At 59.1% G+C, this 115,343-nt stretch carries 102 protein-coding genes, 1 other RNA gene, 1 pseudogene and 1 riboswitch (1 of these 105 only partly in view); of the genes and pseudogenes, 60 read left to right on the top strand and 44 right to left on the bottom strand.

Features of this window, described 5'->3' with window-relative positions:
- The first annotated feature begins 1,060 nt into the window (after positions 1-1,060).
- Positions 1,061-1,879 (top strand): M48 family metallopeptidase, encoded by an 819-nt coding sequence (locus tag ACYZT7_RS27045; RefSeq protein ID WP_462038905.1) that lies wholly within the window; start codon positions 1,061-1,063, stop codon positions 1,877-1,879.
- 122 nt (positions 1,880-2,001) lie between these two features.
- Here the strand turns inward: ACYZT7_RS27045 and ACYZT7_RS27040 are convergent, their stop codons facing one another.
- From ACYZT7_RS27040 to ACYZT7_RS27030, 3 genes are all read right to left on the bottom strand, one after another.
- A complete protein-coding gene (locus ACYZT7_RS27040; RefSeq protein ID WP_449643064.1) occupies positions 2,002-2,586 on the bottom strand; it encodes a TMEM165/GDT1 family protein in 585 nt (194 codons plus the stop codon).
- Positions 2,587-2,674: 88 nt separating this feature from the next.
- Positions 2,675-2,799, bottom strand: a riboswitch (yybP-ykoY riboswitch).
- A 51-nt stretch (positions 2,800-2,850) separates the two neighbouring features.
- Positions 2,851-3,849, bottom strand: coding sequence for a methyltransferase (locus ACYZT7_RS27035; RefSeq protein ID WP_462038904.1), 999 nt, complete (start codon positions 3,847-3,849; stop codon positions 2,851-2,853).
- Positions 3,850-3,882: 33 nt separating this feature from the next.
- Positions 3,883-4,848 carry a 2-hydroxyacid dehydrogenase gene (locus ACYZT7_RS27030; RefSeq protein WP_462038903.1) on the bottom strand — a complete coding sequence of 322 codons (966 nt, stop codon included), beginning with the start codon at positions 4,846-4,848 and terminating at the stop codon, positions 3,883-3,885.
- Positions 4,849-4,940: 92 nt separating this feature from the next.
- On the opposite strand from ACYZT7_RS27030, the gene ACYZT7_RS27025 reads away from it, so the two are divergent.
- Positions 4,941-5,570, top strand: coding sequence for a LysE family translocator (locus ACYZT7_RS27025; RefSeq protein WP_449643061.1), 630 nt, complete (start codon positions 4,941-4,943; stop codon positions 5,568-5,570).
- 15 nt (positions 5,571-5,585) lie between these two features.
- Here ACYZT7_RS27025 and ACYZT7_RS27020 read toward each other — a convergent pair whose 3' ends face one another.
- The gene (locus ACYZT7_RS27020; RefSeq protein WP_462038902.1) at positions 5,586-6,479 is read right to left on the bottom strand and encodes a glycosyltransferase family 2 protein; all 894 of its coding nucleotides are present in this window, start codon (positions 6,477-6,479) and stop codon (positions 5,586-5,588) included.
- Between the two features lie 343 nt (positions 6,480-6,822).
- Here ACYZT7_RS27020 and ACYZT7_RS27015 point away from each other — a divergent pair, with 343 nt between their 5' ends.
- The 6 genes from ACYZT7_RS27015 to ACYZT7_RS26990 all read left to right on the top strand — a co-directional run bounded on the left by ACYZT7_RS27015 (position 6,823) and on the right by ACYZT7_RS26990 (position 16,716).
- On the top strand, positions 6,823-8,505 hold the full coding sequence (locus tag ACYZT7_RS27015; protein WP_449643059.1) for a fatty acid--CoA ligase: 1,683 nt from the start codon (positions 6,823-6,825) through the stop codon (positions 8,503-8,505).
- A gap of 335 nt (positions 8,506-8,840) precedes the next feature.
- On the top strand, positions 8,841-10,778 hold the full coding sequence (locus tag ACYZT7_RS27010) for a DUF1302 domain-containing protein (RefSeq protein ID WP_462038901.1): 1,938 nt from the start codon (positions 8,841-8,843) through the stop codon (positions 10,776-10,778).
- Positions 10,779-10,805: 27 nt separating this feature from the next.
- Positions 10,806-12,170, top strand: coding sequence for a DUF1329 domain-containing protein (locus tag ACYZT7_RS27005; RefSeq protein ID WP_462038900.1), 1,365 nt, complete (start codon positions 10,806-10,808; stop codon positions 12,168-12,170).
- Between the two features lie 246 nt (positions 12,171-12,416).
- Positions 12,417-15,155, top strand: coding sequence for a LuxR C-terminal-related transcriptional regulator (locus tag ACYZT7_RS27000; protein ID WP_462038899.1), 2,739 nt, complete (start codon positions 12,417-12,419; stop codon positions 15,153-15,155).
- Between the two features lie 86 nt (positions 15,156-15,241).
- Positions 15,242-15,883 (top strand): MBL fold metallo-hydrolase, encoded by a 642-nt coding sequence (locus tag ACYZT7_RS26995; RefSeq protein WP_282378946.1) that lies wholly within the window; start codon positions 15,242-15,244, stop codon positions 15,881-15,883.
- 116 nt (positions 15,884-15,999) lie between these two features.
- On the top strand, positions 16,000-16,716 hold the full coding sequence (locus tag ACYZT7_RS26990) for an OmpA family protein (RefSeq protein WP_282378948.1): 717 nt from the start codon (positions 16,000-16,002) through the stop codon (positions 16,714-16,716).
- Between the two features lie 247 nt (positions 16,717-16,963).
- Here the strand turns inward: ACYZT7_RS26990 and ACYZT7_RS26985 are convergent, their stop codons facing one another.
- Positions 16,964-17,398, bottom strand: a complete 435-nt coding sequence (locus ACYZT7_RS26985; protein WP_282378951.1) for a Z-ring associated ZapG family protein — start codon at positions 17,396-17,398, stop codon at positions 16,964-16,966.
- A gap of 144 nt (positions 17,399-17,542) precedes the next feature.
- On the opposite strand from ACYZT7_RS26985, the gene ACYZT7_RS26980 reads away from it, so the two are divergent.
- From ACYZT7_RS26980 to zapE, 3 genes are all read left to right on the top strand, one after another.
- Entirely contained in the window at positions 17,543-18,172 is a 630-nt protein-coding gene (locus tag ACYZT7_RS26980) for an alpha/beta hydrolase (RefSeq protein ID WP_462038898.1), read from the top strand.
- Between the two features lie 24 nt (positions 18,173-18,196).
- Complete coding sequence (locus tag ACYZT7_RS26975) at positions 18,197-19,552, top strand: tryptophan--tRNA ligase (RefSeq protein WP_462038897.1); 1,356 nt, start codon at positions 18,197-18,199, stop codon at positions 19,550-19,552.
- A gap of 91 nt (positions 19,553-19,643) precedes the next feature.
- Positions 19,644-20,738: a cell division protein ZapE gene (zapE, locus tag ACYZT7_RS26970; RefSeq protein ID WP_449643050.1), complete on the top strand. Its 1,095-nt coding sequence runs from the start codon at positions 19,644-19,646 to the stop codon at positions 20,736-20,738.
- Between the two features lie 58 nt (positions 20,739-20,796).
- Here the strand turns inward: zapE and ACYZT7_RS26965 are convergent, their stop codons facing one another.
- The 5 genes from ACYZT7_RS26965 to ACYZT7_RS26945 all read right to left on the bottom strand — a co-directional run bounded on the left by ACYZT7_RS26965 (position 20,797) and on the right by ACYZT7_RS26945 (position 27,169).
- Complete coding sequence (locus ACYZT7_RS26965; RefSeq protein WP_462038896.1) at positions 20,797-21,777, bottom strand: asparaginase; 981 nt, start codon at positions 21,775-21,777, stop codon at positions 20,797-20,799.
- Between the two features lie 78 nt (positions 21,778-21,855).
- Positions 21,856-23,064 (bottom strand): hypothetical protein, encoded by a 1,209-nt coding sequence (locus ACYZT7_RS26960; protein ID WP_462038895.1) that lies wholly within the window; start codon positions 23,062-23,064, stop codon positions 21,856-21,858.
- Positions 23,065-23,081: 17 nt separating this feature from the next.
- Complete coding sequence (locus ACYZT7_RS26955; protein ID WP_462038894.1) at positions 23,082-23,969, bottom strand: nitrilase family protein; 888 nt, start codon at positions 23,967-23,969, stop codon at positions 23,082-23,084.
- 200 nt (positions 23,970-24,169) lie between these two features.
- Positions 24,170-26,116 (bottom strand): flavin monoamine oxidase family protein, encoded by a 1,947-nt coding sequence (locus ACYZT7_RS26950; RefSeq protein ID WP_462038893.1) that lies wholly within the window; start codon positions 26,114-26,116, stop codon positions 24,170-24,172.
- Positions 26,117-26,272: 156 nt separating this feature from the next.
- The gene (locus tag ACYZT7_RS26945; protein ID WP_462041869.1) at positions 26,273-27,169 is read right to left on the bottom strand and encodes a GlxA family transcriptional regulator; all 897 of its coding nucleotides are present in this window, start codon (positions 27,167-27,169) and stop codon (positions 26,273-26,275) included.
- A gap of 244 nt (positions 27,170-27,413) precedes the next feature.
- On the opposite strand from ACYZT7_RS26945, the gene ACYZT7_RS26940 reads away from it, so the two are divergent.
- Positions 27,414-28,550, top strand: coding sequence for an acyl-CoA dehydrogenase family protein (locus ACYZT7_RS26940; RefSeq protein ID WP_462038892.1), 1,137 nt, complete (start codon positions 27,414-27,416; stop codon positions 28,548-28,550).
- Positions 28,551-28,654: 104 nt separating this feature from the next.
- Here the strand turns inward: ACYZT7_RS26940 and ACYZT7_RS26935 are convergent, their stop codons facing one another.
- Positions 28,655-29,695: an NADP(H)-dependent aldo-keto reductase gene (locus tag ACYZT7_RS26935; protein ID WP_462038891.1), complete on the bottom strand. Its 1,041-nt coding sequence runs from the start codon at positions 29,693-29,695 to the stop codon at positions 28,655-28,657.
- Positions 29,696-29,940: 245 nt separating this feature from the next.
- Between ACYZT7_RS26935 and rplM the strand changes: the two genes are divergently transcribed.
- The 7 genes from rplM (at position 29,941) to ACYZT7_RS26900 (ending at position 34,828) form a co-directional block, all read left to right on the top strand.
- Positions 29,941-30,369 (top strand): 50S ribosomal protein L13, encoded by a 429-nt coding sequence (gene rplM / locus ACYZT7_RS26930; RefSeq protein WP_007905295.1) that lies wholly within the window; start codon positions 29,941-29,943, stop codon positions 30,367-30,369.
- A gap of 14 nt (positions 30,370-30,383) precedes the next feature.
- On the top strand, positions 30,384-30,776 hold the full coding sequence (gene rpsI / locus ACYZT7_RS26925; protein ID WP_003216038.1) for a 30S ribosomal protein S9: 393 nt from the start codon (positions 30,384-30,386) through the stop codon (positions 30,774-30,776).
- Between the two features lie 267 nt (positions 30,777-31,043).
- A complete protein-coding gene (gene petA, locus ACYZT7_RS26920) occupies positions 31,044-31,637 on the top strand; it encodes a ubiquinol-cytochrome c reductase iron-sulfur subunit (RefSeq protein ID WP_007905300.1) in 594 nt (197 codons plus the stop codon).
- Positions 31,637-32,848 (top strand): cytochrome b, encoded by a 1,212-nt coding sequence (locus ACYZT7_RS26915; RefSeq protein ID WP_064675962.1) that lies wholly within the window; start codon positions 31,637-31,639, stop codon positions 32,846-32,848. The genes petA and ACYZT7_RS26915 overlap by 1 nt, the downstream gene beginning before the upstream one ends.
- Positions 32,848-33,630, top strand: coding sequence for a cytochrome c1 (locus ACYZT7_RS26910; RefSeq protein ID WP_462033478.1), 783 nt, complete (start codon positions 32,848-32,850; stop codon positions 33,628-33,630). Before ACYZT7_RS26915 ends, ACYZT7_RS26910 begins: the two co-directional genes overlap by 1 nt.
- 150 nt (positions 33,631-33,780) lie before the next feature.
- Positions 33,781-34,398: a glutathione S-transferase N-terminal domain-containing protein gene (locus ACYZT7_RS26905; RefSeq protein WP_462038890.1), complete on the top strand. Its 618-nt coding sequence runs from the start codon at positions 33,781-33,783 to the stop codon at positions 34,396-34,398.
- Between the two features lie 16 nt (positions 34,399-34,414).
- A complete protein-coding gene (locus ACYZT7_RS26900; RefSeq protein ID WP_462038889.1) occupies positions 34,415-34,828 on the top strand; it encodes a ClpXP protease specificity-enhancing factor in 414 nt (137 codons plus the stop codon).
- A gap of 93 nt (positions 34,829-34,921) precedes the next feature.
- Here the strand turns inward: ACYZT7_RS26900 and ACYZT7_RS26895 are convergent, their stop codons facing one another.
- The 4 genes from ACYZT7_RS26895 to ACYZT7_RS26880 all read right to left on the bottom strand — a co-directional run bounded on the left by ACYZT7_RS26895 (position 34,922) and on the right by ACYZT7_RS26880 (position 38,368).
- Complete coding sequence (locus tag ACYZT7_RS26895; protein ID WP_008147477.1) at positions 34,922-35,500, bottom strand: BON domain-containing protein; 579 nt, start codon at positions 35,498-35,500, stop codon at positions 34,922-34,924.
- Entirely contained in the window at positions 35,497-36,090 is a 594-nt protein-coding gene (locus ACYZT7_RS26890) for a phosphoheptose isomerase (RefSeq protein WP_008025961.1), read from the bottom strand. Before ACYZT7_RS26890 ends, ACYZT7_RS26895 begins: the two co-directional genes overlap by 4 nt.
- A gap of 104 nt (positions 36,091-36,194) precedes the next feature.
- Positions 36,195-36,557, bottom strand: a complete 363-nt coding sequence (locus ACYZT7_RS26885; RefSeq protein ID WP_462038888.1) for a YraN family protein — start codon at positions 36,555-36,557, stop codon at positions 36,195-36,197.
- Positions 36,557-38,368 carry a penicillin-binding protein activator gene (locus ACYZT7_RS26880; RefSeq protein ID WP_462038887.1) on the bottom strand — a complete coding sequence of 604 codons (1,812 nt, stop codon included), beginning with the start codon at positions 38,366-38,368 and terminating at the stop codon, positions 36,557-36,559. The genes ACYZT7_RS26885 and ACYZT7_RS26880 overlap by 1 nt, the downstream gene beginning before the upstream one ends.
- Before the next feature lie 176 nt (positions 38,369-38,544).
- Here ACYZT7_RS26880 and rsmI point away from each other — a divergent pair, with 176 nt between their 5' ends.
- The 18 genes from rsmI to lpxC all read left to right on the top strand — a co-directional run bounded on the left by rsmI (position 38,545) and on the right by lpxC (position 58,051).
- Entirely contained in the window at positions 38,545-39,450 is a 906-nt protein-coding gene (gene rsmI / locus ACYZT7_RS26875; RefSeq protein ID WP_462038886.1) for a 16S rRNA (cytidine(1402)-2'-O)-methyltransferase, read from the top strand.
- Between the two features lie 75 nt (positions 39,451-39,525).
- Positions 39,526-39,879: RNase P RNA component class A (rnpB, locus tag ACYZT7_RS26870), an RNA gene on the top strand.
- A gap of 356 nt (positions 39,880-40,235) precedes the next feature.
- Complete coding sequence (gene mraZ, locus ACYZT7_RS26865; protein WP_095130472.1) at positions 40,236-40,691, top strand: division/cell wall cluster transcriptional repressor MraZ; 456 nt, start codon at positions 40,236-40,238, stop codon at positions 40,689-40,691.
- Positions 40,688-41,635: a 16S rRNA (cytosine(1402)-N(4))-methyltransferase RsmH gene (gene rsmH, locus ACYZT7_RS26860; protein WP_462038885.1), complete on the top strand. Its 948-nt coding sequence runs from the start codon at positions 40,688-40,690 to the stop codon at positions 41,633-41,635. The genes mraZ and rsmH overlap by 4 nt, the downstream gene beginning before the upstream one ends.
- Positions 41,632-41,925 (top strand): cell division protein FtsL, encoded by a 294-nt coding sequence (gene ftsL, locus ACYZT7_RS26855; protein ID WP_003205353.1) that lies wholly within the window; start codon positions 41,632-41,634, stop codon positions 41,923-41,925. The genes rsmH and ftsL overlap by 4 nt, the downstream gene beginning before the upstream one ends.
- Positions 41,925-43,664, top strand: a complete 1,740-nt coding sequence (locus ACYZT7_RS26850) for a peptidoglycan D,D-transpeptidase FtsI family protein (RefSeq protein ID WP_462041868.1) — start codon at positions 41,925-41,927, stop codon at positions 43,662-43,664. The genes ftsL and ACYZT7_RS26850 overlap by 1 nt, the downstream gene beginning before the upstream one ends.
- Positions 43,664-45,127, top strand: coding sequence for a UDP-N-acetylmuramoyl-L-alanyl-D-glutamate--2,6-diaminopimelate ligase (locus ACYZT7_RS26845; protein ID WP_462038884.1), 1,464 nt, complete (start codon positions 43,664-43,666; stop codon positions 45,125-45,127). The genes ACYZT7_RS26850 and ACYZT7_RS26845 overlap by 1 nt, the downstream gene beginning before the upstream one ends.
- Positions 45,120-46,487 carry a UDP-N-acetylmuramoyl-tripeptide--D-alanyl-D-alanine ligase gene (locus ACYZT7_RS26840; RefSeq protein WP_462038883.1) on the top strand — a complete coding sequence of 456 codons (1,368 nt, stop codon included), beginning with the start codon at positions 45,120-45,122 and terminating at the stop codon, positions 46,485-46,487. The genes ACYZT7_RS26845 and ACYZT7_RS26840 overlap by 8 nt, the downstream gene beginning before the upstream one ends.
- Positions 46,487-47,569: a phospho-N-acetylmuramoyl-pentapeptide-transferase gene (mraY, locus tag ACYZT7_RS26835; protein WP_282379005.1), complete on the top strand. Its 1,083-nt coding sequence runs from the start codon at positions 46,487-46,489 to the stop codon at positions 47,567-47,569. The genes ACYZT7_RS26840 and mraY overlap by 1 nt, the downstream gene beginning before the upstream one ends.
- 5 nt (positions 47,570-47,574) lie before the next feature.
- Positions 47,575-48,921 carry a UDP-N-acetylmuramoyl-L-alanine--D-glutamate ligase gene (murD, locus tag ACYZT7_RS26830; protein ID WP_462038882.1) on the top strand — a complete coding sequence of 449 codons (1,347 nt, stop codon included), beginning with the start codon at positions 47,575-47,577 and terminating at the stop codon, positions 48,919-48,921.
- Positions 48,918-50,135 carry a putative lipid II flippase FtsW gene (gene ftsW / locus ACYZT7_RS26825; RefSeq protein WP_462038881.1) on the top strand — a complete coding sequence of 406 codons (1,218 nt, stop codon included), beginning with the start codon at positions 48,918-48,920 and terminating at the stop codon, positions 50,133-50,135. Before murD ends, ftsW begins: the two co-directional genes overlap by 4 nt.
- Positions 50,125-51,195 carry an undecaprenyldiphospho-muramoylpentapeptide beta-N-acetylglucosaminyltransferase gene (murG, locus tag ACYZT7_RS26820; RefSeq protein WP_462038880.1) on the top strand — a complete coding sequence of 357 codons (1,071 nt, stop codon included), beginning with the start codon at positions 50,125-50,127 and terminating at the stop codon, positions 51,193-51,195. The genes ftsW and murG overlap by 11 nt, the downstream gene beginning before the upstream one ends.
- Positions 51,188-52,648, top strand: a complete 1,461-nt coding sequence (murC, locus tag ACYZT7_RS26815; RefSeq protein ID WP_462038879.1) for a UDP-N-acetylmuramate--L-alanine ligase — start codon at positions 51,188-51,190, stop codon at positions 52,646-52,648. Before murG ends, murC begins: the two co-directional genes overlap by 8 nt.
- The gene (locus ACYZT7_RS26810) at positions 52,645-53,613 is read left to right on the top strand and encodes a D-alanine--D-alanine ligase (protein WP_462038878.1); all 969 of its coding nucleotides are present in this window, start codon (positions 52,645-52,647) and stop codon (positions 53,611-53,613) included. Before murC ends, ACYZT7_RS26810 begins: the two co-directional genes overlap by 4 nt.
- A gap of 4 nt (positions 53,614-53,617) precedes the next feature.
- Entirely contained in the window at positions 53,618-54,487 is an 870-nt protein-coding gene (locus tag ACYZT7_RS26805) for a cell division protein FtsQ/DivIB (RefSeq protein WP_462038877.1), read from the top strand.
- A gap of 15 nt (positions 54,488-54,502) precedes the next feature.
- Positions 54,503-55,762 carry a cell division protein FtsA gene (ftsA, locus tag ACYZT7_RS26800; RefSeq protein WP_033061341.1) on the top strand — a complete coding sequence of 420 codons (1,260 nt, stop codon included), beginning with the start codon at positions 54,503-54,505 and terminating at the stop codon, positions 55,760-55,762.
- A gap of 71 nt (positions 55,763-55,833) precedes the next feature.
- A complete protein-coding gene (ftsZ, locus tag ACYZT7_RS26795; RefSeq protein ID WP_449643031.1) occupies positions 55,834-57,027 on the top strand; it encodes a cell division protein FtsZ in 1,194 nt (397 codons plus the stop codon).
- A 112-nt stretch (positions 57,028-57,139) separates the two neighbouring features.
- Entirely contained in the window at positions 57,140-58,051 is a 912-nt protein-coding gene (gene lpxC, locus ACYZT7_RS26790; RefSeq protein ID WP_462038876.1) for a UDP-3-O-acyl-N-acetylglucosamine deacetylase, read from the top strand.
- Positions 58,052-58,145: 94 nt separating this feature from the next.
- Here the strand turns inward: lpxC and ACYZT7_RS26785 are convergent, their stop codons facing one another.
- The 7 genes from ACYZT7_RS26785 to ACYZT7_RS26755 all read right to left on the bottom strand — a co-directional run bounded on the left by ACYZT7_RS26785 (position 58,146) and on the right by ACYZT7_RS26755 (position 68,147).
- Complete coding sequence (locus tag ACYZT7_RS26785; protein WP_462038875.1) at positions 58,146-59,642, bottom strand: GGDEF domain-containing protein; 1,497 nt, start codon at positions 59,640-59,642, stop codon at positions 58,146-58,148.
- Positions 59,643-59,789: 147 nt separating this feature from the next.
- Positions 59,790-61,109: an OprD family porin gene (locus ACYZT7_RS26780; RefSeq protein ID WP_462038874.1), complete on the bottom strand. Its 1,320-nt coding sequence runs from the start codon at positions 61,107-61,109 to the stop codon at positions 59,790-59,792.
- A 193-nt stretch (positions 61,110-61,302) separates the two neighbouring features.
- On the bottom strand, positions 61,303-61,527 hold the full coding sequence (locus tag ACYZT7_RS26775) for a hypothetical protein (RefSeq protein ID WP_462038873.1): 225 nt from the start codon (positions 61,525-61,527) through the stop codon (positions 61,303-61,305).
- Between the two features lie 317 nt (positions 61,528-61,844).
- Positions 61,845-63,209 (bottom strand): heavy metal sensor histidine kinase, encoded by a 1,365-nt coding sequence (locus ACYZT7_RS26770; RefSeq protein WP_462038872.1) that lies wholly within the window; start codon positions 63,207-63,209, stop codon positions 61,845-61,847.
- Complete coding sequence (locus ACYZT7_RS26765) at positions 63,199-63,876, bottom strand: heavy metal response regulator transcription factor (RefSeq protein WP_007916978.1); 678 nt, start codon at positions 63,874-63,876, stop codon at positions 63,199-63,201. Before ACYZT7_RS26765 ends, ACYZT7_RS26770 begins: the two co-directional genes overlap by 11 nt.
- A gap of 9 nt (positions 63,877-63,885) precedes the next feature.
- Entirely contained in the window at positions 63,886-66,990 is a 3,105-nt protein-coding gene (locus ACYZT7_RS26760) for a multidrug efflux RND transporter permease subunit (RefSeq protein WP_462038871.1), read from the bottom strand.
- Positions 66,987-68,147 (bottom strand): efflux RND transporter periplasmic adaptor subunit, encoded by a 1,161-nt coding sequence (locus tag ACYZT7_RS26755; protein ID WP_462038870.1) that lies wholly within the window; start codon positions 68,145-68,147, stop codon positions 66,987-66,989. The genes ACYZT7_RS26760 and ACYZT7_RS26755 overlap by 4 nt, the downstream gene beginning before the upstream one ends.
- Before the next feature lie 287 nt (positions 68,148-68,434).
- Between ACYZT7_RS26755 and ACYZT7_RS26750 the strand changes: the two genes are divergently transcribed.
- Positions 68,435-68,692: a hypothetical protein gene (locus tag ACYZT7_RS26750; protein ID WP_282481397.1), complete on the top strand. Its 258-nt coding sequence runs from the start codon at positions 68,435-68,437 to the stop codon at positions 68,690-68,692.
- Positions 68,693-68,763: 71 nt separating this feature from the next.
- On the opposite strand, the gene ACYZT7_RS26745 is transcribed toward ACYZT7_RS26750, so the two are convergent.
- The 5 genes from ACYZT7_RS26745 to norR all read right to left on the bottom strand — a co-directional run bounded on the left by ACYZT7_RS26745 (position 68,764) and on the right by norR (position 73,096).
- Complete coding sequence (locus ACYZT7_RS26745) at positions 68,764-69,513, bottom strand: YkgJ family cysteine cluster protein (RefSeq protein WP_462038869.1); 750 nt, start codon at positions 69,511-69,513, stop codon at positions 68,764-68,766.
- An 83-nt stretch (positions 69,514-69,596) separates the two neighbouring features.
- A complete protein-coding gene (locus ACYZT7_RS26740) occupies positions 69,597-69,923 on the bottom strand; it encodes a hypothetical protein (RefSeq protein WP_462038868.1) in 327 nt (108 codons plus the stop codon).
- 28 nt (positions 69,924-69,951) lie between these two features.
- Positions 69,952-70,425, bottom strand: a complete 474-nt coding sequence (locus ACYZT7_RS26735) for a GNAT family N-acetyltransferase (protein ID WP_462038867.1) — start codon at positions 70,423-70,425, stop codon at positions 69,952-69,954.
- A gap of 27 nt (positions 70,426-70,452) precedes the next feature.
- Entirely contained in the window at positions 70,453-71,355 is a 903-nt protein-coding gene (locus ACYZT7_RS26730; protein ID WP_462038866.1) for a chemotaxis protein CheW, read from the bottom strand.
- A 190-nt stretch (positions 71,356-71,545) separates the two neighbouring features.
- On the bottom strand, positions 71,546-73,096 hold the full coding sequence (gene norR, locus ACYZT7_RS26725; RefSeq protein WP_462038865.1) for a nitric oxide reductase transcriptional regulator NorR: 1,551 nt from the start codon (positions 73,094-73,096) through the stop codon (positions 71,546-71,548).
- 156 nt (positions 73,097-73,252) lie between these two features.
- On the opposite strand from norR, the gene hmpA reads away from it, so the two are divergent.
- Complete coding sequence (gene hmpA / locus ACYZT7_RS26720; protein WP_462038864.1) at positions 73,253-74,434, top strand: NO-inducible flavohemoprotein; 1,182 nt, start codon at positions 73,253-73,255, stop codon at positions 74,432-74,434.
- Positions 74,435-74,466: 32 nt separating this feature from the next.
- Here hmpA and ACYZT7_RS26715 read toward each other — a convergent pair whose 3' ends face one another.
- The 5 genes from ACYZT7_RS26715 to ACYZT7_RS26695 form a co-directional block, all read right to left on the bottom strand.
- Positions 74,467-75,123, bottom strand: a complete 657-nt coding sequence (locus tag ACYZT7_RS26715) for a helix-turn-helix transcriptional regulator (protein ID WP_462038863.1) — start codon at positions 75,121-75,123, stop codon at positions 74,467-74,469.
- Between the two features lie 92 nt (positions 75,124-75,215).
- Positions 75,216-76,343, bottom strand: a complete 1,128-nt coding sequence (locus tag ACYZT7_RS26710) for an NAD(P)/FAD-dependent oxidoreductase (RefSeq protein ID WP_462038862.1) — start codon at positions 76,341-76,343, stop codon at positions 75,216-75,218.
- 150 nt (positions 76,344-76,493) lie between these two features.
- Positions 76,494-77,441 carry an ornithine cyclodeaminase family protein gene (locus tag ACYZT7_RS26705; protein ID WP_462038861.1) on the bottom strand — a complete coding sequence of 316 codons (948 nt, stop codon included), beginning with the start codon at positions 77,439-77,441 and terminating at the stop codon, positions 76,494-76,496.
- A gap of 142 nt (positions 77,442-77,583) precedes the next feature.
- Positions 77,584-79,071 (bottom strand): ATP-dependent RNA helicase RhlB, encoded by a 1,488-nt coding sequence (gene rhlB, locus ACYZT7_RS26700; RefSeq protein WP_462038860.1) that lies wholly within the window; start codon positions 79,069-79,071, stop codon positions 77,584-77,586.
- A 90-nt stretch (positions 79,072-79,161) separates the two neighbouring features.
- Positions 79,162-79,818: an alpha/beta hydrolase gene (locus tag ACYZT7_RS26695; RefSeq protein ID WP_462038859.1), complete on the bottom strand. Its 657-nt coding sequence runs from the start codon at positions 79,816-79,818 to the stop codon at positions 79,162-79,164.
- A gap of 468 nt (positions 79,819-80,286) precedes the next feature.
- Here ACYZT7_RS26695 and ACYZT7_RS26690 point away from each other — a divergent pair, with 468 nt between their 5' ends.
- From ACYZT7_RS26690 to ACYZT7_RS26675, 4 genes are all read left to right on the top strand, one after another.
- Positions 80,287-81,315: an amino acid ABC transporter substrate-binding protein gene (locus tag ACYZT7_RS26690; protein ID WP_461957330.1), complete on the top strand. Its 1,029-nt coding sequence runs from the start codon at positions 80,287-80,289 to the stop codon at positions 81,313-81,315.
- A 65-nt stretch (positions 81,316-81,380) separates the two neighbouring features.
- Positions 81,381-82,562, top strand: coding sequence for an amino acid ABC transporter permease (locus ACYZT7_RS26685; RefSeq protein ID WP_462038858.1), 1,182 nt, complete (start codon positions 81,381-81,383; stop codon positions 82,560-82,562).
- Positions 82,563-82,572: 10 nt separating this feature from the next.
- Positions 82,573-83,670, top strand: a complete 1,098-nt coding sequence (locus ACYZT7_RS26680; protein WP_283181585.1) for an amino acid ABC transporter permease — start codon at positions 82,573-82,575, stop codon at positions 83,668-83,670.
- A gap of 11 nt (positions 83,671-83,681) precedes the next feature.
- Positions 83,682-84,446: an amino acid ABC transporter ATP-binding protein gene (locus ACYZT7_RS26675; protein ID WP_045062117.1), complete on the top strand. Its 765-nt coding sequence runs from the start codon at positions 83,682-83,684 to the stop codon at positions 84,444-84,446.
- 59 nt (positions 84,447-84,505) lie between these two features.
- On the opposite strand, the gene ACYZT7_RS26670 is transcribed toward ACYZT7_RS26675, so the two are convergent.
- Complete coding sequence (locus ACYZT7_RS26670; RefSeq protein WP_462038857.1) at positions 84,506-84,994, bottom strand: type II toxin-antitoxin system MqsA family antitoxin; 489 nt, start codon at positions 84,992-84,994, stop codon at positions 84,506-84,508.
- Positions 84,991-85,302, bottom strand: a pseudogene (locus ACYZT7_RS26665) (type II toxin-antitoxin system MqsR family toxin). Before ACYZT7_RS26665 ends, ACYZT7_RS26670 begins: the two are co-directional and overlap by 4 nt.
- Before the next feature lie 165 nt (positions 85,303-85,467).
- Here ACYZT7_RS26665 and ACYZT7_RS26660 point away from each other — a divergent pair.
- The 4 genes from ACYZT7_RS26660 to ACYZT7_RS26645 all read left to right on the top strand — a co-directional run bounded on the left by ACYZT7_RS26660 (position 85,468) and on the right by ACYZT7_RS26645 (position 88,370).
- The gene (locus ACYZT7_RS26660) at positions 85,468-86,127 is read left to right on the top strand and encodes a FadR/GntR family transcriptional regulator (RefSeq protein WP_462038856.1); all 660 of its coding nucleotides are present in this window, start codon (positions 85,468-85,470) and stop codon (positions 86,125-86,127) included.
- Complete coding sequence (locus ACYZT7_RS26655; protein WP_462038855.1) at positions 86,117-87,424, top strand: CynX/NimT family MFS transporter; 1,308 nt, start codon at positions 86,117-86,119, stop codon at positions 87,422-87,424. The genes ACYZT7_RS26660 and ACYZT7_RS26655 overlap by 11 nt, the downstream gene beginning before the upstream one ends.
- A gap of 124 nt (positions 87,425-87,548) precedes the next feature.
- Complete coding sequence (locus ACYZT7_RS26650) at positions 87,549-88,019, top strand: nuclear transport factor 2 family protein (protein WP_462038854.1); 471 nt, start codon at positions 87,549-87,551, stop codon at positions 88,017-88,019.
- 39 nt (positions 88,020-88,058) lie between these two features.
- Complete coding sequence (locus ACYZT7_RS26645) at positions 88,059-88,370, top strand: GIY-YIG nuclease family protein (RefSeq protein ID WP_462038853.1); 312 nt, start codon at positions 88,059-88,061, stop codon at positions 88,368-88,370.
- 516 nt (positions 88,371-88,886) lie between these two features.
- Here ACYZT7_RS26645 and ACYZT7_RS26640 read toward each other — a convergent pair.
- A complete protein-coding gene (locus ACYZT7_RS26640) occupies positions 88,887-89,342 on the bottom strand; it encodes a Panacea domain-containing protein (RefSeq protein WP_462038852.1) in 456 nt (151 codons plus the stop codon).
- Positions 89,343-89,661: 319 nt separating this feature from the next.
- On the opposite strand from ACYZT7_RS26640, the gene ACYZT7_RS26635 reads away from it, so the two are divergent.
- Positions 89,662-90,597, top strand: coding sequence for a glutathione S-transferase family protein (locus ACYZT7_RS26635; RefSeq protein ID WP_462038851.1), 936 nt, complete (start codon positions 89,662-89,664; stop codon positions 90,595-90,597).
- A 63-nt stretch (positions 90,598-90,660) separates the two neighbouring features.
- On the opposite strand, the gene ACYZT7_RS26630 is transcribed toward ACYZT7_RS26635, so the two are convergent.
- Positions 90,661-91,011, bottom strand: a complete 351-nt coding sequence (locus ACYZT7_RS26630) for a glutaredoxin family protein (RefSeq protein ID WP_462038850.1) — start codon at positions 91,009-91,011, stop codon at positions 90,661-90,663.
- The gene (gene yejK / locus ACYZT7_RS26625) at positions 91,011-92,015 is read right to left on the bottom strand and encodes a nucleoid-associated protein YejK (RefSeq protein ID WP_461974111.1); all 1,005 of its coding nucleotides are present in this window, start codon (positions 92,013-92,015) and stop codon (positions 91,011-91,013) included. The genes ACYZT7_RS26630 and yejK overlap by 1 nt, the downstream gene beginning before the upstream one ends.
- 394 nt (positions 92,016-92,409) lie before the next feature.
- Here yejK and ACYZT7_RS26620 point away from each other — a divergent pair, with 394 nt between their 5' ends.
- On the top strand, positions 92,410-92,691 hold the full coding sequence (locus ACYZT7_RS26620) for an HU family DNA-binding protein (protein WP_007905514.1): 282 nt from the start codon (positions 92,410-92,412) through the stop codon (positions 92,689-92,691).
- Positions 92,692-92,793: 102 nt separating this feature from the next.
- On the opposite strand, the gene rlmF is transcribed toward ACYZT7_RS26620, so the two are convergent.
- From rlmF to ACYZT7_RS26595, 5 genes are all read right to left on the bottom strand, one after another.
- A complete protein-coding gene (rlmF, locus tag ACYZT7_RS26615; protein WP_149419039.1) occupies positions 92,794-93,816 on the bottom strand; it encodes a 23S rRNA (adenine(1618)-N(6))-methyltransferase RlmF in 1,023 nt (340 codons plus the stop codon).
- A gap of 230 nt (positions 93,817-94,046) precedes the next feature.
- Positions 94,047-96,893, bottom strand: coding sequence for a valine--tRNA ligase (locus ACYZT7_RS26610; protein ID WP_462038849.1), 2,847 nt, complete (start codon positions 96,891-96,893; stop codon positions 94,047-94,049).
- Positions 96,894-97,108: 215 nt separating this feature from the next.
- A complete protein-coding gene (locus ACYZT7_RS26605; protein ID WP_462038848.1) occupies positions 97,109-97,495 on the bottom strand; it encodes a DNA polymerase III subunit chi in 387 nt (128 codons plus the stop codon).
- Between the two features lie 8 nt (positions 97,496-97,503).
- Entirely contained in the window at positions 97,504-97,932 is a 429-nt protein-coding gene (locus tag ACYZT7_RS26600) for a DNA polymerase III subunit chi (protein WP_462038847.1), read from the bottom strand.
- Positions 97,933-97,992: 60 nt separating this feature from the next.
- Complete coding sequence (locus tag ACYZT7_RS26595) at positions 97,993-99,483, bottom strand: leucyl aminopeptidase (RefSeq protein WP_462038846.1); 1,491 nt, start codon at positions 99,481-99,483, stop codon at positions 97,993-97,995.
- 305 nt (positions 99,484-99,788) lie between these two features.
- Here ACYZT7_RS26595 and lptF point away from each other — a divergent pair, with 305 nt between their 5' ends.
- From lptF to pdxJ, 8 genes are all read left to right on the top strand, one after another.
- A complete protein-coding gene (gene lptF, locus ACYZT7_RS26590) occupies positions 99,789-100,907 on the top strand; it encodes an LPS export ABC transporter permease LptF (protein WP_282382568.1) in 1,119 nt (372 codons plus the stop codon).
- Complete coding sequence (gene lptG / locus ACYZT7_RS26585; RefSeq protein WP_282382565.1) at positions 100,900-101,961, top strand: LPS export ABC transporter permease LptG; 1,062 nt, start codon at positions 100,900-100,902, stop codon at positions 101,959-101,961. Before lptF ends, lptG begins: the two co-directional genes overlap by 8 nt.
- A 171-nt stretch (positions 101,962-102,132) precedes the next feature.
- Positions 102,133-103,932: a translation elongation factor 4 gene (gene lepA / locus ACYZT7_RS26580; protein WP_461965945.1), complete on the top strand. Its 1,800-nt coding sequence runs from the start codon at positions 102,133-102,135 to the stop codon at positions 103,930-103,932.
- Between the two features lie 5 nt (positions 103,933-103,937).
- Positions 103,938-104,792 (top strand): signal peptidase I, encoded by an 855-nt coding sequence (gene lepB, locus ACYZT7_RS26575; RefSeq protein ID WP_462038845.1) that lies wholly within the window; start codon positions 103,938-103,940, stop codon positions 104,790-104,792.
- A gap of 184 nt (positions 104,793-104,976) precedes the next feature.
- Positions 104,977-105,666, top strand: coding sequence for a ribonuclease III (gene rnc / locus ACYZT7_RS26570; RefSeq protein WP_033053426.1), 690 nt, complete (start codon positions 104,977-104,979; stop codon positions 105,664-105,666).
- Complete coding sequence (era, locus tag ACYZT7_RS26565) at positions 105,659-106,561, top strand: GTPase Era (protein WP_282382557.1); 903 nt, start codon at positions 105,659-105,661, stop codon at positions 106,559-106,561. Before rnc ends, era begins: the two co-directional genes overlap by 8 nt.
- A 173-nt stretch (positions 106,562-106,734) precedes the next feature.
- Positions 106,735-107,424, top strand: a complete 690-nt coding sequence (gene recO / locus ACYZT7_RS26560; protein ID WP_462038844.1) for a DNA repair protein RecO — start codon at positions 106,735-106,737, stop codon at positions 107,422-107,424.
- A 49-nt stretch (positions 107,425-107,473) separates the two neighbouring features.
- A complete protein-coding gene (gene pdxJ, locus ACYZT7_RS26555; protein WP_282382553.1) occupies positions 107,474-108,220 on the top strand; it encodes a pyridoxine 5'-phosphate synthase in 747 nt (248 codons plus the stop codon).
- A gap of 30 nt (positions 108,221-108,250) precedes the next feature.
- Here pdxJ and mltF read toward each other — a convergent pair whose 3' ends face one another.
- Positions 108,251-109,711 carry a membrane-bound lytic murein transglycosylase MltF gene (gene mltF, locus ACYZT7_RS26550; protein WP_462038843.1) on the bottom strand — a complete coding sequence of 487 codons (1,461 nt, stop codon included), beginning with the start codon at positions 109,709-109,711 and terminating at the stop codon, positions 108,251-108,253.
- 274 nt (positions 109,712-109,985) lie between these two features.
- Between mltF and purL the strand changes: the two genes are divergently transcribed.
- The 3 genes from purL to ACYZT7_RS26535 all read left to right on the top strand — a co-directional run bounded on the left by purL (position 109,986) and on the right by ACYZT7_RS26535 (position 114,901).
- Complete coding sequence (gene purL, locus ACYZT7_RS26545; RefSeq protein ID WP_462038842.1) at positions 109,986-113,882, top strand: phosphoribosylformylglycinamidine synthase; 3,897 nt, start codon at positions 109,986-109,988, stop codon at positions 113,880-113,882.
- A 20-nt stretch (positions 113,883-113,902) separates the two neighbouring features.
- The gene (locus ACYZT7_RS26540; protein WP_462038841.1) at positions 113,903-114,214 is read left to right on the top strand and encodes an NGG1p interacting factor NIF3; all 312 of its coding nucleotides are present in this window, start codon (positions 113,903-113,905) and stop codon (positions 114,212-114,214) included.
- 384 nt (positions 114,215-114,598) lie between these two features.
- Positions 114,599-114,901 carry a hypothetical protein gene (locus tag ACYZT7_RS26535; protein WP_462038840.1) on the top strand — a complete coding sequence of 101 codons (303 nt, stop codon included), beginning with the start codon at positions 114,599-114,601 and terminating at the stop codon, positions 114,899-114,901.
- A gap of 226 nt (positions 114,902-115,127) precedes the next feature.
- Here the strand turns inward: ACYZT7_RS26535 and nagE are convergent, their stop codons facing one another.
- Positions 115,128-115,343 carry the end of an N-acetylglucosamine-specific PTS transporter subunit IIBC gene (gene nagE, locus ACYZT7_RS26530; RefSeq protein WP_462038839.1) on the bottom strand. The gene runs 1,500 nt beyond the window's last position, so 216 of the gene's 1,716 nt are visible here — the last part of the coding sequence; its start codon lies beyond the right edge, outside the window — the gene reads right to left on this strand; its stop codon occupies positions 115,128-115,130.

Here is a 115,343-nt window from a genome sequence, read left to right as displayed (position 1 = left end):
CAAGGCCATAACACCTGAGCCGCTGTACAACTTCTGATTCGCGCCGAGGAGCATTTCCTGAATGAAGTTCACCGACAAGTCGGCACCGACGATGCCTTGAAAGGCCCCGTTGAGCATGATCGGTTCAATAAAGGAGGCGAGCATGACGATCTTGTCGCCGACCTTGTAGGGCGCCGGATCGATCACGCAGGATTTTTTGGTTTCTTTCGAGCACAGGTAGTACTCGCTGGCGCGCACGCCGGTGGACAGGGTTTTCTGGTCGTCGACGTCTACCAGTTTATCCAGTCCCAGGCTGCCGTCTTCGTTGCGGAACCACCACGGCAGGAAGCGGCCGTTGCTGGCGTCGATGCCGACCACCTTGGTGTCGACGTAGGCCGCATCGTTGTGATCGAGGGCGTTTTTTTCCCAACCGATGTAGGTGCCGAGAATTTTCGGGTTCTTGGTGACGTTTTCCTTGACCAGGCTGATCAACTGCTCACGGCTCAGGCTCAACTGTGGCTGACCATCGGCGCCCGGTGTGCCGATCAATGCGTTGACTCGCACCAGTCCGCCGGCAATCAGCAGTGGCGCTTCGAGCTCGCGCTGGATCTGGCTGACCTGGGTTTGCGCCAGTGACGTCAGGCGCTGTTCGATGACTTGTTCGAATTGTGCCTGGGTTCGTTCCTGGACCATGTCTTGTGTCCGTGCGCCGGAAAACAGCGCGTACAGCACCAAGGCTGCTACGACACTAAGAACGATGGCGCCGGCGAGGGCTGCCACGGAAAACTGGATCGACTTGAATTTCATGGGTGCTCCGCACGCAAGAGGACGTCTGCGGTGCTGTATCGGCAGGGGTGTCGATGGCCATGAGCGGGGTTTGGCGAATTGGCTGTTTTGTAGGCGTTGATGTCGCAAATGAATCATTGGGGGCCGTTATCGACCGCGGTGGGCGCTGATTAGGTGAGTTTTTTCCTACGGTCATGAGAGCTTTGTCTGAAATGTGCGTCTACACCTCTGTTGTATCTGGCGCCGATACAATTCACCGCCTAGGATACCCGGCATGTTTTCAGGGAAATTTTTGATGAATAAGACATTGGTTTTGTGTGCGCTGAGCGCAGGTCTGCTGCTCGCCGGTTGTCAGTCGGTCAACACCACCAGCGGTGGCGCGGTGGGCGTTGAGCGCAAACAGTACATGTTCAGCATGCTGTCGACCGATCAGGTCAATCAGATGTACGCCCAGTCTTATCAAAAGACCGTCGGCGAGGCGAGCAGTAAAGGCGTGCTGGACAAGACCAGTAGCGAGGCCAAACGTGTCCAGGCCATTGCCGACCGGCTGATTGCCCAGGCGCCGATTTTCCGACCGGATTCGGCCCAGTGGAAGTGGGAGGTCAACCTGATCAAGAGCGACGAGCTCAACGCCAACTGCGGGCCTGGCGGCAAGATCATTTTCTACACCGGTCTGATCGACAGCCTGCAACTGACCGACGATGAAATCGCCGCGATCATGGGCCACGAAATCGCCCACGCCCTGCGCGAGCACGGTCGTGAAGCGATGTCCAAAGCTTACGGCATCGAAATGGCCAAGCAGGGCGCCGGTGCCTTGTTCGGCCTGGGTCAGGACAGCCTGGCGCTGGCGGACACCGTGGCCAACTACGGCATGACCTTGCCCAACAGTCGCTCCAATGAAAACGAGGCGGACCTCATCGGTCTGGAACTGGCCGCTCGCGCCGGTTACAACCCGAACGCGGCGATCACCTTGTGGAACAAGATGAGCAAGGCTTCGGAAGGTTCGCCGCCGGAGTTCATGAGTACTCACCCGGCGTCGTCGAGTCGTATTGCTTCGTTGCAGGCGGCGATCCCGAAAGTCATGCCGCTGTACGAGAAAGCCAAAAAGTCCTGATGTTCATGCAGCGCGGCTGCTGACGCCTTCGCGGGCAAGCCTCGCTCCTACAGGATTACGCTGATCTGTAGGAGCGAGGCTTGCCCGCGAAGAACGATAACGCGGTCTACCGACCTACCGCGTCAAATCCACCCGCTGCTCTGCATCGCCTTGTACACCGCGACAATGGCGAGGATGAAGAACGCCGACGCCGCCAGGCGACGGATCAGGGTGAGCGGCAATTTATCCGCGGCAAAGTTACCCGCCAAAACCACCGGTACGTTGGCAATCAACATCCCGACGGTGGTGCCGATAATCACCAGCCACAGTTCCGGGTATTGCGCAGCGAGCATCACGGTGGCGACCTGCGTCTTGTCGCCCATCTCCGCAAGGAAAAACGCGATCAACGTGGTCAGGAACGGTCCGAACTTGCGGGCGGTGCTGGCTTCGTCGTCGTCCATCTTGTCCGGCACCAGGGTCCACAACGCCGTCGCGGTGAAACTCGCGGCGAGGATCCAGTGCAGCATCGCATTCGAGAAGAAGCCACCGACCCAGGCGCCTACCGCACCGGCTGCCGCATGGTTGGCCAGGGTCGCAGCGACGATACCGGCGATGATCGGCCAAGGTTTGCGAAAGCGAGCGGCGAGAATGAGCGCGAGCAGTTGCGTCTTGTCGCCGATTTCGGCCAAGGCAACGATTGCGGTGGGAACGAGAAGTGAATCCAGCATCAGGGTTTTCCTAAGGGGCGGGTCGACACGGCTATGACACGTACAGCCTTCCCGCCCCGGGTAAGGTGTTCGTGTCATAGGTCTTGTCAAACCCTGCGATCCGTCTGATGCGGACGCTTGGGTCGCATACGCCATGGTCTGTTGACCAAGTATGTTGACGTATGCCGGACGAGCATGGCGCTCGTGGGAGACTACTCCCCTAGGACGGAGCGGATTCTGCCTAGACAAATCCGATTGGGCAAGCCTCTTTTCTAAAAAGAAGGCCTAGCCGCGTTTGGCCCGATAGATTCTGAAACCCTGTCCTTCAGCCTTGATTGCGCACACCCCGAGGTGCTCTTCGATCAGCGGCTGGTACTTCAGGAAGCTGTTCGCCACTAAGCGCAGTTCGCCACCGTTTTTCAGATGTTTGGCTGCTTTTCGCAGCAAGTTCTCGGTAGCGAAGTAGTCGGTGTGAACGCCGACATGGAACGGTGGATTGCTCAGAATTGCACTCAAGCCCATCGGTGCAGCGTCGATGCCATCACCGGTAATAACGTCAGCTTCGAGGCCGTTAGCCGCCAGGGTCAGACGACTGCTGGCAGCGGCAAATGCATCCACATCAAGCAAGGTGACCTGGTTGTGTGGATAACGTCGCTTGACCGCCGCACCCAAAACGCCCGCGCCGCAACCGAAGTCGAGCAAATGGCCACTCGGCAACTTATCGAGATGTTCCAGCAGCAACGCGCTGCCGCGATCCAGCCGCCCGTGGCTGAACACGCCCGGCAGGCTGATGACTTTCAGCGGACCTTCGGCCAGCAGCAACTCATACGTCTCGGCCAGGCTTTCCAGCGATTTGGCTTCTGGCGCGGTGGCCACGGTGACCAGCCAGAGCTGGCAATGCCGCGCGCTGTCGAGCTTGCGCGGTTTGCCGAAGGGGTTCAGTTGCTTGGCCGCGCCTTCGATGCCGCTGCGTTTTTCACCCACCAGATACAGTTCACGACCGGCCAGTTTTGAGGCGAGGGCATTGAGGATGTAGTCGGTCAGGTCCTTGGACTTGGGCAGAAATACCACGGCGGTGTCGAACGCGCGCTCAGGTACAGTCACACCGAAATGGCTGCGCTCGGGGAAGCGGGCGTCCAGCGCTGCTTGATCGCCGGCATGCCAGCACCAACCATGAGCGTCGGGCAGACGGCCCAGCAGGTCATCGGCGGGCAAACCGGCCAGCAGCACCGAACCCTGAAATAACTCGGCCTGACGAAGCAGTACTTCACTGCGCGGATCCATAATCTGCTCCTGTGAAAAAAGTGCCGCAGTTTATCAACTGACGACCCGCAGCGCTTTACCGCTGAAGTATCCCTGAGCGTTTTCGGTCAACTGGCCCACGATTCGCTGCCGAGCCTCGCGGCTGCCCCAGGCGTTGTGCGGGGTGACAATCAGCCGTGGAATGTCAGGGGCCAGCAGCGGATTGCCGGCGGTCGGCGGCTCGACACTCAACACATCGGTGGCCGCACCTCCCAGGTGGCCGTTGCGCAAGGCATCCGCCAGTGCCTGTTCGTCGATCAAACCACCGCGCGCGGTGTTGACCACGAACGCACCGGGTTTCATCGAAGCCAGCTCACGGGCTCCGATGAAGTGGCGGGTGTGTTCGTTGAGCGGACAGTGCAGGGTCAGCGCGTCGATCTGCGGCAACAGCTCATTCAGTGGCAAGCGATCCGGCCGGGCAGGGCGCCCGGGAATCTGTCCGAGCAGTACGCGCATACCAAAGGCTTCGGCCAGTCGTGCGACCGCGCCGCCCAGTTCGCCATGACCGAGCAGACCGAGGGTTTTGCCTTCCAGTTCGACAATCGGGTAATCCAGCAGGCAGAACTGTTTCGCCTGCTGCCAGCGACCTTCGCCGACAGCCTTTTGATAATCGGCCAGGCGCGTTGCCAGATTGAGCAGCAACATGATCGTGTGCTGCGCCACCGACGGCGTGCCGTAACCCTGGCAGTTGCAGACGGTAATCCCGTGGGCGCGGGCAGCCGCGAGGTCAACGTTGTTGGTGCCGGTGGCGGCGATCAGGATCAGCTTCAGCTCGGGGCTGGCAGCGATGGCGGCGGCGTCGATCAGAATCTTGTTGCTGATGGCGACGGTGGCGCCCTTGAGGCGTTCGATCACCTGGTCCGGCGTGGTCTGGGCGAAAAGCTGTAAGTCGCTGAAACACTCTTGCAGCGGGCTGAGGTCGAGGTCGCCCAGGTCCAGGGACGGGTGGTCGAGGAAAACGGCGCGGTGAGTGTTCGTCATCAACTGTACCTTTTGTGCAGTGAACTGAAGGCGTAATCTGCCGAGCCTACCAGATGAAACAAACTGTTACGCTTGGCCAAAAGGATCCCCCCATGTACTGGACAGAGTTTTTGACCGTTGCCCTGATTCACTTGCTGGCCGTGGCCAGCCCCGGCCCGGATTTTGCGGTGGTGGTGCGTGAAAGCGTGACCCATGGTCGTCAAGCGGGTACCTGGACGGCGCTGGGTGTCGGCACGGCGATTTTCCTGCACGTTGGCTATTCGCTGCTCGGCATCGGCCTGATCGTGTCCCAGTCGATCGTGCTGTTCAACGCCTTGAAATGGGCGGCTGCCGCTTATCTGCTGTACATCGGCTTCAAGGCCCTGCGCGCGCAACCGGCCAAACCGGTGGCTGACGATCTGCATAAAGAAGCGGGCGAGCGCACGGCTCGCGGCGCCTTCACGTCGGGTTTCGTGACCAACGGTCTGAACCCGAAAGCCACGCTGTTCTTCCTGTCGTTGTTCACCGTGGTGATCAATCCGCATACGCCGTTGGCGGTGCAGGCGGGTTACGGGGTTTACCTCGCGGCGGCCACGGCTTTCTGGTTCTGCCTGGTGGCGATGCTGTTCAGCCAGCAACGCGTACGCGCCGGTTTCGCCCGGATGGGCCACTGGTTCGACCGGACCATGGGCGCGGTACTGATCGCCATCGGTGTGAAACTCGCGTTTACCGAGATGCACTGAGGCCCTGTGATGCGGCTAGCGATGTAATACCAGCCGCTTGAAGCGTTTGAAGCTGGTTCTGTTGAGGTGTCGCCAGGGAATCGAGCGCAACAGCTGCCAGGCTTCTTTCTTGTCTTCGACGACGGCGTATTTGAGGGCCTTGTTCACCAGTTTGGTGCGGGCGCTCTGGTAGCCGGGATGGTTCACGTACGGTTCGATGGCCTCAAGGTCCGCCTGGAGCAATATCCGGTATTTTCTCGACAGGTTGTTGGCATGGCGGCGATAGCGGGTCATGCAGATCGGGAGTTCATGGATCTCATAGCCCAGCCGGGCAATCCGCAACGTCATCTGGAAGTCCTGAACCCGCAGCTTCGGCGAGTAGAAATCGGCACTTCGCATTGCTTTCATGCGATAGAGCGCAACAGGGGCGCCGATCACGACGGCACCTCTGAGGACCTGATCGAAGTTGTAGGTGTGGATCTGGTCGCGTTGCTGCTGCTTGGTGGTGTTGCCATCGCTGTCCATGTAGCTGATCAGCGCACCCACGCAGCCGACATTCGGGTGCTGGTCCAGATATTCGGCGCGAATGCGCACCGACTCTGGCAGCATGATGTCATCCAGGTCAGGTGTCGACACATAGACACCTTTGGCGTATCGCAAGCCGTGGTTGAGCGCCGCGCTCACACCCTGGTTCGGTTGCGAGTACAGCTGGAAGTCATAGGTTTGTTGTAATCGCTTGAGTAGTGCGAGGCTGTCGTCGCTGGACCCATCGTCCACGATGATGACTTCGAAGTTCGGATAGTCTTGGGCGAAGATGCTCTTGATGGCGTCTTCCAGGTACTTTCGCGCGTTAAAACAGGGCGCCACGATGGACACCAGAGGCGCTTGTGTGGAGGGGCCGTTCTCGGGGGTGGTCAGTTCAATACTCATTGTTGTAGGCAATACCGATGGCGTGTGACCAGACAGGTCTAGTGAACAAGATCCTTCTCTTGAAGATGAGGTGGAGGTCAGGCGACTTGGGGCAACTGGTCGGCTGTCAACCCATCGGCTCATCGTGTCCGTATGGTAAGGCTCACAGACAAGTGTTACGTGCATGCGTTGCAACGTTTTACAGCGCAGATTCCGAATTCCCGACGAAACACGCCAAGTAGTGGCGCAAAGCTAGCATTTTACCCGGATCTGCAAATCATTCCTTTGGCTGATTTGGCGGGCGTCCAAGGGCACTAGAGTGCTTACTTTCAGCCACGACCGTGCAGTCAGAAAAGGGACACTTATGTTGCAGACTCGCGTTATCCCCCCAGCCGAAGGCGCTTACCAGTATCCGCTGCTGATTAAACGGCTGCTGATGTCCGGCGCTCGCTATGAGAAAACCCGCGAGATCATTTACCGCGACCAGTTGCGCTACAGCTATCCGACCCTGATTGAACGGGTTGCAAGGCTGGCCAACGTGCTGACGGCCGCCGGCGTCAAGGCTGGCGATACCGTGGCGGTGATGGACTGGGACAGCCATCGTTATCTGGAATGCATGTTCGCCATCCCGATGATCGGCGCGGTGATCCACACCATCAACGTGCGTCTGTCGCCGGAACAGATCCTCTACACCATGAACCACGCCGAGGACCGCTTTGTGCTGGTCAACAGCGAGTTCGTCGGGTTGTACCAGGCCATTGCCGGGCACCTGACCACGGTGGAAAAAACCCTGCTACTGACTGACCTGCCGGAAAAAACTGCCGACTTGCCGAACCTGATCGGCGAGTACGAACAGTTGCTGGCGGCTGCCAGCACTCAGTATGACTTCCAGGACTTCGACGAAAACTCGGTCGCGACCACGTTCTACACCACCGGCACCACCGGTAATCCCAAAGGCGTGTACTTCACCCATCGGCAACTGGTGCTGCACACCATGGGCGTGTCGACCATCATGGGTGCCATCGACAGCGTGCGTTTGCTGGGCACCAACGACGTCTACATGCCGATCACCCCGATGTTCCACGTGCACGCCTGGGGCCTGCCGTATGTGGCGACCATGCTCGGGCTCAAGCAGGTCTATCCCGGCCGTTACGACCCGGAATATCTGGTGGAGCTGTGGCGCAAGGAGAAGGTCACTTTTTCCCATTGCGTGCCAACCATTCTGCAAATGCTCCTTAATTCCAAGGCCGCGCAAGGTACCGACTTTGGTGGCTGGAAAATTGTGATCGGCGGCAGTGCGTTGAACCGCACGTTGTACGAAGCCGCCAAGGCCAATGGTATTCAGCTGACCGCCGCTTACGGCATGTCGGAAACCGGACCGCTGATCTCGTGCGCGCACCTCAACGACGAGCTGATGGCCGGCACCGAAGACGAACGCACCACGTACCGGATCAAGGCCGGTGTGCCGGGGCCATTGGTGGAAGCGGCGATTGTCGACACCGACGGCAACTTCCTGCCCGCCGATGGCGAGACCCAAGGCGAACTGGTGCTGCGTGCGCCGTGGCTCACCGAGGGTTATTTCAACGAACCGCAAAAGGGCGCCGAGCTCTGGGCCGGGGGCTGGCTGCACACCGGTGACGTAGCGACCCTGGACAGTATGGGAGTGATCGATATTCGCGACCGGATCAAAGACGTGATCAAGACCGGCGGCGAGTGGATCTCCTCACTGGACCTGGAAGACCTGATCAGTCGCCACCCTGCGGTACGCGAAGTAGCAGTGGTGGGGATTGCCGATCCGCAGTGGGGCGAGCGTCCGTTTGCACTGCTGGTGGTCCGCGAAGGCCATGTGATCGGGGCGAAGGAGCTGAAGGAGCACCTCAAGCCATTCGTGGAATTGGGGCACCTGAGCAAGTGGGCCATCCCGAGCCAGATCGCTCTTGTTACTGAAATTCCCAAGACCAGTGTCGGCAAGCTCGACAAGAAGCGTATTCGCGTCGACATCACCGAATGGCAAGCCAACAACAGCACGTTCCTCTCGACGCTTTAAGTGTCATTTGGCGTGCCCGAAAGGCACGCCAGCCCCACCAAGCAAGCGCTTGGCTTGTTAAATCTGAATTTTCAGCCATCCTTGCCGGGCCGACGGGCGTCGGCTTGGCAAAGGACTGTTCCAGAGTGGCTGGCAGCTGCAAATCACACTTTAGAGGGATCAAGCAGTACTACCTGCTGGCTATAGTCCGCTCAAGGATTTTTAAGAACGGAGCAAACGCACAAAACGGGGCGATGCATCTTTGGAATGACTTAGGGACCCTTTGGCTTCCAGTCATCCACAGCGTTTTTAGAAGTACTCACTGCCATAACAATAATGCACATGGAGTAGCGTCGATGACATCAGTAAACCAGTTCTGGCGCCGGGCGAAACTGCCCCTGGCGGTCAGTCTTGCCTCTACGCTCGCCGGGCCAGCATTCGGCGTCAGTTTCAACGTTGGTGAAATCGAAGGTCAGTTCGATTCATCCCTGTCGATCGGTGCCAGTTGGTCTACCGAGAGTGCCAACAAGAACCTCATCGGCGTCAACAACGGTGGTCGCGGCCTCTCCCAGACTTCCGATGACGGTCACTTGAACTTCGAGAGCGGGAAAACCTTCTCGAAGATCTTCAAGGGCATCCATGACCTTGAATTGAAATACGGCGACACTGGCGTTTTCGTCCGTGGCAAATACTGGTACGACTTCGAACTCAAGGACGAAAGCCGTCCTTTCAAGGACATCAGCGACAGCAACCGCAAGGAAGGCGCCAAGTCCTCCGGCGGCCAGATTCTCGACGCTTTCGTCTACCACAACTACTCCGTTGCCGATCAGCCGGGCTCCGTGCGTCTGGGCAAGCAAGTAGTGAGTTGGGGTGAAAGTACCTTCATCGGCGGCGGTATCAACTCGATCAACCCGATCGACGTGTCCGCGTTCCGTCGTCCAGGTGCCGAGATCAAGGAAGGTCTGATCCCGGTCAACATGTTCTATGTGTCCCAGAGCCTCACCGAGAACCTCTCGACCGAAGCCTTCTACCAGCTTGAATGGGACCAGACCGTTACCGACAACTGCGGTACCTTCTTCTCGCAACCGGACGTGATTTCGGATGGTTGCGACCAAAACCTCGCCGTGCTGCGCACTCGTAACGGACTCAACAGCGCACTGACGACGGCGGGGCTGCCGGCTTCGTTGCGTAACGCCAGCATCAACACCCTGGCTGCCAGGGGCGTGAACTGGGGTGATCCGGATGAAGGCGTAATCGTTCGTCGCGGCCCGGATCGCGATGCCCGTGACAGCGGTCAATTCGGCGTCTCCTTCAAATACATGTTCGATCCGCTGGACACCGAGTTCGGCGCTTACTTCATGAACTACCACAGCCGTGCGCCGATTTTCAGCGGCCAAGGTGCTCCGGCGAGCGCTTATAGCGCGGCGGGCCTGGTGGGCTCGCTGGTGGGCAGAGGTGTTCCTCTTGCTGTCGCGCGTAACCTGGCACCGACTTTGTTGCCATTGGCAGTGGCCGGTAACTCCAGCTACTACGTCGAGTACCCTGAAGATATTCGCCTGTATGGCTTGAGCTTCTCCACCACGTTACCGACAGGTACGGCGTGGAGTGGTGAGGTCAGCTATCGGCCGAACGCGCCGGTTCAGCTCAACACCACCGACATTCTCTTTTCCGGCCTGACGCCTCTGAACCCTAACGTTTCCGTGCTCCAGGGTACGCCAGGGCAGGATCAACAGGGCTATCGCCGCAAGGAAGTGACCCAGCTCCAGACGACCCTTACTCACTTCTTCGACCAGGTGATGGGCGCCGAGCGACTGACCCTGGTTGGCGAGGTCGGCTTTACTCACGTTGGCGGTCTGGAAAGCACTTCCAAAGCGCGTTACGGTCGTGACCCGAGCTACGGCCCGGGCCCGTTGCCAGGTGGTCAGTGCCAGACATTGAACAGCGGCACCCTGGCCGGTGGACCACAAAACAACGTGAGCCGCTATTGTGAAAACGACGGATTCACCACCGCAAACTCCTGGGGTTACCGCGGTCGTGCCATCTGGGAATACAACAGCGTATTCGCCGGCGTGAACCTCAAGCCGAACGTGGCCTGGTCCCATGACGTGAGCGGTTACTCGCCTGGCCCTGGCGGCAACTTCGAGGAAGGTCGCAAAGCAGTGAGCCTGGGTGTCGATGCCGAGTATCAGAACACCTACACCGCGAGCCTGGCGTACACCAACTTCTTCGACGGCAAGTACACCACCGTGGATGACCGCGACTTCGTTGCGCTCAGCTTCGGCGTGAACTTCTAAGCACTGATTATCAGGACGAACACACCTATGAAAATAACCAAGAGTCTGTTCCAAGTCGGTGTTCTGGGGCTTTCGCTGCTGGCGACCGGTGTCATGGCGGCGGTCCCGGCGGCCGAAGCGGACAAACTGGGCAAGAGCCTGACCCCGATGGGCGCCGAGATGGCGGGCAACGCTGACGGGTCTATTCCGGCCTGGAAACCGATGGCGAAAAACGCTGGCAACGTCGACGGCAAAGGCTTCCTGTCCGACCCGTTCGCCAGTGAAAAGCCGCTGTTCACCATCACTGCGCAGAACGTCGACCAGTACAAGGACAAGCTCGCACCGGGCCAGTACGCGATGTTCAAGCGCTACCCGGAAACCTTCAAGATCCCGGTCTACCCGTCCCATCGCGGCGCCACCGTGCCGGATGCCGTGTTTGCCTCCATCAAGAAAAACGCCACCAGCACCAACCTGGTGTCTGGCGGCAACGGCCTGGAAAACTTCGAAACCGCAGTTCCGTTCCCGATCCCGAAGACCGGCGTTGAAGTCATCTGGAACCACATCACCCGCTATCGCGGTGGCAGCGTGACCCGCCTGGTAACCCAGGCCACGCCACAACCGAATGGCTCGTACAGCCTGGTGTACTTCCAGGACCAGTTCGTGTTCCGCGACAAGATGAAGGATTACGATCCGGCGAACCCGGGCAACATCCTGTTCTACTTCAAGCAGAAAGTGACCGCGCCGGCACGTCTGGCCGGTGGTGTGCTGCTGGTACACGAAACCCTCGACCAGGTGAAGGAGCCGCGTTCGGCATGGGTCTACAACGCCGGTCAACGTCGCGTACGCCGCGCACCGCAAGTGTCCTATGACGGGCCGGGTACTGCGGCGGATGGCCTGCGTACCTCCGACAACCTGGACATGTACAACGGCGCGCCGGATCGTTACGACTGGAAGCTCGAAGGCAAGAAAGAGATGTACATCGCCTCCGACAGCTACAAGCTCGACTCACCTCAACTCAAGTACGACGAAATCATCAAGGCCGGTCACATCAACCAGGACCTGGCTCGTTACGAGCTGCGCCGGGTCTGGCATGTGGTGGCGACCCTGAAGGAAGGTCAGCGTCACATCTACGCCAAGCGTGACTTCTACATCGACGAAGACACCTGGCAAGCGGCCGTGATCGACCACTACGACGGTCGTAATCAACTGTGGCGTGTGGCGGAAGCTCACTCCCAGAACTACTACAACGTTCAGGTGCCGTGGTACACCCTGGAAACTTTGTACGACCTGCAATCGGGCCGCTACCTGGCACTGGGCATGAAGAACGAAGAGAAATCAGCGTATGACTTCGGCTTCACCGCCACCACCAGCGACTTCACTCCGGCTGCGCTGCGCCAAGAGGGTGTTCGCTAAGCGGTACTGAACAGAGGCCGCATCCTCTAAAAACGCCCCGACTGGTTCGGGGCGTTTTTTTTGAATTTCATAACGATCGTTGTAGCGGTCGCATTCAGGCCTGGCGTGGCTGTCGGGTTTTACCGATACCTTTGCTTGTATTCTTTTTGTAGCCATTTGTAGCAATAACCTTCATTCCCTCTTCGTTTACCGCTAGTCTGCGGACATCTGCAACGCCGCCAACCGCCATTCAAACAAGAGCCGGCCATGACTGATCTGTCCCCATACCCGGGCCCTGCAAGCGTTGCCGTCGCGGCACTGGATGGGCGCTTTTTTCGGCCTCCGTTGCCCGACGGCCATGTGCTGCGGCCTCGTCTGTGCGAGCGCCTGAGTGCGGGGCTTGGTGGCAGGCTGTTGCTGGTCAGCGCACCGGCGGGGTTTGGCAAAAGTTCGTTGGCCGTGGAGTTCTGTCAGGGCTTGCCGGCTCACTGGCAAAGTCTGTGGCTGGGGTTGAGTCCGCGAGACAGCGATCCAGGGCGTTTTCTTGAGCGGTTGCTCGAAGGCCTCCAGGACTATTATCCGCAACTCGGCAGCCAGTCCCTGGGCCTGCTGAAAATGCGGCAGCGGCATCAGCCGTTTGCCTTTGAAGAATGGCTGGACGGTTTGCTCGATGAGTTGGCTGTGCACCTGGCATCGAGTACGCCTTTGCTGTTGGTGCTTGATGACTACCATCTGGCGCAGGGCCCGGTGCTCGATCGCTGCCTGCAATTTTTCCTCAATCACCTGCCTGACGGCTTGCTGGTCATGGTCACCAGTCGGCAGCGGCCGGACTGGCATCTGGCACGCCTGCGGCTGTCACGGCAACTGCTCGAGTTGAATGAACAGGACTTGCGCCTGACTCACGAGGAAGCCTTGACCCTGCTTGATCGTCATAGCAGTTCCTTGCGCGGCGAAGCGCTGGAGAGCCTCATCCAGCGCAGCGAAGGTTGGGTTGCCGGACTGCGTTTCTGGCTACTGGCGGCGTCCGAAGCGGGCACCCAGGGTGCTTTGCCGCAGACGCTGCATGGCGGGGAAGGGCTGATCCGCGATTACCTGCTCGAAGAAGTCATCGATTGTCTGCCCGCCGAAGTGCAGTCATTCCTTTACGACACCGCACCCCAGGAACGCTTTTGCAGCGAACTGTGCGACGCCGTTCGCGAAGCCCATGACAGTGCCGAGATCCTGCGTTTTCTGCTGGCCCATCAGGTGTTCCTGGTGCCCCTGGACGAACAGGGTCACTGGTATCGCTACCACCATTTGTTTTCCGACCTGCTGCGCACCCGGCCTACCGCGCAGGCGATCGTGCCGGCGGCCACCCTGCACCTGCGCGCCTGTCGATGGTTCAATGCCCAGGGGCTGCTCGATGAGGCGGTCGAGCAGGCGTTGCGTGCCGGGCACCTGGATGTCGCGGCGAACCTGGTCCAGAACCTCTCCGAAGAACAACTGCTGGCCGAACAGAACGTTGGCATGTTGCTGCGCTGGAAAATGGACTTGCCCGACAGCCTGCTGATCAGCACGCCACGGCTGATCGTGCTGTACAGCTGGGCATTGGGGCTGGCTTGTCAGCTGGACGCCGCCGAGGAACTGGCCAGTCATTTGAGCCGCTTCCTGCCGGCCCCGTCAGCCACTGCGCAGAAATCAATGCTGGCGCAATGGCTGGCCCTGAGCGGAATCATCGCTCGCGGGCGCGGCAATCGCGAACTGACGTTGCTCTATTGCACCGAAGCGCAGGAGAGCCTGCCGGCCAAACGCTACGGGCAACGCCTGATGTGTCTCTCGACCCTGTCCAACCTGGCCATTGCCGACGGCGACTTGTGGCGCGCACGCGGGTTGAACCGTGAGTCTCTGGAGTTGGCGCAACGGGTTGGCAACCCGCTGTTCGAAGCACTGGCCCATTACGACCGCGCTCGCGTGCTGCAAGCGCGAGGGGAAATCCTTCGTTCGCTGGATGAAGTGCGTCAGGGCCTGCAACGCCTGCAACAGCTATCCCCGCAACGGCTCTATGCGGTCCGCGCCCGACTGACCTTGTACGAGGGCTTTTTACTGGCCCTGCGCTTGCAACCGCAAGCCGCACGGGCACGTTTGCAAGCCGGTTTGAGTGAAGCACGAGCCTGTCGCGACATCAGCGTATTGATCGGTCACTGCGTGATCGCCAGGCTTGAGGGCAGCAGTGGCGAATTCGCCAAAGCCTTTGCCGAACTCGCCGAAGCCGAGCGCTTGATGCACATCTGGGACGTACCGCCGATTTACTACCTGGCGATGATTACGCTGGTCAAATGCGAGCTCTGGCTAGCCCAGGGTCGCACCGATCTGGCCGAAGCCTGGCTCGCTCGCTTGGGCCAGACCTATAACGGCGAGCACGCTGCAGCGCCTCCGGAGTTCCATCCGCAACTGCCGCTGCATATCGAGTTGCAGCAGGCCTTGCTGGAGGTCATTCAAGGGCAGCCGATGCTGGCCGAAGGGCGATTGAATGCGTTGCTTGAGCATGGGCAGCAAACCGGCAGGCAGATGCTCTGCGTGATGGCGTTGACTCAGAAAGTGACGTTGTTGCTGGGGGGCGGGCGCGAACCCGAGGCCCGCAAAGCGCTGGCTCAAGCCCTGGATGCGGCGGCCGGTGGGGTGCTGCAACCGTTTGACGGGTTGTTGGCTGAACATCCGGACTGGCTGCGTAACCAACTTCAACTCGGTGTGCCGACTCCCGTTTCATTGAGCCTTTCAGAAAAACTTCCGGCAGTGACAGCCCGTCCCGCAGCGGAGTCATCCGCCGCGGCGGAACAACTCAGTGCGCGGGAAATGGCCGTCCTGCGACTGATCGCCCAAGGCTGTTCGAATCAGGAAATCAGCGATCAACTGTTTATTTCGCTGCACACGGTGAAAACCCATGCCAGCCATATCAACAGCAAGCTTGGAGTGGAGCGGCGTACGCAGGCGGTGGCGCGGGCGAAGGAGCTGGGGGTGTTGGGGTAGCGCATTTTTTTGAAGTGCATGACCGCAAATGACTCGATGCAAATGTGTGCGAAAATTGCCCATCCCCGTTTATCGAGCATGCCCCGATGTCCCTGCAGCCCACTCTCATCCGCGAAACCTTCCCCGTCGGCCCTCTCCAGTGCAACTGCACGATCATCGGCGATCCGATCACCAAAAAGGCGATCGTGGTCGATCCTGGTGGCAATCACGAACTGATCCTCGCGCGGCTTGACGCTCTGGGTCTGAAGGTGGTCAGCATCATTCACACCCACGCGCACCTCGATCACTTCCTGGCTTCCGGTCAGTTGAAGGAGAAAACCGGCGCAACCCTGCATTTGCATAAAGAAGATCAATTTCTCTGGGACAACCTGGAGATGCAGTGCCAGATGTTCGGTGTGCCTTACACGCCGGTGCCGTCGCCGGATCGCTGGTTGGCCGATGATGAAGAACTGGCGTGCGGTTGCGGCGTGGCGTTGCACACGCCGGGTCATACGCCGGGCTCCATGAGCTTTTGGTTTTCAGAGGCTAAGCTGCTGATTGCCGGTGACACGTTGTTTCGTCGCGGGGTAGGGCGCACGGATTTGTGGGGTGGCGATCAGGCGACCATCGTGCGGTCGATCAAGCAGCGGCTGTACACCCTCGATGAAGAGGCGACGGTAGTGACCGGGCATGGTCCGGACACGCGTCTGGGCGACGAAATGCGCGAGAACCCTTTTGTGCGGGCCTGATTTCTGCAGTTGTAAGGGGCGCCGCGGAATTTTTTTCATCCGCAATGATCCAACGCCCGCAAAGGTTTAATGCCTTGGTCCGTTGCACCACAGAATGCAAAAATCAGGAGCTCTTCATGTTCACCAAGCGTCGTTTGATTATTGTCGCTACTGCCGTGGCCTTGTTGTCTGGCTGCGCCTCGCCTAACCCTTACGACAATCAGGGTCAGGCCGACGGTGGCTCCACGGGCATGAGTAAAACCGCCAAGTACGGGGGCCTCGGCGCTCTGGCCGGTGCGTTGGCCGGTGCCGCCATCGGTCACGACAACCGTGGCAAGGGCGCGCTGATTGGCGCTGCCGTGGTCGGCGCTTCTGCGGCCGGTTACGGTTATTACGCCGACCAGCAAGAAAAGAAATTGCGCGCCAGCATGGCCAACACCGGGGTAGAGGTGCAGCGCCAGGGCGATCAGATCAAACTGATCATGCCGGGCAACATCACCTTCGCTACCGATTCGGCGAACATCGCGTCGAGTTTCTACCAGCCGCTGAACAATCTGGCAGGCTCGCTCAAGGAGTTCAGCCAGAACCAGATCGAGATCGTCGGTTTCACCGACAGCACCGGCAGCCGCCAGCACAACATGGACCTGTCCCAGCGTCGTGCCCAGAGCGTGGCGACCTACCTGACGTCGCAAGGCGTGAGCGGTGCCAACCTGTCGGCTCGCGGTGCCGGGCCGGATAACCCGATTGCCAGCAACGGCGACGTCAATGGCCGGGCGCAGAACCGTCGGGTCGAGGTCAACCTGAAGGCGATTCCGGGCCAGCAATATCAGCAACCGACTCAGCAGTACCAGTAACAGCCTGACTGAACCCCAGGCGTAAAAAAGCCCGCCCGATCCTCAACAGATCGGGCGGGCTTTTAGTATCGACAGCTCAGGCCCCAACGCGAGCAAGCTCGCTCCCACATTTGGAATGCGTTCCCCTGTGGGAGCGAGCTTGCTCGCGATGGGGCCCGAATGGGCGCTAGAGATATTGGATCAGCAACAAAAAAGCCCCCGGACAAATCACTCATCCGGGGGCTTTTTCATGTCGCGCGAAACCTGATTACTTCTTCAGGCCGTAATGCTCATCGAGCATGCCCGGCGCATTCGGAGCTTTGGGGGCGTAATCGCGAGGCGGTTCCTGATTGCGCGGTGGCGTCAGGCGTTCCCGTGGGGCCACTGACGCATCGGCGTGCAGGGAGGCCAGCAAGCGTTGACGGGTCTGCTCGTCCAGGGCCAGGCGGTTGGCACCCTCGGCGAGATGATCCTGCACTTCCTGATAGCTCTGAGTCAGTTTCTTGACCAGGGTTGCAGTGCTGTTGAAGTGGGTGACCACCTCGTTCTGATAACTGTCGAAACGTTCCTGAACGTCATCCAGCTGACGTTGTGTGCTGCTAGGAGCGGCATTCGGCACCAGGCGAGCGATCAGGAATCCAATGGCGACACCCACAACCAGGGCAAGAGTCGGCAACAACCAAACTAAGAGCGAGTGTTCCACGAGTCCTTCCTCTATAAACGGCTTTGCTTTACGTTAACGGCTCGAACCTGCGCTGTATACCGCGATTCACTCGCAATAGATTGGCACAGACAATTTGCTAGACGAGTCGACCCGATTCGAGGTCACGGAGTTCCTTCCTTGCTTATGCGCGAAACCCCTGTAGTGATTGATGGCCCGGTCGGCCAACTGGAAGCTCTTTATCTTGATAACGAGCAGCCCCGCGGCCTGGCGCTGATCTGCCATCCTAACCCGGTGCAGGGCGGCACCATGCTCAACAAAGTCGTCTCGACCTTGCAGCGCACCGCGCGCGATGCCGGTTTGATTACTGTGCGCTTCAACTACCGTGGCGTTGGTGCCAGTGAAGGCACCCACGATATGGGCACCGGCGAAGTCGACGACGCCCAAGCCGTTGCCGAATGGCTTCGAGCCAAACACCCCGAGTTGCCGCTGACGCTGTTCGGATTCTCCTTCGGCGGTTTTGTTGCAGCAAGTCTCGGCGGACGCCTGGAAGCGAAGGGCGAACAGCTGAAACATTTGTTCATGGTCGCGGCTGCTGTCACTCGTCTCAACGGTTATGACCTGTTGCCGGTCAACTGCCCGTTGACCTTGATCCAGCCGGAAACCGACGAAGTCATCGATCCGCAAGCCGTCTACGACTGGTCCTCGAAACTCGAGCGCCCCCATGAGCTGCTGAAAGTGGCAGAATGCGGACACTTTTTTCATGGCAAGCTGACCGATCTCAAGGATCTGATCCTGCCGCGTCTTTCGAATTGATTGCAGTCTGACAAGCGATTACCCATGACGACTCGTACACGCATCCTCACCGGCATCACCACCACCGGCACGCCGCACCTGGGCAACTACGCCGGCGCCATCCGCCCGGCGATCATCGCCAGCCGTGACAGCAATGCCGATTCGTTCTACTTCCTGGCCGACTACCACGCCCTGATCAAATGCGATGACCCGCTGCGCATCCAGCGCTCGCGTCTGGAAATCGCCGCGACCTGGTTGGCCGGTGGCCTGGACGTGGACCGCGTAACCTTCTATCGCCAGTCCGACATCCCGGAAATTCCCGAGCTGACCTGGTTGCTGACCTGCGTCGCCGCCAAGGGCCTGCTCAACCGTGCCCACGCCTACAAGGCGTCGGTGGACAAGAACGTTGAAACCGGCGAAGACCCGGACGCCGGCATCACCATGGGCTTGTACAGCTACCCGGTGCTGATGGCGGCGGACATTCTGATGTTCAACGCTCATAAGGTGCCGGTCGGTCGTGACCAGATCCAGCACGTGGAAATGGCCCGTGACATCGGCCAGCGCTTCAACCACCTGTTCGGTCAGGGCAAAGAATTCTTCACCATGCCCGAGGCGCTGATCGAAGAAAGCGTCGCCACGCTGCCAGGCCTCGACGGTCGCAAAATGTCGAAGAGCTACGACAACACCATTCCGTTGTTCAGCAGCGCCAAGGAAATGAAGGACGCGATTTCGCGGATCGTTACCGACTCCCGTGCGCCGGGCGAGGCGAAAGATCCAGACAATTCGCACCTGTTCACCTTGTTTCAGGCCTTCGCCACCCCGGCGCAGTCCGACGAATTCCGCAGCGAATTGTTGCAGGGCCTGGGTTGGGGCGAGGCGAAGAATCGTCTGTTCCAGCTGCTCGACAGCGAGCTGGGCGAGTCCCGCGAGCGTTATCACCAGCTGATCGAACGTCCGGCAGACCTGGAAGACATGCTGCAGATCGGCGCCAAAAAGGCTCGTTCGGTGGCGACACCGTTCCTCCACGAACTGCGTGAAGCGGTGGGCCTGCGCTCTTTTGTCGCTCAGACTCAAGTCGCTGCCACCACCAAGAAAAAAGCCGCGAAAGCCGCGCGTTTCGTCAGCTTCCGTGAAGACGACGGCAGTTTCCGCTTCCGTCTGCTGGCGGCCGATGGCGAACAACTGCTGTTGTCGCGCAACTTCGCCGACGGTAAAACCGCAGGCCAGGTGACCAAGCAACTGCAATCGGGTCAGCCATTGGACGTGCGCAACGAAGACCTGAGCTTCAGCGTCTGGCTGGAAGGCGAGTGCGTTGCCGACAGCCCGGCCTTTGCAGACATCGCCGGTTGCGATGCTGCCATCGAGACGCTGCGGGTTGCTCTGACGCCGGTTCAGGAATAAATCAACGGCTCGGCCCGACCAAGGGCCGATTGCCATTCCCACGGGCCGTCGCTACAGTGACGGCCCGTTTTTGTTGCCTTGCTAACGAATTATGACGCCCCTAGAACGATATCAAGCTGATCTGAAACGCCCGGAATTCTTCCATGACGCTTCGCAGGAAACTGCGGTGCGCCATTTGCAGCGCCTGTACGACGATCTGGTCGCGGCCTCGCACAGCAAACCGGGTCTGTTCGGCAAACTGTTTGGCAAGAAAGACGCGGCGCCGGTCAAGGGTCTGTACTTCTGGGGTGGCGTCGGTCGCGGCAAGACCTATTTGGTCGACACCTTCTTCGAAGCGCTGCCGTTCAAGGAAAAGGTCCGCACTCACTTCCACCGCTTCATGAAGCGCGTGCACGAAGAGATGAAGACCCTCGGCGGTGAGAAGAACCCGCTGACCATCATCGCCAAGCGCTTCTCCGACGAAGCCCGGGTGATTTGTTTCGATGAGTTCTTCGTGTCCGACATCACCGACGCGATGATCCTCGGCACGTTGATGGAAGAGCTGTTCAAGAACGGCGTGACCCTGGTCGCGACCTCGAACATCGTGCCGGACGGTCTGTACAAGGACGGCCTGCAACGTGCGCGCTTCCTGCCGGCCATTGCGCTGATCAAGCAGAACACCGACATCGTCAATGTCGACAGCGGCGTCGATTATCGTCTGCGCCACCTTGAACAAGCGGAGCTGTTTCACTTTCCGCTCGACGATGAATCCCACGAAAGCTTGCGCAAGAGCTTCCGCGCCCTGACGCCGGAATGCACGGCAGCCATCGAAAACGACGTGCTGATGATCGAAAACCGCGAAATCCGTGCGTTGCGCACCTGCGATGATGTGGCCTGGTTCGACTTCCGCGAACTCTGCGACGGCCCGCGCAGCCAGAACGATTACATCGAGCTGGGCAAGATCTTCCACGCCGTGTTGCTCAGCGGTGTCGAGCAGATGAGCGTCACCACCGACGACATCGCCCGGCGCTTTATCAACATGGTCGACGAGTTCTACGACCGCAACGTGAAGCTGATCATTTCCGCTGAAGTCGAGCTCAAAGACCTCTACACCGGCGGGCGCCTGAACTTCGAGTTCCAGCGCACCCTCAGCCGTTTGTTGGAAATGCAGTCCCACGAGTTCCTGTCCCGGGCGCATAAGCCGTAGGACATTTTGAAAAATGAAAAAGGGCCTGCATTGCAGGCCCTTTTTTGTGCGCTGTGTTTCAGTTTTGAACGAGAAAGCGTGCCAGTTCATCTTGTCGCTGGCAGCCGACGAGCAGCCACAGCAGGATTCGGGCTTTGCGTGGACAGAGAAATCCAGCCATCAATGCACCTTTACTGATCAGGTCCATCTCGCTGCCAATAAATCCGTAGGTCGATACAGCCGTGGAGCCGGAACCTGTCCGGGTGGCAACGATGACAGGGATTTTTCTGGCGATGGTTTCAATGACATCCATCCAGCTCGCGCCAACGTGTCCTGCACCGAAACCCGCAATCACCAACCCGTCGTAACCCAGTTCGAGGATGTTCTCGATTAACAGGGTATCGGCGCAAAGCGGCGCTTCCAGCAGAGCAATCTTCTGTGTGGTCAGCTGTGGCAACGGCAGGATCCTGCGCCGGCCTGGCAGGCGCAGATAGTTGACGGTGTTTTCCATCAGCATGCCGGCAGGACCAACGATAGGGGAGGAAAACGCCTGCAATGCCAATGAATCGGTTTTGCGGACGGCGTTCGCTGAATGAATCTGTCCGTTCATCACCACGTGAACGCCTCGTCGACGGCTGCTTTCAGCCAGTGCAACCCGGCAAGCATCCAGCAGATTCGCCGGACCATCGGCCCCTGCCTGGGCTGCCGAACGCATGGCGCCGGTCAGGACCAACGGCTCGTCGTGGTCCCACAAATAGTCAAAAAATGTGGCGGTTTCCTCTAGGGTGTCCGTGCCTTGAGTGATGACAACACCCACCGCACCTTGGCCGATTTGAACATTCGCCCATGAAAGGACGCTTAGCAAAAAGTCGAAATCCAGTGAGGCACTCGGCAACAGTCCGAGCGTTTCTACGGTGACCCGTGCCAAGGTCGCCAACTCTGGCACCGAGGCCAGCAGGGTTTCGCCGCTGACGGTCGGGATCACCCCTTCACCAGCGTTGCTGGCTTGCATGCTCACGGTGCCGCCGAGCGCCGCAATGGCCAGTTTGGGCAGATCCATGTGATACCTCATTTGCTTGTGATGAGAAGTGGCTGTATCCGGATTTGAGTCCGAGATACAGCCCAATCGCGACGTTCGTCAGCTGGCTACCAGCAGTCCGACAAACGGAATGATCAGCAACGTACTGATGGCCATGGCCAGTACATTGCCGATGAAACCGTGCATGTCGGCCGGCAAACGCTTGGCAATCGCGCACGCCAGCGGTGGCGCAATCAGTGTCCCCAGCAGTGCGCTTGAGGCGATGACCTGCCAGCTGCCACCGTACGTCAGAACGGCCGCCGGCACGACTGACACCAATGGAACATAGGTGGGATACCAGCCGCGCAGTATCCATTGCCGACGCCAGATCACTACTCCTAATGCCGAGGTCAACGCTTGCGCGGCGATTAGTTGGGGCAGCAAGCCCGTGCCATACACCGGGCTCGTCGGGTTCAAGGTGTAAGCCAGCAGGGCGCCCGCGATCAAGCCGAGACTGGCCCATTCATTGCCGAAGAACGGCGCTTCCGAAAAGTCGGCCAACACCCGGCGTAGACTCCATACGACGCCATAGTCCGGCGTTTTGGTGATGACGGGTGCGGGCACAGGGGGGCACGGCTTCTTGAGTGGGTCGGGCTTCACCAGGCTCGGCAGGTAACGGCAGAGCAGAAAAGCGCCGACGCTGGCGACCGCCATGCCCGTGACGTTGCCGATCACAGCTGGCAATCCGAGGGGATTGCAGACGTAATTGACGATCAACAAGCACATCGGAGTGACGAACACGGCGCCCATGATTGCGCCATTGATCGTGACCTTCCAGCCGCCGCCAAACATCAGCACCATCGCCGCCGGCAATGAAACAAAGGCGGCAAACGTGGGTTGCCAACGGGTGGCCGTCACCGTCCAGCCCCACAGAAGGTTGCTCAGCAACAGGCCAAGCAACGAGCTGGTGACGAGCCACGGCCATAATCCGCTGCCGTAGCAAATGGTAAAACCTTGCCAGGCTTTTCCCGTTCGATTCGCCCAGTAGGCCAGATAGGCGCCTGCAAGCAGTCCGATCGAAGCGAACTCGTGTTTGTAGAACGCAACCTCGCTGATGTCTCCCAGGACCCAGCGCAACCAGGCACTCGGCTCCGGGAGGCTAGATACCATGTGACTGTAGTCTGGCCAATGGGCTGACCAGGATGTCCGGTAGGTGAATGAAAGCCAGATGATCAACAGTGCCGTGCCGAGCATCAGCCAGATGATCGCCGTATCCAGCGGCGACCTGGCGGCAAGCCGGTTTTGCGGTTTTTCGTTTGCAGTTTCCATCACTCATCCTCCCTTAATCAGCGCGGCAGACAAGGGTGCTGGGTGTAACCGAGCATTTGATCGTAGAGATCGGCTCGACGATCGCGATGCAAATCGTTCAAGTTGTTCCAGATCGGCGCGCTGCGCGAGCTGGTCAGGTCGATGTCGGCAAACAGGATCTCCTGCTTGTCCGCTGAAGCCACCTGGCCAATCGGCCAGCCGTTGGTGCCCGCGATCAGCGAACAACCCAGGTAACGTGCACCTCGCTCTTCGCCGATCCGGCTCGCCGCCGCAATAAACACATTGTTGACGTGAGCCGCCGTCATCGTCAGGTACGACGCCATGCACTTGCCGGCGTCATCGAACAGGGGCGGCGGGGTCCAGACCCAGTTGTTCAGGCTGCAAATAATGTCGGCGCCTTGCTGGCTCAAAATGCGCGGGACTTCCGGGAACCAGATATCCCAGCAGATCAACAACCCGATGCGACCGATGGGGGTGTCGAAAACCGGGAAGCCCAGATCGCCCGGCGTGAACCACAATTTTTCCAGATTCCATAAATGTGCCTTTCGGTACTTGCCGATGAAGCCGTCAGGCCCGACAAGAACGCCGGTGTTGAACAGCTGCATGCCGTCGCGCTCCGTCAAACCGGCGACCAGATAAACCTTGTGTTGGCGGGCAAAGTCCATCCAGCTCTGCACGCTCGGCCCGCTGGGAACGGCCTCCGAATGCTCGAACGCATCCTGCCGGGTTTCGAAGAAGTAACCTGTACTTGAAAGCTCGGGCAGGACGATGAGATTCGCACCGTCATTTGCCGCTTCCAACGCTAATTTCAGGCTGTTACGCAGATTTGCTTCGCGATTTTGCATGCCGACTTGTGGATCGAATTGCACGACTGCTACACGAACAGGGCTTGTTGGCTCGCTCATTCCCGATGACCTCTTTTTATTGTTATTCACGCTGTTTAATTGCGTGCTTATGAGAGTCGAATCGGCGAGAGCGTGTAAGTCAGCTATTTCCGTTTAGGGTGTAGTCCGTATCCCAAGATGACTGCGCGAGGCGCTTGACAGGAGGGTCGCCAAAGTAGAGCCAATGCACATCGTGCATGGCTCCAGGGCAAGGAAGTTGATCAGGTTCTGACGTTATAGTGCGGATAGTCGCTCATGGAAAAACCGCCATGGAAGGCCGCGCCGGTTTTGTTGCAGATATGAATGACCGCATCGACGGCGCCCCGAAAGCACGGCTCGGTCCAGCCAGCATCGACTGAAAACGACTCCCCGGAAAAATGCAGACCTGAAACATGCGCGAAGTCCCGGTTGTACTTCATCAGGCTGACGGCGTCGTAGTAGGTGCCGGGTCGGTATAACTTCGCACAACCCAGCGCATTTTTATCGGTGATCCAACGTTGGACCACGGCTTGATCCAAGCCAATGTAGGGAGTGATTTTCTCCTGGATATTGGCGGAATGCATAAGGATCCGGTCCAGCTCTTTGGCACATTTGTTCACCAGTTCCTTGTCGGTGAATGAGGCCAGTTTGGTGGCGTCATCCTCCCATGTGTAACTTAAAAGGATGCGGTCATAACTGTAGTTATCGTTGTAGCGGTAGGTGTAGATGTCGTGGATGAAGCTGTCAGTGACGATGGCTTGCGGGATTTTGCTGTTTTTCGAAAGGAAGGATTTTTTTAACGGTGCGAAGACTTTGCAACTGGTTTCCCAGTGCGCGGTTTTGTAGGCATTGATTGTCTCGAACGGCAGCATCTGTGGCGTGAAGTTTTCAAGCGTGATGCGAGTTTCGATCAGCCACGAGGGAAGGGTCATGATGACCGAATCAAAGTCATCGAAGTGTTCCTGGATTTGCTCGGGTTGGCCGTGTTTCGAGTTGTAGTAGACGCGTGTTTTCTGGTTCGTCAGTTTTTTAAGTTTTGTAACGGATGAGTCCATGAGCAAACCGTTGTTTCTTTCCCGGCAGTGTTCGTAGAAGGACCTTCCGGTTTCGTCGGTTTTCATGAACAGCAGGCATTCGTCCAGCGCTGCGAGTCCGATGTAGCGTGGCCTGTCGAAACTCAGCCCCCTTGAGTCTAAAACGGCTTCGTTCTGCAGGCAGGGTGAATCCAGCGGATCGCCAGTTGAGTCGACCCGACCATGGATCAATTGCAGCTGGCTGCTGAATCCAAAAATGGCAGTGCGCAGGGGATAAAGGGAGCAGACATCGTAAAAGGCACCCCAGCTACCGTCGCCGATGCCAATGGCATAGAAGATCGCGGACTCCTGCGCGGACATTCCCATTCCGCCAAAGTCCCCCGGTGAGCGTTCATCCCAAGCTTGCAGGGCGGGCATGCTGACCAGGTCGCGAAACGAAACGCTCTCGTATTTTTCGACGATAGCGGCCCACATGGCTTCCCATTCCTGACTGGTGTAAACCTCTGCGACGTGCCGGGTCATGCGATCGGCAAAGGCCTTCCACTTTGCATAAATCTTTTGCAATTCTTCACCGGGAGGTGGTGTCTGGCCATCTTCATTTTTCCAGATCAACATCTGCGGAGTCGGTCCGCCGCCCATGCTGCCCTCTCGCAGATAGATCCCGGTCGAAGTGACCCATTGGCTTCCGGGATTGGCAAAATCTGAAAACACCAGGTCGAACGCCTTGGCGTAGTAAGCCATCAGCGACTGGCCCTCTGTCGGTGACTCGTCCGCCCGGTTGAAGAAGGGCATGCGCATGGCCCCCATTTCAAACGGTGTATGACTCATCGCCGAGTTCGGGCTTCCAGAAACGGTCAGGTGTCTGCCGCCTATGCGTCTGGATTGTTCTATGAGGGTGATATGGGTGAACCCGCAACGATAAAGTTCTCTGGCGGCAGTCAGTCCGGTGACGCCGGCGCCAATAATGCAAATTTTATGTTGTGGGTCAGTTGCCTTGGCGATGCCGTTGTCCAGTTCAACCAATGCTCGATAGTCGAAGCACAAGTCGGGCGGGTTGGGGAAACGGGCCTTCCACTTGTTTTCCGCCGAGCGTTTTGGGCGAGCGGCATCCTTCGCGGCATAGGAGGGGTAGTTGTAGCTTGATCCGATAGTCACTGTTGATCTTCCCTGATGGTGTTTTCAGGGACGATGTTGAGGTTCTGAACGCGCAGCGTATAGGCGACAAGTAAGGCTCTCAGATACTCTTTATTCGTTTTTTATCGTGGGAAAAGACCTGCAGGGCTCCGGCTAAGGATCCCTGCGGTATTGGGTCTACGCCGCTTGCTGAAACTGCTGCCGATACTGGTTCGGCGACAATTCCGTGTGCTGGCGAAACAACCGCGCGAAGAAGCTCGCATCGTCGTAACCGACTTCATAGCTGATGGTCTTGATGCTCTTGCGGCTGGCGGACAGCAAGCCTTTGGCGGTTTCGATGCGCAGTCGTTGCAGGTAATGCAGCGGCTTGTCGCCGGTGGCGGTCTGGAAGCGCCGCATGAAATTGCGGATGCTCATGCCGTGTTCGCGAGCCACGTCTTCGAAGCGGAATTTGTCGGCGAAGTGTTCTTCGAGCCAGTGCTGGATCTGCAGGATGATCACGTCCTGGTGCAGCTTCTGACCGCCGAAACCGATACGTCCCGGCGAGTAGTTGCGCTGCACTTCATAGAGAATGTCCCGCGCCACGGCCTGGGACACGTTGGCGCCGCAAAAGCGCTCGATCAGGTAGATGTAAAGGTCGCAGGCCGAGGTGGTGCCGCCAGCGCAATACAGATTGTCGGCGTCGGTCAGGTGCTTGTCCTGATTGAGCTGAACCCGTGGGAAGCGTTCGGCAAACGCATTGAAGAAGCGCCAGTAAGTGGTCGCTTCCTTGCCGTCGAGCAGCCCGGCCTCGGCCAGCCAGAACACCCCGGTGGCTTCGCCGCAGAGCACGGCGCCGCGAGCATGTTGCTGGCGCAACCAAGGCAGGACCTGTGGATAACGTTGGCAAAGGGTGTCGAAATCGTCCCAGAAGGCAGGAAGGACAATGATGTCGGCGTTTTCCAGGCCGCCGTCCACCGGCATGATCACGTCACTGAAGCTGTTCACCGGTTTGCCGTCGGGGCTGACCAGGCGGGTTTCGAACGCCGGAGTCAGGCCGTGGCCCAGTTGTTTGCCGTAACGCAGGCTGGCCAGGTGGAAGAAGTCCTTGGCTTGCATGAGGGTGGAGGCGAAAACCCGGTCGATAGCCAGGATGCTGACGCGCCGCAAAGGCGTGGAGACTTGGTTAGACATAATTCAACTTTATTCTTATAGGGGAAAGTGGTCACCAGACGGCTGGATCGTCTTATTTTTTGTCGGATGTGTCCAGTGTCCTGTATCGGATACGAGGCTTAGTCTCTGAGGGTCAATTCCGGCTAACAACAACGACAGGTGTCGCATGATCCCCAGAACATTGTTCAGTTCCGAGCACGAACTTTTTCGCGACAGCGTGCGAACGTTCCTCGAAAAAGAGGCCGTGCCGTTCCATGGGCAATGGGAAAAACAAGGCTATATCGACCGCAAACTCTGGAACAAGGCAGGGGAGGCGGGAATGTTGTGCTCGCATCTGCCGGAAGAATACGGTGGGCTGGGTGCTGACTTTCTCTACAGCGCGGTGGTCATCGAAGAGGTCGGTCGTCTCGGTCTGACCGGTATCGGTTTTTCCCTGCATTCGGACATCGTCGCGCCTTACATCCTGCATTACGGCAGTGAAGCGCTGAAACACAAATACCTGCCGAAGCTGGTGTCCGGAGAGATGGTCACCGCCATTGCCATGACCGAACCCGGTGCCGGTTCCGACCTGCAAGGAGTGAAAACTACCGCCGTGCTCGATGGCGATGAGTACGTGATCAATGGTTCTAAGACCTTTATAACCAACGGCTTTCTGGCTGACCTGGTGATTGTCGTGGCCAAGACCGATCCCAAGGCCGGCGCGAAAGGTACCAGCCTGTTTCTGGTGGAGGCCAACACACCAGGCTTCGCCAAGGGCAAGCGCCTGGAAAAAGTCGGCATGAAGGCTCAGGACACCTCGGAACTGTTTTTCCAGGACGTTCGGGTGCCGAAGGAAAACCTGTTGGGGCAGGCCGGGATGGGTTTTGCCTACCTGATGCAGGAGTTGCCGCAGGAGCGTCTCACCGTTGCCATTGGCGGGCTTGCTTCGGCTGAAGCTGCGCTGCAATGGACGCTTGACTACACCCGTGAACGCAAGGCATTCGGCAAGGCGATCGCTGACTTCCAGAACACCCGCTTCAAACTGGCCGAGATGGCGACCGAGATTCAGATCGGTCGGGTCTTTGTCGATCGTTGTCTGGAACTGCACCTGCAAGGCAAGCTCGACGTGCCGACAGCGGCGATGGCCAAGTATTGGGGCACGGACTTGCAATGCAAGGTGCTCGACGAGTGCGTGCAGTTGCATGGCGGTTACGGGTTCATGTGGGAGTACCCGATCGCGCGAGCGTGGGCGGATGCGCGGGTGCAGCGGATCTATGCCGGCACCAACGAAATCATGAAGGAGATTATTGCCAGGTCGCTTTGACCTTGCAGCGACTGTTAGACCGCCATCGCGAGCAAGCTCGCTCCCACAGGGATTGCGCAAAACCTGTGGGAGCGAGCTTGCTCGCGATAGGGGCTACGAATCAATCAAGGTGCCGGGTTCGGGTGATCCTTGTGGATCGCCTCGATTCCCTCCAACACTTCATCGGATAGTTTCAGCTCGAAGCTCGCTAAATTGCTTTCAAGCTGCTCCATCGTCGTCGCGCCAATGATGTTGCTGCTCACAAACGGCTGCTGAGTGACAAACGCCAACGCCATTTGCGCCGGGTCCAGGCCGTGTTCACGCGCCAGTGCGACATAACGGCTGCACGCTGCTTCCGACTGCGGGTTGAAATAGCGGCTGAAGCGGCTGTAGAGGCTCAGGCGGCCTTTAGGCGGACGCGCGCCACCTTCGTACTTGCCTGACAGGAAACCGAACGCCAGCGGCGAATAGGCGAGCAGGCCGCACTGTTCGCGGATGGCGATTTCCGCCAGACCGACTTCGAAGCTGCGATTGAGCAGGTTGTACGGATTCTGGATCGACACCGCGCGCGGCCAGCCACGGGCTTCCGCCAGGGCGAGGAAGCGCATGGTCCCCCACGGCGTTTCGTTGGACAGGCCGATGTGGCGGATCTTGCCGGCCTTGACCTGTTCGTCCAGCGCTTCGAGGGTGTCCTCCAGTGGCGTCAGGTTGGCTTCGGTCTGGTGTTTGTAACCGAGCTGACCGAAGAAATTGGTGCTGCGCTCCGGCCAGTGCAGCTGGTAGAGGTCGATGTAGTCGGTCTGCAAGCGCTTGAGGCTGGCGTCCACGGCTTCGGTGATGTGCTGGCGGTTGTGCCGCAGGTTTTTGTCGCGAATGTAGTCGATGGTGTTGCCGGGGCCGGCGATCTTGCTCGCGAGGATCCAGTCGGCCCGATCGCCGCGGCTTTTGAAGTAATTGCCGATGTAGCGCTCGGTGGTGGCGTAGGTTTCGGCCTTGGGTGGCACCGGGTACATCTCGGCGGTATCGATGAAATTGATCCCGGCGCTCTTGGCCCGTTCGATCTGGGCGAAGGCTTCAGCCTCGCTGTTTTGCTCGCCCCAGGTCATGGTGCCGAGGCAGATTGCACTCACGTTCAGATTGGTTCGGCCTAGCTGGCGATAGTCCATCGGGTGCTCCTTTGGCAAAACAATCATAAAAGCAGGTTGAATTTTTTTTCGCAATCTGCATAATTGCGCACCTCTTTCTGCAGTGGAAGTGATGCGCCGCCGCCGAAGAATCTTGCCGTTGAACGGACGCGCCGACCCGAGCCCCCGAAAGCGTCTGTATCCGGCTGCCTTTGACTTGTCAAAGTACGCACTATTCAGTAAGATCCGCCGTCTAATTTACAGGGCGGCCCCTGAGGCTATAAAGAATGAAAACTTTTACTGCTAAACCGGAAACAGTACAGCGCGACTGGTTTGTCGTCGACGCTGCAGGTCAGACCCTGGGTCGTCTGGCCACCGAAATCGCGAGCCGTCTGCGTGGCAAGCATAAAGCTGAGTACACTCCTCACGTTGACACCGGCGATTACATCGTCGTTATCAATGCCGAGCAGATTCGTGTAACCGGTGCTAAAACCACCGACAAAATCTACTACTCCCACTCCGGTTTCCCGGGCGGCATCAAGTCGATCAACTTCGAAAAGCTGATCGCTAAAGCCCCTGAGCGCGTGATCGAGACTGCGGTCAAAGGCATGCTGCCCAAGAACCCGCTGGGTCGCGACATGTATCGTAAGCTGAAAGTCTATGCGGGCGCTGTACACCCTCATACTGCTCAGCAGCCCCAAGAACTGAAGTTTTAACGGAATAGTTCATTATGTCGGCGACTCAAAATTACGGCACTGGCCGTCGCAAGACCGCAACCGCACGCGTTTTCCTGCGTCCGGGTACTGGTAACATCTCCATCAACAACCGCACCCTGGAAAATTTCTTCGGCCGCGAAACTGCCCGCATGGTAGTTCGTCAGCCGCTGGAGCTGACTGAGACTGTCGAGAAATTCGACATCTACGTCACCGTGATCGGTGGTGGTGTAAGTGGTCAAGCTGGCGCAATCCGCCACGGTATCACTCGCGCACTGATGCAGTACGACGAAACCCTGCGTGGCGCTCTGCGCAAAGCTGGCTTCGTTACTCGCGATGCTCGTGAAGTTGAACGTAAGAAAGTTGGTCTGCGTAAAGCGCGTAAGCGTCCGCAGTACTCGAAGCGCTAATTCGCTTTCGCGTTCAAAAAGAACGCCCAGTTTCCTCGCGAAGCTGGGCGTTTTTTTATGGGCGCGATTTACCAGAGAATTGCTCTGTGACAACTTGCCACAGCCGTAGAAGCCCTATACTGCAAGGCTTGGCAGTGGAGCCCCTCGGTAATTACCTTGTCAGAATTGGGGCTTTTCATTACCATTCGGCAAAATTTTTATAAGTTCAGATTTTTACTTAGTAGATGCCTGATTTAACAGGCCACAAAGCTGATGGGAGAGGACTGAATGAGCAATGACGGCGTGAATGCAGGCCGGCGTCGCTTCTTGGTAGCAGCCACATCCGTGGTGGGTGCTGCAGGAGCGGTGGGGGCTGCGGTCCCGTTCGTGGGGTCATGGTTTCCCAGTGCCAAGGCGAAAGCCGCAGGTGCACCGGTGAAGGTGAATGTCAGCAAAATCGAGCCAGGCCAGCAGATGATTGCTGAGTGGCGCGGTCAGCCGGTGTTCATTGTCCGCCGTACCGAGGAAATCCTGGGGAATCTGAAAAAGATCGAGGGCCAGCTATCTGACCCGACCTCCAAGAACTCGACACAACCGACGTATGTCGATCCGGAAACGCGTTCGATCAAGCCAGAGGTTCTGCTGCTGATCGGTATCTGCACGCACCTGGGTTGCTCGCCGACCTTCCGTCCAGAAGTGGCACCTGCGGATCTGGGCAAGGACTGGGTAGGTGGTTATTTCTGCCCTTGCCACGGTTCCCACTACGATCTGGCTGGTCGCGTCTACAAGTCGCAACCTGCGCCTTTGAACCTGCCAGTTCCCCCGCATTCCTATGAGACCGATGACATCATTGTCATTGGCGTCGATACGGAGAAAGCGTGATGAGCAAGTTCATGGATTGGGTTGATGCGCGCTTTCCCGCGACCAAAATGTGGGAAGACCATCTCAGCAAGTACTACGCCCCGAAGAACTTCAACTTCTTCTATTTCTTTGGCTCCCTTGCACTGCTCGTTCTGGTCAACCAGATCGTTACCGGTGTCTGGCTGACCATGAGCTACACCCCGTCGGCGGAAGAAGCGTTTGCTTCCGTCGAATACATCATGCGCGACGTCGAGTACGGCTCGATCCTGCGTATGTTGCACGCGGTCGGCGCTTCGATGTTCTTCATCGTGGTTTATCTGCACATGTTCCGTGGCTTGCTCTACGGTTCGTACCAGAAGCCACGTGAGCTGGTGTGGGTCTTCGGCATGCTGATCTATCTGGCGCTGATGGCTGAAGCCTTCATGGGTTACTTGCTGCCGTGGGGCCAGATGTCCTACTGGGGTGCCCAGGTGATCATCTCGCTGTTTGGGGCAATCCCGCTTATCGGCGACGACCTGACTCAATGGATTCGAGGTGACTACCTGATTTCGGGTATTACCCTGAACCGCTTCTTCGCCCTGCACGTAGTCGCCTTGCCGATCGTGATCCTCGGTCTGGTGGTGCTGCACGTTCTGGCGCTGCACGAAGTCGGCTCGAACAACCCGGATGGCGTGGACATCAAGAAACACAAAGACGAAAACGGCGTACCGCTGGACGGCATTGCCTTCCACCCGTACTACACCGTGAAAGATATCGTCGGCGTGGTGGTGTTCCTGTTCATCTTCTGCTCGATCGTGTTCTTCTTCCCGGAAATGGGCGGCTACTTCCTCGAGAAACCGAACTTTGAAGTGGCGAACGCCTTCAAGACGCCAGAGCACATCGCTCCGGTCTGGTACTTCACGCCGTTCTACGCGATTTTGCGGGCGGTTCCGGACAAGCTTCTGGGCGTTATCGCCATGGGGGCGGCCATCGCGGTGCTGTTCGTCCTGCCATGGCTGGACCGCAGCCCGGTCAAGTCGATGCGCTACAAAGGCTGGCTGAGCAAAATCTGGCTGGTGGTGTTCTGCGTATCGTTCGTGATCCTCGGCATTCTGGGTGTTCTGGCCCCGACGCCAGGCCGTACGTTGCTGTCGCAGGTGTGTACCTTCCTGTACTTCGCCTACTTCATTCTGATGCCTTTCTACACCAGGCTCGAGAAGACCAAACCGGTTCCGGAAAGGGTGACTGGCTGATGAAAAAGCTATTTGCTGTACTGATTCTTGCTGCTATGCCTGTGTTCTCGTTCGCGTCGACAGCGGGTGCTCCTGAGCTGGAAAAGGTCGACATCGACGTTTCCGACAAGGCTGCAATGCAGGATGGCGCACGTACTTTTGCCAACTACTGCATGGGCTGTCACAGCGCGAAGTTCCAGCGCTACGAGCGTGTAGCCGATGACCTGGGCATTCCGCACGACCTGATGCTCTCGAAGCTGGTGTTCACCGGCGCCAAGATCGGCGACCACATGAGCATCGGCATGCAACCGGCTGACGCCAAGACCTGGTTCGGTGCGGCGCCGCCCGACCTCACCCTGGTCGCCCGCGTTCGCGGCACTGACTGGCTCTACGGTTACCTGAAGTCCTTCTATGAAGACCCGTCGCGTCCTTGGGGCGTGAACAACAAGGTGTTCCCGAACGTCGGGATGCCCAACGTTCTGGTCGGCCTGCAGGGGCGTCAGGTGGTAGGCTGTAAACAAGTTCAAATCGTCGAAGACGGCAAGAAGCAATACGATCCGCTGACCGGTACGGCTTTGACTCATGAAGCCTGCGACCAGCTGACCATACTGCCGAAAACCGGCACGCTGAACGAAGAGCAGTTCGACGAGAAGGTCAAGAATCTGGTGACTTTCCTGGCCTACTCGGCCAACCCGGTGAAGCTGCAGCATCAGCGCATCGGTACCTATGTGTTGCTGTACCTGGCGTTCTTCTTCGTATTCGCTTACTTGCTCAAGCGTGAATACTGGAAAGACGTCCATTGATAAAGCTGTAAGCAATTGCTGTTAATCGCGCGCGCCCAAGGGCGTCTCTGAAGGTGTAACGAGCCTGGTGAACCAGGCGTTACGGGAGGCGCCCTCTGGGCGCGCGCGTTTTTCCGCTTCCGATAATTTCAACAAGCGAGGAGGACCGCCATGGGCGTGACCAATCGGTTGGCCTGTTACTCCGACCCCGCCGACCACTATTCCCACCGAGTGCGCATCGTACTTGCAGAGAAGGGTGTCAGCGCCGAGATCATTTACGTGGAAGCTGGCCGTCAGCCGCCTAAACTGATTGAAGTGAACCCTTACGGAAGCCTGCCCACCCTGGTCGATCGTGACCTGGCGCTGTGGGAGTCGACCGTGGTGATGGAGTATCTGGATGAGCGTTACCCGCACCCGCCGTTACTGCCGGTTTATCCTGTGGCGCGTGCCAACAGCCGTCTGCTGATTCATCGTATTCAGCGTGACTGGTGTGGTCTGGTGGATCTGATCCTGGATTCGCGGACCAAGGAAGCAGCCCGTGTCGTGGCTCGTAAAGAGCTGCGCGAAAGCCTGACCGGCGTGTCGCCGTTGTTTGCCGACAAGCCGTTTTTCCTCAGCGAGGAACAAAGTCTGGTGGATTGCTGCCTATTACCAATACTCTGGCGATTGCCGATTTTGGGTATAGAACTGCCGCGGCCTGCCAAGCCGCTGCTTGATTACATGGAGCGCTCGTTTGCGCGTGAGGCTTTCCAGACGAGTCTGTCTGGTGTCGAACGCGATATGCGCTAAGGCTTAAGGAGCCGCTATGAACTCCAGTCGACCTTATCTGGTCCGCGCGCTCTACGAGTGGATTGTGGACAACGATTGCACCCCGCACATGCTGGTCAATTCCGAGTATCCGTCGGTGCAGGTGCCTCAGGGTTTTGCCAGTGATGGACAGATTGTCTTGAACGTATCGCCGGCAGCCGTGCGTCACCTGCACATGGACAACGAAGCGGTCAGCTTCGAGGGGCGTTTCGGTGGCGTGCCGCACACCCTGTACGTGCCTATCGCATCGATCCTGGGCATTTACGCTCGGGAGAACGGTCAGGGCATGGTGTTCGATCTGGAATCGCCTATGGAAGACGAGGAAGAGATCGAGCCGGATGACGATACTCCGCCACCCGACAGCGAGCCACCGCGTCCCAGCGGTCGACCCAGTTTGAAAGTGGTGAAGTAATAAAAAAGGCGATCCTTCCGGATCGCCTTTTTTATTACTTGTAGGAGCCAGCGGTGCGGCGATCTCAAGGGTCGCCATTACCGATCGGCAGTATCAATCGATGTATTCAAACAGCTTCACGATTTTCTGCACGCCGGAAACGCCTTGCACCAGGTTGGTGGCTTGAGCGGCTTCCTGCTTGGTCAGCAGGCCCAGCAGGTAGACGATGCCGTTCTCGGTAACAACCTTGATGCGCGAACCCGGGATGTTCGGGTCAGTGAGCATCTGGGTCTTGATCTTGGAAGTCAGCCAGGTGTCGTTCTGGCGGGCAAGGAAGCCGGAGGGTGGCAGAACCTGCAGTTCGTTGTGGACCGTCTTCACGCGCTGAACAGCCGCAGCGGCTTGTTCAGCCTTGGCCTTGAGGTCTGCGCGCGGGGTTTGCCCGGCGAGCAGCACGACACCGTTGAAACTGGTGACGACGATGTGCGAGTCGTTGTCCAGGGCTGGATCGGCCTTGGCGATGTTCACGCCGACCTTGGTGTCGATCAAAGAGTCGTCGATCTTGCTGCCGAAGGTGCGGGTGCCGCGGTCATCTTCAATCGGCGCTTCACGGCTGGCGTTAACCACCGAGGTGCAGCCGCTGATACCGAGGCACAGGGTCAAGGCCAGAAGGCCTAGGCGATTAGGGGTCATTCTTCACTCCCGAACAGTTGGCTGTCGATCAAATCGCAAAGGCAATGGATCGCCAGCAGGTGGACTTCCTGAATACGTGCAGTGACGTTGGCCGGTACGCGAATCTCGACGTCCTCGGGCAATAGCAGCGACGCCATGCCGCCGCCATCGCGACCGGTCAATGCTACGACAATCATTTCGCGATCATGTGCGGCCTGGATCGCTTGAATAATGTTCGCCGAGTTGCCGCTGGTGGAAATCGCCAGCAATACGTCACCTGGCTGGCCGAGGGCGCGGATCTGTTTGGAGAAAATTTCGTTGTAGCTGTAGTCGTTGGCAATCGAGGTGATCGTCGAGCTGTCGGTGGTCAGCGCGATGGCTGGCAGGCTCGGACGTTCGCGCTCGAAGCGATTGAGCAACTCGGACGAGAAGTGCTGGGCGTCACCGGCAGAACCGCCGTTGCCGCAGGACAGCATTTTGCCTTCGTTGAGCAGGGCGTTGACCATCACTTGGCTGGCTTGCTCGATGTGCGGTGCAAGTACGTCCATCGCCATTTGCTTGGTGTCGATACTGGCCTGAAAAAGCTGGCGAATTCGGGATTGCATGTCCATCTGTGTGACCTTAATTAGCGCGGCTACTCGGCACATGAATGTGCAGCCCGCAAAGCAAAGAGCAAAAGTGTTGGGTGAAAGTGTCCGGTTAGGGATGCCCGCGATCAGCTGTCGAAGGCATTCTGCAACCAGTTCAACTGATCGAGCTTGCTGTCGATGGCAACCACGTCGAAACGGCAAGGGGAATTGGCCCAGCGCGACTCGCGCTGAAGAAAATACTGCGCGGCAAAAATCAGTTTCTGCCGTTTGCGCTCATCGATGCTATCGAGCGCGCCACCCCATTGAGTGTTTTTTCTGTAGCGGACTTCGACGAATACTACTGTATCGCCATCAAGCATGACCAGATCAAGCTCGCCGCGCTTACACAACCAGTTCTGCGCCAGCAGGCGCAAACCCTGTTGTTGAAGGTGCTCGAGCGCATGGCGCTCGGCATCTTTACCGCTTTGCTGGCGTGACCTGTCGGGCATCAGCGCGCGGTGTCCGGCAGGCGTTGAACCTGACCGTTAGCGAACTGCGCCCACGGCAACTGACGCACGACACGTTGGTTTTGAGTCATGCCCAGGCTGCCCGATTGACCTTCAATGCGGCTGTCCGGCAAAGCCTTGAGTTGCCCCAGGCGTGGTGCCAGGCGATAGGCATCGACACCCATTGCGTACAAACGACCCAGGCTGCCGCCGGCTTGTGGCCATTGAGCCGTGACCTGTTTGCGCAGTGGATCGTTGGCGTCCAGCAACCATGGTGTTTCGCAGAAGCGAATACCGTTCATGTCGTTGTACTGATTCACGTCGCCGCTGGCGCTGAATACGTGGGACGTGGCGTAAACTGGCACGTCACCGGCGTACTGGAAGTTCAGGGTCGGTTTGATCTGCTGGGCTTGCTGAGGCGTTGCAGCCAGGAAGATGAACTCGATGTCCTGGCGACGCGAAGGCTGGGCGGCCACTTGCGAGCCGACAGTGCTTTGCAGGCTCTTTGCGCGACCTTCGCTTTGACGCAGTTGGAACATGTCAGCAATCTGCTGGGCCAGTTGAACCGGTTGGTCGACGCGTTCGGTGGCTAGGATGCTACCACCGTTGGCTTGCCAATCCTGGCTGAACGCCCTGAGTACGCGATCGCCCCACTCGCCTTTCGGCACCATGATGGCGGCGCGATGCAGGCCATCGGCGCGAGCACGACGCGACACTTCGCGAGCTTCGTCTTCAGCAGCAAGGCCAAACTGGAACATCTGGGCCGGACCTTGTTCGCCTTCGCTGTAATTAAGCGCCAGGGTGGTAATCGGCAGTTGCGGGCGAGCGCTGAGCTGTTTGACCAGCGGCTTCTCCAGCGGGCCGACGACCAGTTGCACGCCATCGGCCTGCGCCTTGCGATAGAACTCATCCAGGGACGTCAGGCGCGAGCTGTCATAGAACTCGATGGCTGGCGGCTTCTGCCCGGCTTGTTGCGCCTGGTAGTGCGCGGCCATGAAGCCTTCGCGCAGTGCTTTGCCGACCGACGCCAGAGGGCCGTCTTGCGGCAGCAGCAGGGCGATTTTCCCCAGGGGCTGGCTGGCCAGTTCCTTGAGTTTGGTCAGTGGCAACGGCAGTTGAATGGCGGCCGGATGCTTTGGATTCTGCGCGCGCCAGTTGTCGATCGCGGCTTGCTGCTGTTCCAGGGTACCGGCGGTTTTCACCGCCAGCGCCAGGCCCATCCAGCCACCGAGGTCGCCGGTGGATGTTGGCTGCAATTGATCGGTTGGCAACGAAGCGATCAGGGTCCAGATCGCTTCGTGGTTTTTGCTGGTCGCTTCACCTTCGAGCATTGGCGCAATAAAGATGCGCTCGCGTGCGGCAGCCAGGGTCTGGCCGTCGGCTTCAAGGGCGCGGGCATGAACGGTGCCGGTGCGAACCTGTTGCTCGACCGGCAGTTCGCTCAGGCGTTGCAGGCTCGGATGACTCAAGGCCGTCAGCGCCGCTTTGGGCTGATTGCGAGTCATAGCCAGTTCCGCCGCCAGGGTACTGGCGAAAACCTGTTGGCCAGGCTTGAGTTGTTCGACGGGGACTTGTTGCAGGATTTGCGCGGACTGGCCGGCATTCCCCTGACGATAGGCCAGGTCAGCCGCGCTCAGGCGCAACAAGGCGGCTTTTTCCGGGTCTTTGCTTTGGGCGGCCTGTGCGAGCAATTGCTCGATACTGGCATCCGGGGTCCGTGGAAGTTCGCCAAGGCTGGAGGAGGGCGAGCTGGCGCAAGCCGCCAACAACGCAGCGAGGCAGAGGGCAGTGAACAGCCGCAGGCAAGCGATCATGTAGTGTTCCTGATACTCGATCAAATTAGCGTGGAATTGTACCCAAGCACTGGCCGGGGCGCGATGTTACTGGCGTGAATCGATCAATTTAGCTCGTGCAAATGTTGCGGCGCTGCACAAAAGGCCGCAAAACCGAGGACTGCTTGCGCGTATCGCGAGCGTCACGACGCGCTACAATGGCGGCTTTTACCGATCATGAGGTGTGCGCTTTGACTGCTCCAGGTGCTTTGAATTCCGCTGCTGGCTCGCTTTATGTGGTGGCGACGCCCATCGGCAACCTGGACGATATCAGTGCGCGTGCGCTGAAGATCCTGCGCGAGGTCACCCTGATCGCCGCCGAAGATACCCGCCATTCCCAGCGATTGATGCAGCATTTCGGCATTCCTACACCGCTGGCGGCCTGCCATGAACACAATGAACGGGATGAAGGTAGCCGCTTTATCACCCGCTTGCTCGCCGGCGACGATGTGGCGCTGATTTCCGATGCCGGCACGCCGTTGATTTCCGATCCGGGTTATCACCTCGTGCGTCAGGCCCGTGCTGCGGGAATTAATGTTGTGCCGGTCCCGGGCGCCTGCGCTCTGATCGCGGCGTTGTCGGCGGCGGGGCTGCCGTCGGACCGTTTCATCTTCGAAGGCTTCCTGCCGGCCAAGGCTGTCGGTCGGCGCGCTCGTCTGGAGTTGGTAAAGGAAGAACCGCGCACGCTGATTTTTTATGAGGCGCCACACCGCATCCTTGAATGTCTGCAAGACATGGAACTGGTGTTCGGTGGGGAGCGCCCGGCTTTGCTGGCCCGTGAAATCACAAAAACCTTTGAAACCCTTAAGGGTTTGCCGCTGGCCGAGTTGCGCGAGTTCGTCGAGTCAGACAGCAATCAGCAGCGCGGCGAGTGCGTGGTGTTGGTGGCGGGTTGGTCTGCTCCCGAGACCGAGGACGCCGTCAGCAGTGAGGCGATGCGCATTCTTAATCTGTTGCTTGAAGAAATGCCGCTCAAGCGTGCCGCAGCATTGGCGGCGCAAATTACCGGGGAGCGCAAAAATGTTCTCTACCAGGTTGCGCTGGACAAACAGAAGGGCGAGTAAAACCCGACGTGTAGAAGGGGTTCAAGGCGTTTAGAGCTTGTCCTTCGGCCACTCTGCCGTTAATCTTCGCGGCGGAGAGTCGATCGGACAGTCGCTGCCCTCTATGAAAATTAGGGGGGGGAGGAAAGTCCGGGCTCCATAGGGCGAAGTGCCAGGTAATGCCTGGGAGGCGTGAGCCTACGGAAAGTGCCACAGAAAATAACCGCCTAAGCGCTTCGGCGCCGGTAAGGGTGAAAAGGTGCGGTAAGAGCGCACCGCACGTCTGGCAACAGTTCGTGGCTAGGTAAACCCCACTTGGAGCAAGACCAAATAGGGTCCCAAGGCGTGGCCCGCGCTGGGACCGGGTAGGTTGCTAAAGATGTCCAGTGATGGCCATCGTAGACGAATGACTGTTCAAGACAGAACCCGGCTTACAGATCGACTCTCCACCTTTTTTCTCTCCTCTGCTTAAATCATTGAGCAGGGCGCTGGTGATGGCAATTTCCCTCCTTACACAATCGTCGGCAGAAGCACTTTCGTAATACCGAAAAAATCTTACTCTTAATAAATTACTTTAACTTCCGAGTGCAGCCATCAGTGCTGGTTCAAGTTATTGAGCGGGATTACACGTCTGATTCTCCTTACCCCTCCTAATACGCTCCTAAATCTCAGTTCTGTAAGGCTTTTCCTTTAATCCGCGCCTTGACGGTGCGGTGGCCGCATTCCTATAGTGTGCACAAGTGGCGGAAAGTGGCATGAAGTGGGTTTTTTGAGCTCAAAACGCTAATATTTGGAGAAGCGCTGTCGTGTTTCGCGGAGCTAACGCTATCAGTCTCGACGCAAAGGGCCGTCTCGCTATGCCGAGCCGGTACCGTGACGAGCTCGTTTCGCGTAGTTCCGGTCAGTTAATCGTCACAATTGATGCCGTTGATCCGTGTTTGTGTGTTTACCCCCTCGATGAGTGGGAAATTATTGAAACCAAACTGCGCACACTCCCTTCGTTTAGCGAAGAGAGCCGCCGCCTGCAACGTTTACTGATTGGTAATGCCGTCGACCTCGAGCTCGATGGCAGTGGTCGTTTTCTGGTTCCGCCGCGTCTTCGTGAATATGCCAAGTTGGATAAGCGCGCGATGTTGGTAGGCCAACTGAACAAGTTCCAATTGTGGGACGAGGATGCCTGGGATGCGGTTTCTGCCGCTGACCTGGCTGCCATTCAACAACCGGGCGCCATGCCTGATGAACTGCGTGATTTGATCCTGTGACTATTGATAGCGGCTTTAACCACATCACCGTACTGCTTGACGAAGCCGTGGAGGCTCTCGCCGTACGTCCTGATGGCTGCTATCTGGACGGTACGTTCGGGCGCGGCGGACACAGCCGGTTGATCCTCAGCCAGCTCGGTCCCGATGGTCGGGTCCTCGGATTCGACAAAGATCCTCAAGCGATTGCCACCGGGCAAACGCTAGCGGCCGAAGACGGCCGCTTTGTCGTTGTACAGCGCAGCTTTGCCGAGCTCGGTTCGGAAGTTGCCGAACGGGGTCTGGACGGCAAGGTCAGCGGCGTTTTGCTTGACCTCGGCGTGTCTTCGCCGCAGCTCGACGACCCTGAGCGCGGCTTCAGTTTCCTCAATGATGGCCCGCTCGACATGCGCATGGATCCGTCCCGCGGGATCAGCGCTGCCGAATTCGTCAACACCGCCCCGGTGGAAGAAATCGCTCGGGTGTTCAAGCAGTACGGCGAAGAACGTTTCTCCGGCCGCATGGCCCGTGCCGTGGCCGAGCGTCGCGACATCAAACCGTTCGAGCGCACTGCCGATCTGGCTGAAGTCCTGAAAGTGGCCAACCCGGCGTGGGAAAAGGGCAAGAACCCGGCGACCCGTGCGTTCCAGGGCTTGCGCATTCACGTCAACAACGAACTGGGTGATCTGGAAGCCGGCCTCGAAGCCGCGCTGGAATGCCTGGAAGTCGGCGGCCGTCTGGTCGTCATCAGCTTCCACTCGCTGGAAGACCGCATCGTCAAACTGTTCATGCGCAAACTGGTGAAAGGCGAAGCCGACAACTTGCCGCGCAACCTGCCGGTACGTCACGTCACCTTCGAACCAATAATCAAAATCCATGGCAAAGCACAGTCCGCCTCCGAGGCCGAACTAAAAGCCAACCCACGTTCCCGTAGCGCCGTCATGCGCGTCGCGGAGAAGCTGCGGTGAGCAAGCTTTTCGCCAAGCCACTTCCCGGCGGAAGCTTTTTCATGCTGCTGCTGTTTATTGGCGTGCTCGTGTCGGCCATCGGCGTTTCCTACAGCGCCCACTGGAACCGTCAGCTGTTGAATTCGCTGTACAACGAATTGAGTGTGCGTGACAAGGCGCAAGCGGAGTGGGGCCGTTTGATTCTCGAACAGAGCACCTGGACCGCCCACAGCCGTATCGAAGTCCTGGCGACCGAGCAACTGAAGATGCGTATTCCTGGCGCAGCTGAAGTGCAGATGGTGGCGCCATGATGAAACTCGAGGGCGCACTCTTTCCGTGGCGATTCCGCCTGGTGCTGGGTTTGCTCGGCGTTATGGTCGCGGCGATTGCCTGGCGCATTATCGACCTGCAAGTAGTCGACCGTGCCTTCCTTAAAGGTCAGGGCGATGCGCGCAGCGTTCGTCATATTCCGATTCCGGCTCACCGTGGGCTGATCACTGACCGTAACGGCGAGCCTTTGGCCGTCAGTACGCCGGTCACCACGCTGTGGGCCAACGCCAAGGAAATGCAACTGGCCAAAGAGAAATGGCCAGCACTGGCGGCGGCGTTGGGTCAGGATCCGAAAGCCCTGGCCGAACGTCTCGAAGCCCAAGCCAATAAAGAATTCATTTACCTGGTGCGCGGGCTGACGCCTGAGCAAGGCCAGTCCGTGCTCGACCTGAAAGTGCCGGGCGTTTACGGCATCGAAGAATTCCGCCGTTTCTACCCGGCCGGTGAAGTCACCGCCCATATGGTCGGCTTCACCGACATCGATGACCATGGTCGAGAAGGTGTCGAGCTGGCTTATGACGAATGGCTGGCCGGTGTCCCCGGCAAGCGGCAGGTCATCAAGGACCGGCGCGGTCGACTTATCAAAGATGTTCAGGTGACCAAAAACGCCAAGGCCGGTAAGCCCTTGGCGTTGTCCATTGACCTGCGTCTGCAATATTTGGCCAACCGCGAACTGCGTAACGCGATCATCGAGAACGGCGCCAAGGCCGGCAGCCTGGTGATCATGGACGTGAAGACCGGCGAGATCCTCGCCATGGTCAACCAGCCGACCTACAACCCGAACAACCGTCGCAACCTGCAACCGGCGATGATGCGTAACCGCGCGATGATCGACGTGTTCGAACCGGGTTCGACCATGAAAGCGATTTCCATGAGCGCCGCGATTGAAACCGGGCGATGGAAACCGACCGATACCGTCGAGGTGTACCCGGGCACCTTGCAGATTGGTAAATACACCATCAAGGACGTATCCAAGAGCGAAGGTCCGGTGCTCGACCTGACCGGCATCCTGATCAACTCCAGTAACGTCGGCATGAGTAAAGTCGCCTTCGATATCGGCGGCGAAACGATTTTCCGTCTCGCGCAAAAAGTCGGCCTCGGCCAGGACACGGGTCTGGGCTTTCCGGGCGAGCGCGTCGGCAACCTGCCGAACTACCGCGAATGGCGCAAGGCTGAAACCGCCACGCTGTCTTACGGCTACGGTATTTCCGTGACCGCGATCCAGTTGGTCCACGCCTTCTCGGCCCTGGCCAACAATGGTCGCCTCGCGCCGCTGACCCTGATCAAAACCGACAAGGCGCCGCAAACCACACAGGTATTGCCGGAAGCTGTCGCGAAAACCATGCAAACCATGCTGCAACAAGTGATCGAAGCGCCGCGCGGCGTGTTCCGTGCGCAAGTGCCGGCGTATCACGTCGGCGGCAAATCCGGTACGGCGCGTAAAACCTCGGTCGGTACCAAAGGCTACGCCGAGAATTCTTACCGCTCACTGTTCGCCGGCTTCGGCCCGATGAGCGATCCGCGCTACGCAATCGTTGTAGTCATCGATGAACCGACCAAGGCCGGTTACTACGGTGGTCTGGTCTCGGCGCCGGTGTTCAGCAAAGTGATGTCCGGGACCTTGCGCCTGATGAACGTCACGCCGGACAACCTGCCACCGGTGCAACAGGCCAACGCAACACCGATCGTTCCGCTGAAAGCCAATGGAGGGCGCGGCTAATGTCTCTAAGCCTGAACAAGATTTTTGCCCACGCCGGCCGCGATCTGTTGATCCGCGAACTGACCCTGGACAGCCGCAACGTGCGGGCTGGCGATCTGTTTCTTGCCGTCCCTGGCGGCAAATTCGACGGTCGTTCGCACATTGCCGACGCCTTGCAGCGCGGTGCTGCCGCTGTCGCCTATGAAGTCGAAGGCGCCACGGTGTTGCCGATTACCGACGTCCCGTTAATCCCGGTCAAAGGTCTGGCGGCGCAGCTGTCGGACATCGCCGGGCGCTTTTACGGCGACCCGAGCCGGCACCTGAATCTGGTCGGCGTGACCGGCACCAATGGTAAAACCAGCGTGACCCAATTGGTCGCGCAAGCCTTGGATTTGCTCGGCCAGCATTGCGGCATTGTCGGCACCTTGGGCACAGGTTTCTACGGCGCGCTGGAAAGCGGCCTGCACACCACGCCGAACCCGATCGCCGTGCAAGCGACCCTTGCTGACCTGAAAAAGGCCGGCGCTAAAGCGGTCGCGATGGAAGTCTCGTCTCACGGCCTGGACCAGGGCCGCGTGACCGCACTGGCGTTTGATGTGGCAGTGATGACCAACCTGTCCCGCGATCACCTGGATTACCACGGCACCATGCAAGCTTACGGTGAAGCCAAGGCCAAGCTGTTTGCCTGGAATGATTTGAAGTGCCGGGTGGTCAACCTCGACGACAATTTCGGCCGCCAACTGGCTGCGGATAAACGCGAATCGCGCTTGATCACCTACAGTCTGGAAGACGCCAGCGCTTACCTTTATTGCCGTGAAGCGCAGTTCAATGACGAAGGCGTGCGCGCCACGTTGGTCACCCCTCAGGGCGAGCATCATCTGCGCAGCACCTTGCTCGGTCGCTTCAACCTGAGCAACGTGCTGGCCGCGGTCGGCGCCTTGCTTGGCCTGGACTACGCACTGGACGAAATCCTTAAAGTACTGCCAAAACTTGAAGGCCCGGCCGGACGCATGCAGCGCCTCGGCGGTGGCACACAGCCGCTGGTCGTGGTCGATTACGCCCACACCCCGGATGCGCTGGAAAAAGTCTTGATGGCCCTGCGTCCTCACGCCAAAGGCCGTTTGCTGTGCCTGTTCGGTTGTGGCGGTGATCGCGATCGCGGCAAGCGTCCGCTGATGGCCGAAGTGGTCGAGCGTCTGGCTGACGGCGTGCTGGTGACCGATGACAACCCGCGTACCGAAGACCCGGCAGTGATCTTCGACGACATCCGCGCCGGTTTTAAGGCTGTGGATAAAGTGACCTTCGTTGCTGGGCGTGGACAGGCGATTGCCCAATTGATCGCCAGTGCTTCGGCGGATGACGTGATCGTCCTGGCCGGTAAAGGTCACGAGGACTATCAGGAAATTAACGGCCAGCGTCACGATTTCTCCGATTTGGTCGAAGCTGATCACGCCCTTACCGCGTGGGAGGTGGCTCATGCTTAAAGCCTTGAAACTGAGCGAACTGACCGGCGCGCTGAATGCCCGCTTGATCACTGCCGATGCCAGCTTCGACGGTGTCAGCATCGACAGCCGCGCGATCAAACCCGGCCAACTCTTTATTGCCCTGACCGGTCCGCGTTTCGATGGTCATGACTATCTCAATGACGTTGCCGCAAAAGGCGCCGTAGCGGCGCTGGTCGAGCGTGAAGTCGCCGACAGCGCACTGCCGCAATTGCTGGTCAAAGATACCCGCCAGGCCCTCGGCCAACTGGGCGCGATGAACCGTGCTGCTTGTACCAGCCCGGTCGCGGCCATCACGGGCTCCAGCGGCAAAACCACGGTCAAGGAAATGCTCGCGAGCATCCTGCGCACCCGCGGTCCGGTGCTGGCGACCCGTGGCAACCTGAACAACGACCTCGGTGTTCCGCTGACCCTGCTCGAACTCGCGCCGGAACACACCGCCGCAGTCATCGAACTCGGTGCTTCGCGGCTCGGCGAAATTGCCTACACCGTCGGCATGACCAAACCTCATGTGGCCGTGCTCAACAACGCCGGCACCGCCCACGTCGGTGAGTTCGGCGGGCCGGAAAAAATCGTTGAAGCCAAGGGCGAGATTGTTGAAGGGCTGGATGCCGATGGCGTCGCTGTTCTCAATCTGGACGACAAGGCGTTCGGCATCTGGAAGACCCGCGCTGCCGGTCGCAAAGTCCTGACTTTCGCCCTGAGCAATGTCAGCGCCGATTTCTACGCCAGCGATCTGGACCGTGACGCTCGCGGTTGCCCGGCGTTCAATCTGCACAGTCCTGAAGGTATGGAACGCGTCCAACTGAACCTGCTCGGCACCCATAACGTTGCCAATGCGATGGCCGCCGCCGCTGCCGCTCATGCCTTGGGCGTATCGCTGTTCGGCATCGCCACTGGCCTGGGCGCGGTGCAACCGGTCAAGGGACGCACCGTCGCGCAACTGGCCACCAATGGCATGCGCGTGATCGATGACACGTACAACGCGAACCCCACCTCGATGTGCGCCGCCGTTGATATACTCGCCGGCTTTTCCGGCCGCACCGTTCTGGTGCTCGGGGATATCGGCGAGTTGGGCGATTGGGCGGAGCAGGGGCATCGTGACGTGGGCGAGTACGCCCGCGGCAAGGTTTGCGCGCTTTACGCCGTCGGGCCAATGATGGCTCACGCCGTGAACGCTTTCGGTCCACAGGCTTTTCACTTCGCCACTCAGGCTGAGCTGATCAAGGCTCTGGGCACCGAGCAAGACACAAACACCACCATTTTGATCAAGGGCTCGCGCAGCGCTGCGATGGAAAACATCGTCGCCGCTTTGTGCGGGACCAGCCTGGAGAAACATTAATGCTGCTGCTGCTAGCGGAGTATCTGCAACAGTTCTACAAAGGCTTCGCGGTCTTTCAGTACCTGACCCTGCGCGGGATTCTCGGTGTGCTGACCGCGTTGGTTTTGTCGCTGTGCTTTGGCCCGTGGATGATCCGCACTTTGCAGAACCGTCAGATCGGTCAATCCGTTCGCAACGACGGTCCACAATCGCACTTGTCCAAGTCGGGCACCCCGACCATGGGCGGCGCGCTGATTCTTTCGTCCATCGGCGTCAGCACGTTGCTTTGGGCTGATCTGTCCAACCGTTACGTGTGGACCGTGCTGCTGGTGACCTTGTTGTTCGGCGCCATCGGCTGGGTCGACGATTACCGCAAAGTGATCGAGAAGAACTCCCGTGGCTTGCCGAGCCGCTGGAAATATTTCTGGCAATCGGTGTTCGGCCTGGGCGCGGCGATCTTCCTTTATATGACCGCAGCGACACCGGTGGAAACCACCCTGATCCTGCCGATGCTCAAGGACCACAGCATTGCGCTGGGCGCAGGTTTCATCGTCCTGACGTACTTCGTGATCGTCGGCTCGAGCAACGCGGTCAACCTGACCGACGGCCTCGACGGTCTGGCGATTATGCCCACCGTAATGGTCGGCGGCGGGTTAGGGATCTTCTGCTACCTGTCGGGTAACGTGAAATTCGCTGAATACCTGCTGATCCCGTATGTACCGGGCGCAGGCGAGTTGATCGTGTTCTGCGGCGCCTTGATCGGCGCGGGCCTCGGGTTTCTCTGGTTCAACACGTATCCGGCTCAGGTGTTCATGGGCGACGTCGGCGCACTGGCGCTAGGCGCGGCCCTGGGCACCATCGCGGTGATCGTCCGTCAGGAAATCGTCCTGTTCATCATGGGCGGCGTGTTCGTGATGGAGACCCTGTCAGTCGTCATTCAAGTTGCTTCCTTTAAGCTCACCGGTCGCCGTGTGTTCCGCATGGCGCCGATTCACCACCACTTTGAACTCAAGGGCTGGCCCGAGCCACGTGTGATCGTCCGTTTCTGGATCATCACCGTGATTCTCGTGTTGGTTGGCCTTGCCACCCTGAAGCTGAGGTAGAACGAGTGTCTCTGATCGCTTCTGACCACTTCCGCATCGTTGTCGGCCTCGGCAAGAGCGGCATGTCCCTGGTTCGCTTCCTGGCGAACCGGGGCACGTCGTTTGCTGTCGCCGATACGCGGGAAAATCCACCGGAACTGGCCACGCTCAAGCGTGACTATCCGCACGTGGAAGTGCGTTGTGGCGAGCTGGACGTCGAGTTCCTGTGCCGCGCCGACGAGCTCTACGTGAGCCCCGGGCTGGCGCTGGCGACCCCGGCCCTGCAGGCCGCCGCCCTCCGTGGCGTGAAATTGTCCGGGGACATCGAGCTGTTCGCGCGTTACGCGAAAGCGCCGATTGTCGCCATCAGCGGTTCCAACGCGAAAAGCACTGTCACCACGTTGGTGGGCGAGATGGCTGCAGCGGCCGGCAAGCGTGTCGCCGTCGGCGGCAACCTCGGTACGCCGGCGCTGGATCTGCTCAGTGACGACGTCGAGCTGTACGTGATGGAGTTGTCGAGCTTCCAGCTCGAAACCACCGCTCAACTGAACGCCGAAGTGGCGACCGTGCTCAACGTCAGCGAAGACCACATGGACCGCTACAGCGGTCTGCCGGCCTATCACCTGGCCAAGCACCGGATCTTCCGAGGTGCTAAGCAGTTTGTGGTCAACCGTCAGGATGCCCTGAGCCGTCCGCTGATGGGCGAAGGTCAGCCATGCTGGACTTTCGGTTTGAGCAAACCTGATTTCAAGGCATTCGGTATTCGTGAAGAAGACGGCGAGAAGTACCTGGCCTTCGAGTTCCAGAACCTGATGCCGGTGCGCGAATTGAGAATTCGCGGCGCCCATAACCAGTCCAACGCCCTGGCGGCATTGGCCCTGGGTCATGCTGTTGGCTTGCCGTTCGACGCCATGCTGTCGAGCCTGCGTACTTTCGCCGGGCTTGAGCATCGCTGCCAATGGGTCCGCGACCTGAATGGCGTGGGCTATTACAACGATTCCAAAGCCACCAACGTCGGCGCCGCACTGGCTGCCATCGAAGGCCTGGGCGCGGACATCGACGGCAAGCTCGTGCTGATCGCCGGTGGCGATGGCAAGGGTGCCGAGTTCAAGGACCTGCGCGATCCGGTCGCGGTTAACTGCCGCGCCGTGGTGCTGATGGGTCGCGACTCCGAGCTGATCGCTCAGGCCATCAGCGATGCCGTGCCACTGATTCGCGTCAACTCGCTGGACGAAGCCGTCGCGCAATGCCGCGCCATCGCCGAACCGGGCGACGCGGTGCTGCTGTCGCCAGCCTGCGCCAGTTTCGACATGTTCAAGAATTACGAAGACCGTGGTCACCAGTTCGTCCGCGCTGTGGAGGATCTGGCATGAGCCTGATGAACATCATCAAGCCGTATCCGTCGCCGATCATCACCGGGCGCGGTATCGACCTCGACTTCCCGATGCTCGCCGGCTGCCTGGCATTGATCGGCCTCGGGCTGGTCATGATTGCATCGGCATCGACCGAAGTAGCAGCGGTGCAGTCGGGCAGTGCCCTGTATTACATGATTCGCCACCTTATCTACGTGGTGTTGGGACTTGGTGCCTGCATTGTCACCATGATGATTCCGATCGCCACCTGGCAACGCCTGGGCTGGCTGATGCTGATTGGTGCGTTCGGTTTGCTGGTGATGGTAATCATCCCGGGGATCGGCCGTGAAGTGAACGGTTCGATGCGCTGGATCGGCTTCAGCTTCTTCAACGTCCAGCCTTCCGAGATCGCCAAGGTGTTCGTGGTGATCTACCTCGCCGGTTATCTGGTGCGTCGCCAGAAAGAAGTGCGTGAAAGCTGGATGGGCTTCTTCAAGCCGTTCATTGTTTTGCTGCCGATGGCGGGTCTGTTGCTGATGGAACCGGATTTTGGTGCCACCGTCGTGATGATGGGGGCTGCGGCGGCGATGCTGTTCCTCGGCGGGGTCGGGCTGTTCCGTTTTTCCCTGATGGTTATCCTCGCGGTCGGGGCGGTGGTGTTGCTGATTCAAGTGCAGCCGTATCGAATGGCGCGCTTGACCAACTTTGCGGATCCGTGGGCCGACCAGTTCGGTGCTGGCTACCAGTTGTCTCAAGCATTGATTGCTTTTGGTCGCGGGGAATGGCTGGGCGTAGGCCTGGGCAACAGCGTGCAGAAACAGTTCTACCTGCCGGAAGCCCACACCGACTTCGTGTTCTCGGTCCTGGCCGAGGAGCTGGGTGCCGTGGGTTCCTTGTGCACGGTAGCGCTGTTCGCGTTTGTTTGTGTGCGTGGCATGTACATCGGCTATTGGGCCGAAAAGGCCAAGCAATTCTTCGCCGCCTACATCGCGTACGGCCTGTCGTTCCTGTGGATTGGTCAGTTCCTGATCAACATCGGGGTGAACGTCGGCCTGCTGCCGACCAAAGGGCTGACCCTGCCGTTCCTCAGTTATGGCGGTAGTTCGTTGGTGATCTGCTGTGCCTGTCTCGGCTTGTTGCTGCGCATCGAGTGGGAAAGTCGAACCCACCTGGGCAGTGAAGAGATGGAGTTCCATGAGAGCGACTTCGCCGAGGAGCCGACCCATGGGCGCTAACGTATTGATCATGGCGGGCGGCACCGGTGGCCACGTGTTCCCGGCGCTGGCGTGTGCCCGCGAATTCCAGGCCCGTGGTTACACCGTGCATTGGCTCGGGACACCGCGTGGCATCGAGAACGAACTGGTGCCGATGGCCGGAATCGAGCTGCACCGGATCAATGCCAGCGGTTTGCGCGGCAAGGGCAAGCTGTCCTTGCTCAAGGCACCGTTCATGTTGCTCAAGTCGATCTGGCAGGCGCGGGCGATCATTCGTCAGCTGCGGCCAGTCTGTGTGGTCGGCTTTGGTGGTTATGTGACCGGTCCTGGCGGCGTTGCAGCCAAACTGGCCGGCGTGCCGGTGATCGTTCATGAGCAGAACGCCGTGGCCGGTACCGCCAATCGGTTGCTGGTGCCGTTGGCCGCCCGAGTCTGTGAAGCGTTCCCCGACACCTTTACCCTGTCGGACAGCCGTCGGACCACCGGTAACCCGGTGCGCACCGAGCTGTTCCTCGAAACACCGCGACAGGCTCTGGCCGGTCGCAAGGCGCGTTTGCTGATCCTGGGCGGAAGCCTGGGCGCAGAGCCGTTGAACAAGTTGCTGCCTGAAGCCCTGTCGCAAGTCGCCCCCGACCTGCGCCCGGAAGTGTTTCATCAGGCCGGCAAAAACCACGATGAAGTGACTGCAGAGCGCTATCGCGCGGCTGGCGTCGAGGCGCAAGTGCAGCCTTTCATCAAAGACATGGCCCAAGCCTATGGCTGGGCCGACCTGGTGGTGTGCCGCGCAGGCGCGCTGACCATCAGTGAACTGGCCGCCGCCGGTCTGCCCTCGATGCTGGTGCCTTTGCCCCACGCGATCGACGATCACCAGACCCGCAACGCCGATTATTTGGCCCGTGAAGGCGCTGCCTTCCTGATGCCGCAAAGAACGACTGGCGCAGCGGATCTTGCCGCACGCCTGACAGAGGTCCTGATGCAACCACAACGACTGACCGACATGGCCGCCGCGGCACGCCGCCTGGCCAAACCCGATGCAACCCGTAACGTGGTCGATACCTGCCTGGAGGTGGCCCATGGTTGAGAATCAGAAAGCCATGCCGCACCCGGAAATGCGCCGCATCCGTAAAATCCACTTCGTCGGGATCGGCGGCGTGGGCATGTGTGGCATCGCCGAAGTGTTGTTGAACCTGGGCTATGAAGTGTCCGGTTCCGACCTGAAAGCTTCGCCGGTGACCGAGCGTCTCGAGTCCTTCGGTGCCCAGATCTTTATCGGCCACCGCGCCGAGAACGCCGCGACCGCCGATGTGCTGGTCACCTCCAGTGCCGTGAACACGTCCAACCCTGAAGTCGCCACCGCCCTGGACCGCCGCATTCCGGTGGTGCCGCGTGCTGAGATGCTGGCTGAGCTGATGCGTTACCGCCACGGCATCGCCGTCGCCGGTACCCACGGCAAAACCACCACCACCAGCCTGATCGCTTCGGTGTTTGCCGCCGGTGGTCTGGACCCTACCTTCGTCATCGGTGGCCGTCTGAATGCCGCGGGCACCAATGCCCAGCTCGGTACCAGCCGTTACCTGATCGCCGAAGCCGACGAAAGCGACGCCAGCTTCCTGCATTTGCAACCGCTGGTGGCCGTGGTCACCAACATCGACGCCGATCACATGGCGACCTACGACGGTGACTTCAACAAACTGAAGAAAACCTTCGTCGAATTCCTCCACAACCTGCCGTTCTACGGTCTGGCGGTGGTGTGCCTGGACGATCCGGTGGTGCGTGAAATCCTGCCGCTGGTGAAACGTCCTACAGTCACTTACGGCTTCGGCGACGACTGCGATGTGCGCGCGATCAATGTGCGTCAGCAGGGCATGCAGACCTTCTTCACCGTGCTGCGCCCTGATCGTGATCCGCTGGATGTCTCGGTGAACATGCCGGGCAACCACAACGTATTGAACGCACTGGCAACCATCTGCATCGCCACTGACGAGGGCGTCAGCGATGAAGCCATTGTCCAGGGCCTTTCCGGGTTCCAGGGTGTCGGCCGACGCTTCCAGGTCTACGGCGAACTGCCGGTAGAGGGCGGCAACGTGATGCTGGTCGACGACTACGGTCACCACCCGACCGAAGTCGCCGCCGTGATCAAAGCCGTACGTGGTGGCTGGCCGGAGCGTCGTCTGGTGATGGTCTACCAGCCGCACCGTTACAGCCGGACCCGCGACTTGTACGACGATTTTGTCAATGTATTGGCCGACGCCAACGTTCTGCTGCTGATGGAAGTCTACCCGGCCGGTGAAGAACCGATCCCGGGCGCTGATAGCCGCAAGTTGTGCAACAGCATCCGTCAGCGCGGTCAGCTCGACCCGATCTACATTGAGCGCGGTGTCGACCTCGCGCCAATCGTCAAACCGCTGCTGCGTGCCGGCGACATCCTGCTGTGCCAGGGCGCCGGTGATATTGGCGGTCTCGCCCCGAAACTGTTGAAAAGTCCGTTGTTCGCAGGCGCCGTTGCCGCGCCAAGCGTGGGGAAGTTGAAATGACTGCTGCTTACGCCAACCTCGTCTCCACCCTCGCGCCGAAAGACTTCGGCCGCGTCGCCGTGCTGTTCGGCGGCAAGAGTGCCGAGCGTGAGGTGTCCCTGAAATCGGGTAACGCGGTTCTCGACGCGCTGCTAAGCGCCGGTGTGGACGCGTTTGGTCTCGACGTGGGCGATGACCTTTTGCAGCGTCTGCTGAACGAAAAAATCGACCGCGCCTTCATCATTCTCCACGGTCGTGGCGGTGAAGACGGCAGCATGCAGGGCCTGCTCGAATGCCTGGGTATTCCGTACACCGGCAGCGGCATTCTGGCTTCGGCACTGGCCATGGACAAACTGCGCACTAAACAGGTCTGGCACAGCCTTGGTATTCCGACGCCACGCCATGCAGTACTGAGCTCTGAGGCCGATTGTATTTCGGCAGCGACGGAACTGGGCTTCCCTTTGATCGTCAAACCGGCCCATGAAGGTTCAAGTATCGGGATGGCCAAAGTGTCTTCAGCTCTTGAGTTGATCGACGCGTGGAAAGCGGCCAGTACCTACGATTCGCAAGTGTTGGTAGAGCAATGGATTCAAGGTCCGGAGTTCACCATCGCCACCCTGCGTGACCAGGTGTTGCCACCGATTGCCCTGGGCACGACGCACAGTTTCTACGACTACGACGCCAAGTACGTGGCTTGCGATACCCAGTACCGGATCCCGTGTGGCCTCGACAGCAGCAAAGAAAAAGAACTCATGGACCTCACGGCGAAAGCCTGTGAGGCGCTGGGTATCGCCGGTTGGGGCAGGGCAGACGTGATGCAGGACGCCGACGGGCAGTTCTGGTTCCTGGAAGTCAATACCGCACCGGGCATGACCGATCACAGTCTGGTGCCGATGGCGGCTCGTGCCGCCGGCCTGGATTTCCAGCAACTGGTTCTGGCGATTCTGGCCGCCAGCATTAGCAGCAATAACGAGCCGCGAGGTTAAGACCATGCAAGGCGCTCAGCTGAGACATCAGCCCTCCGCACCACCCGGCCGCAAGCCGGTGCCGCGGGGTGCCAGCCGAATGGTGGCCAAAGAGCCGATGTCTGCGCGCCTGCCGAAAGCCAATTTTGGTTTTCTGAAAGCCTTGTTCTGGCCGGTGCTGTTGGTTGCGCTGGGGTTCGGTACTTACGAGGGCGCGCAGCGTTTGTTGCCGTACGCCGACCGGCCGATCACCAAGATCAACGTGCAGGGCGATTTGAGCTACATCAGCCAGCAAGCGGTGCAGCAGCGGATCGCCCCGTACGTGGCGTCGAGCTTCTTCACCATCGATCTTGCGAGCATGCGTACCGAGCTTGAAACGATGCCATGGATTGCCCACGCCGAAGTGCGTCGGGTGTGGCCGGATCAAGTGGTGATCCGCCTGGAAGAACAATTGCCGGTGGCCCGTTGGGGCGATGAAGCGCTGTTGAACAACCAGGGCCAGGCGTTTACCCCGCGTGAGCTGGCGAACTACGAACACTTGCCACAGCTGTTCGGCCCACAACGGGCTCAGCAGCAGGTAATGCAGCAATACCAGGTGCTGAGCCAGATGCTCAGGCCGATGGGCTTCTCGATTGCACGCCTGGAGTTGCGTGAACGAGGCAGCTGGTTCCTGACCACCGGTGCTGGCAGCGCGGGCCCGGGGATCGAACTGCTGCTGGGCCGCGGCAAGCTGGTGGAAAGGATGCGCCGCTTCATTGCCATCTACGACAAGACGCTTAAAGAACAGATTACGAACATTGCGCGCATCGATCTGCGCTACGCCAACGGCCTCGCTGTTGGCTGGCGGGAACCTGTAGCGCCCACGGCAGCCCAACCCGCTGTCGCGAAGAATTAAGAAGAGGCAGGACCCATGGCAAACGTGCAAAGCGGCAAAATGATCGTCGGTCTCGATATCGGCACCTCCAAGGTGGTGGCGCTGGTCGGCGAGGTCTCGGACGACGGCACGCTGGAAATCGTCGGGATCGGTACCCATCCGTCCCGTGGCCTGAAGAAAGGCGTGGTGGTGAACATTGAGTCCACCGTGCAATCGATCCAGCGCGCGATCGAAGAGGCGCAGCTGATGGCCGGTTGCCGCATTCACTCGGCGTTCGTCGGCGTGGCCGGCAATCACATCCGCAGCCTTAACTCCCACGGCATCGTGGCGATTCGTGATCGCGAAGTCAGCTCCGCCGACCTCGAGCGCGTTCTCGACGCCGCCCAGGCCGTAGCGATTCCGGCTGACCAGCGCGTGCTGCACACCTTGCCGCAGGATTACGTGATCGATAACCAGGAAGGCGTTCGTGAGCCGCTAGGCATGTCCGGCGTACGACTGGAAGCCAAGGTTCACGTGGTCACCTGCGCCGTCAACGCCGCACAGAACATTGAAAAATGCGTGCGTCGCTGCGGCCTGGAAATCGACGACATCATTCTGGAGCAGCTGGCTTCCGCGTATTCGGTCCTGACCGACGACGAGAAAGAGCTGGGCGTGTGTCTGGTGGACATCGGCGGCGGCACCACCGACATCGCGATCTTCACCGAAGGCGCGATCCGTCACACCGCGGTGATCCCGATTGCGGGCGATCAGGTGACCAACGACATCGCCATGGCGTTGCGCACCCCGACCCAGTACGCCGAAGAAATCAAGATTCGCTACGCCTGCGCGCTGGCCAAACTGGCCGGTGCCGGTGAAACCATCAAGGTTCCAAGCGTCGGCGACCGTCCACCGCGCGAGCTGTCCCGTCAGGCCCTGGCCGAAGTGGTCGAGCCACGTTACGACGAGCTGTTCACGCTGATCCAGGCCGAACTGCGCCGCAGCGGCTACGAAGACCTGATCCCGGCCGGCATCGTGCTGACCGGCGGTACGTCGAAGATGGAAGGCGCGGTCGAGCTGGCCGAAGAGATCTTCCACATGCCGGTCCGCCTGGGCGTGCCGCATGGCGTCAAGGGCCTGGACGATGTGGTTCGCAACCCGATTTATTCCACCGGCGTTGGCCTGTTGATGTACGGCCTGCAGAAGCAGTCCGACGGGATTTCGTTCTCGGGCATCAGCAGCCGCGACAGTTACAGCAATGAAGAACCGAAAGTCGCCTTGCTCGATCGCTTCAAGAGCTGGGTACAAGGCAACTTCTAAAGATTTACCGCAGCACCGTTGTAGATACAGGCAGTAGGCGAAAAAACTAGAGAAATGAAAGGAGAGGGAAAATGTTCGAACTCGTAGACAACGTCCCCGCAAGTCCGGTAATTAAAGTTATCGGTGTTGGCGGAGGTGGCGGCAACGCCGTCAACCACATGGTCAAGAGCAACATTGAAGGCGTTGAATTCATCTGCGCCAACACTGATGCCCAGGCGCTGAAAAGTATCGGCGCGCGGACCATCCTGCAACTGGGCACCGGCGTGACCAAAGGTCTCGGCGCTGGCGCCAACCCTGAAGTAGGTCGTCAGGCCGCTCTCGAAGATCGTGAGCGCATTGCCGAAGTCCTGCAGGGCACCAATATGGTGTTCATCACCACTGGCATGGGCGGTGGTACCGGTACCGGTGCTGCGCCGATCATTGCTGAAGTGGCCAAGGAAATGGGGATTCTCACCGTTGCGGTGGTGACCCGTCCGTTCCCGTTCGAAGGCCGCAAGCGCATGCAGATCGCCGACGAGGGTATCCGTCTGCTGTCTGAAAGCGTCGACTCGTTGATCACCATTCCCAACGAGAAGCTGCTGACCATCCTTGGCAAGGACGCAAGCCTGCTGTCCGCATTCGCCAAGGCCGACGATGTATTGGCCGGTGCCGTTCGCGGTATCTCCGACATCATCAAGCGTCCGGGCATGATCAACGTCGACTTTGCCGACGTACGGACCGTGATGAGCGAAATGGGCATGGCGATGATGGGCACTGGCTGCGCCAGCGGTCCGAACCGTGCACGTGAGGCCACCGAAGCGGCCATTCGCAACCCACTGCTGGAAGACGTGAACCTGCAAGGTGCACGCGGCATCCTGGTGAATATCACCGCCGGTCCTGACCTGTCCCTGGGTGAGTACTCCGACGTGGGTAGCATCATCGAAGCCTTTGCTTCCGAACACGCGATGGTCAAGGTCGGTACCGTTATCGATCCGGACATGCGCGACGAGCTGCACGTGACCGTGGTTGCCACCGGTCTGGGCGCGAAAATCGAGAAACCTGTGAAGGTCATCGACAATACCGTTCATACCTCCATGGCTTCCCAACCACAACAACAAGCCCCTGCACGTCAGGAACAGCCAGCGGTAAACTACCGTGACCTGGACCGTCCGACCGTCATGCGCAACCAGGCTCAGGCCGGTGCTGCGACTGCCGCGAAGATGAATCCGCAAGATGATCTGGACTACCTGGACATCCCGGCTTTCCTGCGTCGTCAGGCTGATTGATGGAATGTATCAGGGCTATGAAGGTGATTGGTGTTCAGCAAAGGCCTGGTCTGCTATTATCGCCAGCCTTTGTTGATACCAGTTCGCAATTTGCGCTGAAGCGGCCCAAGCCATGATTAAACAACGCACACTGAAAAATATTATCCGTGCTACAGGTGTAGGCCTGCACTCCGGGGAGAAGGTATACCTGACCCTCAAGCCCGCACCTATCGACACCGGCATTGTGTTTGTTCGTGCCGACCTCGACCCTGTGGTGCAGATTCCTGCCCGCGCGGAAAACGTTGGTGAAACCACCATGTCGACCACGTTGGTCAGTGGTGACACCAAAGTGGATACGGTGGAGCACTTGCTCTCGGCCATGGCTGGCCTGGGCATCGATAACGCCTACGTCGAGCTCTCCGCGTCCGAAGTTCCGATCATGGATGGTAGCGCTGGACCCTTCGTATTTCTGATTCAGTCGGCTGGCCTGGAAGAACAGAACGCCGCCAAGAAGTTCATCCGGATCCTGCGGGAAGTGACAGTGGAAGACGGCGACAAGCGCGCCACTTTCGTCCCTTTCGAAGGCTTCAAAGTGAGTTTCGAGATCGATTTCGATCACCCGGTTTTCCGTGACCGCACACAAAGTGCCAGCGTGGATTTTTCCAGCACTTCGTTCGTAAAAGAAGTCAGCCGCGCCCGTACCTTTGGTTTCATGAGTGACATCGAGTACCTGCGCAAGCACAACCTCGCACTCGGCGGCAGCGTTGAAAACGCTATTGTGGTCGACGCTGATGGTGTACTGAACGAAGACGGCCTTCGCTATGAAGACGAATTCGTGAAGCACAAGATCCTCGATGCAATTGGTGACCTCTACCTGTTGGGCAATAGCCTGATTGGTGAGTTCAGGGGCTTCAAGTCCGGACATGCATTGAACAACCAGCTGCTGCGCAAGTTGATTGAGCAGACAGATGCTTGGGAAGTCGTGACTTTCGATGACGCCAGCACAGCACCGATCTCTTACATGCGCCCTGTTGCGGCCGTGTAAGTAAAAAACCTCTCTAGTTTTTTAAAGGCTGCCTTCGGGTGGCCTTTTTTTATACCTGATCGTTCCCACGCAGAGCGTGGAAACGATCAAGTCCTCAGTCAGCAGCAACCACCCGGTTACGCCCACGTTCCTTGGCCTGATACAACGCCTTGTCCGCTGCGAACAGCAGTTGTTCCAAGCTGATCTCGGCAGCTGTGGTCCAGGTACTGATACCGATACTGACAGTAATCGGCGACTCGGCACCTGCCACCAGCGGTAATTGCTCCACTGTCGCACGGATGTGTTCGGCAATCTGTTGCGCACCCTGGCTGTCGGTTTCCGCGAGAATTACCGAAAACTCCTCGCCGCCGTAACGGGCGACCAAATCCGTTGGTCGCCTCACATTGGCGGAGATCACCTTGGCCACCGAGCGCAAGGCATCGTCGCCACCCTGATGCCCATGACGATCGTTGAACGCCTTGAAGTGATCGGCATCGATCATCAACATTGACAACGGCAGGCCGGAGCGTTGGGCGCGGAACCACTCATGGCGCAGGGCCTGGTCCAGCGTTCGGCGGTTGGCCAGGCCGGTCAAGGCATCGGTGGCCGCCAGTTGCGCCAGTTCCTGTTCGGCGTTGTGGCGCAGGCGCAGTTCCCGGCTGAGCAGCCAAGTCAGCCAGAGCAAGCTGACGCACAGCGCAATAGTCGCAACGCTGACCACCACCGCCGTGCGCTTCCACGACGACAACACTTCATCACTGGACAACGCGACGATGACGATCAACGGCAAGTTGCCCACCTTGGAGAACGTGTACAGGCGTTTATCCTTGTGGCGGCTTGAAATACCGGTGAAGCTGCCGTTGCCTTCTTTGACAATGCGCTGGAAGTTCGGACGGTTGCTGAAGTCTTTGCCAATCAGCTCTTCCGCAAGGCGGGGCTGCTGGGCCAGAAGAATACCGTCCTTGCTGATCAGATTGACCGAGCTGTCACGCCCAATGCTCAAGCTGTTGAACAACTGGTCGAAGTAGCTCAAGCGCATGGCCGCCTCGGCTACACCGAGAAACTCGCCGTGGGTACCGCTGATCCGGCGACTGAAACTGATACGCCATTCATGCTCGGCTTGCCTCGACCGGAAGGGCCGACTGATGAACATGCCTGGGTCCGGGTTGTTGACGTGGGACTGGAAGTATTCACGGTCCGCGAAATTACCCTGCCGTGGCTCCACCGACGCCGAGTCGGCGACCACCTCTCCACGCGCATCGAGCAACAAAATGTCGCCCTTGTACGGCGCGGCGGTGGCGCGGTCGAACAAGGCCAAATGGCGAATGACGGGAGAAACGGTCTTGAGGTCATCGCGGCGAGAGGCGGAGATCAAGCCTTGCAAGGACAGGTCATAGAGTTCGACGTTGCGTAGCACGTCTGCATCGATCAGTTGCACGATATTGGTTGCTGCGCGAGTGGCAGACTGTTCAGCATTGGCACGTTCGCGAATGAGCAGGAACGCCACGATGCTCAATATCGCAATCACCAACAGCAAACTGCTGAGAACCAGAAGCCGCTCCGACCGCGTCGACCGGATCGGTTGGTGAGATGTTGCACTGCTCACACTCATGGTTCTGACTTCTGCTAATGAGGCGTTATGAAAGTTTTTCGCAAGAATCGGGCAGAATCCCAGAAACCGTTTTCGTTCAGAGCGCCTGTATAAATCCCGGACAAAAAAAAGGCCAGCAAAACGTGCTGGCCTTTTGCTTATTGAAGCTTAGAAGACATTGAACGGGTAGTCGACGATCACCCGGTATTCATCGGTGTCCTGATCCAGCACGCCGTAGCCGTTGCCTCCACGGTTGGTCGCCCATTGCAGGCGCAGCGCCAGGTTTTTGGCCTTGCCGCCCTGAACCACGTACTTGAGATCGATGTCGCGCTCCCAATGCTTGGCGTTTTTGCCGTCAGCGCTGTACCACGAGGCATAACCGCGGCTGTCCGGATCGACCTTGGTCAGGTCCAGTTCACCACGGGAGTAGGAGACCGCCGAGGTCAGGCCGGGTAGGCCGAGCCCGACAAAGTCATACGCGTACTTGAGTTTCCATGAGCGTTCGTTGGGGCCGTTGAAGTCCGAATACTGCTGGGAATTGTCGAGGAAGACGCTGTCGCCCTGGCTGATGTAGTCGAACGGCGTGTTGCCGTTGACCCGCTGATACGCGGCGGTGACGCTGTGATTGCCCACGCCGACGGTGAAATGCAGGCTGTAGGTGTTGTTGTCGATGTTGCCCAGCAGCGCATCGCCGGTGTCTTGCGTGTGATAGAAGTGCAGGCCCGGGTTGAGGCTGACCAGGTCGTTCAGCGCGTAGGTGTAATCCAGGTCGTAGTAGTACTGGTTCCAGATGTCCTTGAGTTCGGAAGCATAGAGGCTGCTGGTCAGCCCCGGCAGACCGCTCCAGGCGACGCCGGCCCAGTTCAGGTGCCGGCTTTCGTCACCTTCGGACAGACTGCCATAGGACGTGCCTATTCGGGTGTGTCCGCTCTGGTTGTAAGGCTTGGTAAAACTCGCCTGGCCCCCTTCAATCATCCAGCCGTCAAAACTGTGGTTAGTCAGGCTGACGCCGCGAAAGGTCTGGGGCAGCATGTGGGTTTCGCCGCCGGCGATCACCGGGTTGGCGAGGAACAAGTCACCGGCCTTCAGTTCGGTATCGAAAGAACGCATTTTCAGGGTGCCACCCGCCGTCGAGAACGAGCCCGGCGCTTTGCCGTTGCCATCGCTGATCGGCAGGATGCTCGACCCGTCGGTACCGCCACCGCCGTCGAGCTTTAGCCCGAGCATGGCGTGGGCATCAACGCCGAAACCGACGGTGCCCTGGGTGTAACCTGATTCGAAAATGCCGAGGAAACCCTGGCCCCATTCAATGTTGTCGTCCGCCTGCTGCAGGCGATTGCGGTTCATGTAGTAGTTACGGGCGTTGAGGTTGAGGCTCGAGCCTTCGACAAAACCTTCGGCGTTTGAGTCGTCTGCGGCGTGAGCAGCAGGCGTCACCGTTGCAGCAATTGCAATGAACAACGGGCTGAATCTAAGAGAGAAACGCACTAGCGGTAAAGCTCCTTGGGTCAACTAAGAGCCTCATTGTATTGAGACTAAAAATGCTTCTTGTTAGGGGAGACGAACTAAAGCTGTTTAAAACCACAACGAAAAAAAGCCGCTGAAAGCAGCGGCTTTGAACAACTTTTCAAAGGGAAGAACCGATGAAAAGTGTCGAGGGAAACAGAGCGATACTTAACAATCAGCTGTCTTTCTCAACCCGTGGCTGGGCTTGAGCAGTCGACGCTTGAGGGGTTTGCGCAGCTTCCTGAGCCTTGGCCGTCATTTCGCTCTGATTCTGTTTGAATGCAGCAGCGCGTGCGGAATTTTGCGCGACGAACGTCTGCGACTCTTCAGCGATGGCGAACGGAGACAGAAACAAAGAGGACAAAACGAACGCGCTGGCAATACCCATAGTGTTGGACATCTTTAAAACCTTCTTGCTTGGCAAGTGCTGTTTGGTGCGGCAACGATAAGGGGGTTTGGAGAAGGGAAAAAGAGCGGATTCATGAAAGGACTGTTGCGTGATAGGAAAGAGTCGAGCTTTGCGTTGTTGCGAAAGGGCCACCCCTCACCCCAACCCTCTCCCCAGAGGGGAGAGGGGGAAAGGGAGCCGATCTTCGTAGTTTTCGAGCCTGAGTTCGGCTCGGGCGTTCAGGTCGATGTAGCTCCAAGAACAACTCGGTCAGTCCCCTCTACCTCTGGGAGAGGGTTAGGGTGAGGGGGATCTCGAGTCGAACTCTGTCAGACGGGAAGATGAATCCCAAACGTATTCATCCCGTGATCACTGCGCACAAACACATCCCCCCCATGCATCAACGCAATCGCCTTGACGATCGCCAGCCCCAGCCCATGGTTGTTCCCACTGTTGCTGCGCGATGCATCGACCCGATAAAAACGCTCAAACAATCGCGACAAATGCTCGCTGGCAATCGGCGACCCAGGGTTCGCAACCCCGATGCTGACCTGATGCTCCTCAACCTCGATCCGTACCTGAATCACTTGCCCAGGCTCGGTGTGTTGCACCGCGTTACTGAGCAAATTGATCAACGCCCGGCGCAAATGCGCGATCTCGATTCGCACCTGCGCGTCACCACTGACCTGCACCTGAACCTGTGCGTCTTCCAGAATGAAATCCAGATATTCCAGGGTCGTGGCCACTTCATCCGCCAGCGAGGTGGAGGTCAGTTTGGTGGCCTTGCTGCCCTGATCCGCGCTGGCAAGAAACAGCATGTCATTAATGATCGAGCGCAGTCGCTCTAGCTCTTCAAGGTTCGATTGCAGCACCTCAAAATAGTGTTCGGCGGATCGCCCGCGAGTCAGTGCCACCTGGGTCTGGCCGATCAGGTTGGTCAGCGGCGAGCGTAGTTCATGGGCCACGTCCGCGTTGAACGACTCAAGGCGTGAGTAAGCCTGTTCAACCCGCTCCAGTGTCGAGTTAAACGAATTGACGAACTGATTCAATTCCGGCGGCAGCCGTGACAATTGCAGGCGACCGGACAACAGCGGCGGGGCTAGCCGCTGGGCTTCCTGGGACAACTTGATCAGCGGCTTGAGGCCGATCTGCGCCACCCAGTAACCGAGGGCCGACGCCAGCAACACGCCGATGATCGCCAGGCTGATCAGGGCAATCAGCAAATGGTGCTGAGTCTGCAAAAACGTCTCGGTGTCGATGCCGATCATGAAGCGCAACGGCGGGCGTTGATCCTTGGCGGGGAACTGACTGACCAGCACTTTGAGTGGATAAGGTTGATCCGGCAGTTGCAAGTCGCGCATGCCCAGCGGCCCTTCGGCGAAGGCGCGGATCTGCGGCGTCAGGTTGCCGTATTCGTAATGCGGATCGCCGCTGATAATCCAGAAGCTGATGCGTTTGTCTTCTTCACCGAGCAGCTTGAGCTTGTTGTTGATCTTCACCCAATGCTCGGGCGTGCCGTAACGGCCGACCGTTGATTCGAGCACGCTGTAACGTGCGTCCAGTTCAGCCTCGGGCAGCAAACCCAGACCTTTATCGACCTGTTGATACAGCGCCCAACCAATCAACAGAAACACCAAAAGCGCCACCAGCGTGAACATTCCGCTCAAGCGCAGCGCAATCGAGTTACTGGACACCGCGGCTCTCCAGCACATAACCCATGCCACGAATTGTGTGCAGCAGTTTCTCGTCGAACGGCCCGTCGAGCTTGGCGCGCAAGCGTTTGATCGCGACTTCGACGACGTTCGCGTCGCTGTCGAAATTGATGTCCCAGACCATTTCGGCGATGGCGGTTTTCGAAAGAATTTCACCCTGACGGCGGGCCAATACGCTCAGCAGCGAGAACTCCTTGGCGGTCAGGTCCAGGCGGGTGCCGGCGCGGGTCGCTTTGCGGCTGATCAAATCTATCCACAGGTCGGCGATGCTCACTTGCACCGGTTCGTGACCGCCGCTACGGCGGGTCAGCGCTTGCAGGCGCGCCACCAGTTCGAGGAAGGAAAACGGTTTGCCGAGGTAATCGTCGGCACCGTCGCGCAGGCCTTTGATGCGGTCTTCCACACGCTCGCGGGCGGTGAGCATGATCACCGGGGTTTGCTTGCGCGCACGCAAGGCGCGCAAAACACCGAAGCCGTCGAGGCCCGGCAGCATGACGTCGAGGACGATCACCGCGTAGTCGCTTTCCAGGGCCAGGTGCAGGCCTTCGACGCCATCGCGCGCCAGGTCCACGGTGTAACCCTGTTCCGTCAGACCGCGGTGCAGATAATCCGCGGTTTTTTCCTCGTCTTCGATAATCAGAACGCGCATGACCCCGCCTCAGTCTGTGGTCGTCAGCGCCAATACGGGCGCTGGTTTTTTGGGCCGATGGAATAGCCGCTCCAGCCACAAGTATATGACCGGAGTGGTGAACAGGGTCAGCGCCTGGCTCACCAGCAAGCCGCCGACGACCGCGATCCCCAAAGGTTGGCGCAGTTCGGCGCCGGTGCCGTAGCCGAGCATCAAAGGCAGCGCGCCGAGCAGGGCGGCGAGGGTGGTCATGATGATCGGCCGGAATCGCGTGATACAGGCCTGGTAGATCGCCTCTTCCGGTGACAAGCCACCTTTGCGTTGGGCTTCGAGCGCGAAGTCGATCATCAGGATGCCGTTCTTCTTCACGATCCCGATCAGCAACACCAGCCCGATCAGCGCCATGATCGAAAAGTCATGCCCGCAAATCCACAACATGATCACCGCGCCGAGCCCCGCCGACGGCAGCGTCGAGATGATGGTCAGCGGATGGACGAAGCTCTCGTAAAGCACGCCGAGAATGATGTACACCGCCACCAGCGCCGCCAGGATCAGCCATGGCTGACTGGCCAGCGAACTCTGGAACGCCTGGGCCGCACCCTGGAAGTTGCCGCTCATGGCGGCCGGCATGCCGATTTCGGCCTTGGCCTGGTTGAGCATGATCACCGCATCGCCCAGCGCCACACCGGGCGCCAGGTTGAACGAAAGGTTGGCGGCCGGGAACATGCCGTCATGGGCGATGGACAACGGACCCACGGTCGGCGCATCGAATTTCGCCAGCGCCGACAGCGGCACCATTTCTCCGCTCAGGGGCGAGCGCAGGTAGAAATAGTTGAGGCTTTCGGCCTTGCCGCGCTGCTTGGTGTCCAGTTCCAGAATCACGTTGTACTGGTTGACCTGAGTCTGGAACTCGTTGATCTGGCGCTGACCGAAGGCGTCGTACAGCGCTTCGTCGACATCGCTGGCGGTGAGGCCGAAACGCGCGGCAGCGCTGCGGTCGATGCTGATGTGGGTGATGCTGCCGCCCAATTGCAGGTCGTTGGAAATGTCACGGAACGCCGGGTTACTGCGCAGTTTTTCCGTGAGGCGCTGGGTCCAGGTGTTCAGAGTCGCGCCGTCGTTGCTCTTGAGGACATATTGATACTGGGCGCGGCTTGGGCCGGAGCTGAGGTTGATGTCTTGCCCGGCGCGCAGGTACAGCACGATACCGGGGACCTTCATCAGTTGCGGACGAATCCGGTCGATGAACTGGCTGGCTGACACGTCGCGGTCGCCACGTTTTTTAAGGGAGATCCAGAAGCGACCATTGGCGATGGTCTGGTTGCTGCCCGAGACGCCGACGGAGTGGGAAAACGCCTCAACCGCCGGATCCGCCGCGACGATTTCGGCCATCGCCAAGTGTTTTTTCACCATGTCGCCGTAGGAAATATCGGCGGCTGCTTCGGTGGTGCCAAGGACGAAACCGGTGTCCTGCACCGGGAAGAAACCCTTCGGAATAAAGATGTAACCGGCGATGGCCAGAACGAGCGATAGACCGAACACACCAATCATAAACTTCTGATGGGCGAGGGCGCGACGCAGGCCTTTCTCGTACCACGTCAGCAAGCGCTCGCCGAAACCCGGTTTGTCGTGGGGGTTATGCACCGGTGCGCGCATGAACAGCGCGGCGAGCGTCGGCGCCAGGGTCAGGGACACCACCACCGAAATCATGATGGTCGAGGTAGCAGTCAACGCGAATTCCTTGAACAACCGCCCGACGACACCGCCCATAAACAGCAGTGGAATAAACGCCGCCACCAACGAGAAGCTGATGGAGACCACGGTGAAACCAATCTCGCCGGCGCCTTTGATCGCCGCCTCGCGCATGCCGTCGCCGGCTTCCAGGTGGCGGTGAATGTTTTCCACCACCACGATCGCATCGTCGACCACAAACCCCACGGCTACCACGATGGCCACCAGCGTCAGGTTGTTCAGACTGAAGCCCATGATGTACATCAGGGCGAAACTGGCGACCAGCGAAACGCCCAGCACCGCGGACACGATCAGCGTCGCCGACCATTGGCGCAGGAACAGCGCCATCACCGCCACCACCAGCATGATCGCGATCAGCAAGGTGATTTCGACTTCATGCAGCGAAGCGCGGATGGTCTGGGTGCGGTCGACCAGCACCTTGACCTCCACCGACGCCGGCAGCATGGCTTCCAGGCTTGGCAGCGCCTCCTGAATGCGGTCCACGGTTTCGACGATGTTGGCGCCCGGTTGCCGGGAAATCACCAGGTTCACCCCGGGCTTATCACCAACCCAGGCTTGCACGTAGGCATCTTCCGAACCGTTGACGACTTTCGCCACGTCCTTGAGGTGAACCGGGGCGCCGTCCTTGTAGGAAACGATGAGTTGGCTGTATTCCTCAGGGTGGAACAACTGGTCGTTGGTCGACAGGGTCGAGATGCTCGAGTCGCCGTATAACGCGCCTTTGGCCAGGTTGAGGCTGGTTTGCTGGATCGCCAGACGAATGTCCGACAGCGTCAGGCCGATGGCCGCGAGTTTGTCGGCCGAGGCCTGTACGCGGATCGCCGGACGTTGCTGACCGGTGATGTTGATTTGTCCTACGCCGTCGATCTGACTGATCTGTCGGGCGAGCAGGGTTTCCACCAAGTCGCTGAGTTCGGTGCCGGGCATCTGGGTCGAGTTGACGCTGAGGATCAGCACCGGGCTGTCGGCCGGGTTGACCTTCCTCCAGGTCGGCAGGGTCGGCATGTCCTTGGGCAGTTTGCCGGCGGCGGTGTTGATGGCTGCCTGCACTTCCTGAGCGGCGGTGTCGATGCTTTTATCGAGGGTGAATTGCAGGGTCAGGTTGGTCGAGCCGAGGGCGCTGCTCGAGGTCATTTGGGTCACGCCCGGGATGGCGCTGAATTGCACTTCTAGCGGCGTGGCCACCGACGACGCCATGGTTTCCGGACTGGCACCGGGCAATTGCGCGGCGACCTGGATGGTGGGGAACTCGGCTTCCGGCAACGGTGCGATGGGCAGGCGCGGGAAAGCGATGACACCGAGCAGCACCAGCGCAAAGGTCAGCAGAATCGTCGCAACCGGATGGTCGATGCACCAGGCAGAGATCGAGCCATGACCCTTCATGGTTTCGGCTCCGATTGGACCACTTGCGCCGGGTCAGTCAGTACCTGGACGGTCGAGCCCGGTTTGAGCCGCGACTGGCCGTCGCTGACCACTATGTCGCCAGGCTTCACGCCTTTGATGATGTTCTGGCCGCTGCCTTGATAGACCATTTGCACTTGTACGGTCTCGACCTTGTTGCCGTTGACCCGGTAGACGAAATGTTGATCGAGCCCGCGTTGTACGACCGTGGGCGGCACCACCAGCGCATTTCTATCCAGGGCTGTCTGAATCTTTACCGTCACCAGCAGGCCCGGCCAGAGTTTCTGCCCGGGGTTGTCGAATTCAGCCTTGGCGCGGATGGTCCCGGTGTTGGCGTTGATCTGGTTGTCGATCAGGGTCAAATGACCTTCGCCGAGCAGATTGCCGGTTTCGCCGTCAGTGTCGGCGCCGATGTAGGCTTTCACTTGTGCGCGTTGTGGGTCGCCGATCAGACCCTGGAGGGTCGGCAGCATTTGTTGTGGCAGGGAGAACTCCACGGCGATCGGGTCGATCTGGGTCACCGTGAACAGCCCTTGGGCGTCGGTCATGCGCAGGAAGTTGCCTTCATCCACCGTGCGAATACCGACACGACCGGTGACCGGAGAACGAATCTGAGTGTAGGAAAGCTGCACCTGAGCGGCGTCGATCGACGCTTGGTTGCCTTGGGCGGTGGCTTTAAGTTGATTGACCAAGGCTTGTTGCTGGTCGTAGGTCTGCTTGGAAACGCCGTCATCGACGCTCAGCAGTTTGTAGCGTTTGAGGTTGACCAGCGCGACTTGCAGTTGCGCCTGGCTTTCCCCGAGTTGCGCGCGGGCCTGGTCGAGGCTGGCGCGGATCGAGCGGTCGTCGATGGTGGCCAGCAGGTCGCCTTTATTCACCCGTTGGCCTTCCTTGACCAGCAATTGGGTGAGGATTCCGTCGATCTGCGGACGCACCACAACGCTGTGCAAGGACAGCACCGAGCCGATGCCGCTGGCGTAGCGGGGGACGTCCTTTTCGGTGACGCTGACGACCCGCACGGGGATGGCGGTAGGGGCGGCGAGTTTTGTCGTGACGGGTTTGGTGGCGTACCACAGGCCCAGCGCTGCCAGAACGATCAGAAGGGCTGCGAGCAGGGCGGGTTTTTTCTGAATTCGCATGCGAGTGGGGCGCCGGGGCTGGGGGTCGGAGTTTTATCTGGTTGATACCTTCCTTTATAAACCTGTTCACCGGTCAGGAAGGTGACGGGTAACTGACGGCGCTGTCAGTTTGGGACATACAAGCGAGCTTGCTCCGGGCTGCGTTCCGACGATAGCGTCAGTTCCGTGAACACAAAACCCGACGGGCTCGCTTGCTGCTTGAAGCTTGCGACTCCCGAGACAGGTATACTGCCGCCTTTCGCGGCTCGCTGACCGGGCCCGACTCTATTGCATCACCCGGAGCTTTCATGACTTCCCCGACACAACCGCCGGTTGCCGACGCTTTGAGCGACGACCAGGCAGACCTGCCAGACAGCGTCGACTCCAGCGCAGACAGCGAAACCAAAGCCGCCGTCCCGGCGTTCAAGTTCCCGTTCAAGCCGGGCGACCTGGCCGCAGCGAAGAACGCCAGTCAGCCCTGGTACAAGAATGGCGCCAAGAACGGCCATACCAAGACCCCCGGCGCAGCACCTCCTGGCACACGTCGTTCGATGGGTAAGCGCTGAGTTTTAAAGTTTTTATGGCCGGACAGTGTCATCGCGAGCGTGCTCGCGATGGGGCCATCACCTGCAACGCATTAAGCCGCGCGCAACGAAATAAACGCATAGTTCACGGGTGTATCTGTCGCCACTTGCGCACCAGCCGCCTGCACGTGTCCGGCAATGTCCTCACCCGACACATGAAACAACCAATCAGCGTGTGACTCCGCCAGCGGCTGTGCCGCAACCTGATCGATGACCCTCGCAAAGGTGGTCATATCCGGCAGATAAGCGGTAAAGCCATCGCCCTTCAGCGCTGTAGTCCGAATCCCCAACAACGCGCAAATCGCATCCTTGGTCCGAATGTCATCGCGATCCGCCTGGCGGGAGCGCTGGATTAATCCGACCAGTTCCTGATCCACCAATTCACCCCCCACAATCAAATCCGGTCCCTTTTCCCACGACTCGGGCGGACATTCCTTCACGGACGTGTTCAGGGGAATGTGCGGATTGATTTCCATCGGGTAGATGCGGCACACCAGCGGCCGGCGTTCGTAGATGCGGCAGAGGTTGTCTTCGTCAAGATTCCGGCAAGGACCGATGTTGTAGGCGGCAAAAGTGATGGCTAGGTACGCCACGGTTGCACCGCTTCGAACCCTCACCGAACGGCGTTCGGCATGTTCGCGTTGCTGCATTGGCAGGCCCAGGCCATTGCCCAGGAAACCTTCCACCAGGACGATCACCTGACCGCCATCGGCCGCCCACATCCGGGCTTCGCTCAGGGTCAGGGGCACGTGGTGGTCGTTGCAGCATTTGCCACAACCTACGCAGGAAAACGTCGTATTCATTGAGCGGCCAGTCGCCTATGAGGGCATGAAACGGCGACAGAATGCCGCCGCAAAGGCCACTGTCGAAGCAAGTTATGCGCCAGTCATTGCGCCTTGGCGGTTGGGCGGATGGAGTCCCATTCGGTGACATAAGTGGTTTTGCTTTTCTTGTTGTAAAGGCACAGCTCGGTGCCTTGCTGGCCTTTCATGTGTTTTTGCGGGTATTGGCCTTGCAACAGAAGTGCGGTGTAGCCAACCCGGTCATCAAACTGTGCGGCGTTGCCAACTGGTTTGGCATTCTTCAGGCCGCTGGCCTTGGTGCAGCTGGCGAGCACGGCTTTGTCGTAGGCGGCCCAGGCGTCGGGGCTGGAGGCGTAGGCCTGAGTGGTCAGGGCGCTGAGGCAGAGGAAGGTCAGGGTTGAGGCTTTCATATTCTGGCATCCGTGGGCGGGTATTGACCTAGGTCTGAGTATGCCCGGCCGGAACCGGTTCCCGGCGGATCACACGCATCCCGGCGCTTTCATACAAACGCTGCGCCCGAAGGTTGTCCTCAAGCACCTTCAAATCTACAAAACCTTCGCAACGCTCCTGAAACACTTTGAAAGCTTGTGCCAGCAATGCGCGGCCTAGCCCGAGGCCCTGAGCTCGAGGATGCACCACCAGGTTTTTGATGTAGGCACTGGTCCAGCACTGGCAAACACCCACAATACCTTCGGCATCCAGAGCGATGAAGCACAGGGTCGGGTCGTATTCCGGATCGGTTTCAAAACGCTGTTGCCAGATGTCCAGTGCCGGCACGCGACCGCCACCTTCCTGATAGCCCAGTTCCATCAAACGATGAACGGCTTCTGCCAGATCGGGACGGTATTCGCTGAGGACGATTCCTTGAGGCCAAGCGATCGCAGGCACAACTTCAGCGAGGTTGCGCCGCATCAGAAAGCAGAAGTCCTTGGCCAAGACTCAATGACCTTGTTCAGCGACAGCCTTGGCCGCTTCGATCAGGCACTTGGTCAATTCCGGAGAGGAGAACTTGGTCAGCACCGCGTTCGCGCCGGCAAGACGGGCCTTTTCGCTGTTCATCGCGCTGTCCAAAGAGGTGTGCAGCAGCACATAAAGGTGCGAGAAATCCGGGGTTTCACGCAAGGTGCGGGTGAAGGCGTAGCCGTCCATTTCCGACATTTCGATGTCCGAAACGATCAGGTTGATCTGCTGGGCCGTACCTTGCAGGTCCAGCAGGCAGTCGATGGCTTCCTTGGCACTGCGAGCGGTGTGGCATTGCAGGCCGAGGTTGCGCAGGGTGTGAACCGATTGCTGCAGCGCAACCTGGCTGTCATCGACCACCAGAATCCGCGCGTTGCCGAGTACTTCGGCGTCTTCCATGCTCAGTTCGGTCGGGGCCGTTTCGATCTGCGCCGGGGCGATGCCATGGATCACTTTTTCGATGTCCAGCACCTGCACCAACGTGCCGTCGACCGAGGTCACGCCCGTGATGTACGAACGCACGCCGCCAGAGCCAAAGGGCGGCGGACGGATGTCGGTGGTCAGGCAGTGGACGATCTTGCTCACCGCTTGAACGTGCAAACCCTGCTTTGAGCGACTGACATCGGTGACGATCAGGCAGCCACCGTTCGGGTCTTCCAGCGGCCGTTCACCGATGGCACGGCTGAGGTCGATCACCGACAACGACGCACCGCGCAGGGTGGCGATGCCTTTGACGTGGGGATGCGACTCCGGCAGCCTGGTCAGCGGCGGGCAGGGAATGATTTCACTGACTTTCAGCAGGTTGATCGCCATCAGCTTGCCGCTGCGCAAGGTAAACAGCAGAAGCGAAAGTGAGTCTGCGCGGGCTTTGTTTGAAGACATAAAAACCTTCTGTGGAAAAAGGTGATGGGTGATCGCGAAGATCGCCAACAGCTATCGATGCCGGGTTATCGACTTGTTGCGGGCAGGCTTTAACAATTCAGGTGAACGGTATGACGCCATCGCGAGCAAGCTCGCTCCCACATTAGAATGCATTCCCCCTGTGGGAGCGAGCTTGCTCGCGATGGCTCCGTCACTTCATCCCCAATCTCTTGGCCATCCGCCCAAGATTCGCCCGATCCAAGCCTAGCTCACGCGCCGCACTCGCCCAATTGTTATGGTGCCGTTCCAGACAGGCGTTGATCAGTTGACGTTGATAATCCTCGGTCGCCGCCCGCAAATCTCCCGAGACCAACGCAGCAGGGCTGACAGGGGCTGGCTCGGCTGCAAGCTCGATACTGCCAGTGGGCAAATCCAGATCCGCCGCACTCAAACTGAGAATCTTCGGTCGCTCCTTGCAGTTACCGAGCGCCTTCAAGGCGCTGCGGCCAATCAAGTGCTCCAGCTCCCGCACATTGCCCGGCCATGCATACGCCAGCAATGCAGCCTGTGCATCGCTGTTCAGGCGCAGGCTGTTGAGGCCCATGCGAGAGCGGTTTTGCTCGAGGAAATAGCCGCTGAGCAGCAGCACATCCCGCCCACGATCACGCAGTGCTGGCACCAGCAACGGATAAACGCTCAGGCGGTGATAAAAGTCGGCACGGTAGCGGCCGCTGCGCACTTCCTCGGCCAGATCGCGGTTGGTCGCGGCGATCAGACGTACGTCCACCTGATGTTCTTTATCCGAACCCAACCGCTGCAATTGACCGCTTTGCAGGACTCGCAGCAATTTGGCCTGGACGGTCAGGGACAGCTCACCGACTTCATCGAGAAACAGCGTGCCGCCATTGGCCAGTTCAAACTTGCCGCGTCGATCGTTCATTGCGCCGGTGAAGGCACCGCGGACATGGCCGAACAACTCGCTCTCCACCAGCGTGTCCGGCAACGCGGCGCAGTTGAGGCTGATGATCGGCTTGTCGGCCCGGGGCGATGCGGCGTGGATGGCTTGGGCGACCAGTTCCTTGCCGACCCCGGTTTCGCCGGTGATCAGCACGGTAAGATCGCTGCCGCCCACCAGATTGATTTCTTCCACCAACCGTTTGTGGGCCTTGCTCTGGCCAATCATCTCGCGGTGCTGCTGGCCGCTGGCTTGTCGGTAAACCTCGGCACGCTGATGTTCGTCTTCGACACGATTAGCCAAGCGTTCGATGCGCTCGGCGGCGTTGACGGTGGCGGCGGCGAGGCTGGCGAAGGCTTCCAGGGCGTCCAGTTCGATCGGTTCGAAGCGCTCCGGATCGAGTGCGTCAAGGGTCAGCAAACCCCACGGACGCTCGTCGATAAACAGCGGGCAACCCATGCAGTCATGGACTTCCAGATGATCGTCGAGGCCATCGACCAGGCCGTCGTAAGGGTCGGGCAAGTCGCTGTCAGCGGCGAAACGGGTCGGCCCGTGACTGCTGAGCAGCGCTTCGAAACGCGGGTGTTCGCTGACTTTGAAGCGCCGGCCGAGGGTGTCGGTGCTCAGCCCGTCGACGGCCAGCGGCACCAGCCATTCGCCATCAAGGCGCAGCAGGGCAGCAGCATCGCACGGGAGCAAGGCGCGCATGGCTTCGAGCAAGCGCCGATAACGCTCGCCTTCGGGGAGTTCACGGGACAGGTCGGAGACCAGTGGCAGCAGGGCGGTGAGTAGAGATTTTGCAGTCATAGTGACTCCGTGTAGTCGGTATGACTATAAAACAGTCTGTGTCGATATGACTACTAAGAACTCAAGTGATTGATTTATAACGTTTTAATTTATGGCACGGAAACTGATAAGCATTAGGCAATCAGTTAGTAATCCAAGTAGATCAGGAGTCGCCTTATGCTTAGCGTTCAAGACCGTGCAATCGTCAAATCCACCGTGCCCTTGCTGGAAAGCGGTGGCGAAGCGTTGATCACTCATTTCTACCGCATGATGCTCTCCGAGTACCCGGAAGTTCGCCCGCTGTTCAACCAGGCTCACCAGGCCAGCGGTGATCAGCCGCGTGCCCTGGCAAACGGTGTCTTGATGTATGCGCGGCACATCGACCAACTCGACCAGTTGGGTGACCTGGTGGCCAAGATCATCAACAAGCACGTGGCCCTGCAAATTCTCCCGGAACATTACCCGATTGTCGGCGCCTGCCTGCTGCGAGCTATCTCCGAAGTGCTGGGCGACGAGATCGCCACACCTGAAGTGATGGCCGCCTGGGGGGCTGCTTACGGTCAATTGGCCGACATCCTGATCGGCGCCGAAACCAGCATCTATGACCAGAAGGAACAGGCTCCGGGCGGCTGGCGCGGGGCGCGGGAATTCATCGTGGTGGCCAAGGTCGACGAAAGCGCGGAAATCACCTCGTTCTACTTCGAACCGGCCGACAAAGGCCCGATTCTGGCGGCAGAGCCAGGCCAGTACATCGGCATGCAACTGATCCTCGAGGGCGAAGAGATTCGTCGTAACTATTCACTGTCGGCCTTGGCCAACAAGGGCCAGTACCGCATCAGTGTCAAACGTGAAACCGGTGGCCGCGCCTCCAACCATTTGCACGATCAGCTGCATGTAGGCTCCAGCATCCAGCTGTTCCCGCCATCGGGCGAATTCACCCTGACCGAAAGCGACAAACCGTTGGTGCTGATCAGCGGCGGCGTCGGCATCACTCCGACTTTGGCGATGCTCGAAGCGGCGCTGGCGACCGAGCGGCCGGTGCACTTTATTCACTGCGCACGCAACGGTAGCGTTCACGCCTTCCGCGACTGGATCGATGGTTTGGCCGAGCGTCACCCGCAACTCAAACGCTTCTATTGCTATGACGAAGATGATGGCGTGAGTCCGGCGGCGCACAAGGTTGGCCTGTTGAGCCAGGAGCAACTGGGCGAGTGGTTGCCGCAACAGCGCGATCTGGACGCGTACTTCCTCGGGCCTAAAGGCTTCATGGCGGCGATCAAACGTCACCTCAAAGCCTTGGGTGTGCCGGAGAAACAAAGCCGTTACGAATTCTTCGGACCGGCTTCGTCGTTGGAGTAACGCTAACGCCGGGTAGTCTGTGGCGAGGGAGCTCAGCCCTTCACTTCCTTCAAATGTTTGTACACCGTCGCCCGGCCCATGTTCAGCACGTTCGCCACATAGTTGGAGGCGCTTTTACCTTTGAAGGCGCCTTCGGCGTGCAGTGCCAGCACCAGTTCGCGTTTATGGTCGCGGGTCAGCAGGTTCAGGCTCAGCTGACGTTCGCGCAGCCAGGCGTGGAGGAAGGTGTTGATCCGCTCCTGCCAGTCATCGCGAAACAGCGAATCGGGTTGCGGAATCAACTTGCTCGGTGACAGGAACAGATCCAAAGCGGCCTTGGCATTTTCGAACAACGAAATATTCAGATTGATGCACAGCACCGCCAGCGGATGGCCTTCACTGTCGCGCAGCACGCTGCTCAGGCTGCGAATCTTCTGACCATCCCAATTGAGCTTTTCGTACGGCCCGATGTTTCGTTCGCTGATCTCTTCGCTGAGCATGTCCTCCAGCGCCGAGTCGTCACCGACTTCGCGCTTGGACAGGTTGTTGGCGATGTAGTCGACCTTCTGCGTGCGCAGATCGTGCAGCACCACCTCGGCGTGAGGAAAGAACAATGTGGCGATGGCATCGGCGATCGCGCGGAAGTTGTCCAGCGGCGAGCTCTTCAATGCAGAGTCATCACCGGCCGGTTCTTGTTCTTGGGCGTTCATAAAGTGGAGCTCCAGGCAACATCAGCGCCCTGTCAAAAAAGGGCGCTGGAAGTTTGCCGCAATCGTGTCGACACGTCACCTGAGTCTGAACGTCAGCCCAGCCGAGTGGGGGAGAGCATCTCGGTGTTCAGACCGAAGCGAGTCAGTTGCTCGGGCAAGGCTTCACTGCGCACCAGTGCAGCGCTGGCCTGGCCCATGGCCGGCGAGGTCTGGATGCCATAACCGCCTTGTGCCGCTACCCAGAATAGCCCCGGTACCTGCGGATCGAAACCGGACAGCAAATCACCGTCGCTCACGAAACTGCGCAAGCCGGCCCAGGTGCGGGTCGGACGGCGGATGGTCAGGGTGGTGGCTTCTTCGATCTGGTAGATGCCCATCGCGATGTCCAGCTCTTCGGGCTGCACGTCGTGCGGTTCTACCGGGTCGGCGTTGGCTGGCGAGCCGAGAAACATCCCCGCGTCGGGCTTCATGTAGAAGGATTCGTCGAGGCTGACCAACATTGGCCAATGGTGGATGTCCACGCCCTCGGGGCCGGCGAAGATGAACGCTGCGCGCCGCTTGGGTTGCAGACCCAGTGGTTTGGCACCGGCCAGCTCACCGATTTTGTCGGCCCAGGCGCCTGCCGCGTTGATGATGATCGGGGCGCTGAAGGTCTGTCCGTTGGTTTGTACTTGCCATACACCCTCGGCATCACGGGTCAGGCTCAGGACTTCACTGTCGGTATGAACTTCGCCCTTGTTGCGTCGGATACCGCGCAGGTAACCCTGGTGCAGGGCATCGGTGTCGATGTCGCTGGCGGTCGGGTCGTAAATCGCGCCATGGACTTTTTCCCGGCGCAGAATCGGCAGGCGCACGCAGGCCTCGTCGGCGCTGAGCAGCTGCATCTCCGGCACCGTGGCTTTGGCGCTCAAGTATTGATTGTTCAGTTCGGCCGGGTCACCGGTGAAATCCACGGTCATCTCGCCGCGCGGGGTCAGCAGCGGGTGTTCGCAGAAACCGGCCGGCGGCGCGTCGAAGAAGTCGCGACTGGCCAGGGTCAGCGCTCGAACTTGAGGCGTACCGTAGGCGGCGGTAAACAGCGCGGCCGAACGTCCGGTGGAGTGGTAAGCCGGATGGGACTCGCGTTCGAGCACGATCACTCGGGCGTGCTGCGACAACCAGAAACCGGTGGAAGCGCCGGCAATCCCGCCGCCGATGATGATGAAGTCTGCCTGGCTCATGAACGTCTCCTGATGGGCGCAAAGACCGAATGTGTGGATGACCCCTGTAGGAGCGAGGCTTGCCCGCGAAGGCGGTGCATCAGTCTAAATTTATGTTTACTGACACACCGCCTTCGCGGGCAAGCCTCGCTCCTACAAGGGTTCGTGGTGTTAGCGCTGCAAGCGGTAAAGGGCATTGGCCAGTGCAATGTCTTCCAGGCCCAGGCCAATGGAGCGGAAGAACACATGACGGTCATAGCCAGGGCGCTGGACTTTTTCGCTGAGCAGATCGGGCAGGTCGCCGATGATCGCGTTTTTGTCCCAGCCATGTTGTTCACCGGCAATCAGCATCTCGCCGGCCGAGCCCGGGGTGGTCAGACGATAGTCGCAGAACACTTGCATGTCGTTGAGGCTCTGCGGCGGCACTTCATGGGCACGCGGCGCGTTGGTGCTGATGGAGGTGATCAGTGCCGGTTTGCTCAAGCTTGACGGGTCGATCACCGGGCCTGCGGACGAGGTGCAGAGCATGATCACATCGGCGTCTTGAACGGCCGCTTCACGACTGTCGACGATGGTCAGGCGTGGATCGAGACTTTGGAGCTGTGCCAATACTTCGGGATTCTTGTCGCTCAGGCTCGGCGAGTAGAGGCTGATGCTTTGCCAGTCGCGCAGGCCTTTGACGTAGTGCAAGTGCGCCTGGGCGACCTTGCCGCTGCCGATGATCGCCAGGCGTCGGGCTTTCAGCGGGGCGAGGGCGTCGACCGCCACGGCGGTTGTTGCTGCGGTGCGTGCCGTGGTCAGTTCACCGGCATCGCAGAGCAGCAACGGCTGGCCGGTCTGCATCGACATCAGCAGCGTCCAGGCGGTCACCAGTGGGCCTTGTTCTCGCACGATGTACGGCGAGGTCTTGACCCCGTAAACGCCGTCTTCGGCCAGCACGCCCAGGTAGTTGATGAAGTCGCCAGCGCCCTGTGGAAACTCCACCAGTTGCTGCGCCGGTTGCACAGCTTGCCCGGCGGCCAGGTCGCGGAACAGTTTGCGCAGGATCTGCGGCACGTCGACCTGCGCCAGCAACTCGCTGGCCTGAGCTTGGGTGATCACGTAAGGCGTACTGGACATGGTCGGCTCCGGGAGCTGGAAGTAAACTAATTTGTCCATTATGGACTTTTAGTTATCGCGAGCAAGCTCCTGTTGAAAAAAAATCCGGACGAAAAAAAAGCGCAGTCCGTTTCCGGCTGCGCCTTTTTTAATGCGACCCGCGTTACGGGCGCTTACGCTCAACCGCCCGCAGTAGATGCGTCGGTGGTGTTTCACAGCTGATCTTGCGACCCAGCAGCGCCTCGATGGACGGTAGCTGGTAGGAGTCGTCTTCACCGGCAAAACTGATGGACACGCCATCGGCGCCAGCACGACCGGTGCGACCGATACGGTGAACGTAGTCGTCCGGGACTTCCGGCAGGGTGAAGTTGATCACATGGCTGATGCCGTCGATGTGAATGCCGCGGCCGGCCACATCGGTGGCGACCAGTACGCGGATCTTGCCTTCGCGGAAACCTTCGAGGGTCTTGATGCGCTTGTGCTGCGGCACGTCGCCGGACAGTTGCGCGGCGTTGACGCCATCACGCACCAGGCGTTCTTCGATGCGCCGCACTTCATCCTTGCGGTTGGCGAACACCATCACCCGCTCCCAGCCGTTGTCGTTGACCAGGTTGTAGAGCAGTTTGTATTTGTCGGCACCGGCGACGGCGTAAATGTGTTGCTCGACGTTTTCGCTGGCCACGTTCTGCGACTCGATCTCGACGATCGACGGGTCGGTGGTCCATTGCTTGGCCAGGTTCATCACGTCTTCGGTGAAGGTCGCGGAGAACAGCAGCGTCTGACGCTCGTCCTTCGGCGGAGTCTGGCGAATGATCTGACGCACTTGTGGGATGAAACCCATGTCGAGCATCCGGTCGGCTTCGTCCAGGACCATGACTTCGACCATGTCCAGGTGCACGTCGCCGCGCTGGTTGAAGTCCAGCAGACGGCCCGGAGTGGCCACGAGGATGTCGCAATGACGGGCTTCGAGGTGCTTGAGCTGCTTGTCGAAGTCCATGCCGCCGACAAACGTCATGACGTTGAGGCCGGTGTACTTGGTCAGGTCGGCCGCGTCCTTGGCGATCTGCACCACCAGTTCACGGGTCGGCGCAATGATCAGTGCCCGCGGCTCACCCATGTAACGCTCTTTCGGCGGTGGGGTTTGCAGCAGTTGGGTGATGATCGAAATCAGGAACGCGGCGGTTTTGCCGGTGCCGGTCTGGGCGCGACCGATGGCGTCTTTGCCCGCCAGGGTGAAGCCAAGCACCTGTGCCTGAATCGGCGTGCAATACGGGAAGCCCAGGTCCTGGATGGCGTGCATCAGTTCAGGGGCGAGTTTGAAATCGTGGAAACGGGTTTTGCCTTCTTGGGGTTCGACGGCGAAGTCTTCTAGTTTCCAGGGGATAACCGGCGCTTTTGGCTTCGGTTCGCGACGCGGTTTGGCAGGTTTCGCAGCTTCGCTGCTCGGTTCTTCAGAGGCTTGAGCCTCAACGGGTTGGACGGCCGGTGTGGCCATCGGTTCGTGCTTCGGTACCGCTACGGTTGCGGTCCGGCCAGACTGATTACCGTCGGAGCGGTGGCTGGGATGGTGAGACGGAGCGCTGGAGACTGGCGCGAGCTGCTCAGTCTCGCTTTTACCGAACATTTTCTTGAGTGCTTTGAGCACGGTCATCTCATCAATTGGTTAAGTGCCGGCCAGTGTAATGCAAGAACCGGGCGCGGCGTAGTGGGAGGGATCAATGGGCTGTTTTTCACTCAGCCGTTAGCGCAAACGCTCCGCGAGCCAGACACCGATGTCGCGAATCTCCTCGGGTAACACTTCGTGACCCATTGGGTATTCCTGCCATGTCGCGGTGACACCATGCTGCTTTAAATACTCGTAGGCGGTCCGGCCCATGGCGTTTTGAACGACGTCATCGTACTGGCCGTGCAAAGACAGCACAGGAATGCGCTGCTGGCTGGCGCAAAGCTCCAGGTCCTCGCTGAAGGTCGGTGCATAAGTCGAGAGGGCAAGTACGCCACCCAACGGCCCCTGCCATTTCAGAAACGCGGTGTGTAACACCACCGCGCCACCTTGGGAAAAACCTGCCAGAAAAACTCGCGAGGCGTCTATTCCGCTGGCGCGCTGCTCTTCTATCAAATCAAAGACCCTTTGCGCCGACGCTTCCAGCTGCTCGCGGTTGATCGCGCGCGCGGGGCTCATGGCCAATATGTCGTACCAGCTTGGCATCTCGTAACCACCATTGATGGTCACGGCGCAGGTCGGTGCCTGAGGGAGAACGAAGCGAGTTGTCAGCAGGCTTTCCTGAAGCGCTTCGGCCACCGGCAGGAAGTCGTAGCGGTCAGCGCCCAGGCCGTGCAGCCATATAACGCAGGCATCTGCGGGCTTGACGGGTTGAAGAATCAAGGGCTCGGTCATGGCTGCTCCAATTTTGTGCAGGCGCTCTCAGTAAGTGCGACGTCTGAGTGCGCGTCAGGTTGATCCGTTAAGAAGATGTCGCAAGGCTACAAGTTTTGCTATTGACCTGTCGCTGAACGGGTTCGGCGAGCGGTCTGGTACGGGCTTTGCTATGGGAAAGCCTGTACGAAAAATCCCACGCCTGTCGGTAACACTATCAGGCCATTGTTCGTGGTGGGATAGCAAAGAATCCGGTGATGGATGTTCGCCAGTGGCCGCTACGGGCTTCGCGAACGTGAAAGGGCTACAGCCCGTTCGGCCGATTGGTGAGAAGTGAGTTGTCCATGATGTGGATTTTCTCCTACTAGACTCATAGCGCAGGTCTTACGTCGGTTGACCCCAAAAAAAGCCAACACGGGTCAACAACGCCTCATAAGGGTGCGACTGGACTCAAGCTCCGACACAACAAGAGCAAAACTGGAGGTTTGAATGAAGATGTTGAAATCCACCCTGGCTATCGTAACTGCAGCCGCAGTACTCGGTGTCAGTGGGTTCGCTCAGGCGGGTGCAACCCTGGATGCAGTGCAGAAAAAAGGTTTCGTACAGTGCGGTGTAAGTGACGGTCTGCCGGGCTTCTCGGTTCCGGACTCCACTGGCAAGATCATCGGCATCGACGCTGACGTCTGCCGCGCTGTGGCCGCTGCCGTTTTCGGCGACGCGACCAAAGTCAAATTCAGCCAGTTGAACGCAAAAGAGCGCTTCACCGCGCTGCAGTCCGGCGAAATCGACGTGCTGTCGCGTAACACCACCTGGACCAGCTCGCGCGATTCGGGCATGGGTCTGGTGTTTGCCGGCGTGACGTACTACGACGGCATCGGCTTCCTGGTGAACAACAAACTGGGTGTGAAGAGCGCTAAAGAGCTCGACGGCGCCACCATCTGCATTCAAGCCGGTACCACGACCGAGCTGAACGTTTCCGACTACTTCCGCGGCAACGGTCTGAAATACACCCCGATCACCTTCGACACCTCCGATGAAAGCGCCAAGTCGCTGGAATCCGGTCGTTGCGACGTGCTGACCTCCGACAAATCCCAGCTCTACGCACAACGCAGCAAGCTGGCGACCCCGACCGACTACGTCGTTCTGCCGGAAACCATCTCCAAGGAGCCTCTGGGCCCGGTCGTGCGTAAAGGCGACGAAGAGTGGTTCAGCATTGTGAAGTGGACCTTGTTCGCCATGGTCAACGCTGAAGAAATGGGCATCACCCAGAAGAACGTTGAAGCTGAAGCCAAAGCCACCAAGAACCCGGACGTTGCTCGTCTGCTGGGCGCTGACGGTGAATACGGCAAAGACCTGAAAGTGAAGAAAGACTGGGTCGTTCAGATCGTCAAGCAAGTGGGTAACTACGGTGAAGTGTTCGAGAAAAACCTCGGCAAGGGCACTCCACTGGCCATTGACCGCGGGCTGAACGCTCTGTGGAACAACGGCGGCATTCAATACGCACCACCAGTGCGCTGATGGTTCTATCACCCGGTGGGCCAACCGCCGGGTGATGTTCTGTTCCATTATTTGCGGGGCACTTCATGCAAAATTCAATCGGCGCACCAAAGCAGAGGCTCAGCCTCAGCGATCCGAAAGTGCGTGCGTGGCTATTTCAGATCATCACCATTGTGGCGGTGGTCTCGATGGGCTGGTATCTGTTCGATAACACACAGACCAACCTTCAGCACCGGGGCATTACCTCCGGCTTCAGCTTTCTGGAGCGCAGTGCCGGTTTCGGCATCGCTCAACACCTGATCGACTACACCGAATCGGACAGTTATGCCCGGGTGTTTGTCATCGGCTTGCTCAACACGCTACTGGTGACTTTCATCGGCGTGATCCTGGCGACGATCCTCGGGTTCATCGTCGGTGTGTCACGGCTGTCGAAGAACTGGATCATTGCCAAACTGGCGACTGTTTATGTGGAAGTCTTCCGCAACATTCCGCCGCTGCTGCAAATCCTGTTCTGGTACTTCGCGGTGTTCCTGACCATGCCAGGGCCACGCAACAGCCATAACTTCGGCGACACCTTCTTCGTCAGCAGTCGCGGCCTGAATATGCCCGCAGCGTTGGCGGCGGACGGTTTCTGGCCGTTTGTGGTCAGCGTCGTCGTGGCCATCGTCGCCATCGTGCTGATGTGCCGCTGGGCCAACAAACGCTTCGAAGCCACCGGCGTTCCGTTTCGCAAGTTCTGGACCGGCCTGGCGCTGTTGCTGGTGATCCCGGCGCTGTGTGCGCTGATCTTCGGCGCGCCGCTGCACTGGGAAATGCCGGAGCTCAAGGGCTTCAACTTCGTCGGTGGCTGGGTGCTGATCCCGGAACTGCTGGCGCTGACCCTGGCCCTGACGGTGTACACCGCGGCGTTCATCGCCGAGATCGTGCGTTCGGGCATCAAGTCGGTCAGCCACGGCCAGACCGAAGCGGCGCACTCGTTGGGTTTGCGCAACGGTCCGACGCTGCGCAAGGTGATCATCCCGCAAGCCCTGCGCGTGATCATTCCACCGCTGACCAGCCAATACCTGAACCTGGCGAAGAACTCCTCGTTGGCGGCCGGTATCGGTTATCCGGAAATGGTCTCGTTGTTTGCCGGTACGGTGCTGAACCAGACCGGGCAGGCGATCGAGGTGATTGCCATCACCATGAGCGTGTACCTGGCGATCAGTATCAGCATTTCCCTGCTGATGAACTGGTACAACAAGCGCATTGCGCTGATCGAGCGGTAAGGAAAAGCGCATGAGTACTCATACTTTCAAACCTGACATGCCACCCCCGAGCCGCAGCATCGGTGTCGTGGCGTGGATGCGCGCCAACATGTTCTCCAGCTGGCTCAACACCCTGCTGACCCTGTTCGCGTTCTACCTGATCTACCTGGTGGTGCCGCCGATCCTGAGCTGGGCGATCCTCGATGCCAACTGGGTCGGCACCACCCAGGCTGACTGCACCAAGGAGGGCGCCTGCTGGGTGTTCATCCAGCAGCGCTTCGGTCAGTTCATGTACGGCTACTACCCGGTGGACCTGCGCTGGCGCGTGGACCTGACCGTGTGGCTGGCGGTCATCGGCGTGGCACCGTTGTTCATCTCGCGTTTTCACCATAAAGCGGTGTATGGCCTGAGCTTCCTGGTGCTGTACCCGATCATTGCCTGGTGCCTGCTGCACGGCGGCGTGTTCGGCCTGAGCGCCGTGGCGACCAGCCAATGGGGCGGCCTGATGCTGACCCTGGTGATCGCCACCGTCGGTATTGCCGGCGCGCTGCCGCTGGGGATTGTCCTGGCGCTGGGCCGTCGTTCGAACATGCCGGCGATTCGGGTGGTCTGCGTGACCTTCATCGAATTCTGGCGCGGCGTGCCGTTGATCACGGTGCTGTTCATGTCCTCGGTGATGCTGCCGTTGTTCCTGCCTGAAGGCATGAACTTCGACAAACTGCTGCGGGCGCTGATCGGCGTGATCCTGTTCCAGTCGGCTTACGTGGCCGAAGTGGTGCGCGGTGGTCTGCAAGCGATTCCCAAAGGTCAGTACGAAGCGGCTGCCGCGATGGGCCTCGGTTACTGGCGCAGCATGGGCCTGGTGATTCTGCCGCAAGCCCTGAAGATGGTGATCCCTGGCATCGTCAACACCTTCATTGCGCTGTTCAAGGACACGAGCCTGGTGATCATCATCGGCCTGTTCGACTTGCTCAACAGCGTCAAACAAGCCGCCGCCGACCCGAAATGGTTGGGCATGGCCACCGAAGGCTATGTGTTCGCGGCCCTGGTGTTCTGGATTTTCTGTTTTGGTATGTCCCGCTATTCCATGCATTTGGAACGTAAGCTGGACACTGGCCACAAGCGTTAGGAGCGTAGTTTATGAGTGAAGCGATCAAACAGCCTGTGAGCCCTGAAGGCATTATTCAGATGCAGGGCGTGAACAAGTGGTACGGCCAGTTCCACGTGTTGAAAGACATCAACCTGAACGTTAAACAGGGCGAGCGTATCGTCCTGTGCGGCCCGTCGGGTTCCGGCAAGTCCACCACCATTCGTTGCCTCAACCGTCTGGAAGAACACCAGCAGGGCCGCATCGTGGTCGATGGCGTGGAGCTGACCAACGACCTCAAGCAGATCGAATCGGTCCGCCGTGAAGTGGGCATGGTGTTCCAGCACTTCAACCTGTTCCCGCACCTGACCATCCTGCAGAACTGCACGCTGGCGCCGATGTGGGTGCGCAAGATGCCCAAGCGCAAGGCCGAAGAAATCGCCATGCATTACCTGGAACGCGTCCGCATTCCGGAGCAGGCGCATAAATTCCCGGGGCAACTGTCCGGCGGTCAGCAACAGCGCGTGGCGATTGCCCGTGCCTTGTGCATGAAACCGAAAATCATGCTGTTCGATGAACCGACCTCGGCGCTCGACCCGGAAATGGTGAAAGAGGTTCTGGACACCATGATCGGCCTGGCCGAAGACGGCATGACCATGCTCTGCGTGACCCACGAAATGGGCTTCGCCCGCACCGTGGCCAATCGCGTGATCTTCATGGACAAGGGCGAAATCGTCGAACAGGCCGCGCCGAACGACTTCTTCGATAACCCGCAGAATGAGCGTACGAAGCTGTTCCTGAGCCAGATTCTGCATTGATCGGCACTTGGCAGTGAAATAAACCCGGACAATGTTCCGGGTTTATTTTTTGTCTGGGGTTATTGCGTCAGAACGGTTTCCTGTTCCGGATGACGTGTCGCCAACAGCTGCTTTAAATCGGCGCCCTCGCGGAGCGCGTGCACCTCGGCCATCAGATGCGGGTGACGATCCAGCAAACGCATCAGCGTAAACAGCGGCTGAGGAGGGGCGAGTTCACCGCGCTCGTAGCGGGAAAACGCATTGTGCCCGCCGCCGGAGAGTAGCTTCACCGCGTCTTTCTGCGTGAGGTGCAATTTGCGGCGGATGCGTTTTATCTCGGATCCCATGACTTGAAAGCAGTTTTCCAGCAGTTGATCGCCTGCATCGACGTATCGTTCGGCGCTATCGGTGTCATCGTCGAAAATGATTTCACCACAGAATGTGCACTCCCAACCGGCGAGATCGTGCACCATCCGTGACATTTGCTTGTAGTTCACACTAAGGCTGCGTCCCTCGAAGTGTTGCATTCCGTCTTGAGTGCCGCAGCTCATGCATTGCCGTACTTTCATGAATTTTTCTCCTTGAAGGAGACCACCGGAGCGCCGCCGCCGGGGCAGTAGGTCACTTTGATGTAAATCTCCAGATCACTGAATGTTGTGTGGTACACGTCCTGCCAGATTCGGTGGTCCACATAAGAGGTCATGGATTTGTAGAGCATCCTGCGCTCGAGTGCGCAGACTACTTTCGCCATTCCCCAATGCGTCAATCCCATATCCTTAGCTGTTTCCAGCGCTCGCTTGGTGAATGCTTTTTTCCCTTATCGGACAACCTCCGCCTTGACCACTGCCAAGTCGTAATGAGGTGTGTTCTTTTCCATAAGACACTTCAACTCTGAGATAAAAATTACCCTTAAAGGGTAATTTTAACAATCGAAAATCCCGCTCCTTTTCCAGCCTCTTAACCCTAGGCGGTTGTCCTCTCGGACGAAGCTGACTAACATGTCAGAAAATTCATCCTATGATTGGATGAAAGGGCGAATCCTATGTCAGACATTTCTCCGCTAGTTAAACGGTCCCTGGTCGATCAGGCACTGGACCAGTTACGCCTGCGCATCACCGAAGGCGTCTGGACGGTCGGCCAGCGTTTACCCACCGAACCTGAGCTGTCCGCCGAGCTGGGCATCAGCCGCAACACCGTGCGTGAAGCCATGCGCGTATTGGCGTTTTCCGGGTTGATCGAAATCCGTCAGGGCGACGGCAGCTTTTTGCGGGCGGTGGTTGATCCGCTCGACACCCTGAAGGCGTTGTCCCGCTGCTCCCACGAGCAAGCCCGGGAAACACGGCACATTCTGGAAGTCGAGGCCATCGGCCTGGCCGCGTTGCGTCGTACCGACGAAGACCTGGTGGCATTGCGCGAGGCGTTAGGCGTCAGTGGCAGTCACTACCACGGCGATCTCGACACTTATATCGCCTGCGATCTGGTGTTCCACCGCCGTCTGGTGGACGCCGCGCACAACCCGACGCTCAGCGAGCTGTATCGCTATTTCTCCAGCATCGTCGGTGCGCATCTGCGCGAGACCCTGAACATCAGCCCCCGACGCCAGGAGGTGTTCGACCTTCATATCGCACTGCTTGATGCCGTCGAGCAACGCGACCCGGAGCGGGCCAAAGCCCTTTCGAGGCAGTTGATCAATGAACCTTGAAACCGAGAATTCCATGTCTGCCAATAACAGCAACATCACGCAACCCAAGCGCACGGCGGAACTCGAAGAACTGCTGATCGATGCCGAGGCCAATGACGAACAGGTCCAGCAAAGCCACCCGATCCTGCGTCGTCCGTGGCTGTTGCTGCTGGGCCTGATTCTGGTGGCGCTGAACCTGCGCCCGGCGCTGTCGAGCATGGCGCCGATGCTCAGCGAGATCTCGAAGACCCTCGGTTTGTCGGCAGCTCAGGCCGGTTTGCTGACGACGTTGCCGGTGCTGTGCCTCGGCTTGTTTGCACCGCTGGCGCCCGTGCTGGCACGACGTTTCGGCGCCGAACGGGTGGTATTGGGAATTCTTTTGATGTTGGCCGGCGGGATCATCCTGCGCAGTTCGTTCGGCACAATCGGCCTGTTTGCCGGCAGCGTGCTGGCCGGTGCGAGCATCGGCGTGATCGGCGTTTTGTTGCCGGGCATCGTCAAGCGCGACTTCGCTAAACACGCCGGGACCATGACCGGCGTCTACACCATGGCGCTGTGTCTGGGCGCGGCGATGGCGGCGGGCGCGACCGTGCCGTTTAGCGAGCATTTCGACAAGAGCTGGGCGCTGGGCCTCGGCTTCTGGGTGGTGCCGGCATTGGTCGCGGCGATTTTCTGGTTGCCCCAAGTCGGTCAGAAACACGGCGCGCACAACGTCGCCTATCGGGTTCGCGGTCTGTTGCGTGATCCGCTGGCCTGGCAAGTGACGCTCTACATGGGCCTGCAATCGTCCCTGGCCTACATCGTGTTCGGCTGGTTGCCATCGATCCTGATTGGCCGCGGCCTGACCCCGACTCAGGCCGGCCTGGTGCTCTCGGGTTCTGTCCTTATCCAGTTGGCCAGTTCACTGGCCGCGCCGTGGCTGGCGACCCGCGGCAAGGATCAGCGTCTGGCGATCGTCATCGTCATGCTGCTGACCCTTGGCGGTTTGTTCGGTTGCCTCTACGCACCGATCGAAGGCTTGTGGGGTTGGGCGATCCTGCTCGGTCTGGGGCAGGGCGGTACGTTCAGTCTGGCGCTGACGCTGATTGTGCTGCGCTCGCGGGACTCGCATGTCGCGGCGAACCTGTCGAGCATGGCCCAGGGCTTCGGTTACACCCTGGCGTCCATGGGGCCGTTCGCGGTCGGTATCGTGCATGACTGGACCGGCGGCTGGAACGCCCTGGGCTGGATCTTCGCCATCATTGGCCTCGGGGCGATCATTGCCGGTCTCGGCGCCGGACGTTCGCTGTACGTCCAGGTCGAAAGCGAAAAGGTCTGACACCCGCGCACTGTCGGTATTCGGCTCACGAATGCCGATAGTGTTCCGCGCGTTTGTTGACTATCGTGCAGGCAATCTTTTGAAGTCACTTTGCACATCTATTTGCACATCGGGGAGCCTGCCCATGAGTGATGCCCACAGCGCATTGATCACCCAGTTCTACCAAGCCTTCCAGCGGCTGGATGCCGAGGCCATGAGCGCCTGCTACACCGACGACGTGGTATTCAGTGATCCAGCATTCGGCGAACTGCGCGGCCGCGATGCCGGCGACATGTGGCGCATGCTCACCACCCGGGCCAAGGACTTTTCCCTGACGTTCGATAACGTGCGCAGCGATGAGCGCACCGGTGGTGCCCATTGGGTGGCAACGTACCTGTTCAGCCAGACCGGCAACACGGTGGTCAACGATATTCAGGCGCGCTTCGTTTTTCGCGACGGCAAGATCTGCGAGCATCACGACAGCTTCCACATGTGGACTTGGTCCCGGCAGGCGCTGGGGTTCAAAGGGCTGCTATTGGGCTGGACGCCAGCGGTGAGAAACGCCGTTCGAGCTCAAGCCTTGAAGGGGCTGAAGGCATTCCAGGCCAGTCGCTGATAAGATCGCGGCTTGTTTCCTACAAGCCTTGATCGTCACGTGAACACCCTCAGCGAAATCTCCGTCGATGCCGACTCGCCGGTGAGTAAACCCTGGTTCGTCTACCTCGTTCGCGCGGCCAATGGTTCGCTCTACTGCGGGATCAGCGATGATCCTGTGCGCCGCTTCGCTACTCACCAGAGCGGCAAGGGTGCGCGATTCTTCCTCTCCAGTCCGGCCGTGGCCTTGGTTTACACCGAAGCCTGCCGCGACAAAAGCGAAGCGCTGCGCCAGGAACGCTTGATCAAAAAACTCAAGAAAAGCGCCAAGGAATGCTTGGTGGCGAGTGCTGCCGCAGACTTGTCAATCTGATTGTTTGATCAAGAACGTGAGTTCTGAAGCTATGTACTAAGCCTGCAGTCGCGCAAGCCTCGCTCAAGTGTGCTTCTTAATGGAGGGGCAGACTCGGTGATCGGGATCGTACCAAAGTACTCGCATAACCTCACGTTCTCGAATACAGAAAACTCGTTTGGGCCCAGTAATGCGAAACGACATTAGGGAGTCAATGTCGTCTTGTTGGATTTCCTGGAGACGTTGTCGCGCCTCTTTCGATAGGTCAGCTATCTCAATGTCATGGGACCCGCTTTCGCGTATCTCCCGTGCACACATGGTTTCAAAGCAGTGCAAGCGCTCCATTACTGCTTTGTAGTCGGCGGGTTCTGCGAGATCGGACCACGAGAACGGCCCACCTTTATCAATACGACTAAAGCGCCATGAAATGCCGGCCACTGGCATCTCTCGTGAATGCGGGTGCTTTGCGGGCTTGTCGAAAGTTGGGGCTACGCGAGTTTTAGCTACTTTCTTTTGCGATCCCTTCGCCATGTAACCTCACAGAGAGCTGTAGTACTCGGCCATAGCTGCTTGGCTAATTTCCACGTTACCGCGTGCTCCGTCAGTCAAACCTGCTTGCTGGCGTGCATTTTTCCACGGGTCTTCTGCGTGCGTGAGGTCACTTAGCCATTGAGAGTGCTTGTCGCCGTAATGCTGTAAAACAGCTTCAACAGTTTCAAGCTGGTCCTTGTCGAGTTTGCGTGGATTGCCTTCGATCTGGCCCGGCGCGACAGTGTAAAGGCCCCGATGAGCGGCGTAGAGCTCAGGAATTACAGGTCCATTTGCCCAAGCCTGCACCTGTTCCGATATCAGAGGTGCCTCGTCCCATACAAGTGACCAAGCCTGACTGTAGTAAACAAGTTTTTGAAGTTTCATAGCTGTCATTTCCCCCATCCTTTCCTGGATGGCGGCTGCTACATCGACAGCCCGAACCGGGATGTGTTGAGCAGACATTTTTCAATCTCCTTGGGTTTGTAGACTCAAATTATAACAACGGAGGCGAAATGTGCCGGATATAAACCCATGTGTCTATATGTACAGTAGTTAACCGATAGTTGGCATGCATGGAATCATCCAGAGTCCTATCTTCAAATTTTCAGCCACCATGGGCTTGCCGATCAAAAAACTCAAGAAAAGCGCCAAGGAATGTCTGGTGACGACCTTTTCTGCGGGCTTATCAATCTGAATGATCAGTACCCATCAGGCAGATCTGTAGGCTGCTAGCGGATTGCGCGCTAAGCTGCGGATTCCTTTCCCAGCGGCGGAGCCGAGCATGTCCGAGTTGATTCTTCATCACTACCCGACGTCCCCTTTCGCCGAAAAGGCCCGCCTGTTGCTGGGTTTCAAGGGGTTGTCCTGGCGCTCGGTGAAGATTTCGCCCGTGATGCCAAAACCTGATCTGACGGCGTTGACCGGCGGCTACCGCAAGACACCGGTGTTGCAGATTGGCGCAGATATCTATTGCGACACGTCGCTGATCGCCCGCCGTCTGGAACAGGAAAAAGCCTTGCCGGCGTTCTTCCCGGAAGGTCAGGAAATGATCGCCGCGACCTTCGCCGCGTGGGCGGATTCGGTGGTGTTTCAGCATGCGGTGAGCCTGGTGTTTCAACCGGAATCGGTGGCCGTGCGCTTTGGCGCATTACCGCCAGAAGCGATCAAGGCATTCATGGCCGATCGCGCCGGGCTGTTCAGTGGAGGCAGCGCTACACGTTTGTCCGCAGAGCAGGCCAAGCATCAATGGCCGACGATAATGGGACGTCTGGAGCAGCAGCTTCAGCGCGAGTCGGGCGACTTCCTGTTCGGAGAGCCATCGATTGCCGACTTTGCCCTGGCCCATTGCCTGTGGTTCCTCAAAGCCACACCGGTGACTTCACCATTGGTCGATGCCTATCCCGCGGTCAGCGCATGGTTCGGGCGCGTGATGGGCTTCGGTCATGGTGCGTTCAGCGAGATGACCTCCGAGGAGGCGCTGGAGGTTGCGCGCAATGCCACGCCGGCCGCGTTGCCGGATGAGCAATTCGACGAACCGAACGGGTTAGAGGTGGGCCAGCAGGTGGTGATCGCAGCGACCGACTACGGTGTTGATCCAGTGGCTGGAGAGTTGTTGTTTGCAGGGCGAGAAGAATTGATTCTGCGTCGTGAAGACAAGCGTGGCGGGTTGGTGCATGTGCATTTTCCGCGATTCGGGTTTCGCATCGAAAAACACTGACACAACCACCTGTGGCGAGGGGATAAATCCCCTCGCCACAGGTATTGAGTGAGCAAAAATAGGTTATTTCAGTGCGGCGAGAATGCTGTCCGGGTCATACCCGCGAATCAACGTCCCGTTCACATCGATGATCGGAATCCCGCCGCCACCCAGCGCCTCATAGGCCTTGCGCGCCTCGGCATCTTTCTCGATATCGAATTCCTTGTACGGAATGCCTTTCTGGTCGAGAAAGCGCCGGGTCAATTTGCAGTACCCGCACCATTCGGTGGCGTAGAGCACGACGTTGGCCTTGGCCTGAGTCTGCTCGGACACCACCTGCGCCGGGTGGAACACCCGCTCGATCTTGCCCCAGTTCTGATAGACCACAACCACCAGCAGGATCAGCAGGAATTTCTTCAGCACGCCACCGAGCATCAGTTACGTCGCTTGAGCTGGTCAGTGAGTTGGGTCGGCAGGCCTTTGATGATCAGCGTGCCGGCTTCTTCGTCGTATTCGATCTTCGAGCCCAACAGGTGCGCTTCGAAGCTGATCGACAGGCCTTCGGCGCGACCGGTGAAGCGGCGGAACTGGTTGAGGGTGCGCTTATCTGCCGGGATCTCCGGCGACAGGCCATAGTCTTTGTTGCGAATGTGGTCGTAGAAGGCTTTCGGGCGCTCTTCGTCGATCAGCTCCGAGAGTTCTTCCAGGCCCATGGGTTCGCCCATTTTTGCCTGGCTACTGGCGTAATCCACCAGGGTCTTGGTTTTCTCGCGGGCGGATTCTTCCGGCAGGTCTTCGCTTTCGACGAAGTCGCTGAAAGCCTTGAGCAGGGTGCGGGTTTCGCCTGGGCCGTCGACGCCTTCCTGGCAGCCGATGAAGTCGCGGAAATACTCCGAAACCTTTTTGCCGTTCTTGCCTTTGATGAACGAAATGTACTGCTTGGACTGCTTGTTGTTCTGCCATTCGGAGACGTTGATCCGCGCCGCCAGATGCAGTTGGCCCAAATCCAGATGCCGGGACGGGGTCACGTCCAGCTGATCGGTCACTGCAACGCCTTCACTGTGGTGCAGCAGGGCGATCGCCAGGTAGTCGGTCATGCCTTGCTGATAATGCGCAAACAGCACGTGACCGCCCACAGAGAGGTTCGACTCTTCCATCAGCTTTTGCAGATGTTCTACCGCCACACGGCTGAACGCGGTGAAATCCTTGCCGCCATCGAGGTATTCCTTCAGCCAGCCGCTGAACGGATGCGCCCCGGACTCGGCATGGAAGAAACCCCAGGCCTTGCCTTGTTTGGCGTTGTAGCTCTCATTGAGGTCGGCAAGCATGTACTCGATGGCGCTCGACTCAGGCAGTTCTTCGTCGCGAGCATGGAGAACTGCGGGCGTGCCGTCGGGTTTTTTGTCGATCAGGTGGACGATGCAATGACGGATCGGCATGGGCTTCTCGGCTGATTGAAGAGAGGAGGGCGTGCTCCCCGAAAAAGCGCTCAGTGTACCGCAACCACTGGTTTTGGCGCGGCACGAAGGGCGATTGGCGGGTGTCCGATGGCGCTTATGCTGTTTTTTACAGTTTTAGAGCAATAAAGCTGACCAAATGGGTAGCTAGAGGCGGATATTTCCCCGTCTCTGTGCTAGTTTTGCCCGGTCTTACGCGAAGTCACTGCGTTAAGCGTGCATTCAGCATTTGTCAGGTCGAACCAAACCCTGATTTCGGTATCTATAACCCCGATCCCGTGGTTATTGGCCGAGGGTGCCAGATCCAGAAGATCGGGCTCGATGGCTGACACTGCACTCTGCAATCCATATGAATTTGATAGGGAAGGAACACTACATGGCTCTTACTAAAGACCAACTGATCGCCGACATCGCTGAAGCTATCGACGCGCCAAAAACCACCGCGCGTAACGCTCTGGACCAACTGGGCCAAATCGTTGCCGATCAGCTGGAAAACGGCGGCGAAATCACTCTGCCAGGTATCGGCAAACTGAAAGTGACTGAGCGTCCTGCCCGTACCGGCCGCAACCCTTCGACTGGCGCTGCCATCGAAATCGCTGCCAAGAAAGTTATCAAGTTGGTTGTGGCCAAAGGCCTGACCGACGCTGTTAACAAGTAAGACGCAGTAAAAAAAACCGTGCTCCGGAGCAATCCGGGCACGGTTTTTTTGTGTCTGCGATTCAGCGACTGACCAGGGGCCAATCGCTGTTTCAGTCGCTACTCAGCTCTTGCGAGCCCAGCGTTCGCGCCAGACCTGCTGTTCGGATTTGGTCTGGAAGGTCCAGGCGACGAAGCGGCTTTGCTTCTGCCCCTGAGACATTTCCACGACCTGGCTTTCCAGTACGCCAGCCTTTTTCAGCGCCGTCTGGATCGCCGGCAGGTTGGAGGCTTTCGAGACCAGGGTGCTGAACCAAAGCACTTTGTGTTGAAAGTGCGCGCTCTCGGCGATCAGTTGCGTCACAAACCGTGCTTCGCCACCTTCACACCACAGTTCAGCCGATTGACCGCCAAAGTTCAGCACTGGCAGCTTGCGTTTCGGGTCGGCGCGGCCCAGCGCGCGCCATTTACGCTCGCTGCCCTTGGTGGCCTCGTCCATTGAGGCGTGGAACGGCGGGTTGCACATGGTCAGGTCAAAGCGTTCGCCGGGTTCCAGCAAGCCCAGCAGTATGTGCTTGGGATTGCTTTGCAGACGCAACTGGATGGCTTTGTTCAGCCCGTTGGACTGCACGATGGCTTTGGCAGCGGCCACGGCCGTCGGGTCGATTTCCGAGCCGAGGAAGTGCCAGCGGTAGTCGCTGTAGCCGATCAACGGATAGACGCAGTTGGCGCCCATGCCGATATCGAGCACCTTGACCGGCGCGCCGCGCGGGATCTCGCCGTCGTTGACGCTGGCCAGCAGGTCGGCCAGGAAGTGCACATAATCGGCACGACCCGGAACCGGGGGGCAGAGGTAATCGGCCGGGATGTCCCAGTGGGCGACGCCATAAAACGACTTGAGCAACGCCCGGTTGAACACACGGACCGCGTCCGGGCTGGCGAAGTCGATACTTTCCTTGCCATACGGGTTGATGATCACGAACTTCGCCAGTTCCGGCGTGGTTTTGATCAGCGCCGGGAAGTCGTAACGACCCTGATGGCGGTTGCGCGGATGCAGGCTGGCCTTCTCACGAGGCTCCACGGCTTTGGCCGGGGTCGCGGAATCAGGCTTTTTGCGCGCAGGTCTTGGTGTGCGGGGGGCGTTCATGGGCGTGGTCGATTCGGGTATGGCTAAAAGTGGCGGGTATTGTCCCACAGACAATGGCCGCGCGGGGGATCCCGTAGGAGCGAGGCTTGCCCGCGAAAGCCGCGACGCGGTCAAACCGACATACCGCGTTATCGTTCTTCGCGGGCAAGCCTCGCTCCTACAGAAAGCGAAAAGGTCGGGCATAAAAAAGGGAGGCCGTTGCGGGCCTCCCTCTTCATTGCGATTTGCCGTTACAGGCTGGCAATCCGCGCATGCTGCTCGGCCAACTTGCCCAAAGCCTGTTCAGCCTCGGCCAGTTTGGCGCGTTCCTTGTTGATGACTTCGGCTGGAGCCTTGTCGACGAAGCCGGCGTTGGACAGCTTGCCGCCAACCCGCTGAACTTCACCCTGCAGACGCAGGATTTCCTTGTCCAGACGCGCCAGCTCAGCATCTTTGTCGATCAGGCCGGCCATCGGCACCAGCACTTCCATCTCGCCAACCAGTGCGGTGGCGGACAGCGGTGCTTCTTCGCCAGCAGCCAACACGGTGATCGATTCGAGGCGAGCCAGCTTCTTCAGCAGGGCTTCGTTCTCGGTGAGACGACGCTGATCTTCGGCGCTGACGTTTTTCAGGAACAGGTTCAGCGGCTTGCCTGGACCGATGTTCATTTCGCCACGGATGTTGCGCGTGCCGAGCATCAACTCCTTGAGCCATTCGATGTCGTTCTCGGCGGCCGGGTCGATGCGCTCGTCATTGGCCACGGGCCAAGGCTGCAGCATGATCGTCTTGCCTTCGATACCGGCCAGCGGCGCGATGCGCTGCCAGATTTCTTCGGTGATGAACGGCATGAACGGGTGCGCCAGACGCAGGGCAACTTCCAGCACCCGAACCAAGGTGCGGCGGGTGCCGCGCTGACGTTCGACCGGCGCGTTTTCGTCCCACAGCACAGGCTTGGACAGTTCCAGGTACCAGTCGCAATACTGGTTCCAGATGAACTCGTACAAGGCTTGTGCGGCCAGGTCGAAACGGAACTGATCGAGTTGACGGGTCACTTCGGCTTCGGTGCGTTGCAGCTGCGAAATGATCCAGCGATCCGCCAGCGACAGCTCGTAAGCCTCGCCGTTCTGGCCGCAGTCTTCGCCCTTGTCCAGCACGTAGCGTGCGGCGTTCCAGATCTTGTTACAGAAGTTGCGATAGCCTTCAACGCGGCCCATGTCGAACTTGATGTCGCGACCGGTGGAGGCCAGCGAGCAGAAGGTGAAACGCAGGGCGTCAGTGCCATAGCTGGCGATGCCGTCGGCGAATTCGTCGCGGGTCTGCTTCTCGATCTTCTTCGCCAGTTTCGGCTGCATCATGCCGGAGGTGCGTTTCTGCACCAGCTCTTCCAGCTCGATACCGTCGATGATGTCCAGCGGGTCCAGGACGTTGCCCTTGGACTTGGACATCTTCTGGCCCTGGCCATCGCGCACCAGACCGTGAACATAAACGGTCTTGAACGGAACCTGCGGCGTGCCGTCTTCGTTCTTCACCAAGTGCATGGTGAGCATGATCATCCGGGCAACCCAGAAGAAAATGATGTCGAAACCGGTGACCAGCACATCGGTGGAGTGGAATTTCTTCAGAAATTCGGTCTGCTCAGGCCAGCCAAGCGTGGAGAACGTCCACAGGCCGGAACTGAACCAGGTGTCGAGAACGTCGTTGTCCTGTTGCAGGGCAACGTCGGGACCGAGGTTGTGCTTGGCACGGACTTCGGCTTCATCGCGACCGACATAGACCTTGCCCGACTCGTCGTACCAGGCCGGAATCCGGTGGCCCCACCACAGCTGACGGCTGATGCACCAGTCCTGGATGTCGCGCATCCATGAGAAGTACATGTTTTCGTATTGCTTGGGCACGAACTGAATGCGGCCATCTTCAACGGCGGCAATCGCAGGCTCGGCCAATGGCTTGGTCGACACGTACCACTGGTCGGTCAGCCACGGCTCGATGATGGTTCCGGAACGGTCGCCTTTCGGTACTTTCAGGGCGTGATCGTTGACGCTGACCAAGAGGTCGGCAGCATCGAACGCAGCAACGATCTGCTTGCGCGCTTCAAAGCGGTCGAGTCCGGCGTATTCGGCCGGGATCTTGCCGTCGATGCTTTCATTGAGCGTGCCATCCAGGTTGAACACCTGGCAGGCCGGCAATACGGCGGCGTTCTTGTCGAAGATGTTGAGCAGCGGCAGGTTGTGACGCTTGCCGACTTCGTAGTCGTTGAAATCATGGGCCGGGGTGATTTTCACGCAGCCGGTGCCGAATTCAGGGTCGCAGTAATCGTCGGCGATGATCGGGATGCGGCGGCCGACCAGCGGCAGCTCGACGAATTTTCCGATCAGGGCCTGGTAGCGTTCATCGTTCGGGTTAACCGCTACGGCGGCGTCGCCGAGCATGGTTTCCGGGCGAGTGGTCGCGACGATCAGGTAATCGTTGCCTTCAGCGGTCTTGGCACCGTCGGCCAGCGGGTATTTCAGGTTCCACAGGAAACCTTTCTCGTCGTGGTTTTCCACTTCGAGGTCGGAAATCGCCGTGTGCAGCTTGGTGTCCCAGTTGACCAGGCGCTTGCCGCGGTAGATCAGGCCGTCTTCGTGCAGACGCACAAAGGCTTCTTTCACCGATTCCGAGAGGCCGTCGTCCATGGTGAAGCGCTCGCGGCTCCAGTCCACGGACGAGCCGAGGCGGCGGATCTGACGGCTGATGTTGCCGCCAGACTGATCCTTCCATTCCCAGACTTTCTCGAGGAATTTCTCACGGCCCAGATCGTGACGATTCTGGCCCTGGGCTTCGAGTTGACGCTCCACCAGCATTTGCGTGGCGATACCGGCGTGGTCGGTACCCGGTTGCCACAGGGTGTTGCGACCCTGCATGCGACGGAAACGGATCAGGGCGTCCATGATCGCGTTATTGAAGCCGTGACCCATGTGCAGGCTGCCGGTGACGTTCGGCGGCGGGATCATGATGGTGTAGGACTCGCCCGCGCCTTGCGGGGCGAAGTAATTCTCTGACTCCCAGGTGTTGTACCAGGAAGTTTCAATGGCGTGCGGCTGGTAGGTCTTATCCATGCGCGGCGGGACCCTATTGGCATTTATTCAGGAAAAGCCGGCAAGTATAGCGGGGCATGGGGCGTAGGGCGAGATGAACGCGGGAGGAACCTGACCATCAGCAACAGCAGAGAACCAATGTGGGAGCGAGCTTGCTCGCGATGCAGGCACCGCGGTTTATCAGGAAACCGAGGTGATGCTATCGCGAGCAAGCTCGCTCCCACAAAGGGCTAGGGTTATTCGTATTGGTTAAGGAGGCGTTCCATCCGCGCGCTGAGGCGGCGTTTGATTTCGGTTTCGATGTGCGGCGCGAAGTCGTCGATCACGTCTTGCATGATCAATTGCGCGGCGGCGCGCAGTTCGTTGTCCAGGTGCAGCAGGTCGTCGGGGCCCCTGCTGGCGGCGGGTGCCGGTTGGGCGGCAGGGGCGGGCACCGCCGGTGCGAGGGTTGGCGGGTTGACGCCGACCGTGTCGAACAGCATCGGAATCTGTTCCTGATCACCTTCCTCGACCGTATCGGTGAGCAAGGGTGGTTGCAGGTTGTCATCGCCGAGCAGTTGGCGGATCGACTCGAGGTCGTCCAGCAGGTGCGCGGACTTTTGTTGCGGTTTTGGAGTGTCCATCGGAATGCTCAGAGTCGCTGTAAACGGTGATCTTGCAGAGGATAGCCCTGTTCGCGGTAGAAGCGGAAACTCTCCCGCGCAGCCGTACGAATGGTCGGATCTTCCACCACCACTTCCGCCACGCGGGCGAACTTGTTGGCGAATGCCGGGACTTTCAGGGCGAGATTGACCAACAGGTCCTGATGCGGACCGCAGTCATCGCCAAGACCCAGCACAATCAAACCGTCCGGCTCATTTTTCGCGGGGCCGTGGGGCACGAAGCTTTCGCCCTTGAAGGCCCACAGACGCGCATCGAGATCGTAGCGCTGGGCGGCATCGCTGCAATGCAGGTAGATGCGGTGGCCCATGCGCCAGGCTTTTTCGGTGAGCTTGCAGGCGAAATCCAGCCGTGCCGAAGGATCGGCGCTGGGCAGGATATAGAAGTCGACTTTGGTCATTGCGGTTCCTGAGCCAAGAGCGGCGTCACCCGGAAGTGACGCAGCCCTGGGTCATCGGTTTCAGGCTTTGGCGCGATCCAGCAGGTATTGGGTCAGCAGGGGCACCGGACGGCCAGTGGCGCCTTTGTCCTTGCCGCCGCTGGTCCAGGCCGTGCCGGCGATGTCCAGGTGCGCCCAGTTGAGGTTCTTGGTGAAGCGCGACAGGAAGCAGGCCGCGGTGATGGTGCCGGCTTTCGGACCACCAATGTTGGCGATGTCGGCGAACGGGCTGTCCAGCTGTTCCTGGTACTCGTCGAACAACGGCAGTTGCCAGGCACGGTCATCGGCCGATTGGCCGGCGCTCAGCAGCTGGCCGATCAGCTCGTCGTTGTTACCCAGCAGGCCGGACGTGTGGGAACCCAGCGCGACGACGCAAGCGCCGGTCAGGGTCGCGATGTCGATCACTGCTTGCGGCTTGAAGCGCTCGGAGTAGGTCAGGGCGTCGCACAGCACCAGACGGCCTTCGGCGTCGGTGTTGAGGATTTCCACGGTCTGGCCGCTCATCGTGGTGACGATGTCGCCAGGACGCGAAGCATTGCCGCTTGGCATGTTCTCGGCGCACGCGAGGATGCACACCAGGTTGATCGGCAGTTTCAGCTCGAGCACGGCACGCAGGGTGCCGAATACGCTGGCAGCGCCGCCCATGTCGTACTTCATTTCATCCATGCCGGCGCCTGGCTTCAGGCTGATGCCCCCAGTGTCAAAGGTGATGCCTTTGCCGACCAGTGCGTACGGCTTCTCGGATTTCTTGCCGCCGTTGTATTGCATGACGATCAGGCGCGGTGGCTGGGCGCTGCCCTGGCCGACGGCGTAGAACGAGCCCATGCCCAGGTCCTTGATCTTCTTCTCATCGAGGACTTCGACTTTCAGGCTCTTGAATTCTTTGCCCAGGTCTTTGGCCTGCTCACCCAGGAACGTCGGGTGGCAGATGTTCGGCGGCAGGTTGCCCAGGTTGCGGGTGAACGCCATGCCGTTGGCGATGGCGGTGGCGTGGGCCACGGCGCGCTCGACTTCAGCCTGTGCAGCCTTGATGGTCACCAGGGTGACTTTCTTCAGGGCGCGCAGTTCGGCTTTCTGGCTCTTGAACTGGTCGAAGGTGTATTCGCCGTCGACCAGGGTTTCCGCCAGCAGGCGGGTTTTGCCGTAGCTGTCGCGGCCTTTGACCACAACTTCGTCCAGCGCCAGCACCGCATCGCTGCCGCCCAGGCCTTTAAGGGTGTTGAGGATGCCGGCGATGATTTTACGGAACGGGCGGTCGCCCAGCTCTTCGTCCTTGCCCACGCCCACCAGCAGCACGCGTTCGGCCTTCAGGTTCGGCAGGCTGTGCAGCAACAGACTCTGACCGACTTTACCCGCCAGGTCGCCACGCTTGAGCACAGCGCTGATGGCGCCACCGCTCAGTTCGTCGAGTTGTTTGGCGACGGCGCCGAGCTTGCGGCCTTCGCCGACGGCGACTACCAGAGTGGCGGTTTTCAACGTTTCTGGGCTAACGCTTTTTACAACCAGTTCCATGTCCGGGTCCCTGAATTAATGGTCAACACGCAAGTGTTCGACGGCACGCGTTCGAGCTTGCTTATAAATAGAAAGACGCAGGTCACGGCCTGCGACAAAGGCCGCAGTTTGAACCTCGTGCCCCGAGCCTGACAACCCTCGGTTGTACGATCTTCAACGCTTTAGCCGCCCGCTTGAGCGTGCGCAGTGACAGGCGCGCTCAATCACAGGATAATGCGCATCTTTTTCGGCGGCTCTGCCCTTCGAGCCGGCTGATGCGTTTGCTTGTTTGGCCGCCTTAGCCTGACAACCCTGGAGTGTCTGGTTTGATCGTCTTCCGTTATCTATCCCGCGAAGTCCTGTTGACCTTGAGCGCCGTCAGCGCTGTGCTGCTGGTCATCATCATGAGCGGGCGCTTCATCAAGTACCTCGCCCAGGCGGCCTCTGGCCTCCTGGATCCGGGCTCGCTATTCCTGATCATGGGCTTCCGTCTGCCGGGTTTCCTGCAGCTGATTTTGCCTCTGGGCCTGTTTCTCGGAATCTTGCTGGCCTACGGTCGCCTGTACCTTGAAAGTGAAATGACGGTGCTGTCTGCCACTGGCATGAGCCAGCAGCGTCTGTTTACCATGACCCTTTTTCCAGCCACCCTGGTTGCACTGGTGGTGGCATGGCTGAGCCTGAGCCTGGCGCCACAAGGCGCCAATCAATTCCAGTTGCTGTTGAACAAGCAGGATGCCCTGACCGAGTTCGACACCCTGGAGCCGGGCCGCTTCCAGGCTTTGCGTGACGGCACGCGGGTGACCTACACCGAAACGCTGTCGGATGACCGCGTCAACCTCGGCGGCGTCTTCATTTCGCAAAAGAACGTCTCGTCCGATAAGAAGGACCGTGGAATTTCCGTGCTGGTGGCCGAGAGGGGCCGTCAGGAAATTCGCCCGGACGGTAACCGTTACCTGATTCTCGACAACGGCTATCGCTATGACGGCAATCCAGGCCAGGCCGACTATCGGGCGATCAAATACGACGAGTACGGCGTATTGCTGCCCAAGCCGGACGTCAGTGACGAAGTGACCGACCGTGACGCAATGACCACCGCCTCGTTGCTGGGCAGTGACGACATCCGTTCGCGTACCGAATTGCAATGGCGTCTGTCCTTGCCGTTGCTGGTCTTCATCGTGACCTTGATGGCGGTGCCGTTATCGCGGGTCAACCCGCGTCAGGGCCGTTTCCTCAAGCTGCTGCCGGCGATTCTTCTTTATATGGCTTACCTGTCCATCCTGATTGCCGCTCGCGGCGCCCTTGAAAAGGGCAAGATCCCGCCGGCTCTGGGGTTGTGGTGGGTGCATGCAATCTTCCTGGCCATCGGCCTGGGCTTGCTCTATTGGGAACCCTTGCAGTTGAAGCTGGCGAGTCGCCGCAGCGCGCAGGAGGTGGCTCGTGGATAAGCTCGATCGCTACATTGGTAGCAGCGTGTTCGTGGCGATTCTGGCGGTACTGGGGATCATTCTCGGTCTGGCAACACTGTTCGCTTTCATCGATGAAATGAGTGACGTCAGCGACACCTACACCTTGGTCGACGTGTTGAGTTATGTCCTGTTGACCGCGCCGCGTCGTCTTTACGACATGTTGCCGATGGCGGCGTTGATCGGTTGCCTGATCGGCCTCGGCAGTCTGGCCAGTCATAGCGAGCTGACCATCATGCGCGCTGCAGGCGTGTCGATCGGGCGAATCGTCTGGGCGGTCATGAAGCCGATGCTGATTCTGATGGTGGTGGGTGTGCTGATCGGCGAATACGTTGCGCCGGCCACCGAAGTCACCGCTCAGGCCAATCGCTCCCTGGCTCAGGGTGGCGGCGATGCGCAAAGCGCCAAGCATGGTTTGTGGCATCGCCAGGGTGATGAGTTTATTCACGTCAACTCTGTGCAACCCAACGGTCTGCTGTACGGCGTCACCCGTTATCGTTTCGACAAAGAGCGTCATATGCTGTCTTCCAGCTTCGCCAAGCGAGCGAAGTTCGATCAGGATCACTGGCAGTTGAGCGACGTCACCACCACGTTGTTCCATGAAAAGAGCACTGAAGTGGTCACCGCCCCGGTCGAGCGCTGGAATGTCGCCTTGAGCCCGCAGCTGTTGAGTACCGTGGTCATGTCGCCTGACACGCTGTCGATCAGCGGTCTGTGGGGTTACATCCACTACCTGGCTGACCAGGGCCTGAACAATGGTCGTTACTGGCTGGCATTTTGGGTCAAGGTGTTGCAGCCGCTGGTCACCGCCGCGCTGGTGCTGATGGCGATTTCCTTCATCTTCGGTCCGTTGCGTTCGGTGACCCTCGGGCAGCGGGTGTTCACTGGCGTGCTGGTGGGCTTCACCTTCCGCATCGTTCAGGATCTGCTCGGTCCTTCGAGCCTGGTCTTCGGTTTCTCGCCACTGTTTGCGGTACTTGTTCCGGCGGGTGTTTGTGCCTTGGCCGGGGTCTGGTTATTGCGCAGGGCCGGTTGATCAGGGGTTTCTACTGACCTTGCTGGCCACTCAAAACGCCCCTGTCGCAAGACCGGGGCGTTTTTGTAACCGCCGTCTGACCTGCGAACGTGACGCTTGCGCCGTGGATCAGGTACAATTCCCGGCTATTTTTCGGCGGGCTATGCCTGCAGCCTTTTTGAGTGTTGATCCGTGAGTGATTTGAGTCATATCCGCAATTTCTCCATCATCGCCCACATTGACCATGGCAAGTCGACGCTGGCCGATCGCTTCATCCAGATGTGTGGCGGCCTTGCCGAGCGCGAAATGGAAGCCCAGGTTCTGGACTCCATGGACCTGGAACGTGAACGCGGGATCACCATCAAGGCCCACAGCGTCACCCTGTATTACACTGCTCGCGATGGCATCAAGTACCAGCTGAACTTCATTGACACCCCGGGCCACGTTGACTTCACCTACGAAGTCAGCCGGTCGCTGGCGGCCTGTGAAGGTGCGTTGCTGGTGGTCGATGCCGGTCAGGGCGTTGAAGCGCAGTCGGTTGCCAACTGCTACACCGCGATTGAGCAGGGCCTGGAAGTCATGCCGGTCCTGAACAAGATCGACCTGCCTCAGGCCGATCCGGACCGCGTCAAAGAAGAAATCGAAAAAATCATCGGTATCGATGCCACCGATGCGGTCGAGTGCAGTGCCAAGACCGGTCTGGGCGTCGACGAAGTGCTCGAGCGTCTGGTCAAGACCATTCCTGCGCCAACCGGCAACTATGAAGATCCGCTGCAAGCGTTGATCATCGATTCCTGGTTCGACAACTACCTGGGCGTTGTTTCCCTGGTGCGCGTGCGCCACGGTCGTGTGAAGAAGGGCGACAAGATCCTGGTTAAATCCACCGGCAAGATCCACCTGGTGGACAGCGTCGGTGTGTTCAACCCGAAACACACCGCCACCGTCGACCTGAAGGCCGGCGAAGTGGGCTTCATCATCGCCGGCATCAAGGACATCCACGGTGCACCGGTGGGTGACACCCTGACCTTGAACACCACGCCAGACGTCGACGTGTTGCCCGGTTTCAAACGCATTCAGCCGCAGGTGTACGCCGGCCTGTTCCCGGTCAGCTCCGATGACTTCGAAGATTTCCGTGAAGCCCTGCAAAAGCTCACGCTCAACGACTCGTCCCTGCAATACACCCCGGAAAGCTCCGACGCCCTGGGCTTCGGTTTCCGTTGCGGGTTCCTCGGCATGCTGCACATGGAAATCATCCAGGAGCGCCTGGAGCGTGAGTACGACCTGGACCTGATCACCACGGCGCCGACGGTAATTTTCGAGCTGTTGCTGAAAACCGGTGAAACGATTTACGTCGACAACCCGTCGAAGCTTCCAGACCTGTCCTCGATCGAGGACATGCGTGAACCAATCGTGCGGGCCAATATTCTTGTGCCGCAAGAGCACCTGGGTAACGTCATTACCCTGTGCATCGAGAAGCGTGGCGTACAGCACGACATGCTGTTCCTCGGTACTCAGGTTCAAGTGACCTACGATTTGCCGATGAACGAAGTGGTTTTGGACTTCTTCGACCGTCTGAAATCCACCAGCCGTGGCTATGCTTCGCTGGATTACCATTTCGATCGTTATCAATCGGCTAATCTGGTGAAACTGGATGTGCTGATCAACGGTGACAAAGTCGACGCCCTGGCGTTGATCGTGCACAAGGATAACGCGCACTACAAAGGTCGCCAGTTGACCGAGAAGATGAAAGAACTGATTCCACGTCAGATGTTCGACGTCGCAATCCAGGCCGCCATTGGCGGGCAGATTATTGCGCGAACCTCTGTCAAGGCGCTCAGAAAGAACGTATTGGCCAAATGCTACGGTGGTGACGTTAGCCGTAAGCGCAAGCTGTTGGAAAAGCAAAAGGCCGGTAAAAAACGCATGAAGCAAGTGGGTAACGTGGAAATTCCACAGGAAGCCTTCCTTGCAGTGCTCAGGTTGGATAGTTAGGTCCTATGTCACTAAATTTCCCGCTGTTGCTGGTCATCGCCGTGTTCGTCTGCGGCCTGTTGGCGTTGCTCGATCTGCTGTTCCTGGCGCCACGGCGCCGGGCTGCCATCAACTCCTATCAGGTGAGTGTCAGCCAGGCTGACATGGTGGTCGTCGAGAAACTGAACAAAGAGCCGCTGCTGGTCGAATACGGCAAGTCGTTCTTCCCGGTGTTGTTCATCGTGCTGGTACTGCGTTCGTTCCTGGTGGAACCGTTCCAGATTCCTTCCGGCTCGATGAAACCGACCCTGGACGTTGGCGACTTCATTCTGGTGAACAAGTTTTCTTACGGGATCCGCTTGCCGGTGATCGACAAGAAAGTCATCGAAGTGGGTGATCCACAGCGCGGCGATGTGATGGTGTTCCGCTACCCGAGCGATCCGAACGTCAACTACATTAAGCGTGTGGTGGGCCTGCCGGGTGACCAGATTCGTTACACCGCCGACAAGCGTCTGTTCGTCAACGGTCAGTCGATTGCCGAACAACTGGTCGGCTCCGAGCCGGGCACGTTGGGCAGCGCTGAGCTCTACAAGGAAAAACTTGGCGTCGCCGAGCACCTGATCCGCAAGGAAATGAGCCGTTACCGCGCAACGCCGGACCATTCGTGGACCGTGCCGGCCGGGCACTACTTCATGATGGGCGACAACCGCGACAACTCGAACGACAGTCGCTACTGGGATGATCCGAGTATTCCCAAGGATCTGCTGGGCATGGTTCCCGACAAGAATATCGTCGGCAAGGCCTTCGCAGTCTGGATGAGCTGGCCGGAACCTAAACTCAGTCACCTGCCGAATTTCTCGCGGGTTGGCCTGATCAAGTAATCACACACGGCGCTGTTGAACACAGCGCCGAATGCATTTCTGGAACCGGCACAATCGGCGCCAGAAGCATGAAAACAATGATATTCAGGACGTAATTTTTGAACACAGCGTTAATTGTCCCAAGCCTGCGCCGCATTACGGCGATGGCGGTGGAATCCAACCACGAACTCAGCGTGGGTAAACCGTGAGCGTCTCCTTAAGCCGTCTCGAGCGTCAGCTCGGCTACACCTTCAAGGATCAGGAACTGATGGTCCTGGCCCTGACTCACCGCAGCTTTGCCGGGCGTAACAACGAACGCCTGGAATTCCTCGGTGATGCCATCCTTAACTTCGTCGCTGGCGAGGCGCTGTTCGATCGCTTCCCGTTGGCCCGCGAAGGCCAGTTGTCGCGTTTGCGCGCACGCCTGGTGAAAGGCGAGACCCTGGCCGTACTGGCCCGCGGTTTCGATCTGGGCGAATACCTGCGCCTGGGTTCCGGTGAATTGAAAAGCGGCGGTTTCCGTCGCGAATCGATTCTGGCCGATGCCCTTGAAGCGCTGATCGGTGCGATCTACCTGGACGCCGGCATGGACATGGCACGCGAACGCGTGCTGGCCTGGCTGGCCGGGGAGTTCGAAGGTTTGACACTGGTCGACACCAACAAAGATCCAAAAACCCGCCTGCAAGAGTTCCTGCAGTCGCGTGGTTGTGAACTGCCACGTTACGAAGTGGTGGATATCCAGGGTGAGCCGCATTGCCGGACGTTCTTCGTCGAATGTGAAATCACCTTACTGAATGAAAAAAGCCGAGGTCAGGGTGTGAGTCGTCGTATTGCCGAACAGGTAGCGGCCGCCGCAGCACTGATTGCCCTGGGCGTGGAGAATGGCCATGACTGATTCAACTGCAACTCGCTGTGGCTATGTCGCCATCGTCGGCCGTCCCAACGTGGGCAAGTCCACGCTGCTGAACCACATCCTCGGTCAGAAGCTGGCGATCACCTCGCGCAAGCCTCAGACCACTCGCCACAACATGCTCGGTATCAAGACCGAAGGCAGCGTGCAGGCGATCTACGTCGACACCCCCGGCATGCACAAAGGTGGCGAGAAAGCCCTGAACCGCTACATGAACAAGACCGCTTCGGCGGCGTTGAAAGACGTTGACGTGGTGATCTTCGTGGTTGACCGCACCAAGTGGACCGACGAAGACCAGATGGTCCTCGAACGCGTTCAATACGTGACCGGCCCGCTGATCGTGGCGCTGAACAAGACTGACCGCATCGAAGACAAATCCGAGCTGATGCCGCACCTGACCTGGTTGCAGGAACAGTTGCCGAACGCGCAGATCATGCCGATCTCGGCCCAGCACGGGCATAACCTCGAAGCGCTGGAGCGTGTGATTGCCGGTTACCTGCCGGAAAACGATCACTTCTTCCCGGAAGACCAGATCACCGACCGCAGCAGCCGCTTCCTCGCCGCTGAACTGGTACGCGAGAAAATCATGCGCCAGATGGGCGCCGAACTGCCGTACCAGATCACCGTCGAAATCGAAGAGTTCAAGCAGCAGGGCAAAACCCTGCACATCCATGCCTTGATCCTCGTTGAGCGCGACGGCCAGAAGAAAATCATCATTGGCGACAAGGGCGAGCGGATCAAACGCATCGGCACCGAGGCGCGCAAGGACATGGAACTGCTGTTCGACTCCAAGATCATGCTCAACCTTTGGGTGAAAGTGAAAGGCGGCTGGTCCGACGATGAGCGCGCCTTGCGTTCGCTGGGTTACGGCGACCTGTAACACCCGGTTCCAGATACACCAGAGAAACCTGTGGGAGCGAGCTTGCTCGCGATGAGGGCCTGAAATTCAACATCCATGTTGACTGACAGACCGCAATCGCGAGCAAGCTCGCTCCCACATTGGTTTTGGGTAGTTTATAAAGCTGTGCTCGTTCATTGAGAACTTTGACGCCCATGTCCCAAACTCCACCCCCCAGCCAACCCGCCTTCGTGCTCCACAGTCGCGCCTACCGCGAAAACAGCGCGCTGGTGGATTTCCTCACGCCGCAAGGTCGGCTGCGGGCGGTGTTGCGCAGTGCCCGGGGTAAGGCCGGGACGTTGGCACGGCCATTCGTGCCGCTGGAAGTCGAGTTCCGTGGGCGTGGTGAGTTGAAGAACGTCGGTCGCATGGAAAGCGCTGGTGTCTCCACCTGGCTCAATGGTGAGGCGCTGTTCAGCGGTCTCTACCTCAATGAGCTGTTGATTCGGCTGTTGCCGTCCGAAGACCCGCATCCCGCTGTGTTTGACCACTATGCCGCGACCCTGCTCGCGCTTGCCGAAGGTCGTCCGCTGGAACCGTTGTTGCGTTCCTTCGAGTGGCGGCTGCTCGATGATCTCGGTTACGGCTTCGCTTTGACCACCGACATCCATGGCGATCCTATCGCGCCGGACGGTCTCTATCGTTTGCAAGTGGATGCGGGGCTCGAACGGGTCTACCTGCTGCAACCCGGTCTGTTCAATGGCACCGAGCTGTTGGCCATGGCCGATGCAGATTGGTCAGCCCCAGGCGCGCTATCCGCAGCCAAGCGATTGATGCGTCAGGCATTGGCCGTTCATCTGGGCGGCCGTCCCTTGGTCAGTCGCGAGTTGTTTCGCAAGCCCTGATCACCCCGTATGCTGTGCGCCGAACTTTTCCATTTTCAGGAGCGCTTCCGTGACCACCAGCAATCGCATTCTTCTTGGCGTGAACATCGACCACGTTGCCACCCTGCGTCAGGCCCGGGGCACGCGCTATCCGGATCCGGTCAAGGCAGCACTGGACGCGGAAGAGGCGGGCGCTGACGGCATCACCGTGCACCTGCGCGAAGACCGTCGGCACATTCAAGAGCGCGACGTGCTGCTGCTCAAGGATGTACTGCAAACCCGCATGAACTTCGAAATGGGCGTTACCGAAGAGATGATGGTGTTCGCCGAGCGGATTCGTCCGGCGCATATTTGCCTGGTGCCGGAAACCCGTCAGGAGCTGACGACCGAAGGCGGCCTGGACGTGGCGGGGCAGGAAGTACGGATTAAAGCAGCGGTGGATCGCCTGTCAAAGATCGGCTGTGAAGTGTCGCTGTTCATTGATGCTGACGAGCGGCAGATCGAAGCGTCCCGTCGTGTCGGCGCGCCCGCCATCGAGCTGCATACCGGTCGTTACGCCGATGCCGAGACGCCGACCGAAGTGGCTGAAGAGCTCAAGCGTGTGGCGGATGGCGTGGCGTTTGGTCTGGCTCAAGGCCTGATCGTCAATGCGGGTCACGGTCTGCATTACCACAACGTTGAAGCAGTGGCCGCGATCAAAGGCATCAACGAACTGAACATCGGCCATGCGCTGGTGGCGCATGCGTTGTTCGTTGGGTTCAAGTCGGCGGTGTCGGAGATGAAGGCATTGATCCTGGCTGCGGCTTTGAAAGGCTAAATCGGCGACGTCTTTGAAGGCAGCGAAGATTTAGAGCTGCGGGGTTTCCTGATTCGGCTTGGTCTTGTCGACGCCTGGCACATGCAGGTTGCCCTCGGCGACCTGATTGCCTTCAAGTTGCGGCTGCGTCACCCACGTCAGGATGTCGTAGTAGCGGCGGATGTTCGCCACGAAGTGAACGGGTTCGCCGCCACGGGCGTAGCCGTAACGGGTTTTGCTGTACCACTTCTTCTCTGACAAGCGCGGCAGGATCTTCTTCACGTCCAGCCACTTGTCCGGGTTCAATCCTTCCTTGGCCGCCAGTTTACGTGCGTCATCCAGGTGACCGCTGCCAACGTTGTAGGCCGCCAGTGCAAACCATGTGCGATCCGGCTCCTGGATCGACTCATCCAACTGATCCTTCACGTAGGCCAGGTACTTGGCGCCGCCCATGATGCTTTGTTTGGGGTCCAGTCGATTGGAAACGCCCATGGCCTGCGCGGTGTTCTGGGTTAGCATCATCAGGCCGCGCACGCCGGTCTTCGAGGTGACGGCCGCTTGCCATAACGATTCCTGATAGCCGACCGCGGCCAGCAGGCGCCAATCGACTTTCTCTTTCTTGGCGTACGCCTTGAAGTGCTGTTCGTATTTGGGCAGCCGTTGCTGCAAGTGCTGGGCGAAGGTATAGGCGCCCACGTAGCCGAGAACATCGACGTGCCCGTAATAGCGGTCTTTCAGACGTTGCAGGGTGCCGTTCTTCTTCACCTTGTCGAGGTAGGCGTTGATCTCGTTGAGCAAGCTGTTGTCGTCGCCAGAGGCCACGGCCCAGCTCTGGTTGCTGGCGTCACCGAGGTCGAAGGCTACCCGCACCTTGGGGAAGTAGACCTGGTTCATCGCCACTTCGTTTGAGTCGACCAGGGTCAGATCAATCTGACCTTCATCGACCATCCGCAGCAGGTCGACGACTTCAACGGCGTCGGACTCTTCGTAATCAATGCCGGGGTATTTCTTTTTCAGCTCCGCCAACTGCTCGGCGTGGGTGCTGCCCTTGAGCACCATGATCTTCTTGCCCACCAGATCCTTCGCATCGGTGGGCCGCGATTGGCCGTTGCGATAGATAATCTGCGGGGTGACTTCGAGATAGGAGTGGGAAAACCGAACCTGCTTTTTGCGTACTTCGCTGCTGACCAGGCCGGCAGCAGCGATCACTGGGCCGTTGGGTTTGCCCACCTGATTGAACAGGTCGTCGAGGTTGTCGGCGGTTTCGATTTTGAGTTCCACCCCCAGATCGTCGGCGAAGCGCTTCACCAGCTCGAATTCGAAGCCGGTTTCACCGTTGCGATCCTGAAAGTAGGTGGCGGGGCTGTTACGGGTAACCACCCGCAGCACGCCATCCTCCTTTACGCGCTCCAGCGTGTTGGGTTTATCAACACAGCCACTGAGCATCAGGAAGAGTCCGGTTGCGATCAGCCATTTGGCGTACCGCGGACGCAAAGCCGTTGGGGAAAACATTTGCGCAGTATACGCAAAGGACCACGAGCGCCATATCTCGACAGCGAAGGGCTTGTCTGCTAGAGAGCGATAAACCCGCGTGAAGCCCGCAGGAATGGGCTCGGACGCTAATGTGTGACAGCAAAAATAACCCCTGGCACCCCCTTGTTTCAGGCCCAAACACCCGGCCCGACGCCCGGGTGTAGCCGCCCGTACCGTTTCGGGTGATGTCGCGGGCTGTTTAGGCTAGAATGCACGGCCTCAAAGCACACCCCTTCCCGAGGCTGTCCCGAAGATGTTGATCCTGCGCGGCGCTCCTGCCCTTTCTGCCTTTCGCCACAGCAAACTCCTTGAGCAACTGAGCCAGAAGGTCCCGGCTGTCAGTGGCTTGTATGCTGAATTCGCTCACTTCGCTGAAGTCACCGGCGTCCTGACCGGCGACGAACAGCAGGTGCTCGCGCGCCTTCTGAAGTACGGCCCAAGTGTTCCGGTACAAGAGCCGACCGGTCGTCTGTTCCTGGTGTTGCCGCGTTTCGGCACCATCTCGCCGTGGTCCAGTAAAGCCAGCGACATCGCTCGCAACTGCGGCCTGACGAAAATCCAGCGCCTGGAACGCGGCATTGCGTTCTACGTCGCCGGCCAGTTCAGCGATGCCCAAGCGCAGCTAATCTCCGATGCGCTGCATGACCGCATGACCCAGATCGTATTGGGCAACCTCGAACAAGCCGCCGGCCTGTTCAGCCACGCCGAGCCGAAGCCGCTGACCGCGATCGACATCTTGGGTGGCGGCCGCGCCGCGCTGGAAAAGGCCAACACCGAGCTGGGCCTGGCCCTGGCCGAAGACGAAATCGACTACCTGGTCAACGCCTTCGTCGGCCTGAAGCGCAACCCGCACGACATCGAATTGATGATGTTCGCCCAGGCGAACTCCGAGCACTGCCGCCACAAGATCTTCAACGCCAGTTGGGACATCGACGGTCAGAGCCAGGAAAAAAGCCTGTTCGGCATGATCAAGAACACCTACGTGATGCACAGCGAAGGCGTGCTGTCGGCTTACAAGGACAACGCTTCGGTGATTGTCGGTAACGTCGCCGGCCGTTTCTTCCCGGACCCTGAAACCCGCCAGTACGGCGCGGTACAGGAACCGGTGCACATCCTGATGAAAGTCGAAACTCACAACCACCCGACTGCGATTGCCCCGTTTCCGGGCGCGTCCACCGGCTCCGGCGGCGAGATTCGCGACGAAGGCGCTACCGGTCGTGGCGCCAAACCAAAGGCTGGCCTGACCGGTTTTACCGTGTCCAACCTGCAAATCCCGGGCTTTGAACAGCCGTGGGAAGTGCCGTACGGCAAACCTGAGCGCATCGTCACTGCGCTGGACATCATGATCGAAGGCCCACTGGGTGGCGCCGCGTTCAACAACGAATTCGGTCGTCCGGCCCTGACTGGTTATTTCCGTACCTTCGAACAGTCGATCACCACCCCGCGTGGCGACGAAGTTCGCGGTTACCACAAGCCGATCATGCTGGCCGGCGGTATGGGTAACATCCGTGCCGAACACGTGCAGAAAGGCGAGATCACTGTTGGCTCCAAGCTGATCGTGCTCGGTGGACCGGCGATGTTGATCGGTCTGGGCGGCGGTGCGGCTTCCTCCATGGCCACGGGCACCAGCTCGGCAGACCTGGACTTCGCTTCCGTACAACGCGAAAACCCTGAGATGGAACGTCGCTGCCAGGAAGTCATCGACCGTTGCTGGCAGTTGGGTGAACACAACCCGATCAGCTTCATCCACGACGTCGGCGCGGGCGGTCTGTCCAACGCCTTCCCGGAACTGGTCAACGATGGCAACCGTGGCGGTCGCTTCGAACTGCGCAACATTCCAAACGACGAGCCGGGCATGGCCCCGCACGAAATCTGGAGTAACGAATCCCAGGAACGCTACGTTCTGGCGGTCGGCCCGGCTGACTTCGAACGCTTCCAGGCGATCTGCGAACGCGAGCGTTGCCCGTTTGCCGTGGTCGGCGAAGCCACTGCCGAGCCGCAACTGACGGTCACCGACAGTCACTTCGGCAACAGCCCGGTGGACATGCCACTCGAAGTGCTGCTGGGCAAAGCCCCGCGCATGCACCGTTCGGCCGTTCGTGAAAACGAAATGGGCGACGATTTCGATCCATCGACCCTGGAGATCGCAGACTGCGTTGAACGCGTCCTGCATCACCCGGCCGTGGCGAGCAAAAGCTTCCTGATCACCATCGGCGACCGCACCATCACCGGCCTCGTGGCCCGTGATCAGATGGTCGGCCCGTGGCAGGTTCCGGTGGCCGACGTTGCCGTCACCGCGACCAGCTTCGACGTTTACACCGGTGAAGCCATGGCCATGGGCGAGCGCACTCCGCTGGCACTGCTGGACGCTCCGGCGTCGGGTCGCATGGCCATCGGCGAAACCCTGACCAACATCGCGGCTTCGCGCATCAACAAGATCTCCGACATCAAACTGTCGGCCAACTGGATGTCCGCGGCCGGTCACCCAGGTGAAGACGCGCGTCTGTACGACACCGTGAAAGCGGTCGGCATGGAACTGTGCCCTGAGCTGGGCATTACCATTCCGGTGGGCAAGGACTCCATGTCCATGGCCACCCGCTGGAACGACGAAGGCGTCGACAAGACCGTGACCTCGCCGATGTCGCTGATCGTGACCGGTTTCGCGCCTGTGGCTGACATCCGTCAGACCCTGACGCCGGAACTGCGCATGGACAAGGGCACCACCGACCTGATCCTGATCGATCTGGGCCGTGGCCAGAACCGCATGGGCGCCTCGATCCTGGCTCAGGTTCACGGCAAGCTCGGCTCGCAAGCGCCGGACGTCGATGACTCCGAAGATCTCAAAGCCTTCTTCGCCGTGATCCAGGGCCTCAACGCCGACGGTCACCTGTTGGCCTACCATGACCGTTCCGACGGTGGTCTGCTGACCAGCGTGGTGGAAATGGCCTTCGCCGGTCACTGCGGCCTGAGCCTGAACCTCGACGGTCTGGCAGAAACCTCCGCCGACATCGCCGCGATCCTGTTCAACGAAGAACTGGGCGCTGTGATTCAGGTTCGCCAGGATGCCACCCCAGACATCCTCGCGCAGTTCAGCGCAGCCGGTTTGGGTGACTGCGTGTCGGTGGTCGGTCAGCCAATGAACAACGGCCAGATCAACATCACCTTCAACGGCGAAACCGTGTTCGAAGGTCAGCGTCGTCTGCTGCAACGTCAGTGGGCTGAAACCAGCTACCAGATCCAGCGTCTGCGTGATAACGCCGATTGCGCCGAACAAGAATTCGACGTGCTGCTGGAAGAAGACAACCCGGGCCTGAGCGTCAAGCTGAGCTACGACGTCAATCAGGACGTCGCCGCGCCTTACATCAAGAAAGGCATCCGCCCACAAGTTGCCGTGCTGCGTGAGCAGGGCGTCAACGGTCAGGTGGAAATGGCGGCCGCGTTCGACCGCGCGGGTTTCAACGCGATCGACGTGCACATGAGCGACATTCTGGCCGGCCGTGTCGACCTGAACGAGTTCAAAGGTCTGGTGGCCTGCGGCGGTTTCTCCTACGGCGATGTACTGGGCGCCGGCGAAGGCTGGGCCAAGTCCGCGCTGTTCAACAGCCGCGCTCGCGATGCATTCCAGGGCTTCTTCGAACGTAACGACAGCTTCACCCTCGGCGTGTGCAACGGTTGCCAGATGATGTCCAACCTGCACGAACTGATTCCGGGCAGCGAGTTCTGGCCGCACTTTGTGCGTAACCGTTCCGAGCAGTTCGAAGCGCGTGTGGCGATGGTTCAGGTTCAGGAGTCTAACTCGATCTTCCTGCAGGGCATGGCCGGTTCGCGCATGCCGATCGCCATCGCTCACGGTGAAGGTCATGCCGAGTTCGCCAGCGAAGAAGCGTTGCTGGAAGCCGATCTGTCGGGTTGCGTGGCGATGCGTTTCGTCGACAACCATGGCAAGGTCACCGAGAACTACCCGGCCAACCCGAACGGCTCGCCGCGCGGGATCACCGGTTTGACCAGCCGCGACGGCCGCGTGACGATCATGATGCCGCACCCGGAGCGTGTGTTCCGCGCGGTGCAGAACTCGTGGCGTTCGGAAGACTGGAACGAAGACGCACCTTGGATGCGTATGTTCCGTAATGCTCGGGTCTGGGTAAACTAAAAGCGGGTTAACTAAGCGCGATGTATAAGCTCAGTTTTTTTGTTCCGGCCAGTCATGTCGAGGTGGTCAAAAGCGCTGTGTTCGCCGCGGGTGGTGGGCGGATCGGGGCTTATGATCACTGCGCGTGGCAGGTGTTGGGTCTGGGTCAGTTTCGGCCTTTGGATGGCAGTCAGCCGTTTGTTGGTGAGGCGGGGCAGGTCGAGCAGGTTGAGGAATGGAAGGTTGAGCTTGTGGTCCGTGATGAGTTGATTCGTTCTGTGGTGGTGGCTTTGAAGCAGAGCCATCCCTATGAGACGCCGGCTTATGAGGTGTGGCGGCTGGAGGATTTTTGATCTGCCGGGCTGCTGAAATGAGAAACCCGCTGAATGAGCGTTCAGCGGGTTTTTTGTTGTTCGGGACTTAATAACGGCTACATCGCTCGAGGAAATATCCGACAACCTTTTCAGGTTCTCCGTCGGAAGTGCCAAGTCCAGCCTTTGTCCATCACAAACACTTCAATCCACTTGAGGTTCAAAGATGGAATTGCCGGACGCAATTACTCCCAGGGTTAACTCGAACACGGCGCTTGGGCAGGCGCTAATTTCGATGTTCAAATCCGTCGAGTTGGAACTAGTCGGTGAGCGGGCAGAGCCAGGGGCGGTCAAGGTTATCGGGCAACAAAGAGCCACCGACCTCCGTTCTCACCAATATCTTGCAAGATTACCTGGAGACTACAGATGGCGACGCCCCATAGCGGCCACGTCCTCTCATCCGCCTTGGACACCTTGGTCAAAAAACCTTTGAATCAAGCAGATGACGCTGCGCTGGTGCGCGCAGCTAAAGTTGTCTGGTATTCGAAGGATGACCTTGTGAGTGAAGTCGAAGCCTTCCTGAGTCTTCACGCTGACGAGCTCGAAGTTCGCCGCGCAGCTTATTTGCTCGAGCGGTTCACGCGCTTTGCATGTGTTTCTGATAGCCGTGTCTTGGAAGCCTTCGGCGCTCTTAAGCTTTTTTACGCTCGACGTCCAGACTGGAAGTGAGGTCGCAGGTAGCGACTGTTCCGCTTCGCAAGCGCCGCGATGAGCTCGCGGCTTCTTGGGGGCTGAGTGAGGGGCTTGGTCTTAAGGCTCAGACTCTCATGCCTTTCCAGACTCGACATTACGAAGCTGAGCAGCACGCCACGTCTGCTTGAGTTTATGGGGTACTACGCCGAACCATTGTGGGAGCGAGCTTGCTCGCGATGACTGATTGTCAGGGCGCCAAGATCTAAACCTTGGCACTCACCTCACTACGATTAACCAAAGCCTCCAGCGCCCCACTTAAACTCGGCGCCTTCTCGCCAATCAACAAATGCCAAACCCCACCGTCCAACTGGCTGACACCCTGGCAACCCAGCGTCTTCAAATCACACTCCGACAACGCCTTGCCATCCGCCAGTTGCAGCCGGATCCGGGTCATGGCGATGCAATCCATCTGCAGCAC

The organism is Pseudomonas sp. RT4P38, from assembly GCF_054897765.1.
This window is presented reverse-complemented; position numbering and strand designations above follow the sequence as displayed.

Coding starts and splice junctions, on each gene's coding strand:
- ACYZT7_RS26880 (WP_462038887.1), bottom strand. CDS start 38,368: ATGATCGCTTGCCTGCGGCTGTTCACTGCCCTCTGCCTCGCTGCGTTG.
- ACYZT7_RS26760 (WP_462038871.1), bottom strand. CDS start 66,990: ATGAAGGGTCATGGCTCGATCTCTGCCTGGTGCATCGACCATCCGGTT.
- ACYZT7_RS26740 (WP_462038868.1), bottom strand. CDS start 69,923: ATGAAAGCCTCAACCCTGACCTTCCTCTGCCTCAGCGCCCTGACCACT.
- ACYZT7_RS26940 (WP_462038892.1), top strand. CDS start 27,414: ATGATCCCCAGAACATTGTTCAGTTCCGAGCACGAACTTTTTCGCGAC.
- ACYZT7_RS26630 (WP_462038850.1), bottom strand. CDS start 91,011: ATGCTCGGTGGCGTGCTGAAGAAATTCCTGCTGATCCTGCTGGTGGTT.
- ACYZT7_RS26895 (WP_008147477.1), bottom strand. CDS start 35,500: ATGACCCCTAATCGCCTAGGCCTTCTGGCCTTGACCCTGTGCCTCGGT.
- rhlB (WP_462038860.1), bottom strand. CDS start 79,071: ATGACCGTGCTCAAAGCACTCAAGAAAATGTTCGGTAAAAGCGAGACT.
- rpsI (WP_003216038.1), top strand. CDS start 30,384: ATGTCGGCGACTCAAAATTACGGCACTGGCCGTCGCAAGACCGCAACC.
- rsmI (WP_462038886.1), top strand. CDS start 38,545: ATGGCGGCTTTTACCGATCATGAGGTGTGCGCTTTGACTGCTCCAGGT.
- ACYZT7_RS26635 (WP_462038851.1), top strand. CDS start 89,662: ATGTCCGAGTTGATTCTTCATCACTACCCGACGTCCCCTTTCGCCGAA.
- ACYZT7_RS27030 (WP_462038903.1), bottom strand. CDS start 4,848: ATGACGAACACTCACCGCGCCGTTTTCCTCGACCACCCGTCCCTGGAC.
- lpxC (WP_462038876.1), top strand. CDS start 57,140: ATGATTAAACAACGCACACTGAAAAATATTATCCGTGCTACAGGTGTA.
- ftsA (WP_033061341.1), top strand. CDS start 54,503: ATGGCAAACGTGCAAAGCGGCAAAATGATCGTCGGTCTCGATATCGGC.
- ACYZT7_RS26735 (WP_462038867.1), bottom strand. CDS start 70,425: ATGCGGCGCAACCTCGCTGAAGTTGTGCCTGCGATCGCTTGGCCTCAA.
- ACYZT7_RS26540 (WP_462038841.1), top strand. CDS start 113,903: ATGTATAAGCTCAGTTTTTTTGTTCCGGCCAGTCATGTCGAGGTGGTC.
- ACYZT7_RS26670 (WP_462038857.1), bottom strand. CDS start 84,994: ATGAAAGTACGGCAATGCATGAGCTGCGGCACTCAAGACGGAATGCAA.
- ACYZT7_RS26680 (WP_283181585.1), top strand. CDS start 82,573: ATGAGTACTCATACTTTCAAACCTGACATGCCACCCCCGAGCCGCAGC.
- ACYZT7_RS26975 (WP_462038897.1), top strand. CDS start 18,197: ATGACGACTCGTACACGCATCCTCACCGGCATCACCACCACCGGCACG.
- ACYZT7_RS26705 (WP_462038861.1), bottom strand. CDS start 77,441: ATGTCCAGTACGCCTTACGTGATCACCCAAGCTCAGGCCAGCGAGTTG.
- ACYZT7_RS26695 (WP_462038859.1), bottom strand. CDS start 79,818: ATGACCGAGCCCTTGATTCTTCAACCCGTCAAGCCCGCAGATGCCTGC.
- ACYZT7_RS26650 (WP_462038854.1), top strand. CDS start 87,549: ATGAGTGATGCCCACAGCGCATTGATCACCCAGTTCTACCAAGCCTTC.
- ACYZT7_RS26810 (WP_462038878.1), top strand. CDS start 52,645: ATGACTGCTGCTTACGCCAACCTCGTCTCCACCCTCGCGCCGAAAGAC.
- ACYZT7_RS26730 (WP_462038866.1), bottom strand. CDS start 71,355: ATGTCTTCAAACAAAGCCCGCGCAGACTCACTTTCGCTTCTGCTGTTT.
- mltF (WP_462038843.1), bottom strand. CDS start 109,711: ATGTTTTCCCCAACGGCTTTGCGTCCGCGGTACGCCAAATGGCTGATC.
- ACYZT7_RS26755 (WP_462038870.1), bottom strand. CDS start 68,147: ATGCGAATTCAGAAAAAACCCGCCCTGCTCGCAGCCCTTCTGATCGTT.
- ACYZT7_RS26595 (WP_462038846.1), bottom strand. CDS start 99,483: ATGGAACTGGTTGTAAAAAGCGTTAGCCCAGAAACGTTGAAAACCGCC.
- ftsW (WP_462038881.1), top strand. CDS start 48,918: ATGAGCCTGATGAACATCATCAAGCCGTATCCGTCGCCGATCATCACC.
- ACYZT7_RS26660 (WP_462038856.1), top strand. CDS start 85,468: ATGTCAGACATTTCTCCGCTAGTTAAACGGTCCCTGGTCGATCAGGCA.
- murC (WP_462038879.1), top strand. CDS start 51,188: ATGGTTGAGAATCAGAAAGCCATGCCGCACCCGGAAATGCGCCGCATC.
- ACYZT7_RS26765 (WP_007916978.1), bottom strand. CDS start 63,876: ATGCGCGTTCTGATTATCGAAGACGAGGAAAAAACCGCGGATTATCTG.
- yejK (WP_461974111.1), bottom strand. CDS start 92,015: ATGCCGATCCGTCATTGCATCGTCCACCTGATCGACAAAAAACCCGAC.
- ACYZT7_RS26715 (WP_462038863.1), bottom strand. CDS start 75,123: ATGAACGCCCAAGAACAAGAACCGGCCGGTGATGACTCTGCATTGAAG.
- ACYZT7_RS27000 (WP_462038899.1), top strand. CDS start 12,417: ATGACTGATCTGTCCCCATACCCGGGCCCTGCAAGCGTTGCCGTCGCG.
- ACYZT7_RS27005 (WP_462038900.1), top strand. CDS start 10,806: ATGAAAATAACCAAGAGTCTGTTCCAAGTCGGTGTTCTGGGGCTTTCG.
- ACYZT7_RS26805 (WP_462038877.1), top strand. CDS start 53,618: ATGCAAGGCGCTCAGCTGAGACATCAGCCCTCCGCACCACCCGGCCGC.
- purL (WP_462038842.1), top strand. CDS start 109,986: ATGTTGATCCTGCGCGGCGCTCCTGCCCTTTCTGCCTTTCGCCACAGC.
- ACYZT7_RS26910 (WP_462033478.1), top strand. CDS start 32,848: ATGAAAAAGCTATTTGCTGTACTGATTCTTGCTGCTATGCCTGTGTTC.
- ACYZT7_RS26850 (WP_462041868.1), top strand. CDS start 41,925: ATGAAACTCGAGGGCGCACTCTTTCCGTGGCGATTCCGCCTGGTGCTG.
- murG (WP_462038880.1), top strand. CDS start 50,125: ATGGGCGCTAACGTATTGATCATGGCGGGCGGCACCGGTGGCCACGTG.
- ACYZT7_RS27035 (WP_462038904.1), bottom strand. CDS start 3,849: ATGGATCCGCGCAGTGAAGTACTGCTTCGTCAGGCCGAGTTATTTCAG.
- ACYZT7_RS26710 (WP_462038862.1), bottom strand. CDS start 76,343: ATGAGCCAGGCAGACTTCATCATCATCGGCGGCGGGATTGCCGGCGCT.
- ACYZT7_RS26685 (WP_462038858.1), top strand. CDS start 81,381: ATGCAAAATTCAATCGGCGCACCAAAGCAGAGGCTCAGCCTCAGCGAT.
- ACYZT7_RS26845 (WP_462038884.1), top strand. CDS start 43,664: ATGTCTCTAAGCCTGAACAAGATTTTTGCCCACGCCGGCCGCGATCTG.
- ACYZT7_RS26675 (WP_045062117.1), top strand. CDS start 83,682: ATGAGTGAAGCGATCAAACAGCCTGTGAGCCCTGAAGGCATTATTCAG.
- ftsZ (WP_449643031.1), top strand. CDS start 55,834: ATGTTCGAACTCGTAGACAACGTCCCCGCAAGTCCGGTAATTAAAGTT.
- ACYZT7_RS26935 (WP_462038891.1), bottom strand. CDS start 29,695: ATGGACTATCGCCAGCTAGGCCGAACCAATCTGAACGTGAGTGCAATC.
- ACYZT7_RS26965 (WP_462038896.1), bottom strand. CDS start 21,777: ATGGATCTGCCCAAACTGGCCATTGCGGCGCTCGGCGGCACCGTGAGC.
- ACYZT7_RS27010 (WP_462038901.1), top strand. CDS start 8,841: ATGACATCAGTAAACCAGTTCTGGCGCCGGGCGAAACTGCCCCTGGCG.
- ACYZT7_RS27015 (WP_449643059.1), top strand. CDS start 6,823: ATGTTGCAGACTCGCGTTATCCCCCCAGCCGAAGGCGCTTACCAGTAT.
- zapE (WP_449643050.1), top strand. CDS start 19,644: ATGACGCCCCTAGAACGATATCAAGCTGATCTGAAACGCCCGGAATTC.
- ACYZT7_RS26775 (WP_462038873.1), bottom strand. CDS start 61,527: ATGTCCAACACTATGGGTATTGCCAGCGCGTTCGTTTTGTCCTCTTTG.
- ACYZT7_RS26750 (WP_282481397.1), top strand. CDS start 68,435: ATGACTTCCCCGACACAACCGCCGGTTGCCGACGCTTTGAGCGACGAC.
- ACYZT7_RS26600 (WP_462038847.1), bottom strand. CDS start 97,932: ATGACCAAAGTCGACTTCTATATCCTGCCCAGCGCCGATCCTTCGGCA.
- ACYZT7_RS26610 (WP_462038849.1), bottom strand. CDS start 96,893: ATGGATAAGACCTACCAGCCGCACGCCATTGAAACTTCCTGGTACAAC.
- ACYZT7_RS26990 (WP_282378948.1), top strand. CDS start 16,000: ATGTTCACCAAGCGTCGTTTGATTATTGTCGCTACTGCCGTGGCCTTG.
- norR (WP_462038865.1), bottom strand. CDS start 73,096: ATGACTGCAAAATCTCTACTCACCGCCCTGCTGCCACTGGTCTCCGAC.
- ACYZT7_RS26995 (WP_282378946.1), top strand. CDS start 15,242: ATGTCCCTGCAGCCCACTCTCATCCGCGAAACCTTCCCCGTCGGCCCT.
- ACYZT7_RS26960 (WP_462038895.1), bottom strand. CDS start 23,064: ATGGAAACTGCAAACGAAAAACCGCAAAACCGGCTTGCCGCCAGGTCG.
- ACYZT7_RS27025 (WP_449643061.1), top strand. CDS start 4,941: ATGTACTGGACAGAGTTTTTGACCGTTGCCCTGATTCACTTGCTGGCC.
- ACYZT7_RS26535 (WP_462038840.1), top strand. CDS start 114,599: ATGGCGACGCCCCATAGCGGCCACGTCCTCTCATCCGCCTTGGACACC.
- ACYZT7_RS26745 (WP_462038869.1), bottom strand. CDS start 69,513: ATGAATACGACGTTTTCCTGCGTAGGTTGTGGCAAATGCTGCAACGAC.
- petA (WP_007905300.1), top strand. CDS start 31,044: ATGAGCAATGACGGCGTGAATGCAGGCCGGCGTCGCTTCTTGGTAGCA.
- ACYZT7_RS26840 (WP_462038883.1), top strand. CDS start 45,120: ATGCTTAAAGCCTTGAAACTGAGCGAACTGACCGGCGCGCTGAATGCC.
- ACYZT7_RS27020 (WP_462038902.1), bottom strand. CDS start 6,479: ATGAGTATTGAACTGACCACCCCCGAGAACGGCCCCTCCACACAAGCG.
- ACYZT7_RS27045 (WP_462038905.1), top strand. CDS start 1,061: ATGAATAAGACATTGGTTTTGTGTGCGCTGAGCGCAGGTCTGCTGCTC.
- ACYZT7_RS26655 (WP_462038855.1), top strand. CDS start 86,117: ATGAACCTTGAAACCGAGAATTCCATGTCTGCCAATAACAGCAACATC.
- ACYZT7_RS26915 (WP_064675962.1), top strand. CDS start 31,637: ATGAGCAAGTTCATGGATTGGGTTGATGCGCGCTTTCCCGCGACCAAA.
- rlmF (WP_149419039.1), bottom strand. CDS start 93,816: ATGAACGCCCCCCGCACACCAAGACCTGCGCGCAAAAAGCCTGATTCC.
- ACYZT7_RS26900 (WP_462038889.1), top strand. CDS start 34,415: ATGAACTCCAGTCGACCTTATCTGGTCCGCGCGCTCTACGAGTGGATT.
- recO (WP_462038844.1), top strand. CDS start 106,735: ATGTCCCAAACTCCACCCCCCAGCCAACCCGCCTTCGTGCTCCACAGT.
- mraY (WP_282379005.1), top strand. CDS start 46,487: ATGCTGCTGCTGCTAGCGGAGTATCTGCAACAGTTCTACAAAGGCTTC.
- era (WP_282382557.1), top strand. CDS start 105,659: ATGACTGATTCAACTGCAACTCGCTGTGGCTATGTCGCCATCGTCGGC.
- ACYZT7_RS26905 (WP_462038890.1), top strand. CDS start 33,781: ATGGGCGTGACCAATCGGTTGGCCTGTTACTCCGACCCCGCCGACCAC.
- ACYZT7_RS26690 (WP_461957330.1), top strand. CDS start 80,287: ATGAAGATGTTGAAATCCACCCTGGCTATCGTAACTGCAGCCGCAGTA.
- ACYZT7_RS26605 (WP_462038848.1), bottom strand. CDS start 97,495: ATGGACACTCCAAAACCGCAACAAAAGTCCGCGCACCTGCTGGACGAC.
- ACYZT7_RS26885 (WP_462038888.1), bottom strand. CDS start 36,557: ATGCCCGACAGGTCACGCCAGCAAAGCGGTAAAGATGCCGAGCGCCAT.
- ACYZT7_RS26785 (WP_462038875.1), bottom strand. CDS start 59,642: ATGAGTGTGAGCAGTGCAACATCTCACCAACCGATCCGGTCGACGCGG.
- ACYZT7_RS26620 (WP_007905514.1), top strand. CDS start 92,410: ATGGCTCTTACTAAAGACCAACTGATCGCCGACATCGCTGAAGCTATC.
- ACYZT7_RS27040 (WP_449643064.1), bottom strand. CDS start 2,586: ATGCTGGATTCACTTCTCGTTCCCACCGCAATCGTTGCCTTGGCCGAA.
- hmpA (WP_462038864.1), top strand. CDS start 73,253: ATGCTTAGCGTTCAAGACCGTGCAATCGTCAAATCCACCGTGCCCTTG.
- ACYZT7_RS26955 (WP_462038894.1), bottom strand. CDS start 23,969: ATGAGCGAGCCAACAAGCCCTGTTCGTGTAGCAGTCGTGCAATTCGAT.
- ACYZT7_RS26980 (WP_462038898.1), top strand. CDS start 17,543: ATGCGCGAAACCCCTGTAGTGATTGATGGCCCGGTCGGCCAACTGGAA.
- rplM (WP_007905295.1), top strand. CDS start 29,941: ATGAAAACTTTTACTGCTAAACCGGAAACAGTACAGCGCGACTGGTTT.
- lepB (WP_462038845.1), top strand. CDS start 103,938: ATGTCACTAAATTTCCCGCTGTTGCTGGTCATCGCCGTGTTCGTCTGC.
- ACYZT7_RS26640 (WP_462038852.1), bottom strand. CDS start 89,342: ATGTCTGCTCAACACATCCCGGTTCGGGCTGTCGATGTAGCAGCCGCC.
- ACYZT7_RS26890 (WP_008025961.1), bottom strand. CDS start 36,090: ATGGACATGCAATCCCGAATTCGCCAGCTTTTTCAGGCCAGTATCGAC.